The sequence below is a fragment of the Paenibacillus sp. FSL L8-0436 genome, from assembly GCF_038593025.1.
Taxonomy (GTDB): Bacteria; Bacillota; Bacilli; order Paenibacillales; family Paenibacillaceae; genus Paenibacillus_AQ.
Map to the genome: position 1 here is coordinate 6218608 of NZ_CP151955.1, position 115343 is coordinate 6333950.

General features: G+C 49.8%; 100 protein-coding genes and 1 riboswitch (2 of these 101 only partly in view). Of the genes, 28 read left to right on the forward strand and 72 right to left on the reverse strand.

Going from position 1 to position 115343, the window contains the following annotated elements:
- A protein-coding gene (locus NSS79_RS28700) for an NAD(P)/FAD-dependent oxidoreductase (RefSeq protein ID WP_038596116.1) crosses the window boundary here: on the reverse strand, positions 1–941 show its 5' portion. Its footprint begins 253 nt before the window's first position; the window shows 941 of its 1194 coding nt (coding positions 1–941); its start codon is at positions 939–941; its stop codon lies off the left edge, out of view.
- Positions 942–1242: 301 nt separating this feature from the next.
- On the opposite strand from NSS79_RS28700, the gene NSS79_RS28705 reads away from it, so the two are divergent.
- Positions 1243–2244 (forward strand): NAD(P)/FAD-dependent oxidoreductase, encoded by a 1002-nt coding sequence (locus NSS79_RS28705; RefSeq protein WP_038596118.1) that lies wholly within the window; start codon positions 1243–1245, stop codon positions 2242–2244.
- A gap of 133 nt (positions 2245–2377) precedes the next feature.
- Here the strand turns inward: NSS79_RS28705 and sda are convergent, their stop codons facing one another.
- Together sda and NSS79_RS28715 are read right to left on the reverse strand one after the other, a co-directional pair.
- Entirely contained in the window at positions 2378–2521 is a 144-nt protein-coding gene (sda, locus tag NSS79_RS28710) for a sporulation histidine kinase inhibitor Sda (RefSeq protein ID WP_076112513.1), read from the reverse strand.
- Positions 2522–2846: 325 nt separating this feature from the next.
- On the reverse strand, positions 2847–3509 hold the full coding sequence (locus tag NSS79_RS28715; RefSeq protein ID WP_341119093.1) for a YheC/YheD family protein: 663 nt from the start codon (positions 3507–3509) through the stop codon (positions 2847–2849).
- A 312-nt stretch (positions 3510–3821) separates the two neighbouring features.
- Between NSS79_RS28715 and NSS79_RS28720 the strand changes: the two genes are divergently transcribed.
- A complete protein-coding gene (locus NSS79_RS28720) occupies positions 3822–4031 on the forward strand; it encodes a hypothetical protein (RefSeq protein ID WP_038596124.1) in 210 nt (69 codons plus the stop codon).
- A gap of 187 nt (positions 4032–4218) precedes the next feature.
- On the opposite strand, the gene NSS79_RS28725 is transcribed toward NSS79_RS28720, so the two are convergent.
- The 4 genes from NSS79_RS28725 to NSS79_RS28740 form a co-directional block, all read right to left on the reverse strand.
- The gene (locus tag NSS79_RS28725) at positions 4219–4422 is read right to left on the reverse strand and encodes a DUF4177 domain-containing protein (RefSeq protein WP_342437117.1); all 204 of its coding nucleotides are present in this window, start codon (positions 4420–4422) and stop codon (positions 4219–4221) included.
- Positions 4423–4437: 15 nt separating this feature from the next.
- A complete protein-coding gene (locus tag NSS79_RS28730) occupies positions 4438–4746 on the reverse strand; it encodes a GNAT family N-acetyltransferase (protein WP_052092294.1) in 309 nt (102 codons plus the stop codon).
- 142 nt (positions 4747–4888) lie between these two features.
- Entirely contained in the window at positions 4889–5116 is a 228-nt protein-coding gene (locus tag NSS79_RS28735; protein ID WP_342437118.1) for a hypothetical protein, read from the reverse strand.
- Positions 5117–5133: 17 nt separating this feature from the next.
- Complete coding sequence (locus tag NSS79_RS28740) at positions 5134–5493, reverse strand: iron-sulfur cluster assembly accessory protein (protein ID WP_038596130.1); 360 nt, start codon at positions 5491–5493, stop codon at positions 5134–5136.
- Positions 5494–5844: 351 nt separating this feature from the next.
- Here NSS79_RS28740 and mqnE point away from each other — a divergent pair, with 351 nt between their 5' ends.
- Complete coding sequence (gene mqnE / locus NSS79_RS28745; RefSeq protein ID WP_038596132.1) at positions 5845–6951, forward strand: aminofutalosine synthase MqnE; 1107 nt, start codon at positions 5845–5847, stop codon at positions 6949–6951.
- Between the two features lie 83 nt (positions 6952–7034).
- Positions 7035–8096 carry an FAD-dependent oxidoreductase gene (locus NSS79_RS28750; RefSeq protein WP_076112517.1) on the forward strand — a complete coding sequence of 354 codons (1062 nt, stop codon included), beginning with the start codon at positions 7035–7037 and terminating at the stop codon, positions 8094–8096.
- 34 nt (positions 8097–8130) lie between these two features.
- On the opposite strand, the gene NSS79_RS28755 is transcribed toward NSS79_RS28750, so the two are convergent.
- Positions 8131–8385: a YuzB family protein gene (locus NSS79_RS28755; RefSeq protein ID WP_038596137.1), complete on the reverse strand. Its 255-nt coding sequence runs from the start codon at positions 8383–8385 to the stop codon at positions 8131–8133.
- A gap of 82 nt (positions 8386–8467) precedes the next feature.
- Here NSS79_RS28755 and NSS79_RS28760 point away from each other — a divergent pair, with 82 nt between their 5' ends.
- Entirely contained in the window at positions 8468–8716 is a 249-nt protein-coding gene (locus tag NSS79_RS28760; protein WP_038596139.1) for a NifU family protein, read from the forward strand.
- Positions 8717–8993: 277 nt separating this feature from the next.
- Here NSS79_RS28760 and NSS79_RS28765 read toward each other — a convergent pair whose 3' ends face one another.
- The 13 genes from NSS79_RS28765 to NSS79_RS28825 form a co-directional block, all read right to left on the reverse strand.
- The gene (locus tag NSS79_RS28765) at positions 8994–9872 is read right to left on the reverse strand and encodes a MetQ/NlpA family ABC transporter substrate-binding protein (RefSeq protein WP_342437119.1); all 879 of its coding nucleotides are present in this window, start codon (positions 9870–9872) and stop codon (positions 8994–8996) included.
- Between the two features lie 52 nt (positions 9873–9924).
- Entirely contained in the window at positions 9925–10593 is a 669-nt protein-coding gene (locus tag NSS79_RS28770; protein ID WP_342437120.1) for a methionine ABC transporter permease, read from the reverse strand.
- Complete coding sequence (locus tag NSS79_RS28775) at positions 10593–11609, reverse strand: methionine ABC transporter ATP-binding protein (RefSeq protein ID WP_342437121.1); 1017 nt, start codon at positions 11607–11609, stop codon at positions 10593–10595. Before NSS79_RS28775 ends, NSS79_RS28770 begins: the two co-directional genes overlap by 1 nt.
- Positions 11610–11710: 101 nt before the next feature.
- Positions 11711–11853: riboswitch (SAM riboswitch) on the reverse strand.
- Positions 11854–11943: 90 nt separating this feature from the next.
- Positions 11944–12684 (reverse strand): Cthe_2314 family HEPN domain-containing protein, encoded by a 741-nt coding sequence (locus NSS79_RS28780; protein WP_341096092.1) that lies wholly within the window; start codon positions 12682–12684, stop codon positions 11944–11946.
- Positions 12685–12820: 136 nt separating this feature from the next.
- Positions 12821–14605, reverse strand: coding sequence for a UbiD family decarboxylase (locus NSS79_RS28785; RefSeq protein ID WP_342437122.1), 1785 nt, complete (start codon positions 14603–14605; stop codon positions 12821–12823).
- Between the two features lie 98 nt (positions 14606–14703).
- Positions 14704–15636: a COX15/CtaA family protein gene (locus tag NSS79_RS28790; protein ID WP_342437123.1), complete on the reverse strand. Its 933-nt coding sequence runs from the start codon at positions 15634–15636 to the stop codon at positions 14704–14706.
- A gap of 109 nt (positions 15637–15745) precedes the next feature.
- On the reverse strand, positions 15746–16090 hold the full coding sequence (locus NSS79_RS28795) for a thioredoxin family protein (RefSeq protein WP_038596154.1): 345 nt from the start codon (positions 16088–16090) through the stop codon (positions 15746–15748).
- A 107-nt stretch (positions 16091–16197) separates the two neighbouring features.
- Positions 16198–17823, reverse strand: a complete 1626-nt coding sequence (locus NSS79_RS28800) for a polysaccharide biosynthesis protein (protein ID WP_038596157.1) — start codon at positions 17821–17823, stop codon at positions 16198–16200.
- A gap of 21 nt (positions 17824–17844) precedes the next feature.
- On the reverse strand, positions 17845–18330 hold the full coding sequence (locus NSS79_RS28805) for a DUF456 family protein (protein WP_340896701.1): 486 nt from the start codon (positions 18328–18330) through the stop codon (positions 17845–17847).
- Positions 18331–18364: 34 nt separating this feature from the next.
- Complete coding sequence (locus NSS79_RS28810) at positions 18365–19102, reverse strand: Cof-type HAD-IIB family hydrolase (RefSeq protein ID WP_342437124.1); 738 nt, start codon at positions 19100–19102, stop codon at positions 18365–18367.
- Positions 19103–19175: 73 nt separating this feature from the next.
- Positions 19176–21287, reverse strand: coding sequence for a penicillin-binding transpeptidase domain-containing protein (locus NSS79_RS28815; protein ID WP_342437125.1), 2112 nt, complete (start codon positions 21285–21287; stop codon positions 19176–19178).
- 225 nt (positions 21288–21512) lie between these two features.
- A complete protein-coding gene (locus tag NSS79_RS28820; protein WP_342437126.1) occupies positions 21513–22658 on the reverse strand; it encodes a transglutaminase-like domain-containing protein in 1146 nt (381 codons plus the stop codon).
- 36 nt (positions 22659–22694) lie between these two features.
- Positions 22695–23141: a hypothetical protein gene (locus NSS79_RS28825; RefSeq protein WP_342440461.1), complete on the reverse strand. Its 447-nt coding sequence runs from the start codon at positions 23139–23141 to the stop codon at positions 22695–22697.
- Between the two features lie 242 nt (positions 23142–23383).
- On the opposite strand from NSS79_RS28825, the gene NSS79_RS28830 reads away from it, so the two are divergent.
- Both NSS79_RS28830 and NSS79_RS28835 read left to right on the forward strand, forming a co-directional pair.
- A complete protein-coding gene (locus tag NSS79_RS28830; protein WP_342437127.1) occupies positions 23384–24556 on the forward strand; it encodes an MFS transporter in 1173 nt (390 codons plus the stop codon).
- A gap of 256 nt (positions 24557–24812) precedes the next feature.
- Positions 24813–25175, forward strand: coding sequence for a DNA primase (locus NSS79_RS28835; RefSeq protein WP_038596172.1), 363 nt, complete (start codon positions 24813–24815; stop codon positions 25173–25175).
- Between the two features lie 78 nt (positions 25176–25253).
- Here the strand turns inward: NSS79_RS28835 and NSS79_RS28840 are convergent, their stop codons facing one another.
- Together NSS79_RS28840 and cyoE are read right to left on the reverse strand one after the other, a co-directional pair.
- A complete protein-coding gene (locus NSS79_RS28840) occupies positions 25254–25871 on the reverse strand; it encodes an SCO family protein (protein WP_342437128.1) in 618 nt (205 codons plus the stop codon).
- 18 nt (positions 25872–25889) lie between these two features.
- Positions 25890–26822, reverse strand: coding sequence for a heme o synthase (cyoE, locus tag NSS79_RS28845; RefSeq protein ID WP_038596177.1), 933 nt, complete (start codon positions 26820–26822; stop codon positions 25890–25892).
- A gap of 258 nt (positions 26823–27080) precedes the next feature.
- Here cyoE and NSS79_RS28850 point away from each other — a divergent pair, with 258 nt between their 5' ends.
- Positions 27081–28085 carry a metal-dependent hydrolase gene (locus tag NSS79_RS28850; RefSeq protein ID WP_342437129.1) on the forward strand — a complete coding sequence of 335 codons (1005 nt, stop codon included), beginning with the start codon at positions 27081–27083 and terminating at the stop codon, positions 28083–28085.
- A 242-nt stretch (positions 28086–28327) separates the two neighbouring features.
- Positions 28328–28516: a hypothetical protein gene (locus NSS79_RS28855; protein ID WP_038596181.1), complete on the forward strand. Its 189-nt coding sequence runs from the start codon at positions 28328–28330 to the stop codon at positions 28514–28516.
- Here the strand turns inward: NSS79_RS28855 and trpS are convergent.
- Positions 28513–29502: a tryptophan--tRNA ligase gene (gene trpS / locus NSS79_RS28860; protein WP_342437130.1), complete on the reverse strand. Its 990-nt coding sequence runs from the start codon at positions 29500–29502 to the stop codon at positions 28513–28515. The genes NSS79_RS28855 and trpS overlap by 4 nt on opposite strands.
- A 432-nt stretch (positions 29503–29934) precedes the next feature.
- Here trpS and NSS79_RS28865 point away from each other — a divergent pair, with 432 nt between their 5' ends.
- Positions 29935–30903 carry an aldose 1-epimerase gene (locus tag NSS79_RS28865; protein ID WP_342437131.1) on the forward strand — a complete coding sequence of 323 codons (969 nt, stop codon included), beginning with the start codon at positions 29935–29937 and terminating at the stop codon, positions 30901–30903.
- 107 nt (positions 30904–31010) lie between these two features.
- Entirely contained in the window at positions 31011–31244 is a 234-nt protein-coding gene (locus NSS79_RS28870) for an alpha/beta-type small acid-soluble spore protein (RefSeq protein WP_038596187.1), read from the forward strand.
- Between the two features lie 123 nt (positions 31245–31367).
- Here the strand turns inward: NSS79_RS28870 and NSS79_RS28875 are convergent, their stop codons facing one another.
- Together NSS79_RS28875 and NSS79_RS28880 are read right to left on the reverse strand one after the other, a co-directional pair.
- Positions 31368–31775, reverse strand: a complete 408-nt coding sequence (locus NSS79_RS28875; protein ID WP_038596189.1) for a hypothetical protein — start codon at positions 31773–31775, stop codon at positions 31368–31370.
- 416 nt (positions 31776–32191) lie between these two features.
- Positions 32192–33982 carry a M3 family oligoendopeptidase gene (locus NSS79_RS28880; RefSeq protein WP_342437132.1) on the reverse strand — a complete coding sequence of 597 codons (1791 nt, stop codon included), beginning with the start codon at positions 33980–33982 and terminating at the stop codon, positions 32192–32194.
- A gap of 209 nt (positions 33983–34191) precedes the next feature.
- Here NSS79_RS28880 and NSS79_RS28885 point away from each other — a divergent pair, with 209 nt between their 5' ends.
- Both NSS79_RS28885 and NSS79_RS28890 read left to right on the forward strand, forming a co-directional pair.
- Positions 34192–34383: a YycC family protein gene (locus NSS79_RS28885; protein ID WP_038596193.1), complete on the forward strand. Its 192-nt coding sequence runs from the start codon at positions 34192–34194 to the stop codon at positions 34381–34383.
- Positions 34380–34610, forward strand: coding sequence for a hypothetical protein (locus NSS79_RS28890; RefSeq protein ID WP_038596195.1), 231 nt, complete (start codon positions 34380–34382; stop codon positions 34608–34610). Before NSS79_RS28885 ends, NSS79_RS28890 begins: the two co-directional genes overlap by 4 nt.
- An 89-nt stretch (positions 34611–34699) precedes the next feature.
- Here NSS79_RS28890 and NSS79_RS28895 read toward each other — a convergent pair whose 3' ends face one another.
- Both NSS79_RS28895 and NSS79_RS28900 read right to left on the reverse strand, forming a co-directional pair.
- Positions 34700–35404, reverse strand: a complete 705-nt coding sequence (locus NSS79_RS28895; RefSeq protein ID WP_341096127.1) for a DUF2225 domain-containing protein — start codon at positions 35402–35404, stop codon at positions 34700–34702.
- A 31-nt stretch (positions 35405–35435) separates the two neighbouring features.
- Complete coding sequence (locus tag NSS79_RS28900; RefSeq protein WP_342437133.1) at positions 35436–35819, reverse strand: globin; 384 nt, start codon at positions 35817–35819, stop codon at positions 35436–35438.
- A 421-nt stretch (positions 35820–36240) separates the two neighbouring features.
- Here NSS79_RS28900 and ylbJ point away from each other — a divergent pair, with 421 nt between their 5' ends.
- The 4 genes from ylbJ to NSS79_RS28920 all read left to right on the forward strand — a co-directional run bounded on the left by ylbJ (position 36241) and on the right by NSS79_RS28920 (position 41272).
- Positions 36241–37479 carry a sporulation integral membrane protein YlbJ gene (gene ylbJ, locus NSS79_RS28905; RefSeq protein ID WP_342437134.1) on the forward strand — a complete coding sequence of 413 codons (1239 nt, stop codon included), beginning with the start codon at positions 36241–36243 and terminating at the stop codon, positions 37477–37479.
- Positions 37480–37603: 124 nt separating this feature from the next.
- Complete coding sequence (locus tag NSS79_RS28910; RefSeq protein WP_340896682.1) at positions 37604–38407, forward strand: NAD kinase; 804 nt, start codon at positions 37604–37606, stop codon at positions 38405–38407.
- Between the two features lie 188 nt (positions 38408–38595).
- Positions 38596–39777, forward strand: coding sequence for a stalk domain-containing protein (locus NSS79_RS28915; RefSeq protein ID WP_342437135.1), 1182 nt, complete (start codon positions 38596–38598; stop codon positions 39775–39777).
- A gap of 58 nt (positions 39778–39835) precedes the next feature.
- The gene (locus NSS79_RS28920; RefSeq protein ID WP_342437136.1) at positions 39836–41272 is read left to right on the forward strand and encodes a S41 family peptidase; all 1437 of its coding nucleotides are present in this window, start codon (positions 39836–39838) and stop codon (positions 41270–41272) included.
- 114 nt (positions 41273–41386) lie between these two features.
- On the opposite strand, the gene NSS79_RS28925 is transcribed toward NSS79_RS28920, so the two are convergent.
- Both NSS79_RS28925 and lipA read right to left on the reverse strand, forming a co-directional pair.
- Positions 41387–42001: a YutD family protein gene (locus NSS79_RS28925; protein ID WP_342437137.1), complete on the reverse strand. Its 615-nt coding sequence runs from the start codon at positions 41999–42001 to the stop codon at positions 41387–41389.
- Between the two features lie 360 nt (positions 42002–42361).
- Positions 42362–43264, reverse strand: a complete 903-nt coding sequence (lipA, locus tag NSS79_RS28930; protein WP_342437138.1) for a lipoyl synthase — start codon at positions 43262–43264, stop codon at positions 42362–42364.
- 302 nt (positions 43265–43566) lie between these two features.
- Here lipA and NSS79_RS28935 point away from each other — a divergent pair, with 302 nt between their 5' ends.
- On the forward strand, positions 43567–44658 hold the full coding sequence (locus NSS79_RS28935) for a M23 family metallopeptidase (protein ID WP_342437139.1): 1092 nt from the start codon (positions 43567–43569) through the stop codon (positions 44656–44658).
- A 39-nt stretch (positions 44659–44697) separates the two neighbouring features.
- Here the strand turns inward: NSS79_RS28935 and NSS79_RS28940 are convergent, their stop codons facing one another.
- A complete protein-coding gene (locus NSS79_RS28940; protein ID WP_342437140.1) occupies positions 44698–46398 on the reverse strand; it encodes an alpha amylase N-terminal ig-like domain-containing protein in 1701 nt (566 codons plus the stop codon).
- Positions 46399–46606: 208 nt separating this feature from the next.
- Complete coding sequence (locus tag NSS79_RS28945) at positions 46607–47275, reverse strand: alpha/beta fold hydrolase (protein WP_342437141.1); 669 nt, start codon at positions 47273–47275, stop codon at positions 46607–46609.
- A gap of 374 nt (positions 47276–47649) precedes the next feature.
- On the opposite strand from NSS79_RS28945, the gene NSS79_RS28950 reads away from it, so the two are divergent.
- Complete coding sequence (locus NSS79_RS28950; RefSeq protein ID WP_342437142.1) at positions 47650–48138, forward strand: hypothetical protein; 489 nt, start codon at positions 47650–47652, stop codon at positions 48136–48138.
- Between the two features lie 91 nt (positions 48139–48229).
- On the opposite strand, the gene NSS79_RS28955 is transcribed toward NSS79_RS28950, so the two are convergent.
- From NSS79_RS28955 to NSS79_RS29000, 10 genes are all read right to left on the reverse strand, one after another.
- Positions 48230–49114 (reverse strand): IS3 family transposase, encoded by an 885-nt coding sequence (locus NSS79_RS28955; protein WP_342437143.1) that lies wholly within the window; start codon positions 49112–49114, stop codon positions 48230–48232.
- Positions 49069–49383 carry a transposase gene (locus NSS79_RS28960; protein ID WP_340980241.1) on the reverse strand — a complete coding sequence of 105 codons (315 nt, stop codon included), beginning with the start codon at positions 49381–49383 and terminating at the stop codon, positions 49069–49071. Before NSS79_RS28960 ends, NSS79_RS28955 begins: the two co-directional genes overlap by 46 nt.
- Positions 49384–49564: 181 nt before the next feature.
- Positions 49565–50305 (reverse strand): glycosyltransferase, encoded by a 741-nt coding sequence (locus NSS79_RS28965; RefSeq protein ID WP_342437144.1) that lies wholly within the window; start codon positions 50303–50305, stop codon positions 49565–49567.
- Entirely contained in the window at positions 50298–51575 is a 1278-nt protein-coding gene (locus NSS79_RS28970) for a hypothetical protein (protein WP_342437145.1), read from the reverse strand. The genes NSS79_RS28965 and NSS79_RS28970 overlap by 8 nt, the downstream gene beginning before the upstream one ends.
- On the reverse strand, positions 51572–53059 hold the full coding sequence (locus NSS79_RS28975; protein ID WP_342437146.1) for a hypothetical protein: 1488 nt from the start codon (positions 53057–53059) through the stop codon (positions 51572–51574). The genes NSS79_RS28970 and NSS79_RS28975 overlap by 4 nt, the downstream gene beginning before the upstream one ends.
- Positions 53060–53181: 122 nt before the next feature.
- Positions 53182–54297: a sporulation protein YunB gene (yunB, locus tag NSS79_RS28980; protein ID WP_342437147.1), complete on the reverse strand. Its 1116-nt coding sequence runs from the start codon at positions 54295–54297 to the stop codon at positions 53182–53184.
- Positions 54298–54438: 141 nt separating this feature from the next.
- Positions 54439–55050 carry a VTT domain-containing protein gene (locus tag NSS79_RS28985; RefSeq protein ID WP_342437148.1) on the reverse strand — a complete coding sequence of 204 codons (612 nt, stop codon included), beginning with the start codon at positions 55048–55050 and terminating at the stop codon, positions 54439–54441.
- A 238-nt stretch (positions 55051–55288) separates the two neighbouring features.
- Positions 55289–56149 (reverse strand): glycine betaine ABC transporter substrate-binding protein, encoded by an 861-nt coding sequence (locus NSS79_RS28990; RefSeq protein ID WP_076114224.1) that lies wholly within the window; start codon positions 56147–56149, stop codon positions 55289–55291.
- Between the two features lie 21 nt (positions 56150–56170).
- Complete coding sequence (locus NSS79_RS28995; protein WP_076114225.1) at positions 56171–57001, reverse strand: proline/glycine betaine ABC transporter permease; 831 nt, start codon at positions 56999–57001, stop codon at positions 56171–56173.
- Positions 56998–58197: a glycine betaine/L-proline ABC transporter ATP-binding protein gene (locus NSS79_RS29000; RefSeq protein ID WP_076114226.1), complete on the reverse strand. Its 1200-nt coding sequence runs from the start codon at positions 58195–58197 to the stop codon at positions 56998–57000. Before NSS79_RS29000 ends, NSS79_RS28995 begins: the two co-directional genes overlap by 4 nt.
- A 254-nt stretch (positions 58198–58451) precedes the next feature.
- Between NSS79_RS29000 and NSS79_RS29005 the strand changes: the two genes are divergently transcribed.
- Together NSS79_RS29005 and NSS79_RS29010 are read left to right on the forward strand one after the other, a co-directional pair.
- Positions 58452–59009 carry a GbsR/MarR family transcriptional regulator gene (locus NSS79_RS29005; RefSeq protein ID WP_076114227.1) on the forward strand — a complete coding sequence of 186 codons (558 nt, stop codon included), beginning with the start codon at positions 58452–58454 and terminating at the stop codon, positions 59007–59009.
- A gap of 290 nt (positions 59010–59299) precedes the next feature.
- Complete coding sequence (locus tag NSS79_RS29010; RefSeq protein WP_342440462.1) at positions 59300–60337, forward strand: LacI family DNA-binding transcriptional regulator; 1038 nt, start codon at positions 59300–59302, stop codon at positions 60335–60337.
- Here the strand turns inward: NSS79_RS29010 and NSS79_RS29015 are convergent.
- The 12 genes from NSS79_RS29015 to NSS79_RS29070 all read right to left on the reverse strand — a co-directional run bounded on the left by NSS79_RS29015 (position 60319) and on the right by NSS79_RS29070 (position 71794).
- The gene (locus NSS79_RS29015; RefSeq protein WP_179091879.1) at positions 60319–60480 is read right to left on the reverse strand and encodes a hypothetical protein; all 162 of its coding nucleotides are present in this window, start codon (positions 60478–60480) and stop codon (positions 60319–60321) included. The genes NSS79_RS29010 and NSS79_RS29015 overlap by 19 nt on opposite strands.
- A gap of 105 nt (positions 60481–60585) precedes the next feature.
- Positions 60586–61818 carry an MFS transporter gene (locus NSS79_RS29020; RefSeq protein WP_342437149.1) on the reverse strand — a complete coding sequence of 411 codons (1233 nt, stop codon included), beginning with the start codon at positions 61816–61818 and terminating at the stop codon, positions 60586–60588.
- Positions 61819–61861: 43 nt separating this feature from the next.
- Positions 61862–62863: an ROK family protein gene (locus NSS79_RS29025; RefSeq protein WP_342437150.1), complete on the reverse strand. Its 1002-nt coding sequence runs from the start codon at positions 62861–62863 to the stop codon at positions 61862–61864.
- Between the two features lie 169 nt (positions 62864–63032).
- On the reverse strand, positions 63033–64043 hold the full coding sequence (locus NSS79_RS29030) for a ketoacyl-ACP synthase III (RefSeq protein ID WP_342437151.1): 1011 nt from the start codon (positions 64041–64043) through the stop codon (positions 63033–63035).
- 253 nt (positions 64044–64296) lie between these two features.
- The gene (locus tag NSS79_RS29035; protein WP_342437152.1) at positions 64297–65640 is read right to left on the reverse strand and encodes a glycoside hydrolase family 28 protein; all 1344 of its coding nucleotides are present in this window, start codon (positions 65638–65640) and stop codon (positions 64297–64299) included.
- 59 nt (positions 65641–65699) lie between these two features.
- Positions 65700–66803 (reverse strand): glycoside hydrolase family 88 protein, encoded by a 1104-nt coding sequence (locus NSS79_RS29040; protein ID WP_342437153.1) that lies wholly within the window; start codon positions 66801–66803, stop codon positions 65700–65702.
- A gap of 42 nt (positions 66804–66845) precedes the next feature.
- Positions 66846–67721 carry a carbohydrate ABC transporter permease gene (locus NSS79_RS29045; protein ID WP_340896642.1) on the reverse strand — a complete coding sequence of 292 codons (876 nt, stop codon included), beginning with the start codon at positions 67719–67721 and terminating at the stop codon, positions 66846–66848.
- A 22-nt stretch (positions 67722–67743) separates the two neighbouring features.
- Positions 67744–68712, reverse strand: coding sequence for a sugar ABC transporter permease (locus NSS79_RS29050; RefSeq protein ID WP_038596257.1), 969 nt, complete (start codon positions 68710–68712; stop codon positions 67744–67746).
- A 128-nt stretch (positions 68713–68840) separates the two neighbouring features.
- Positions 68841–70403, reverse strand: coding sequence for an extracellular solute-binding protein (locus NSS79_RS29055; RefSeq protein ID WP_342437154.1), 1563 nt, complete (start codon positions 70401–70403; stop codon positions 68841–68843).
- 547 nt (positions 70404–70950) lie between these two features.
- The gene (locus tag NSS79_RS29060; protein ID WP_342437155.1) at positions 70951–71112 is read right to left on the reverse strand and encodes a hypothetical protein; all 162 of its coding nucleotides are present in this window, start codon (positions 71110–71112) and stop codon (positions 70951–70953) included.
- 16 nt (positions 71113–71128) lie between these two features.
- A complete protein-coding gene (locus NSS79_RS29065) occupies positions 71129–71386 on the reverse strand; it encodes a hypothetical protein (protein ID WP_342437156.1) in 258 nt (85 codons plus the stop codon).
- A gap of 3 nt (positions 71387–71389) precedes the next feature.
- Positions 71390–71794 (reverse strand): hypothetical protein, encoded by a 405-nt coding sequence (locus NSS79_RS29070; protein WP_342437157.1) that lies wholly within the window; start codon positions 71792–71794, stop codon positions 71390–71392.
- Positions 71795–72230: 436 nt separating this feature from the next.
- Here NSS79_RS29070 and NSS79_RS29075 point away from each other — a divergent pair, with 436 nt between their 5' ends.
- Both NSS79_RS29075 and NSS79_RS29080 read left to right on the forward strand, forming a co-directional pair.
- Entirely contained in the window at positions 72231–73127 is an 897-nt protein-coding gene (locus tag NSS79_RS29075) for a hypothetical protein (protein ID WP_342437158.1), read from the forward strand.
- Between the two features lie 23 nt (positions 73128–73150).
- The gene (locus tag NSS79_RS29080; RefSeq protein ID WP_342437159.1) at positions 73151–73522 is read left to right on the forward strand and encodes a hypothetical protein; all 372 of its coding nucleotides are present in this window, start codon (positions 73151–73153) and stop codon (positions 73520–73522) included.
- Positions 73523–74525: 1003 nt separating this feature from the next.
- On the opposite strand, the gene NSS79_RS29085 is transcribed toward NSS79_RS29080, so the two are convergent.
- Positions 74526–76049: an extracellular solute-binding protein gene (locus tag NSS79_RS29085; RefSeq protein ID WP_342437160.1), complete on the reverse strand. Its 1524-nt coding sequence runs from the start codon at positions 76047–76049 to the stop codon at positions 74526–74528.
- Between the two features lie 214 nt (positions 76050–76263).
- Here NSS79_RS29085 and NSS79_RS29090 point away from each other — a divergent pair, with 214 nt between their 5' ends.
- Complete coding sequence (locus tag NSS79_RS29090) at positions 76264–78597, forward strand: AraC family transcriptional regulator (protein ID WP_342437161.1); 2334 nt, start codon at positions 76264–76266, stop codon at positions 78595–78597.
- 242 nt (positions 78598–78839) lie between these two features.
- Here NSS79_RS29090 and NSS79_RS29095 read toward each other — a convergent pair whose 3' ends face one another.
- The 9 genes from NSS79_RS29095 to NSS79_RS29135 all read right to left on the reverse strand — a co-directional run bounded on the left by NSS79_RS29095 (position 78840) and on the right by NSS79_RS29135 (position 96888).
- Positions 78840–79589, reverse strand: a complete 750-nt coding sequence (locus NSS79_RS29095) for a hypothetical protein (RefSeq protein WP_342437162.1) — start codon at positions 79587–79589, stop codon at positions 78840–78842.
- A gap of 624 nt (positions 79590–80213) precedes the next feature.
- On the reverse strand, positions 80214–80438 hold the full coding sequence (locus tag NSS79_RS29100) for a DUF6199 family natural product biosynthesis protein (protein WP_052092303.1): 225 nt from the start codon (positions 80436–80438) through the stop codon (positions 80214–80216).
- Positions 80439–80510: 72 nt separating this feature from the next.
- Entirely contained in the window at positions 80511–82337 is a 1827-nt protein-coding gene (locus tag NSS79_RS29105; RefSeq protein WP_342437163.1) for an APC family permease, read from the reverse strand.
- A 266-nt stretch (positions 82338–82603) separates the two neighbouring features.
- Complete coding sequence (locus tag NSS79_RS29110) at positions 82604–89980, reverse strand: pectinesterase family protein (RefSeq protein WP_342437164.1); 7377 nt, start codon at positions 89978–89980, stop codon at positions 82604–82606.
- Between the two features lie 75 nt (positions 89981–90055).
- Positions 90056–91642 (reverse strand): glycoside hydrolase family 43 protein, encoded by a 1587-nt coding sequence (locus NSS79_RS29115; RefSeq protein WP_342437165.1) that lies wholly within the window; start codon positions 91640–91642, stop codon positions 90056–90058.
- A 33-nt stretch (positions 91643–91675) separates the two neighbouring features.
- On the reverse strand, positions 91676–93046 hold the full coding sequence (locus NSS79_RS29120) for a glycoside hydrolase family 28 protein (protein WP_342437166.1): 1371 nt from the start codon (positions 93044–93046) through the stop codon (positions 91676–91678).
- A 10-nt stretch (positions 93047–93056) separates the two neighbouring features.
- Complete coding sequence (locus NSS79_RS29125) at positions 93057–94211, reverse strand: glycoside hydrolase family 88 protein (protein ID WP_340896627.1); 1155 nt, start codon at positions 94209–94211, stop codon at positions 93057–93059.
- A gap of 102 nt (positions 94212–94313) precedes the next feature.
- On the reverse strand, positions 94314–95861 hold the full coding sequence (locus NSS79_RS29130) for an extracellular solute-binding protein (RefSeq protein ID WP_342437167.1): 1548 nt from the start codon (positions 95859–95861) through the stop codon (positions 94314–94316).
- Positions 95862–95946: 85 nt separating this feature from the next.
- A complete protein-coding gene (locus NSS79_RS29135; protein WP_076113213.1) occupies positions 95947–96888 on the reverse strand; it encodes a sugar ABC transporter permease in 942 nt (313 codons plus the stop codon).
- 295 nt (positions 96889–97183) lie between these two features.
- Here NSS79_RS29135 and NSS79_RS29140 point away from each other — a divergent pair, with 295 nt between their 5' ends.
- The gene (locus NSS79_RS29140) at positions 97184–98068 is read left to right on the forward strand and encodes a carbohydrate ABC transporter permease (RefSeq protein ID WP_038596286.1); all 885 of its coding nucleotides are present in this window, start codon (positions 97184–97186) and stop codon (positions 98066–98068) included.
- A 95-nt stretch (positions 98069–98163) separates the two neighbouring features.
- On the opposite strand, the gene NSS79_RS29145 is transcribed toward NSS79_RS29140, so the two are convergent.
- Both NSS79_RS29145 and NSS79_RS29150 read right to left on the reverse strand, forming a co-directional pair.
- Complete coding sequence (locus tag NSS79_RS29145; protein ID WP_340896624.1) at positions 98164–100410, reverse strand: AraC family transcriptional regulator; 2247 nt, start codon at positions 100408–100410, stop codon at positions 98164–98166.
- An 895-nt stretch (positions 100411–101305) separates the two neighbouring features.
- A complete protein-coding gene (locus NSS79_RS29150) occupies positions 101306–101722 on the reverse strand; it encodes a MarR family transcriptional regulator (RefSeq protein ID WP_038596294.1) in 417 nt (138 codons plus the stop codon).
- Between the two features lie 137 nt (positions 101723–101859).
- On the opposite strand from NSS79_RS29150, the gene NSS79_RS29155 reads away from it, so the two are divergent.
- The gene (locus NSS79_RS29155) at positions 101860–102333 is read left to right on the forward strand and encodes a DUF2798 domain-containing protein (RefSeq protein WP_340896622.1); all 474 of its coding nucleotides are present in this window, start codon (positions 101860–101862) and stop codon (positions 102331–102333) included.
- Between the two features lie 139 nt (positions 102334–102472).
- On the opposite strand, the gene NSS79_RS29160 is transcribed toward NSS79_RS29155, so the two are convergent.
- The 6 genes from NSS79_RS29160 to NSS79_RS29185 all read right to left on the reverse strand — a co-directional run bounded on the left by NSS79_RS29160 (position 102473) and on the right by NSS79_RS29185 (position 112521).
- A complete protein-coding gene (locus NSS79_RS29160) occupies positions 102473–106276 on the reverse strand; it encodes a GH32 C-terminal domain-containing protein (RefSeq protein WP_342437168.1) in 3804 nt (1267 codons plus the stop codon).
- Positions 106277–106373: 97 nt separating this feature from the next.
- On the reverse strand, positions 106374–107264 hold the full coding sequence (locus tag NSS79_RS29165) for an ROK family protein (protein ID WP_342437169.1): 891 nt from the start codon (positions 107262–107264) through the stop codon (positions 106374–106376).
- Between the two features lie 18 nt (positions 107265–107282).
- Positions 107283–108767, reverse strand: coding sequence for a glycoside hydrolase family 32 protein (locus NSS79_RS29170; protein ID WP_342437170.1), 1485 nt, complete (start codon positions 108765–108767; stop codon positions 107283–107285).
- A 285-nt stretch (positions 108768–109052) separates the two neighbouring features.
- Positions 109053–110663: an ABC transporter substrate-binding protein gene (locus NSS79_RS29175; protein WP_342437171.1), complete on the reverse strand. Its 1611-nt coding sequence runs from the start codon at positions 110661–110663 to the stop codon at positions 109053–109055.
- Positions 110664–110721: 58 nt separating this feature from the next.
- Positions 110722–111603 carry a carbohydrate ABC transporter permease gene (locus tag NSS79_RS29180; RefSeq protein ID WP_342437172.1) on the reverse strand — a complete coding sequence of 294 codons (882 nt, stop codon included), beginning with the start codon at positions 111601–111603 and terminating at the stop codon, positions 110722–110724.
- A gap of 15 nt (positions 111604–111618) precedes the next feature.
- Positions 111619–112521 carry an ABC transporter permease subunit gene (locus NSS79_RS29185; protein WP_342440463.1) on the reverse strand — a complete coding sequence of 301 codons (903 nt, stop codon included), beginning with the start codon at positions 112519–112521 and terminating at the stop codon, positions 111619–111621.
- A gap of 478 nt (positions 112522–112999) precedes the next feature.
- Between NSS79_RS29185 and NSS79_RS29190 the strand changes: the two genes are divergently transcribed.
- Complete coding sequence (locus NSS79_RS29190) at positions 113000–114040, forward strand: LacI family DNA-binding transcriptional regulator (protein ID WP_342437173.1); 1041 nt, start codon at positions 113000–113002, stop codon at positions 114038–114040.
- Between the two features lie 846 nt (positions 114041–114886).
- On the forward strand, positions 114887–115343 hold the 5' portion of the coding sequence (locus NSS79_RS29195) for an ATP-grasp domain-containing protein (protein ID WP_342437174.1). It continues 440 nt past the right edge of the window; 457 of the gene's 897 nt are visible here — the first part of the coding sequence; its start codon is at positions 114887–114889; its stop codon lies off the right edge, out of view.

Below are 115343 nucleotides of genomic sequence, written 5' to 3' on the forward strand. Positions count from 1 at the left end.
TGTGCCGTCGGCGGATATGGGCGTCCTTCCGGATTAATCATCAGGGAGCCGTCGCCAATAATAAAGATATTCTCATGTCCCGGTGCGCGCAGATATTCATCTATCTTCACACGTCCGCGCATCGCTTCAAAACCGGCAGCTTCGATCAGCCGGTTGCCGCGGATTCCGCCGGTCCAGACGATTGTGGAAGCCTTGATTTCCTCACCGGTTGCGAGAATAACGCCATTCGGCAGACATTCCTTAATGGCTACTCCGATCTTGAAGGTTACCCCCTTCTTCGTAAGCACCGTCATCGCATGCTCAACCAGCTCAGGGGCAAAGCCCGGCAGCGCCGTCGGGGCCGCTTCCACGTTGTAAATATTCACCATACTAGGATCCACATCATATTCTTTGCACAGCGCAGGGATACGGTCAGCCAGCTCAGCTACAAATTCGATGCCGCTGAAACCCGCGCCGCCCACAACGAAATTGATATGCTCCTGTGCATTGTTCTCATTCTTGTATTTGGCAAATTGATATTCGATATGCTCGCGGATCAGCCGTACCGAATTGATGCTGCGAATCGTCAGCGCATATTTATCAAGTCCCGGAATGCCGAACGTTTCAGGCTCGCCGCCTAGCGCGATCACAAGGTAATCATACGAGAGCGTACCGTCCTCGAGAATGACTTTTTTCTGTTGGGTACGGATTTCCTGCACGGAAGATTTCACGAGATCAATCTTGAATTCATCAATCAGTTTGGAGATAGATACGCGTGTATGTTCAATGCTGTCCGTTCCCGCAGCAGGCATATGCAGGTGGGTAGTGAAATAGTGATACTCATGTCGGTTAACTAGCGTCACATCGGCTTCATTGTAATTCAAAGCCTTTTGCAGCCGCTGGGCAGTTAAAATACCTCCATATCCCGCGCCTAGGATAACGATTTTTGGAATACTGCTCATGTTCCGGCTCCTTCCAACAGGTAAATCTGTCTATGTGTTATTTTTTGTAAAAATATTCAGTGTTCTTTTGTGAATTTATACACTTAAATTCAGAAGAATTTCCAATTAAACTTAAAGGATTTCTAAAATAACCATATCCATTGTAAACCTTAGTACCGTTTTAATCAAATATTATCATGCGAAAAAACGTCACAATTTTCAGGTCATTTAAAGCCTTTGCAGGGTGGTCCCACAATGTTTATAATGAGTAAGTACACTAGTATGGCAAATTGAATATATCAACTCGGAGGTGTAATATTACGTGACATTAGAGCAATCCGGCGTTCCTATGAGCGACCTTCTAATTATAGGCGGCGGTCCGGCCGGCATGTTTGCTGCCTTCTACGGCGGAATGCGTCAGGCATCAGTAACCCTTATTGAAAGTATGCCCCAATTGGGAGGGCAGCTCGCTGCTCTTTATCCCGAAAAATATATTTACGATGTGGCAGGATTCCCCAAAGTTACCGGACAGGAACTGGTTGACAACCTTTCACGGCAAATGGACCTGTTCCAGTCTAACATCTGTTTGGAAGAAAAGGTCGTATCTGTCGAGAAACGTGACGAACGCCATTTCGTCGTCACTACCGATAAAGCGGAATACCATAGCAAGGCTGTCATCATTACCGCCGGCGTAGGCGCGTTTGAACCGCGTCGCCTGGAGGTAGCAGATGCACAGCGTTTTGAGAAAGCCAATCTGCATTATTTTGTAAACGATTTGAATGCATTCAAAGGCAAGAAGGTGCTGATCAGCGGCGGCGGGGATTCCGCAGTGGACTGGGCACTTATGCTGGAACCGATCGCCGAGCAGGTAACCCTGATTCACCGCCGCGATAAATTCCGCGCCCACGAGCACAGTGTAGAGAATCTCATGGCCTCCAAGGTGAAGGTAATTACCCCTTCGGAGATCACAGAGCTGCATGGTGAAGAATTTATTACCAAGGTCACCTTGTCCCATATTAAGACCAAAGAAACACAGGAAATTGAAGTCGACAGCGTAATCGTCAATTTCGGCTTCGTTTCTTCTCTTGGACCTATCGCTGAATGGGGCATTAACATCGAGAGCAACTCCATCGTTGTTGACTCGCGTATGGAAACAAGCATTCCGGGAATCTTCGCTGCCGGCGATATTACCACCTATCCGGGCAAGCTGAAGCTGATCGCTGTAGGATTCGGCGAGGCGCCTACCGCTGTGAACAATGCCAAGGTATATATCGACCCTGAAGCCAAGCTTTCACCGGGACACAGCAGCAATCTTAAGCTTTAAGCCAACTGCCAATACTTTCACAAAATAAAAGGGTATCCTTTCAGGTTGATTCCACTTCAACTTGAAAAGATACCCTATTTAGTGCCGCTTGCGGTTAAAGATAAGCAGCTGCTGCAGAAATTTTCTATGATTTTTAATGTAGAACCGCATGTACTGGAGAGTGTAAGTTCCGTTTGCGAATTTCAGCGAGTAAAAGAGCGATGAAATCATGCTCTAATTGGAGCTCTATAGCTCTCTGATAAGAGTCCAACAACATCTCATCCGACAATTCAACCATAACGTTCACCTACCTTTCCTTTATTTGGATCTGAATCTATCATAGCAAACTATCATTTTTCGAACAAGCGTTCTCATTATCCACAGCCAGCTGTGGAAATCCTGTGCATAATATGTGAGTAAGGGTTGCGAAGGCCCATGCTGCGCAGTGGACTATGGGGATAATAGTTATGCACAGGAACAAATCACAGAATATTCAGCAAAAATATTTTTGTTATGTTCAAATATTTAACATTTATTACCTCATATTACCTCATGAGCGGCATAACTAAACGCTATTCTATCTTATTACTATTACTATCGTCAATTCTTAAAATAATGTTTATTTATTGTGGTCTTGTATTCACTTCCAGAATCCAAATTTTCCCGGAATTATCTATAGCATAATCAAAGCCCAACTCGCCTATTCCCGGAAAATGACGTTCCATCAGCTCTGTACATACCAAGGTTAGACGCCGCATCTCCGCTTTTTTGGTGGCCGTTCTGTTGCGGGGCAACGATTTTCTCAGCCCTTCACGGCAGCTCATCATCGTTCCGCCCTTGCACAGGTTGGTCACGAACAGCCCCGGACGAGCTAATCTTCCCACCATGGAGCGAAACTCCCAACGGGCTCCGTTCTTTACTACCTTAACCCGGTAATCAATCGGGCGCCCGGCAATCCGGGCCAGTGAGATACCCTGCTGCATCAAATATTTCCGTCTTACCTTTACACGCTCGAGCGCCTGCCTCATGGAAGAGAAATCCCGGAACACGCGTGTTTTGTCCATATATGTGAAGCCGTACCCACGCCCGTCCAGAAACACTTTAATTACCCCGTAACCCCCGCCGCCTACGACAGGTTTAATCACAACATTCCCATAACTTCTCAGCATTTTAAGCAGCCCGGCAGCACTGTATTCCCTTGTTCTCGGAATGTAACCGGCAACCCGCGCATCGCTAAGCAGCGCTTCGGTCTTCAGCCATTTGCTGGCCAGTTGTCTTCCCGCCATTGTAATCCCGCTCCTTTCGCATTCCCAGCCTACCCTATACATTACTCAGGAGCGGCCCCGCCTTCCTGTATGATTGTCCGTGTAAGAAGGCGTTCACAGCAAAAAAGGGCATATGGCTCCGGGGCCGTATGTCCTGGGACTTTATCCGCACTGCGCTGTATTCATCCGCATCATCCGACAATCATTTTTTCGACGGCAACAGCGCGGTTATTTTGACGATTCAATAGAAATGATTCGATATAGAGCCTCTGCAGACTAACTGGAATAATCTTAAAATTCATTGTATTATTGCGGTAAGAGGAGGGATCCTTAGTGGCACAATTGTTCGAGGTATTGTATTGGGTGGCTATGGTTGGCATGTCTGTTGTATTGGCGGGTACCACCATCCTTGTCTGCGCGCTCGGCTTCAAGTTTATAAAAGACCGCCGCAGAGTGCTTGGCGCCAGTTGTATCGCCTTCTCCATGGGGGCTGCCGCTTTAATCGTGTTTATGATTAACTTCAAGTTTATCCTTCCGGCCTGATTGCGGCGATCGTTTCACTCCTTCATTGCAGATACTATACTCTATGAAGGAGTGAGAGGATGGCTTGTGCAGATGGACAGCTTCATTCGCTGAGATCTATTAACTACTTATATAGAAGCAATTGCTATCCCCAGGCAGGTAATAGGCAATATCGCTGTAAAAGAGGGTTCATCCCTATTCCCGTACTTTACGGCCCGATCAGCTTTCTCTTAAAGACAACAATGACATCTTTGGAAGCCCCCTGTGCCTGGCTGGTGTCAAAACAGGATACAAGCTCCCAGCCCTCCTTACCATAAAAATTCAGTTCCTCCTGAAATTCCGAATCATCAACTCTGCCGCCCCAAAATCCGCCGGTCTTAAATTTAATTGTTTTGTATTCCCATCGCTCCATGTGTCCGCTCCTTTCTTACTGCCCCCAATACCGGGAATTAAAGCAATAACCTATCTCTCCCTGGCCCTGCTCAGGCGTATGAATTCCGCAGCCGCCAATCAGCTGGTTGGTCTCTTTCAGAACCACTGCAAATTCAAAAACTTTACGCGGTTCCTGATGCTGCTGGCTGATTGTTAAATGAAGATAGGCTCTTGTTTCCTCTTCCGTGTTGGGCCCCCACATCATATGCTCTACTACCCTTGGGTCCGATGCGTAGCTGTGAACTGCTGCACAATCCCCGGGCGAAAACTCCCTGATCATCAGCCGTTGTGTTTCAATGATCAATTCAGGTCACTTCCTTAATAGTAGTAATGCACCGCATGGTTCATTTATGCTCTCCAGTATATCAGGCACACTAAATATTGGAAATGCAAAAAGACTCCAAGGCGATTACCTTGAAGTCTCATTCTGCACGTCATGAAGGGTGTTACAAACGTTTCTCTGGCGTTTTGCGAAAAGTACGTTTTAGCAAAAGCACCAAGAAAACCAGTACAAAAACAATAAAAAAAGCTGTCAGGAAAAGTCCTGTGCCTACCCAAAAGCCGTAATCAAAAAGGCCTGCAACCTCTTCTGGTGTGAAGATAAGATTGATTACTGTTGGAATAGTTATAAATATCAAAGCGTATATTAACGCCTCTTTCAGTATCTTTGACACTAAACGGCCCTTCCCATTCAGCAAGGCTCAGCCGCAGGCTTGCCAGCATCGTCCTTCGTACGGAAGGAGGAACCGCAACCGCAGGTGGCGGTGGCATTCGGGTTATTAATGGTGAACCCGCCGGTCATGCCGGATTCTTCGAAGTCAATCTCAAGACCGTTGAGATAACGGATGTCGTCCTTACTTACAACTACCTTGAGGTCAGCGACATCCAGGTAGACATCCTGCTCGCTCTCGTTATCGTCAAAGCCCATGGCGTAGGAGAACCCGCTGCAGCCCCCCGGTGTTACGCCAAGGCGAAGGAACATGTTGGGCAGCTCCTGCTCAGCCAGCATTGTCTTGAGTTGTTCTGCAGCTGTTTCACTAATTGTAATCATGATCTCAACCTCCTGAAAGTTTGTTAGCCTATCTGCTTCTTATGCTATGACAGCCTTCCGGCCAAAAGTAATTTTCTATATTAAATTAAGTATACCCCACTCTTCCCATGCCCTCAAGTCATATCTGCTGCCTTGGATACGATTTATCCGCTCTATACTTCAAGTCTCAGCGGTTGCTCACCCTTGGAGAGAGGTTTATAATAGGGGAAGCGATATACGTAAAAATTCGGAAAATTGTCACGGAGGCCATCAAAGCCTCCATTTTTTACGCTGGACATCACGTGTTTTAGCAATTTTCGGTTACGATTCTGCGGGTGCATTCACCTCGCCAAACCTTCAGGAGGAAATCATATGTCTACTCTTATCACACCCCACACAGACGCCAGAATGGCAAACATTATCGAAAAGGTTCGCGGCGGAGAACGATTAAATTTGGAAGACGGCGTTTATTTATATGAGAGCAACGATTTGCTCACGATCGGCCAGCTGGCTAATGAAGTCAACCAGCGCAAGAATGGAAACAAGGTATATTTTATCGAAAACATGAGCCTTTATTTCACCAATGTTTGCGAATCCCACTGTGCATTCTGCAATTTCCGCAAGGATGACGGAGAGGAAGGCGCTTATACCCTTTCCGGTCAGGAAATGGTGCAATATGTCGAACAGCATATTCATCCCGGCGTACGCGAATTCCATATTGTCGGCGGCCATAATGATAAGGTGCCCTTCCAATATTACGTTGATTCGCTGAAAGCTCTGCATGAGCGGTTTCCTGAAGTTACCTTAAAAGCTTATACTGCGGCGGAAATTGACTTTTTCACCCGGATCAGCGGACTCAGCATCCGTGAAGTACTGGAGCAGCTGCGCGCAGCCGGACTCCAATCGCTTACCGGAGGCGGAGCTGAAATTCTCTCTGACCAATACCGTAAAAAAATGCGCGTTGATAAAGCAAACGTCGAAGAGTATCTGGAAGTGCACCGGGTTGCCCATCAGATGGGCATGAAGACGCACACCACCATGCTCTACGGCTCCATCGAATCGCACGAGGACCGCATCCGCCATATGCTGCAAATCCGCGAGCTGCAGGATGAAACGAACGGATTTATGGTATTTATCCCGTTGTCCATGCAGCCCAAGAACAAAAACGCCGGGATTATGCGCCGCAATTCCGCGTACGAAGATCTTAAGACAATTGCGATCAGCCGTTTGATGCTGGATAATATTGACCATATTAAAGCTTACTTCATTAATATTGGCGCGCAGCTGACTCAGGTTGCCCTAAGCTTCGGAGCTTCCGACGTGCATGGCACGATCTTAAAAGAACGGATCAGTCACGCCGCAGGTGCTTTAACTCCTGAAGGTCTGACACGTGAAGAATTGATCTGGCTCGTAAAAGGCGCCGGACGGATTCCGGTTGAACGGGATACCTTCTACAATGAAATTAAGGTTTACGAATAATTAAACAACTGAGTTAGCCGGAATTATCCTTCGCTGCTGCAAAAACCATATTTGAGCACTACTCGAAAGGAAGATCGGTCTGCATGAGAACATTACTCGTCCTGGGCGGCGGCTACGGCGGCCTTGCCCTTATCCAAGAACTGCTCAACAACCATCTCCCTCATGATATGGAGATCGTCCTAATCGACCGGATGCCTTATCAGGGAATCAAGACAGAGTATTATGCGCTTGCTGCAGGGACGGTGAACGATTACCATTTACGCATCCAGTTTCCCGTGCATCCGCGTCTGACCGTCCGATATGGTGAAGTAGGCTCCATTGATCTGGAGAGCAGAATGATATTCATGGAGACCGGTGAGCCGGTTTCCTATGATATCCTGGCGATCGCTCTCGGCTGTACAGATAACTATCATGGCATTCAAGGAGCAGAGCAATATACCTGCAGTATCCAGAGCTTCTCAGAAACGCGGGAAACGTATCGGCGGCTGAATGATGTGAAGCCTTACGGAACGGTTAATATTGTAGGCGGGGGATTAAGCGGAGTGGAAATTGCCGCAGAGCTGCGTGAAAGCCGTCCTGACCTGAATATTTCCATACTGGATCGCGGGGAACGCGTGCTGTCGGCTTTTCCGGCGAAGCTGTCCAAGTATGTGGAGGAATGGTTCAGCGAACACCATGTCGAAACACTGGGCAAAATTTCCGTATCCCATGTAGAAAAGGATGCCATCTATAATGGCACCCAGGCTATTCCTGCTGATGTTACCGTATGGACCGCCGGAATCCAGCCGGTCCGGGTAGTCCAGCAGCTCGAAGTAGCGAAAGACCGCAGTGGCCGGATCATGCTGGACCAATATTACAATATAGCGGATTATCCGGAAGTGTACGTGCTCGGCGACTGTGCCAGCCTTCCGTTCGCTCCAAGTGCTCAGGCAGCCGGAGCGCAAGGGGAACAGGTAGCACATGTCCTTCAGGCGCTGTGGCGCGGCGAAACGCCGAAGCTCCATGCGATCAAGCTAAAGGGAACGCTGGGTTCCCTGGGCAAACATGCCGGTTTCGGGCTGATGGGCCGCCGCTCCGTCATGGGACGTGTCCCCCGTCTGCTGAAAAGCGGCGTACTTTGGATGTCCAAACGGCCTTTGGGTTAAATTAAGGTAGGCCAAGGATAGGACTAGCCTTTGGCTAGTCCAGTTCCAGATTGTCCCATGCTTCCTGTTCCTTAATAGCGGCCTCGATGGCTGCTTCCAGTTCCTCCGGAGAAGCTGCTTCAATAATCTCGCCGTCAACCATGGCGAATGGCTGCAGGTAGCACTCGCCGCAGTTGTTCAGACAACCGTATTCAATGACATCGTATTCCGGATTTTGTTCCAGCTTTTTTTTCAGCGGTTCCGTGCCATGGCCAATATTACTGGCACAAAATTCAATAATTGGTCTCATGATGCTCTCCCTATTCTGCACTAACCATTTTATTTTTTAACTTTTTGTACTATAATGAACTTATGAAAGGAGTGATTGAGAAATGAGTGAGAATGTACAAAGCACCACCATGTATGATGAAGTACTGGAAGTGCTCGATAAACTTCGTCCGTTCCTGCAGCGCGATGGCGGTGACGTCGAACTGATCGATGTTGAAGACGGCATTGTTAAGTTGAAGCTTATGGGTGCCTGCGGCAGTTGCCCTAGCTCCACGATCACGTTGAAAGCCGGGATCGAACGCGCCCTCCTTGAAGAAGTAGAAGGCGTAGAAGAAGTTGTTCAAGTATTCTAATCCCGTTTGATACCGATCCCGGATCTTCTGAGAAGAAGACCCGGGATTTTTTTGAACTATAAGAATTTATAGGCTTCACACTATAAATTATCTTTCTATTTCTCGCTGTAACGGATACCGTCCTTTTGAGGACGGCGAAGCCATTTCCACTTGTTATATGTATTATAGAGGATTTCACATTTTGCAACAACCGGAGTGCTAAAAAACCCGCATGCCTATTTCTGGCATGCGGGGTTTTCCGTCGTTGTAATTCTGTTAAGTCAGCTAAGGCAGCAGCTTAAAATGCAGGGATAATCGCACCTTCGTATTTCTCTTCGATAAATGCTTTAGCTTCCGCAGAGTTCAGCGCTGCAGCCAGCTTCTGGATAGCATCGGAATCCTTGTTATCAGGACGGGATACCAGCAGGTTGGCGTAAGGGGAATCTGCTCCTTCAATGAACAATGCATCTTTGGTTGGAACAAGGCCGGCTTCAAGTGCAAAGTTGGTGTTGATCAGAGCAATATCGACTTCATCAAGCTGGCGTGGCAGCATTGCTGCATCCAATTCAATGATCTCAAGTTTCTTTTTGTTTTCGGTAATATCCGCTTTGGTGGAAGTGATATTAGTGTCGTCTTTCAAGGTGATCAGGCCGTTTTTAGCCAGCAGGATCAGAGCGCGTCCACCGTTGGTGGCATCGTTCGGAATGGCTACTTTCGCGCCGTCAGCCAGTTCATCAATCGATTTGATTTTTTTGGAATAAGCGCCGAAAGGTTCAACGTGAACAGCAGTTACCGGTACCAGTTCTGAGCCGTTCTTTTTGTTCTGGTCATCAAGGTAAGGCTTGTGCTGGAAGAAGTTCGCATCCAGTGCCTTTTCGGCAAGCTGTGTGTTCGGCAGGATATAGTCTGTAAATTCTTTGATCTCCAGCTTGATGCCTTGTGCTTCAAGCAGCGGAGCGATAGCCTTGAGAATTTCAGCATGCGGTACAGGAGATGCGCCGACCACGAGGGTTACAGGTTCTGCAGCCGGTTCGGTCGTTGGCTCTGCAGAAGCATCTGTTGTTGGTGCATTCGTTGCGGCGGAATTGGCCACGTTATTGGTATTGTTATTGTTGCCGCAAGCAGCCAGCACCAATACCAAGGTCAAGCTGAAAAATGTGAGCAGTACTTTCTTCATCTGTAAATCCCCCTTTATTAAATGTATGAATAAGGCTATATATGGACGTACCTTATTTCCGGGTAAAAAATTTGACCAGCCGGTCTCCAGCCATTTGCAGCAACTGAACTAGTATAACCATCAGCACTACGGAGATAATCATAACTTCTTTCTCATACCGGTAATAACCGTAGCGGATTGCCAGATCACCAAGACCTCCGCCGCCGATCATCCCCGACATCGCGGTGTAGGAAACGAGCGTAACGAGAGTGATGGTCACTCCGGCAAGCAAGCCTGGACGAGCCTCGGGCAAAAGTACACGCATAACGATCTGCCTTGTGGAAGCTCCCATTCCTTGTGCTGCTTCAATCACGCCCCGGTCAACCTCACGCAGTGCCGTCTCCACCAGTCTGGCAAAAAACGGAGCCGCACCGATGACCAGCGCCGGGATCGTACCGAGCACACCTATCGAAGTCCCCATAATCGACTTGCTGAAAGGAATCAATGCTACCATTAGAATGAGAAATGGAACGGAACGCAGGATGTTTACAAGCAGCGATAATACCGAGTAAATTACCCTGATAACAATGTTATTTGATCTTCCCCATAAATATAACACAATTCCGAGTGGTAAACCAAGAATAATTGTGAATATTCCGGAAAATGCCAACATTTTTAATGTAGCCACTGTAGCATCAAGCATTTCTTCCCAATTAATTGTATTAAAATTCAAGCCGCCCACTATGAAATCACCTCCACATCAAGCCCCTGCGCCGTTAACTCGGCGACTGTGGCTTCAACCGCTTCAGGCGACCCTTCAAAACGGACAATCAGCTGGCCGTAAGGCACATCTTTAATTGTGGAGATTGTCCCCTGCAAAATCGCAAAGTTGACCCCGGTATCGCGGGCTACATGGGACAAGGTAGACTCGTACGTTTTTTGTCCCAAAAAGGTAATCTTGACGGCCTTGCCGAATTCACCATTCACTGCATCAATGGCCGCCCGAAGAGGCCCGTCCTGCTGAGTTTCACTACGGATAAACTCCTTGGTTACTTCATGCTTGGGCTTCAGGAATACCTCTGCGACATTCCCCTGCTCGATAATACCGCCGCCATGAATGACTGCGACCCGGTCACAGATGCTCTGTATGACATGCATTTCATGCGTAATCAGCACAATCGTCAGATTAAATCGCTTGTTGATATCGAGCAGCAGACGCAGGATGGAATCCGTTGTCTGCGGATCCAGCGCCGAGGTCGCTTCGTCGCATAGCAGCACATCGGGATCACTAGCCAAGGCACGGGCCACGCCCACCCGCTGCTTCTGTCCACCGGACAGCTGGGCAGGATATTTGTTCAGATGTTGTTCGAGACCAACCAGTGTTATCAGTTCCTTCACTTTATGGTCAATTTCTTTTCCCGGAGTGCCCATCAGCCGCAGCGGAAAGGCGATATTATCGTATACCGTAGCCGAAGTGAGCAAATTGAAATGCTGAAAAATCATCCCGATTTTACGCCGCTGCACCTGCAATTGCCTCTGATTCAGCGCCGTCAGATCCACACCGTTCACCCATACCTCACCCTCTGTCGGACGCTCCAGCAGGTTAATGCAGCGGATTAGGGTGCTTTTTCCCGCTCCAGAATGGCCGATTACTCCAAAAACCTCACCTTTTTTGATGGACAGGTTCAGATCCCAGAGCGCTGTAGCGGCCTTGCTGCCTTTTCCGTAGACCTTGGTTAAACCTTTTAGCTCTATCAATTACTGTCCCCCTCTCTTTATTTCTATTCCTATAACATCAAAAAGACCTCTTACGATCGATTGCAGATCGCAAGAGGCCCTGTGCGTTTATTAACAATGCCTTCTCATCTGCCAAAGACCGCAAACCGCGCGGTATTGTAGGAATTAGCACCATGACATTCATCTAAAACGCGGATTGACGCGCATTACACAAATCGGTTGCCGGGCTTCATCGGGCCTATCCCTCCGCCGCTCTCGATAAGATTATGATATGAAATTAGTTGCCGTTTTTCTGTGAGAAACGAATGCATGCCTAAGTATAGTAAGTTTCAGGTTTTTTGTCAAAGGGAAAGTTTTACTTAGAGCCGTCTCTTGCTTTCAAAGCTGCCGCGTTTTTACGCCACTGCTCATTGCTGTAACGGAACGAAGCGCTTAAAGATTTGCACACCATCTCAAGGCACTGCTTCAAATCCTCCAGATGACTGTCCAAATCTTCAAGCTGAATTTTGTCATGCAGCCCTTGATGTCTTTGCCAGAGATCATCCTGCATTTCCGCATTCATATAATGAATTTCGGCGTTGCGGCGTTTGCGCAGATTCTGCAGCGGCTCCCGGTAAGAGTTCTTGATATTCTCCAGTTCTTCCGCCAGCGGCGCATGCGCTTTGAGCAATTGAAATTGCCGCAGCACGGTGAAATATGAGAAATGGGCTTTGACCTTGGTCGTGTTGAGATTATACAGACTGTTCAATACAGTTCCAAGCTTGTCCAGCAGTGAGAAGACACGAATAAAGCCATTTTTATAAAAATAAACGTACCGGGCATAATCGCCCTGCTCGATCACTGTCATATCATCCATATAACCGGCAACAACCAATTTCCGGTAAAAGGCTGCCGCGAACCAGCTTTGCTCCAACTCGTCCAAGGAGGAAATCAGCCCGCGCGTCCATATCTCCAGCTTGCGGTATTCATGGTCGTGGTCCTCATGCGCGTTCATTTCCTTGCGCAGCATTGCTGCAAGCTTCGCCATGTTGTCCATGGCTTCAGCCAGTACACCGCCGTTCTCGCGCGGCGGTTCTCCCAGTAATATCCGCAGCATGTTTTGTCCTCCTTAAAGTTTTGTAAGCATTACATCCTGAAATCTACTTCGTACAAAACTCGCTTCGGAAGCATTCGCTTAGTTTTGTAAGCATTACATCCTGAATCTACTTCGCACAAAACTCGCTTCGGAAGCATTAACTTAGTTTTGTAAGCATCGGGAAATAGTTCTTCCAGTTTTGGTCGACTACCTTCACAATATCCCCGCATGGTTCCAGCTCATCCGGATAATCCGGCTTCATGCGGGCGTCGATAACAATCGGCAGCTTATAGCCAATGTGATGGCGGTTAACCTCGGATTCTGCGTAAATATCGCTCGCCGGATTAAACCGGGTGAACACAGTCCACAGAAAGGAGGTTTGCGTCTGAGCGGTTTCAGCGGCGTGATCCACCAGGATGATGAGCGGCCATTCTGTTTCCTTCTGGCGCAGTTCGGCGATCAGTCTCAGCGGAAGTTCAGGGTCGTCTATATAGGATGCACCCGATACCGTTAAACATCCTCCGCAATAAGGAACAACGCCGGTAATTCCGGGAAGCACTCCCTCATTATAGATACGGGGAAGCACCCGAACCGGGGATCCGACGCCCATCATTACGCCTTTACTGCCGCGGTTCAGCTTGTGTCCGGTATAATCCGAGGTATCTTGAGCCGTATTATTCAGCACAACCAGATCAGTTTGCGGATCGAAACGCTCCAGTACCGTCTCCAGCAGCTTGGGAAAATCGCAAAGATCCACCGGCTCATTCGTCAGCAGCAAAAATTTGGTCAAAGACAGCTGGCCTTCTCCCAGAATGCGGAAAGCCGATGCCAGCGCTTCGCGCGAATAGCTTTCGCGCACAACGGCGGATGCCAGCGAATGCGAGCCGGCTTCGGTATAAGACCACAGCGCCTTGACTGACGGCATCAGCAGCGGATAGGCCGGGGACAGGAGGCGCTGAAGAAAATCCTTCAAATAATAATCCTCCTGGCGGGGTTTGCCGGCAATCGTTGCCGGATAAATCGCATCCTTGCGGTGCCACATCCGCTGAACATGCAGGACAGGGAAATCATGCTGCCGGGAATAATATCCATAGGGATCTCCGAAAGGTCCCTCCGGGCGACGCTCCAGCGGCGTTACAAGACCGCGGATGGCGAATTCGGATTCAGCGGGAATCCGGTGTCCGCCCATGGGATCCTTAACCATGGGCAGCCGACGGCCCAGCATCAGCGAAGCCAGCAGCAGTTCAGGCAGCCGCTCCGGCAGGGGAGCAATGGCTGCGGCGATCAGCGCCGGCGGGCCGCCGAGAAATACGGAGACTGGCAGAGCCTCGCCGAGCAGTTCGGCCTCACGGTGATGAAAACCGCCGCCTTTATGGATTTGCCAATGGACACCTGTTGTATTGTCATCATAAATTTGCACACGGTACATTCCAAGGTTACGGTTCAACGGATTGGTAATACTCTCGGTATATACTAACGGAAGGGTGATCAGCGGCCCGCCATCCTCGTGCCAGCTTGTGATTCTGGGCAATTCCTGCAGCGGGTCGGTACTGCGGCATATGCCCAGCACAGGCGCTTCACCCTGCGGCACATCTTTGACGCCGACCTTGAGCAGATCATACAGCAGGCCTTTTTCTTTCCATATCGCCGAGGGGGTGGGCGGCAGCAAAGTTTCCACCGCCCCCGTCAGCGACTTCATCAGCTGCTCGGGCCGGGTCCCAAATGCCTGGTTTACCCTGCGGACCGTTCCGAATAAATTTGTCGCGACCGGAAAAGGGGTTCCTTTTACATGGGTAAAGAGCAATGCCGGCCCTTCTTCCCGTACCACACGCCGATGAATCTCCGCCAGTTCGAGATAGGGGTCCACCGGAGTATCAATCACAGCGAGATCCTTATCCTTTCTCAACTGCTCGATCCATTGACGCAAATTATCGTATCCCACTTTATTGTTCCTCCTCAAACCTGGCTGAGTGCCCAAAGTCTGATTGGCAGTCTTACTGAGAACTAACGATACAGGACAGACGAACATTTCCCCTGCATTTAGTTTGATTTATTCTTTCTGCTCAGCTGCCATACACGCACACTCATGTAGCACAAGACTCCGAACAGTCCAGCAATCAGCAAAATATGGGCCAGCGCAGCAAATATGTACAATTGTTCGTTATACAGCGTATGCACCACAGCCGCACCGCTGAGTACCTGCAGCAGGCAGAGCACAACTGCGGCAACGCCCAGAGCCCTCAGCTCAGGCCATGCTCTGTGTTTCCAATAGGCTAAATGTCCAAGCAGTGCGATCAGAACAAACAGCAGTGCCGCCGCAACCCGGTGTACAAACACTATGCCTACACCACCAGACAGCTCGGGAATCCATTCCCCATTGCAGAGCGGCCAGCCGGAGCAGCCTCCCTGTGAATCCGTGTGGCTAACATAAGCTCCGATATAAACGACAATATATGAATATAACGCCGTAAACCACGTTAAGTTGCGGAACCCCCGGCTTACCCCTTGCCCGTAAGCCTCCTCTACGGCTCTAGATTCATGCCGCCGCTTCGTACCCAGCGCGAGCATGAGTGAGCTGGCGAAAGCTATTAAAGAGAAGCCCATATGCAGCGCCATCACCGCAGCAGACTGCGCTTGCATGACCGCGAGCGCTCCCATTCCACCCTGTACAACTACAAAAAAGAGGGTCAGCCCAGCATAAACAAGCAGTTCCTTCTGTCTGCGGGCATAACGCCAAAAAGCAAACATCGATATTAACGACACCAAACCCGCCAACCCGCTGAACAAGCGGTGGGTATACTCAATCATTGATCCCACGGTATAGGCTGGAATCAGCTTTCCGTGGCAGAGCGGCCAATCATGTCCGCACTCCAGTCCCGATCCCGTCTTCGTGACCACAGCGCCTCCAAGCAAGGCGAAAAACATTGTGAGGCAAGTGATGTAGCTAAGCGTTTTCAATTGATTTGTCGTCAATAGGATCACCCGCATTTTTCATAGGAATGAACTGGATAATATAAGGAATGAAAGATTAAAAAAAACACCGCTTCTGCTCTATCAAGGCGAAAGCGGTGTGCAAATTTCATTACTTGTGAATACTCAGATAAACCTCAAGCGCCGTATTCAGAAAATTCTCAATTTCCTCACGGGATTTGCGCAGCTTATTAACGAATCTTACAAGCTCACGGCCGTCAGTGTAAGCAACAAAGCTGGGAATTCCAAGAATGTTCTGTTCCTGGCTGACATCGCCTACCGCATCAACATCCACCTCTACAAGCGTAAGACGTCCATCGTATTTCTGCTCTACTTCAGGCATAAAAGGATCAATAAACTTGCAATCGGAGCACCAGTCCGCCTTGAATACAGCTACGCTCAAGCGCGGTGATTGAATCGCTACCTGAAATTCTGCAGGGGAAGAAATTTTATCCATGGATTATCCAATCCTTTCTTCATCATTGATTCGGTTACCCTTTAAGTGAAGCAAAATGTGCTCAGGAAGTCAAATAAAATAGACGAAATAAGACATTAATCATAGCATTATTCGTTAGTACGAACACGTTCAGGCTGAAGCTTCATCAGTGGTTTGAGCAGCTTCTGCAAAGCACGCGGATAACTGGCAACCTCCTGGCGGCTTAGCACACCCAGCACAATCAGGAGTACAAGATAAATTACAACAACAGCTGCTCCTACAACCAGACAGGTAATCAGGAAAGCAAGCCGTGCAGGCATCAGATGGGTCAGCATCACTCCCGCTTCGTTCAGGCCGTAGCCAATTCCGCCGGAAGCGAGAACTGCAACGGTGAATCCGCCCCAGCGTTTACCCATAATCTCAAAAGGAACAATGGTTTTGAGCATACGCAGATTAAGATAAGTAATGATGAAGAAGCAAAGCGCCGTTGCTGCAATAATGCCGTATATCCCGAAGGCGCGGCTCAGCAGGAAGTTTGAACCTAACTTCACGAGAAGACCTGCCATCACATAATACATGGAAATTCGTGATTTCCCCATTCCCAGCAGAATGGAGTTGGTCGTCATCATTGTAATCTGAAAAATCGTACCAAGCGTCAGCATCGCAACAATCCCGCTGCCGTCAAGACTGCTGAAGATCAGTCCATTCACAGAATAGGCTGATACAACGAGAGCAAGTACAATCGGTGTTCCCGTTAATATCGAAATGCGCATCGCGAGCGTCACCTGGCGTTTCAAATGCTCTTCATCACGCCGGGCGTAGGCCGCTGAGATAATCGGAATCAGTGAGGTGCTTAGCGCAATGGACAACACAGGAGGTATTCCCGCGATACTCTGCGCCCGGCTTCCAAAAATCGCCAAAGCCTGGGTCGCTTCTGCCATGCCGATTTGTCCACTAAGCAATGGCACAATGAAGGAAGTATCGATAAAGTTCACTACCGGAACCGTAATTGAAGATAACACAATGGGTATAGAAAGCTTAAAAATATCCTTGTAAATGCCCAGCAGCGGTAATTTGGCTTCATTGGTTTTATAGAGGGCCACTTGCTCCTCACTGCGGCGCAGCTTTATTGCATAATACAACATGACGCCAAATGCGCCGATACTGCCGAGCACGCTGCCGAATGACGCGCCGGCTGCCATCCATGTATTGCTGTATCCCTGGCGGAGCAAAATAAAAGCGAGCAGCACGGCCGTGGATACCCGGGCAATCTGCTCGACAATTTGCGAGATTCCTCCAGCCATCATATTGTTGCGTCCCTGGAAATAACCGCGCATCATCGCGATGCAGGGGAACAGCAGCAGTGCCGGCGCAATCGCCCGAATGGCCAGGGTGCTCTCTGGAACCTTGGTATGTTCCGCATAATAAGGAGCAGCTATGTACAAGATTGTACTCATCAGCACACCTACAATAGCGGCAAATATAAGTGCGGCCCGGTACACCTGCTGCGCTTCATGCGGCCGGTTCAGAGCGTAACGCTCGGATACCATTTTACTTAGTGTACTGGGGATTCCGGCTGTGGCCAGCGGCAGCAGCAGCAGGTAGACGTTGTTCGCCTGCGTGAACGAAGCGTTCCCGATATCATCGAATAAATGCTCCAGCGGCACCCGCTGGACAAGCCCGAGCACCCGGGCCACGAGCGCAGCCGCAGCCAGAATAAGCGTGCCTTTGACAAAAGATTCTTTCTTGGACAAACTGTTTCGCCTTCTTCGCTGTTAATTTATTACGATCCAGATAAAGAAAAGGACCACCATGGCAATTTGCAGTATGATTTTGACTACCGTACTGCTGAATAAGCCAAGCAATGCACCGAAGCTGACCTTGACCGCTTTGCCGGGATTTGAGCCAGCCATCAGTTCACCTACAAAGGCCCCAATGAAAGGACCGAGGATCAGTCCAAACGCCGGAATGACAAACGGACCTAGAATCAGACCGATCGTGCTGCCGATGACCGAAGAACGTGAGCCTCCGAACTTTTTGACCCCCCAGGCCCCGACGACATAATCGGCTACAAATAATACGACGACAATCAGTGTCTGAATAATCCAGAACCAGACTCCGAAAGGTTCGAAGCTGAAGAACCACCCGTATACAAAAAAGGCCAGATAAATCGCCAGCGCACCAGGGAGAATCGGGTATACAGCCCCGGCCAGTCCGACCGCGAATAAAGCAATAATCAGAATCCAACCCAGAATGGCCATTGGCTCATCTCCTTAAAGGTTTTGGTCGCACTCACTACAGGATATACTTTTGAATCACTTCAGTAATTCCATCGTCATTATTGGACGCTACCACAGCATCCGCCTCCTGCTTGACGGTCTCCTGGGCGTTGCCCATAGCAACCCCAAATCCGGCCTGCTGGATGGCAGCCAAATCGTTCAGGCTATCGCCAACGGCAACAACCTGTGACATTTCGAGACCCAGGAGCTGGCAAACCTCGCGTATACCGGATGCCTTGTTGACACCAAGCGGATTGATCTCCAGATTATGCGGCGATGAATTGGTAATTTCGAGACCGCCCATATCCTGAAGCCGCATCAGCAGCTTATGGCGAATCTCATCATCCTCTGTGGAATAACCGAATTTGAGCCATTCCCTGCTCAGAATCTCCCCGTCCCAGTTGTTCCGGTTGTACACTTCATCCACCGAATATGCCCAGAACCAGATATCGTATTCCCGGGCAATGTCATACATCTGCTGCACCAGCACCGGGTCCATCAGCGAGCGGCGGTACAGCTCATACGGAGCCCGCCATACTTCACTGCCATTCACCATAATCATCGGAGTCTTGAGTCCAAGCTGTTCGGCATAAGGCATGGCGCTTTTGGAAGCGCGGCCTGTGGAGAGACAGACGTGAACGCCTGCATCAACTGCCTTTTGAATCCATTCCACCGTTTTGGGGGTAATGATTTGTTCATCATTCAGTAAGGTTCCATCCATATCCAGTGCTAACAGGCGGTATTTGGCAGTCATTGCCACCCCTCCAATTTGTATGCTCATTTCAAGAGCTAATTATTTGGTCACTCGACCCGGCAGCATGGCCGCGTCAGTTGTTCGTCGTTCCGTCTGTGCCGCTTGCCGAGTCTGAGCCCTCTGCATTGGCATCGGTTTTCAGACTTTTCTTCGGCACTCCATCCAATCCGTACTCATAGTCGTACGCGTCAAATATTTTTCGTGCAACCGGAGCGGCACTGCTGGAGCCGAACCCGCCTTCCGGAATAACTACCGCTACAGCAAGCTTGGGATTCTCTCGCGGGGCATAGGCAATAAATACCCCGTTATCGCGCAATTCCCCTTTACCCAGCTGCTGTGAGGTTCCCGTTTTGCGGGCAAAGTCATAAGGGAAGTCATTAAACGCAGTAACATCACTGTTCATGCCCTTTTTGATTTCGTTCCAGTAGGATTTATCAAAGGTTGTAACTTCATCAAGCACCTCGCGTTTGAACTGTTTAACCACGTTACCCTTGGCATCGGTGATTTTGCTGACCAGCTGCGGCTTGATCCGTACTCCTTCATTCGCCAGTGTCGTTACGTATTGGGCGAGCTGCAGAACCGTATAGCGTCCTTGCTGTCCGAATGAAGCATAGACCAGCGCAGCCTGGGCACTGCCGGCAGCCTTGGTATCGGTATAGTTGATCTGTCCGAGATATTCATTGGGAAGTCCGCTTTTTGTAGATACACCGAGGCCGAATTCCTTCATATATTTATCCCAGACATTAATACCTTCACTATGATATTTCTCCCATAACTTCTTGCCAACCATGTCCACCATGAACGCATTGGAGGATTTCTCAATCGCTCTGGACGGGTCCATAGGGCCATACACGTGGCCGGAAGAATTTCGCACGGAGGATTTGTCATTTTTCCCGAAGTGGGCAATCCCTCTGTCTGTATAGATAGTCGAAGTAGTGAATAAGCCTTCATTCAGTCCTACAAGCACACTCAGAGGTTTGATGGTTGAACCGAGCAGCACCGTGGAGCCAAACTCATGACCCGACATCCCGGAGGAATACGGTGTAATGGTTCCGTTCTGGTAGTTGCCCATTATTTTCTTCCATACCTCGGTGTCCATTTTCTCGGCAGTCCACACATTGGTGTCATAATCAGGCATGCTGGCCATGGCAACAACATTGCCGGTATCGACTTCCATAGCTACGGCATAGCCGGTCAATGCATTCGGGTGTGTTTTGCCTTGTACCGAATTCGAATGCAGCCATCTGATTTGCTCTGTAATGGCCTGCTCGGTCTTGAGCTGAATGTTCTTGTTGATCGTCATCCAGACATCGTTACCCTTGACAGGGGGCACGACCGCCTCCACCTTCTCAGCCATATTCTGCGGACTCACAGAGATCACCTGATATCCGTTCTTGCCGCGCAGCTCCCGCTGATACTGCAGTTCCAGGCCATCGAATCCGACAAATTCATCGTCTTTATAAGTAAGGCCGGGGTCCGCATCCAACTGTTTCATCGCATTCTGAATATTCTTATAAATACTCAAGCTGTTGGACGACTTAAAGGGTTTGATATATCCGACAGTCTGTGCGGCTACAGATTCCTTGTCATAATGCCGGTTGCTTTCCTCCACAATCTCCAGTCCGGGATATTCGCTCTTATGCTCCATAAAGTAGGCCACTTCCTGCGAAGTAAGACCAGCCTTGATACGCCGCGCCATAAAACCCGAATATTTCCGGAAATACAAATCCAGGGAATCAATAATATCTTTTTCAGTCAGCTTCTCAGCATTCGGATCACCATAGGCGCTAAAGTCCTTAACCAGCTTGGCCGCAAGGGCATCTGATTGGGCCTGCGCCTCCGGCGTAAGCACGGTTTCTCCCGTCACCTTATCCGTAACCTTAGCCGTGTATTCTTTAGTAAGTGTAATATACAGCGACTGCACAGAAGTCGAGTAAGCGATGGGCTCCCCTCCCGCTGCACGAATGTTCCCTCTTATTGCGGCGAGCGGCACATTTTTGGTATCACGGCTTGTCTCCACCTCAGTCAGAGTTGGCCCTTCGACAAACTGTAAAACGGCAAGACGGACAATGATTACACAAAAGATAACAAATGTGCTAAAAAAGAATACATTGATCCGTAGGCCAAGCGAACTTTTGCTGTTGCTTTCCTCTGGGGGTGAGGCCTGCTTACGGAAAAAACTCACAGTTTTTCACTCCTCTACATCTAAAATAAACCTTTGTACCTGTGCTGACTCCATGTAAGGCCGAAAGTGCCTTACAGGCGCTTGGTCCAGTCACGATTCCCGGTCACAGGCATCAAAAATTGCACGTGCGGCCAGTGTGCGCACGAGAGTGTTCATATTGTCTTTCCTCAACATCGTTTCACATGCTGTATTGTATCATAGAATCAGGGCATTCCGCTTCCTTGCTCAGAGCATACTTTCTTTGACATGGGTTTTATCGAAATCCTTGGGATTAAACCAATCCCCGCTGGCTGCCCAGGTGGAATCGAGTGGAATCCAGGCCTGCCGGTCTGTGATGTACACTTCATTCCAGGCATGGGGGCCTGATCCCCCTTGGCCGTCGTAGCCCTGACCGGTCACTACGCGCACTTGAAGCCCCTGGGAGCGGGCCATCACTGCATAAAGACGTGCATAATCGATACATACACCGATCCGGGTATCAAAGGTATCCTGCGGAGTCTGCTCCTTCCAAATCCGGTTCTGCTCATAATTCTCGGCTTTGGCATAATCATAAGAGATCCTGGAGCCGACCCAATCATAGAGCAGTCTGGCCTTCTTCTCATCGTCGCCGGCTTGTCCCGCTATATCGGAGGCTGCACCCACGATGTCGGGTGAAATCTCATGGTCGAGCACTTCGTATTTCCGCCGGAGAATATCCGTCATCTCGGCGGCAACCGCCTTGGTCAGAACCGGCAACTTACTGCGCACATTCTCACCGGCAAGGGGTTCGAAGACCGCAGATGCGCTTTGCCGGTAGATCGGCGAGGATTCCACATAACGGCTGAACGTGCTGTCCGGATTCAAACCCACGCCGATGTACAAGGCAAAAACAAGCAACAGGGCGCGCACAAGGCCGGTAGCCAGACCGATGACAGCTCCGCTGAGACGGCTCACCTGAGTAATCTTCCTGTTTCCGGACCTGCCCGAAAGGCGCGGAAGGGAAATCGGAAGCAGCATAAACAGCAGTCCCAGCAGCAGGCGGATGAGACTGTAGGACAAGAGCAGCAGCAGCAAAAAACGCACAAGCGGCGAACCCGCCAGAACAGACACCGCCGTATAGTATAGCTGCTGCCAATGGCTTAATTGGATATCCGGAAGCTCAATTCCACCTGCCCAGGTCTGTACACGGGGCGAGAGGTAAAAGGCGGCCGGAATGGCCAGGGCCAATGCAGCTATGGCAAGCAGCCCGGTTCCGAGCAGCCCAAACAGCCCTCCCGCTGAGCGGCCAAACCCCCGGCTCCAGCCCTGCAGCAGCGAGAAGAGCACTATCAGCAGAAGGAGGATAGTGATGATATTGGCATCACTAATACTTTCCATCCAGCTGTTCAGCATAGCCTCTCCTCCCTTTCCATCACATCAGCTTGTATTTTAATTCCCGGCCCCATTCTTCCGGGCTTCATCAATAAAGCTTTTGGTAGTATCGTTAACACTCCACTTTCCAAGACTGACTCCGCGGAAGGTCACTTCCACTTTATCCTCACCGGCTTCACCCTTCACTTCAAGATTGGGTGTTGTGATCGTAAACGTACCGTCACCGCCTGAAGTATATTTGGCTTCTTTCGCTTCTTTCAGCATAACTTCCTGCGCTTCGCTCTTCAGGGTGCTGACCGTTCCATCCGCCACCTTATTCACAGCGTCTCCAATCTGATCCATTGTAACCCCGCTGTAAATGAACAGACCCGCAACGATAACAATAACAATCGCCCATTTCAGAACCGTCTTGACCAGATTAACAACGGCAAACAGCAGTACAAGTGCAATAACGATAACTAGCCAATTTTCTCTGATAAACTGTGACCATACTTCCGGATCCATCAATCTCCCAACACCCCTATCAAAAATTTCGTCACACCAGGGAGCGAGTCCCCATTAATACTAATTATTATACATGAATGCCTCTTATAATTCATGATTACCCACCCGTTCAGGTGGAATCCCCCAATAAAATGGTATAAGCCCCCCTCGACTCACGTAAAGTACAAGTAGGCTTAACCATTCCCCATTAAAAAGCGCCACCCTGTGCCAGCGCAGAAACGGCCCTTTCGGAGGTGTATTCCGTGAAAACCGCACTGTGGCTGTATTTATTTCTTTTCCTGGCATTCTTTGATCTGCATGCCCAGTACCCCATTCTAACCCCCTTTGCTATCTCACTGGGGGCGGGGCCGGCCTTCATCGGCTGGATGATGGGCATGTATTCCCTGACCCATCTTCCCGGCAACCTTCTGGCCGGGGTACTGGTTGACCGTAACGGCAGCCGCCGCTACATCGTCTTCAGCCTGACGGTTGCAGGCGCCATCCTGCTGCTTCAGGCCCATGCTCAGCTTCCCTGGCATCTGCTGCTGCTTCGGGCGGCCAGCGGCTTCGCCCTGGCATTTCTGTCTCCGGCCTGCATGACCCTGCTGGCTTCCCTCTCGTCAGATCCCATCACGCAGGGCAAGTATATGTCCGGCCATGGCATCATCCATACGCTGGCTTCGGTCGTATCGCCAGCTGCCGGAGCCTTTATCGTCCACCAGGCCGGGTATTCCAGCACCTTCAGCACCTTGGGCTGGCTGCTGATTGCCACTGGTGTGATGGCTTTCTTCAGTGTACCTAAGTTCTCCGGCAGTATGGCAGCTGCCAAACCATCACAGCCGCTGCAAGAACACCCGGTTGCACCCGAAAAACCGCATTCATCCGTTACCAAGCGATATTATTTGCTGCCCTTTTTCGTCTCCTGCTCGCAGGGGGTACTGTTCTTTGAGCTTCCTTTGTCACAGGGGAGCAACGGGATCGTATCCACCGGGATTCTGCTTTCGCTTCTCAGCCTGGGGGCACTCTTGACGCTCAGCCTGTTCTTCCTGAACCGGCTCTCTCCGGTTGCAAGAATTGCTGTGGCACTGCTCGGCATGGCGCTGTGTTTCTTCGCACTTGCAGCATTCACCAGCATTCCCGCAGGGGTCGTTCTCTTCCTGCTGGGAGCAGCGAAAGGTGTACTGTTTCCGGCGATGGCTTCGCTGTTCATCAGTCTCGGGGCAGGCGGCCATCTGGGCCGCACCTTCTCGCTGCAATCCATTGCAATGTCTCTCGGCGCTTTTGCCGGACCGGTGGCTGCAGGACAGCTAAGGGACTTCGTTTCTCCTTATTTCATTGCATTTGTCCTGCTCATGACCGCACTTCTGCTGTTGCCTCCAAGAGATACCGGGAAAAGCGCGGCCTACCGTGCGGACTTGAACAGCCATGCCGCTTGAGCCGGCAAAAAAAGGAGCTGCAATTCCCGCAGAATTGAATCTGCCAGTCAACCCCGCAATCACCCGGTCTCTCCTTGAGCCGGGTGATTATTTCTTTTTACGACATTTCCCGGGGAATGAACACATTTTGTCCCTCAGCTGTTAAAAATGACGAAGCTTAGGTAATATACTTAATAAGCATATGACCGTGTTCATTAACATGCTTAAGATCACAAATCCCGTCATTACCATCTATTATCCGGGGGGGCGACAGATTATGTCCATTACCATCATTGTCGAAGGCAAAAACGACCGCAGCAGATTGCGGCGACTGCTGGCGCCGGAGGTCGACATCCTGTGCACCTTCGGTACGTTGAATACACTCAAGCTGGAATCGCTGCGGCGTAAAATCGGAGACGGAGAAGTTTACCTATATATGGACAACGACAGCTCGGGTAAGAAAATCCGCGGAATTCTGCGCGATGCTTTTCCAGACGCGGTCCATATTTATACCCGGAAAGGCTATGCAGGGGTAGAAGGCACTCCCGATGAATACAATCTCACCCAGCTTGAAAAAGCGGGGTTGGAGGAATACATCATCTATCCTCAGCCGCTGCCATTCCCGTTTCTGGAACCATAGCGGCAGCAAAAAAACGCCTTGTTCACCCTTCGCATGTAACCGGAGGATGAAGCAAGGCGTTTTTAAGTTCAATGCTTTTTAATTGGGTGCCAGCTTCTTCAAAGCACCGGCAAGGAATTCCGGTGTCACATTTTCTGTATCTCCAGCATCATATAGTCCGCGCAACCGGTTCTCCGGGTCTACAAGACCTATAAGATTAGCGTGGGCAAAGTTATCCTTGTCATTTCCATAAATAAGCACTTTAAACGAATCGGCAGCCAACTGCCGCACCTGTTCCTGATCTCCGCGCAGAAAATACCAACCGTTATAATCGGCGTGGAACCGGTCTGCGAACGTTTTGATGGCCTCGCGTGTATCATTCTTGGGATCAAATGAGATGGAGACAAATTCAACATCCTTGCCGAAGCTGCCGTCCTTGACCAGCAAATCCTGGGTCTGTGACAGCATATAGGTAGTGATGGGGCATACATCCGGACATTCCGTAAAGAAGAAATACACCAACCGCGCTTTCCCTTTCGTATCCGCAAGTGTTACTTGCTTGCCATCCACATTTTCAAGAGAGAAGTCCTGTACCTCCCCGATGACCGGCAGCTGCTTTTTCCCTAAATCCAAGGATTGAATCACTAAGTAAAGGGCCATTCCCAAAGCCAGGGCCAACAGCAGCCAGGTCCATTTGTAACGTTTCAAGGTATGCACAGGTGTACTCTCCCCCTCTTAAACGTGAGTCGTATTCAGCACAAGCACGATCAGACTGACAGTCAGGTAATTAATGGAGAAGAAGAAGTTCTTCTTCGCCCAGGCATCGTCATCCTTTGCTTTGAAGCCCGTCAATGTCAAGTACAGCCAGGCAACGGACAACGCGGCAGAAATAACAAGGTAGAATATCCCTGCATAATCATAAACGTACATCAGAACCGGAATCGGCAGCAGCAATGCCACATAGGGAATCATCTGGAACTTGGTGCGGCGTGTTCCCTTAACGACTGGAAGCAGCGGAAATCCCGCAGCTCTGTACTCTTCCTTCCGGCGGATGCCCAGAGCCCAGAAATGGGGCGGCTGCCACAGAAACAGCATTGCGAACAGCAGCCAGGCACCGAGATCCACATTACCTGTAACTGCAACATATCCGATAACCGGAGGCATGGCTCCCGAGATTGCACCTACAGAAGTACTCCAAGTAGATGTTCTTTTCAGCCAAAGGGTGTAAACTACTACGTAAACGAACATGCCGAGTATGCCGAACAGCCCGCTAAGCACACCGGAGAATGCAAACAGCACAGCAAGACCGGCAATGCCAAGCCCGATGGCATAGAGCAGAACCGTATTCGGCTTGAGTCGGCCCGTAGGCAGGCCGCGTTCACGGGTTCGTTCCATCTTCATATCCAGGTCGCGGTCAAAATAATTATTAAATACACAGGCCGAAGCCATGACTAGCATTGTACCGAGCAAGGTCAGAATTAATCGGCCGTATTGCACGTCCCAGCCCGAAGCCACCCAGTATCCTGCAAAAGCAGCGATAAGATTGGAGCGGATAATGCCGGGTTTCGTCACTGTAATAAAGTCACGCCAGCTTGCACCTTCCTTGGGTGATTTGGCAGACATGGCTGCGGAATCGGAAGAAGCTTGATATCTCAATTGATTGTCCACGTTTGGTGTTCCTCCTTCTAAGGGACTTCTAACGTTCCGCCGGAGTCAAGAACCGTTTTATCGTTCTTAATTAAGAATTTTTACCACTCCGCTGTTAACTTTATCATATCAAACCGGGAAAGACTTTGACAATCATTGACCATGATGTTCATCAATTTGACAATTACGTGAAAATATTTATTTCCTCCTCCCTAAATAACTGGACGCAAAATTGGGTAGTTATTAATAGAGAACTTCCGTACAAAGGAGATCTGACCAATGGATACTGCTACACATTTTGTTATGGGCCTGGGACTGGCCGGCCTTTCCTTCGTTGATCCCGCCGTCGCCTCCCATGGAACACTGGCCGGGGCTGTCATGGTAGCCACTGTACTGGCCTCGCAAGCACCGGATGCCGATACTGCGTTGCGTCTCAAGGACAATGCGCTTTATATCCGCAATCACCGGGGAATCACCCATTCCCTGCCATTCCTGCTGCTGTGGCCGGCTTTGATCACACTGGTGATCGGACCGCTATTCGGATTTACCGATGTACCTTCTCTTAGCCATATTGCTCTGTGGAGCTTCATCGGCGTAGCCGTTCATGTATTCTCCGATTTGTTCAACACGTATGGGACACAGGCCGCGCGTCCCTTCACAGAGAAATGGATTGCCTGGAATATTATCCACATCTTTGATCCGTTTATATTCGGCAGCCATGCCGCGGCAATTATTCTCTGGATCAGCGGGATGATTCCACCGGCACCTTTGTTTATCACCCTGTATGCCAGTATCGTGATTTATTATATTTGGCGGACCCTCGTGCATGCCCGGGTTACGCGCAATATCAAGAACAAAGATATGCATCATAATGCCGGCGACCGTTATTATGTCATCCCCACGATTTCGCCATCGCGCTGGAATGTGGTCAAAGCCAAACCGGACGGCAGCTATAACGTCGGATTGCTGAGCGGCGGGCGGCTGGAATGGTTCAAACATGCGGTGTGCTCCACCCACCCCGCTGTAGAACATTCCAAATCCCATCCGGACATTGAGGCATTTCTTTACTTCACCTCATATGCTGTAGCCGAGGTCGAGGAATTGCCCTCCGGTTATATTGTACGCTGGGGCGATGTGCGTTATTTACACCGCAAGCAATTCCCTTTCGTAGCGGTGCTTGTAATGGATAACCAATATCATCCGCTCAACACTTATGTAGGCTGGCTCAGCAGCGAGAAACTGGATGAACGGTTCGCCATTGATCCGGGCTCCGTAAAGCTGTAGTCAATAGCAGAAGGCGTCCGGTTCCCGGACGCCTTCTTTGCTCTGCCATGAATTACCGCTCTTGACGCCTGCCGCAACATAAGGCACAATCACCATAAAGCGTTTTCAATGAACTTTTGAAGTTTTTAAGCATCATTTGTTACTGCATATTATATAGTTCCTTATATTACAAAAAAACTCCGCAGCACATAAGCGCTGCGGGATCATTCACTTACTATTATTAGAAAGGAAGGCTGGCAATTATGGGTAAAGGTCTGTCGCTTTGGTTCGCATGTTCTTCGATTCTAATGCTAACAGCTGCTTCTATCTCCATCAGCTTTAACATCTGGCTTGCGCTCCTGCTTGGTGTTCTCTGTGTCCTGAACATCGGCTGGGGGTTTATTCTCAAAGCCAGACTGAGACGCAAAGCGGAGGCAAGGCAGGCCTCTTAACGTAACGGGAGGAAGCCCATCCGTTCCTTAACGGCGGCAAGGTTCTGCGCCGCCACGCTGCGGGCGCGTTCCGCACCTTCGGCAAGAATATCACCAAGCGTGCCGGAGCTGCGGATTTCATAATATTTCTGCTGAAGCGGCTCTAGCGAAGCCACCAGCACTTCACCAAGATCCTTTTTGAACCCTCCATACATTTGGCCTTCATAACGGTCGGCAATCTGCTGCAGGCTCATTCCCGAGCACTCGGCATAAATGCTCATCAGATTGCTGATCTCAGGCTTGTTTGCGGGATCATACACCACTTCACGGCCGGAGTCGGTCGTAGCACGGCTGATTTTTTTGCGGATCACATCCGGCGGATCAAGCAGTGCGATATAGCTGCCCGCGTTTGGATTGCTTTTGCTCATTTTTTTGCTGGCGTCGTCCAGCGACATAATGCGTGCGCCCACTTCAGGAATATACGGCTCCGGAACCGTGAAGAATTCCCCAAACCGGTGATTGAAACGTCCGGCCAGATCTCTCGTCAATTCCAAGTGCTGCTTCTGATCCTCGCCAACAGGTACGAGATCGGCATTGTAAATGAGGATATCGGCAGCCATCAGCGATGGATAGACGAACAGGCCTGAGCCCACAGAATCCTTCCCGGAAGACTTATCCTTGAACTGGGTCATCCGCTCGAGCTCACCCATTGCAGTCAGTGTAGTCATGATCCAGCCCAGCTCGGCATGCTGTGGTACATGGGACTGCATATAGACATTTGAGATTGCCGGATCAATGCCTGCAGCAAGATAAAGTGCCGCTACCGATTCTGAATTTTCCCGCAGTGCGGCTGGATCCTGAGTAACAGTAATGGCATGCAGATCCACTACCATGAAAAAGCATTCATACTCTTTTTGCAGTTTTACGAAATTTTTGATCGCTCCGATATAGTTCCCGAGTGTCAGTGAACCACTGGGCTGAATGCCCGACAATACTTTTTTAGTCATCGAATTACCCTCCATAAAATGTAATTTCCACTTTCGAAGAACACAAAAAGGCCCCACATCCGCAAGGGACGTGAGACCGTGGTACCACCCTTATTCGCTGCTTGAGGGGTCATAGAGGACATCAGCAAACAGCCTTTGCTTCCGGTAACGGGGAAGTGCCGGCCGGTCTACTGAGGCTCTCCAGCCCGTTCAAGCGCGGCGCTCAAGGGTCCATTCATACGGAAGTGTCCCGCCGGTTCACATCAGCCACCGGCTTTCTGAAGGTGCAGTTCCCGCCTACTTGTCCCTGTCATCGCATTGTCATCGTTCATTAATGCATTCATCATAGAGCGATACTGAGAAGATGTCAAATCCGTTAACCACAAAAACATAAATCTGTTATGATAAGGTTATTCGCATTCTTTCAGATTAAGTTAAAGGAGCATATCTCTCATGAAACAGGTGACCAAAGGGCAGTGGGGCGGCTATGATACCTATATTTTGCATAGCTGCGAACTTGAACTCACGCTTTTGCCGCGACTGGGAAACAACATTATCTCCTTGTGGGACCGTAAGGAGAAACGGGAAATCCTGCGCCGGCCTGATGAAAGCGACATATCTTTTTATCTGCAGAAGCCTTACCATTTCGGTATTCCGCTCTTAGTTCCGCCCGGACGAATCCGCAAGGGTCAATTTCAATTTGAGGGCACAAGCTACCAGTTTGATCAGAATACGGCCGGGGACAATCATATTCATGGACTGCACCGGACGCAGAGCTGGTGTGTCAGCGATATTGAAGAGGACGAAGAAGGCTGTGCAGTGACGACGGAATTCAATACCGGCGACGACGCTAACTGGATGAGGCAATTTCCTGTTCCTCTGAGATTCGAAATGACGTTCCGGCTTCAGGATGCCCGCGTTCAGCAAACGCTTAAGGTCACTCACTTAGGAGACACAGTTATTCCATTCGGGGTTGGCTATCACACATGGTTCATGATTGACGGTGAACCCGGCCGCTGGAAACTGAATTTACCCGTAGAAAGCATTTATGAACTGAACAACGAGCTCCTGCCCAGCGGCAGCCTGCTGCCACTTGGTGATTTAGAAGCCTTGAACCAAGGTATGAATCTTCAAGGTACTAATTTGGATACGGTGCTAAGGATCGGAAAAGAGCAGCCCGCAGAAGCCTTGCTGCTCCGCGATGACGGATATGGGCTTCGCTATACTGCAGACAAAAATTACTTCCGTCATTGGGTGGTATATACAAAAGGGCCTGCAGAGCAGTTTCTGTGCATCGAACCCTACACATGGCTGCCGGATGCTCCGAATATTCCAAAGAACCCTTCCTTTACAGGACTCATTACCTTGCAGCCCGGCCAGACGCTTGCGCTTTCCAGCATGCTCGAAATACTCTATCCTTAACTTCTTAACTTCATATAATTACCATCCTTAAATTCTTTCGAAATTGTGCATGAATTCATCTCCTCGCGCTCATACTATCTTCACAACGGGCGAAGGAGGTGACACACATGGGTCAAGCAGGTCAACAAGGTCGTAGCAGCCGTAGTAATAACCTGGTCGTGCCTCAAGCGAATGCAGCGCTGCAGCAGTTGAAATATGAAGCAGCACAAGAGCTTGGAGTAACGATTCCACAAGACGGTTATTATGGTAACTACACTTCCCGCGAAACCGGTTCTTTGGGAGGATACATCACCAAACGTCTGGTACAACTGGCAGAGCAACAACTGTCCGGTCGTTCGTAGTCGCCTTATCATTAAGTGATTTATCCGGTAGGGCTAACGCCTGAAACGGAGTAGCTTCTCAGCCCGCCTGCGCTTCTCGTCGAAGCGCAGGCGGGCTTTTAGCTTGTGTAGCTATGTATAATTTCAGCCGTAATTTTGATCTGAATTGTCAGCAGAATTACGGGGATAGCGGATCATCAGGTTAGCCATATTGTAATTGGACTCCAGGATCGCATCTACAACCACCATTCCCTGGCGGACGGCGAACTCATAGCTGATCTCACCATGCGTCCAGCGCCGTTTGTATTTCAGACTCTCCAGCGCCATAAGCCGGAAGGAGGATAACTGGCCTGAGTTCAACCCCTCCTGCTCCTCCTTAAATACACCACTTCGTCCAGACAGCGGATTATGGCGGATTCCAAACTTACCAATGACATTATTTCTGATTTGCACAAAAACCGTGCCGGAAGACAGTCCAGACAATTCCTCTTGCAGTTCCTTGAATACCAAATCCATCTGTCTTGCCAGCGATAGCTCTTCTGTCCTGAGCATATTGTACCTCCTAAAAGTTTTGTGAGCATTGCTTCTTGAAGTTCTATTCTTCGTACAAAACTTGCTTCGTAAGCTTCCGCTTCGTTTTGTGAGAGCACTGCTTCTTGATTATTCTTCGTACAAACTGCCTTCGTATTTCTTTCCTAGCAGGCCTTATATAAGGCTTTAGGCTCATTATAGGGCAGTACTTTACAAGGTACAACATTATTCAACATAATTGGGTTAAAATCCCTATATGTGCGCAATCTTTATTAAAAATCCAATAAATTCCACTATAAACCGATCGCTTTCGACACTATACAGCGCAAAAAAAAGCCCCGATAAAGGGGCTTTTGCGTATTCACACCAATTCTGAGCGAATCGATTTCCATTCGACAAAAAATTCTTGTCTTAGTTTTGTCATATTCTCGGTCAGATTAGTTTGTCATTGCAAGAAATTCGTTGATATCCGCTACAATCAGATCTACGGCTCCCTGCCAGAAATCCGGCTCTGCAAGGTCTACTCCAAGATGTTTGGAGACCAAATCCTCCAGTGTCATTACCCCTGTATCCCGCAGCAAATCATCATATTTGTCAGCGAATGAAGGCCCTTGCTCCAGCGCAAGCCGGTACAACCCCGTGCTGAACATATACCCTACGGTGTAAGGGAAATTGTAGAACGGCACATCCGTAATGTAGAAATGCAGCTTAGAGGCCCAGAAATGCGGGTGATACTCTGACAACACACCGCAGAAGGCTTCCTTCTGAGCTTCCTCCATCAGTGCCGACAACTCTTCCGCGTTCACAAGACCTTCCTTGCGTTTTTCGTAAAAGCGGGTTTCGAACAAGAAGCGGGCATGGATGTTCATAAAAAAGGCAACGCTGTTCTGAATTTTCGCCTCAAGCAGCGCCAGCTTCTCCTCCGGATCAGCAGCTGCCTTCACCTGTGCATCGGATACAATGACTTCTGCGAAGGTAGAGGCAGTCTCTGCTACATTCATCGCGTAATTCTGGTTGAACAGCGGCTGGTCATCCAGCAGGAAAGAGTGGTAGGCGTGTCCAAGCTCATGCGCCAACGTCGACACATTGGAAGGCGTGCCGCTGTATGTCATAAATATGCGGGATTCCTTGCTCTCCGGGAAGGAGACGCAAAATCCGCCGGGACGTTTGGCCGGACGATCTTCGACCTCGATCCAGTTATTGTCGAAGGCATGCTCAGCGAAATCCGCCAGCTTCGGACTAAATTTGCGGAATTGCGTAACAATGTCTTTTGCTGCCTGATCATAAGGGATTTTGCCGGAGGATTTGCCGACAGGCGCTTCTACATCCACCCAGGCCAGTGCATCCATACCCAGCAGTTTGGCTTTGCGCTGGAGGTAGGAGACAAGCGCCGGTTTGCTCTTGGTAATGACGTCCCACATCACGTCCAATGTTGTGTGCGACATGCGGTTGATGCCAAGCGGCTCCTTCAGTACATCCTCCCAGCCCCGGCCTTTGTACAACTTCAGCCGGAATCCTGCCAGATGATTTAGGGTATCCGCGCAATAATCCGCGGCTCCGCCCCAGGCTTCCTCCCATTTGCGGAACATGACCTTCCGTACTTTCGGATCTTCATCATCCAGCTTATTGAAGGCCTGTCCGGCAGACAGCTGTTTGGTTCCTTCCTCATCCTCATACGGGATTTGAATGGAGCCGACAATCGTTTCGTAATGCTCGCTCCAGCCATGATATCCGTCAACGGCGAGCTCAAGCGCCAGACTTTCCAGCTCCGGGCTCATCTTCTCGCGGGCTAAGTCACGGCTTTCGCTTAGTACGAAAGCAAGCGGAGCAATTTCCGGCCGGGCCATCCACTCCGTCCATACCGCATCCGACGTTTGACGCAGCACATTGTCAAATTGCGAACTGATGCCTTCGAAGCCGGCGCGCAAACCGGTCACTTTGGAGGATAACCGGACAGCACCCTTGTCCTGCTGATTCTGGGCACCCAGGCATCCGGCAAATTCCGACGCCTGGATCAGACGTCCGGAGCAGCTCTGCAGCAATTCGATCACAGCATCCAGGGATTTGGTGGATTCGGAATCAGCCGGGGAGACGGAAGCGGCAACCTGCTGCCGCAAGGTCTCAATATCCGCTTCAAGCTGCTTCAAGAATTCTTCAAACTGGGGAGAGGATGAACCGCCCGGAAAAATAGACTCCAGCTCCCATGTCAGTGATAATGGTTGTTTCATGTCTTCCCACCATTCCTTTGCTCTGAATTGGTTTTCTTTGTATTTGGCCTGAAGCCATGGTAAAGTGAATTACGATAACCCCAAGCCTCTGCTTTCGAGGCCAAATAGTCATATTTATTCTAATGGGTTCCGCCATATGCTTCTGAGGCAGCTTTGTACGAAATGACTCTAAGCAGCTATGCTCATTAAACTTTTAGGAGGGCATCAACATGAAGCCACTGCAAATTTCACCGGAAACGGCTATCACTTTATCCAAACAGCTCGGCGTTCCCCTGGAACACTTGATGCATATGCCTCAACATATCCTGCTGCAAAAGATCGCTGAATTATCGAAGCAGCAAAGCGCTGAGACCGATGGTAAGGCTGCAGAGACGCCGCCAGCTGAGAAGGAAGAGCAATGATCCCTTTCAGCCATACCTGGCCTTATGACATTATTCTTGGAGATCTGTACGTGCAGTACTGCCCGTTCTGCAACTCGGAGAACGTGCTTCTCCCCATGAAACCTAAGGAACTGCAAATCGTGCGCGACGGCAAAAAGAAACTGCTTGTCTTTCCATGCTGCAGCACTAGCCCGACAGTCATCGACAACGATGGGGACTATCTGCTGTTTGACCGTGCGGTCCGCTGACCGCCTATGGAATCAGGCACACCTGCATAGCGCAAAAGCGAGTTTGTCGCTTTTGCGCTTTTTGCCGTTCATGGAGCTGCGGAAAAGCATCAGATTCCCGCAGACAATGTGTCCGGGTCAATATCTTCTCCACGCATTTGTTCGCGCAGCAGGGCCCACTGCTCGCGTGCAGCCCGGATCATCGCGGCATCGGTGATTCTCTGGTCGTTGATCAGACGTGAGAACCATTTCACCGCACTGTGGAACTCCCCGATACGGCGGTTCAGCTCGCCGATCAGATACATCAGCCGGGCGTCATTCCCACCCATCCCGTCATTCTCAAACACCTTTACATATTCATCCAGCGAATAACGCAAAAAGCGCTGCTCCTGCGCAGAATCCCCCTGGTAGCGGTACATCCAGGCAATATGATGCAGGAGGCTAGCAATAATCCGGTCTTTATCCTTGATGCTTTGAGCGCAAATCAGTGCAAGCTTGTACGATTCAAGTGCGAGCTCCCAGCTGCGCTTCTCCCCGAAATCCCGGGTCTTCCAGCGGGTCCCCACCTGCTCATTAAAAGCTTTGCGCTGCCAGTCAACCAGCTTGTCAGCAGAGTTCTCTGTAGAGGCAAAGCCGCATTTCGGACAGACACGCACAACATAATAATCCGGATTTTCCTCCTTGTAATAGGAGCAGAAATCCGCATCCCGGCGTATTGCTCTTTTGAGGCTCGGACGTACCCGTGAGGTTGAGAATTCCTGTTCACAGTTGCAGCACATAACTTTAATCGAGTACAAAGGTATTAATTCTGGCAAATGCCCTCATCCTTTCGCGATCAACTGCTCCTTACTCCTGGGGCATGTTAACAAAATGGTGTGCAGGTCCTGCAAGCCGGCTGAGCACAAATGAACGCAGCGGTTCCTGAACACCGGTATCCTCCAGTGCTTGCTTCATACACCTAAGCCACTGCTCGGCATGTGCCGGCGTGATAGGAATATGCATATGCCTTGCTCTCATCATCGGATGGCCATGGAGCTCGGAATAGAGCGCCGGTCCGCCGAAAAACTGACTGAGGAATTGATATTGCTTCTCCAGGACAGGAGTAATATCAGCAGGGAATAACGGGCTCAGCTGCGGATGAAGCTGCACCTTTGCATAGAATACTTCAACCAGACGGTGAAGCCCCTCTGCGCCCCCCAGATTGTCGAATAAGCTGTCATTTGGATTCATTGGAGGTTACCAGCTTTCTTTCATTTTAATTGAAGCGTCTCTTTTATTATACCAAAAAAAGCATTGCACCGTTAAACAATGACTTTAGGCTTATGTCATCCTGTAGAACGCAAAAAAAAGACGCTAAACCCGGTGTTTAGCGTCACATCATATTTAATAAGTCCGAAATTCCTCATCACCAGGAGGGACGAGAGAGATCCGGATAACATATACAAAAGCACAAACGAGAACTCCGGCAACTACGCTCATCACCATCACTCCATCCCTAATTATTACTCTAAAAGGTGTGCATTGATTAATTTAATAATATCATAATTCAAGCAAAAATGCATCGCGTCTTGTAACCGCTTTCCGCATTTTTTTTGTGCTGTTTGTCCTCCTTTTGGCATACATCTAACCATAGAACTTGGAGGCGTTGACTATGCTCTTGAAGAAGATTGCCGGCCCCCTGCTAGGCCTCATCTTTGCCGGCTGCATCCTGCTGATGCTGGCTCATCCGGCAAGCGCTCTGGCTGCAGCGTTGCGCGGGCTGGCCATCTGGTGGGACGTGCTGTTCCCCTCGTTGTTTCCGTTCTTTGTCATTTCCGAAATCATGCTCGGCCTCGGCATAGTTCATCTCTTCGGTGCGTTGCTGGACCCTTTGATGCGTCCGCTGTTCAATATTCCCGGCAGCGGCGGATTTGTGGCGGCCATGGGATATGTATCAGGATATCCAGTTGGTGCCAAATTAACCGCAAAGCTGCGGGAACAGGGTCTGGTCAACCGGGTGGAGGGGGAGCGCCTCGTTGCGTTCACCACCTCCTCCGATCCTATTTTTCTGCTGGGTGCCGTGTCGGTCGGTTTTTTTCATGATGCTTCTTTAGGACTAGTCCTGGCGCTTGCCCATTACGGAGGGGGCTTGATCGTAGGCCTGCTGATGTCCTTCCATGGACGGAAAGAACATACATTATCCGCTAAAAATCAGACTCCCCCTAGTGGACAAAACGCCGGGCGGCTGCGCATGGCACTGAGCTCCATGGCTGAAGCCCGGCGCAGGGACGGGCGGAGCTTCGGCGAGTTGCTTATGGGTGCTGTGCAATCCTCGCTGCTGCTTATTATTGTCGTAGGAGGGCTGGTTGTATTCTTCACCGTACTGATGGAGCTGCTGGCCCGCGCCGGAATCATGTCGACACTGTTCGGACTGACAGACCGTATTCTCTCTCTGGCAGGGTTCCCGCCTGAATTGTCGGCGGCGCTGGTCAGCGGCCTGTTCGAGGTTACCCTGGGCGCCCGTTCAGCCGGTGAGGCGACGGCTTCAATTCCGCTGCATTTCAAAGCAGCTGCAGCTGCTTTTATTCTCTCCTGGGGCGGATTATCCGTACATGCCCAGGTCGCAAGCATCCTGAATGGCACAGGACTGCGTTATCTCCCCTTCATGCTTGCCAGACTGGTCCACGCCTTTCTGTCAGCGGGCTTGCTGCTGCTGCTCTGGAAGCCCGTTATAAGCTCAGGTTTGTCAGAGCATTGGAATGCACTGCCTGCCGCTTCCGGGCTTGCTTCTCCCGCCTCTGCTTTCGTCTCCAGTCTAAGCCTGCTTGGCCTGCTGCTGGGTGGGGCTTTGCTGCTGTCGCTGCTTATAATGCTATCCGGCATAGCAGCGCGCACATGGCGGCGGCATTAATCCTGAAGGATACTGAACAATATACGCAAGAAGGACAGTCTTTTCATCGCTCTAATATTGTGTTCCGGGTCAAGATTGATTATGATCGGTGTATGACTGAATCATACAAAGGAGCCTGTACATCTTGAGATATTATGTTCTGGACCGCGGAGACGAATTGTCCATTAAACTTGCGGAGCAATTTCACAAGCTGGCTGCGGAGCGGAACCTGGAGCTGGATGCCGAATCTCCTGAAATCGTCATTTCCATTGGCGGTGACGGAACTATGCTGCACGCTTTTCATACTTTTATCGATCAGATTCCCAATTTGGCTTTTGTAGGTGTGCATACCGGACATTTGGGCTTCTATGCGGATTGGCAAGCGGAAGAGCTGCCGACACTGATCGACTATATGTGCGGAGTGGGTGACTCCATGCCACATAAACCGCGTATCGTGCAGTATCCGCTGCTAGAACTGGAAATTCATAAAAAATCAGGTTCCACCTCGCATATTGCCCTGAATGAGTTCACCCTTAAAGGTGTTGACGGAACGGTGGTCATCCAGATTGACATTAATGACGTTACCTTCGAGATGTTCCGAGGCGATGGCTTATGCCTCTCCACCCCATCAGGCAGCACTGCCTACAACAAAAGTCTTGGAGGCGCTATGGTGCATCCGTCGATTGAAGCGCTGCAAATTGCCGAAATTGCATCGATCAACAATCGTGTGTTCCGTACGATGGGTTCGCCGTTGCTGCTGCCCAAGCATCATCACTGCGACATCTTTTCCCGCAAAGACCAGCGCCTGCTGCTGACGATTGACCATAACAATATTCCAGTGGATGATCTGGTCTCCGTCCGTTGCCAGGTATCCGACAAAAAAATCAGCTTTGCCAGATACCGCCCGTTTCCTTTCTGGAACCGTGTCCGTGAAGCCTTTCTGGTCTAGGGAGCTGGTCCTAAATTTCAGAGGTGGGAAAGCCGGGAATGCAACGACATTCCCGGCTCTTTTATGCTTGGGGCGTTTAACAAACTCTTCTATTACAGCTAACACAAGTTGATAGACAGGGAGAATTTCCATTGGTATAATGAACCTATTTTACATAGTTATGTTTATTTTAAAGGAGAGAATAACCGTTGAAAAAATTAATATCTTTATTAGGCACCAGCCTGCTGGCACTTTTGCTGGCAGTCCCCGCTTTTGCCGCAGAACAACCGATTAAGGTCTATATTAACGGCAGCAATGTTTCATTCACTGCGGGTACTCCTTACCTTAAGAATAATACTGTACTCGTTCCTTTCCGTGTCATCTTTGAAAAGCTTGGACTTCAGGTGCTCTATAAGGCCCAGACGGGAACCATCACCGGCACCAGCTCCTCGCTTAAGCTCAGCCTCAAAATCGGCAGCAACCGGGCTACCCTGAACGGAACCGTCAAAAAAATGAGTACAGCGCCCCTCTCCATCGGCGGCACTACTTATATTCCTTTGCGTTTCATTGCTGAAGCTACCGGCGGCACAGCCGTCTGGGACTCTGGCAGCAGAAGCGTCAAGATCAAAGCCGCTGTGTCCACTGTCACCGACGAGAAGAATATTACAGCCTTAATACATTTGGCCAATCAATATTATAATACTGAACAAGCCAGTCGCTTTTATTCGCTTGTGGATGCAGGTGAGGACATTACGGGAATGGTAGCCGATATGGATTCATCCTTTGAGCTGTATGATGTCAAGAATACAATAGAAAGCCTCAAGGTGCTGCAAATCCAGGGAAATGAAGCGACTGCCGTCACGGTTGAGAAAGCTGTTCGAACCGGCGGCCTCTATATTCCTGACGAGAACATTGAATATTTGTATGAGCTCGTCCGTAAGGACGGGAAATGGAAGATCGCCTCGATGGAGGTACAGGACAGAACGGTGCTTCTGACCCGTGAACAGGGAATGACAGCAGCGGTGCTGCCGCAAGCTACAGCAGCAACCATCAAAGATAACCTCAGCAAGTATTATCAATATATGAGCGCTGAGAATACGGATGCTATCTCCGCCCTGATGACCTCATACGGGGAGGAGTACGATGCGGCAACAAAGTCGGATATGCAGGATTATTTTGATACCTATGATCACCGCTATACCCTGGATAACTCGAATATCTTCTATTATTCTAACGAAGAAGCCGCTGTGTATGCGGAAACCACCATTAAGGATGCCGATAGCGGGGAGAGCTACAAGCAGTCACTCATCTTCCTCTTTGTGAAGTCAGAAGACGGTGCGTGGACAGTCGACGAAACCTTTAACCTCAGCTTTGATGGAGATCAATCATAATCTTAAGACAGACAGCTGTAATGCATCATCAAATATACTAAAAAGGGCGTATGCACTTATGAAATCCGGAAAAATCATGTCGGCCGTTCTTAGCGGCTGTCTTGCGTTCTCCCTCCTCTTAGCACCTGCTGCTTCAGCGGCAGAGAGCGCACAGACCGATTCAAACACGGAAATTATTAACGAAATTATGGACTATATTGAATCCTACAACGTGGAAGGGGTAGACAAGGATACCCTGATCCGTGGTGCAATTGACGGAATGATCTATACGCTCAATGATCCTTACAGCATGTACCTCGACAGTGACGAAGCCGCTGAATTTCAACATCAGCTTGAGCTTGAATATGTCGGTATCGGTTTTTCGCTGGCGAGAAATGGGAATGAGGTGTACATTGAAGAAATCACCCCCCGTTCTCCCGCCGAACAAGCGGGTCTGAAACGTGGTGACGTTCTTCTGAAGATCAACGGTACGGCCATCGCTGATCTTGAGGCCGATCCCTTTAGCGCAGTGCCGGGCAGCAAGTTGACCCTAACAGTCAACCGAAGCGGAGCGGCCAAATCCGTTAACGTAATCCTGAAAAGTATGGTCACAACCTCTGTCACCGGCAAAATTGTCGGCCAGAAAATCGCCTACATCGCATTAAGCGGCTTCACGCAAAATGCCGACAAGGAATTCTCCGCTATGCTGGATAAGATGCGGGCAGCTGGGATGAAATCGCTCGTGTTGGATCTGCGCAATAACGGAGGCGGCTATATTGATGTTGCCAAGAATATTACCGCCAAGTTTATGGAGTCGGGCATTATGATGTACACCTCCGACCAAAGTGGCGCTCTGACTCCGGAAATTATAAAGGGCGGCAGTAAAATCGGCGTGCCTGTCGTCGTCCTGACGAATGAAAACTCCGCCAGTGCCTCCGAAGCCCTGACCGGCGCTCTGCGCGATAATAAGATCGCGACTATCGTCGGTACCCGCACATACGGCAAAGCCAGAATTCAAAACCTTGTGCCCGTATCCAACGGCGGAGAACTAAAGCTCACGACTTTAAAGTACCTGACCCCGAACAAGGAGGACTTTAACCAGATCGGCTTGAAGCCGGATATTGAAGTCCAAAGCAAAACCGCGCAGCTGATTACCGCCCTGCAAATTGCCGGAATGACCAACATTACGGCGTCCGGAGATAACCATATTCTGAACATCAATGGAAGTCCTTTTGCCGGAAATGTTGGTCTCTTGAAGCAAGGAGACAAGGTTTATGCTTCGGCACGCGTGCTGGCCACCCTTGTCGAGAGCGATGTTACTTGGGATGCCAAGAACAAGAAAGTGCTCGTCACGAACGGAGCCGGCAGCATCTCTAGCTTCGCCTTAGCCTCCAAAGAAGCCCTGTCCCAGAATGATGAGACCTACGTTGAACTCAATGCGTTCAAGAAGAAATTCCCTGCGCTAACCTGGAGCTACGACGCCGCACTCAAACAATTGAAATTATCCGTTAAATAGCGGATTATATCGCACTGCAGAAACAAAAGAATGCCCCGCCAGCCATGTATGTATGGCTGCGGGGCATTCTTGTTTTATACCCATCCCAGAACAGACGACAGTTGCCGCCCTTGCTTAGTTCGAAGAATTCTGGGGCGGGTTCTGCGGATTCTGCTGGTTCTGCGGGCTTTGCTGGTTCTGCTGCTGTCTGCCCTGAAAATCTTTATTGCCTTTTTTGTCTTTATTCCGGTGGTTCCGGCTTTGATGTTCGCGCACAGGTCTATCCTTAGACGAATGATCCCTGCCGTTTCCGCCAGTGCCCTTGTCCCGGGCCGGGTTAGAGTAAGAAGATTTCGATTCCCGCTGCTCCTTAATTACAGCATCCGGTTCAGCCGGCTCTTGTTCAAGGTCTTCCTCCAGCGCCGGCTCCGGTATTTCTTTAATCAAGATATCCTTGAATGTGCCTTCCTTCGGCTGCTCTTTCAATTTATGCAGAACAAAATAGGCACAGCCGAAATTGCAGTATTCATTAATGTAATCCACCATGCCTGAAATAGCTGTATCCCGGTTCACCTTCGGATGGTTGTCCCGGTAAAAGCCTTTCAGACGTAATTGGCTGTATCCCCAGTCACCGATAATATAATCGTAACGGTCCAGCACCTCGCTGTATCTCCCGCGAAACGCCTCCGGATTCCAGCCATCCTTATGATCCAACATGAGCTCGTAGCCTTTTCCACCTATAACGATCAAGCGTGTGTCGCCTGCCTTTCTTTTGCATAATGGGAGCGGGAGCGGGGGCGTTGATAAGCCGCCGTTCCGCGGAATTTCGAATTTCCGGCCGCTGTTGTTGTCCGATTTCTTCATTTTAAACTGCCATGCGGTTGAAATCGGACAACAAAGGCAAACGCTGGCGCTCCTCCAATTTCGAAATTCAGCTCCACGGCTCCATCAACGCGTGATGGGGTGGACCTACAACATTAACCCAAGGGCCTCTGATCGCCTACGGCTCACAATCGGCCCTTTTCCCTCTAAAACCTAAAACCTTAAAGACTAAAGATAAACCCTGTGACTCCGTCACGAAGGCAATTTTGTTTCCCTAAATTTTAATTATTACTGTGAAACTGAACGCTCCTCACGGGCTTTCGCAGCGGACTTGACCTGCTCATGCGCACGATAAGAGCTGCGGACGAGCGGACCCGCTTCCACATGACTAAAGCCCCGGTTCAGTCCTTCTTCCTTCAGCAAAGCAAATTGCTCCGGCGGATAATATTTCTCCACATTTAAATGCTTAGGGGAAGGCTGCAGGTATTGCCCTAATGTCAATATATCACAATCTGCCGCCCGCAGATCATCCATCGCCTGAAGTATTTCGTCCCATTCCTCTCCAACGCCTAGCATGATGCTGGATTTGGTAGGAACATCCGGTTTGATCTCCTTCGCCCGGCGCAGCAGCTCCAGAGAGCGGCGGTACTTGGCTCTGGCCCGCACACGGTCCGACATCCGCTCTACCGTCTCTATATTATGGTTCAGGATGTCCGGGCGGCTGTTCATTACAATTTCCAGGCTGTCCCGGTCTCCGAGAAAATCCGGGATCAGTACTTCCACACTGCATAGCGGAAGACGTCTTCGAATAGCAGCAACAGTCTCGGCAAAAATCGCCGCACCGCCATCCTTCAAGTCATCGCGGGCCACGCTTGTCACCACACAATGGTTAAGCTTCATGCCTTCTGCAGCTTCAGCAACACGCTCCGGCTCCAGCAGGTCCAGCTCCGTGGGCAGACCTGTATTCACAGCGCAGAAACGGCAGGCCCGTGTACAAATGTCTCCCAGGATCATAAATGTAGCCGTACGGTTCGCCCAGCATTCATAAATATTGGGACAACGTGCTTCCTCACATACGGTATGTAAAGTTTTGGATCGCATCATGCCTTTAATATCTTGATAATTATCACCGGTTGTTAACTTGATTTTAATCCAGTCCGGCTTGGGTTGTTTGGCTGTTCTATTAGTCAAAGTGGTGAACCCCGCTTTCGCCTGAATATAAGTTCCATGGTTAAAAAGTTGCTGCCTCATATTATATCATGTGCCATTAGCAATTGCCTGTTTTTGTGAAATTCAACTTGCAAACTTGATTGCCCTGTACTTCAGATAGACATCAGCTCTTTCTGCAGAGTATTTGTTCATACTTGGTAGCTTTAGACAAGTACGGATAAAAACATCCCTTTTGCTTCAAATTAAAAGAAAAAGAAGTGCATCTGTCAATACCTGCCCGATGTATTGTACAATTCCACGGCGTAACTTAGGAGGTTGTTATCATGCTGGCCCCATTCAGAAATTATAGAAAAGTGATCACCGTATCCTGCTTGTCGACTGCCCTATTGCTGTCGGGCGGCGGGGAAGCTGCTGTTGCAGCTGCCACACGGGGGCATAATCTCCCGGCCGTCAAATCCAGCGGCGTTCCTGCCGGCAGCAAGGTGAATGATGAGGCTGCACGCAAGGAGCTTTATGAGCAAATGAGTGCTGCTACCGGCATTCCCTGGTTCAGATTCGCTGCCATTGACCAGTATGAGCGGACGATCGCTAAGAAGAAGGGAGGCACGGAAGTATCCGCTTCTTCCCGTCTTACCAGCATCGCCATTCCTGCACCGGTATGGTCCGGTCCGCTGAATCCGGATCAGGCCGATAAATCGCCTGATTCCATCAGCTTCTTCGGCGGTTTCGGGCAGGACGGGTCCGGGGACGATCTTGCCGATCCCACAAATGATGCCGATGTGCTCTACAGCATGGCACGCCACCTGCTGAATTATGGAAACTCTGCGAATGACTTCAACATTGCAATTTGGGAGTATTATCATAATGGCCGCGCGGCCCAGCGGGTGGCACAGTTCTCTAAGCTGTATGAGCATTTCGGACGGCTCGACCTGTCAGGCAGCGCTTTTCCGCTGCCTGTCGGAACGATGTATGCTTACCGCAGTACCTGGGGCACCGGCAGAAGCTGGGGAGGTGCGCGCATTCACGAGGGAACGGATCTGTTCACCCCGCACGGAATGACTGTGCGCAGCACCTGCTTTGGAGTAGTGGAGACCAAGGGGTGGAACCGCTTTGGCGGCTGGAGAATAGGCATTCGTGATATCGAGAACCGATACCATTATTACGCCCATTTGTCCGGGTATGAGAAGTCCATCTCCCGCGGAGATATCGTCACACCCGGGCAGACCCTTGGCTGGGTCGGCAGCTCGGGGTATGGCAAACCCGGAACTCAGGGCAAATTCCCTCCCCATCTGCATTACGGCATCTACCGCGACCGGGGAATTACAGAGTGGGCCTTCGATCCTTATCCTTTGCTCAAGCAATGGGAGAATCAGGAGTACCGGACACTTAGGAAAAATAAGAAAAACAAATCATGAACCTGAGCCCGGCCGCATGATTTCATCCACACCGTTCGGCTAGTTCAACATCAGGCAGCCGAACGGTTCAATCTCCACGAGAATCCGTTTGGCATTCCGGATGGTCCTTCCACTCAACAAGTCGGTCAGTTCATTTGGGTCAGAGCGGAAACTGCTCAGCTCAAGCTGATAATGATTCGGGGAGTTGTTGAGAATCAGCCCTATTGGGTCCTGATCACCCCGCCGCACAAAGCCGAGGACATTACGCGCCTCATCAGTGAACCAGGGGCGGAAGGCGCCTTTTTGCAAGACGTTATGTGCTTTCCGCAGGGCAATCAGCTCCTTGTACCAATTGTGCAGTTCCTCATTCTGCTCCTGCCTGTGCCAAAGCATCGGTTTTCTGCAGTGCGGATCGGTGGCCCCTTCCATTCCGACTTCATCTCCGTAATAAATCATTGGCAGGCCAATATAGGTCATCTGAAAAAATATAGCCAGCTTCATCCGCTGGAGGGCCGTACCCGCCCGGTTCCAGCCGCGGCCGCCTTCCTTGCAGGCTGTCAGAAACCGCTGGGTATCATGGCTGCCAAGCAGCTGGAACATTGCCGAGTTAGCCTGATCATTGCAGAGTGCTTCGATATGGAGCACCTGCTCCATGAACCGCTGCGGGCCCGTGGATTGTTCCGCAAAAAATTCCAGCACCGCATCACGCAGCACATAATTCATCCCGCCATCAAACTGGTCACCCCTTAACCACGGACCGGACGCATGCATGATTTCCCCAATCAGCAGCAGTTCGGGAAATTCATCCTTCAGTTCGCGGCGGAACCGCGACCAGAACAGCGGATGGACCTCATTGGCCACATCCAGACGCCAGCCGTCAATTCCCGCTTCACGAATCCAATACTTGGCCACACCGAGCATATAATCAGCAACTTCAGGATGATTCATATTCAGCTTGGGCATTTGGACTTCAGCCTTTGCGAAGGTCTCATAGGTTGGAACCGGAGACTGCTCAACCGGATAGGAATGGATAAAGAACCAATCCTTATACCGCGAATTCTCCCCATGCTCAAGCACATCTCTGAAAGCAAAAAAAGTATCACCGGAATGGTTGAACACAGCATCCAGCAGCACCTTGATCCCGTGGCGGTGTGCCTCAGCGACGAGCTCCTTAAGATCCTCTGCTGTACCAAAATCAGGATCAATCTTGTAATAGTCCGATGTATTATATTTATGCTCTGAAGGAGATTCAAAGATAGGTGTCATGTAGACGGCGGTCACGCCGAGTTCCTGCAGATAGGGTATTTTTTCTGTAATTCCCTGCAGTGTTCCACGGTTATAGCTGCTGGGATATATCTGATAGACAATGGCTCCGCTCGTCCATGAAGGCAGCTCCAGCGCCTGGTCGGCATGCAGATAAGCGTATTGAAAAGACCCGGCACGTTCGCGGTTTTGGGACTCTCCCCGTTCCCCGTACCATGTATAATCACCCGCAGGATTTTTTACATAGAACAAATATCTGCATTTGCCGGTTTCCGTCCGGATTACCGCCTCATGAATCTCATAGGCGCCGGCTGAACCGATTTTCTCCATAGACTGCGGCTGTTCACTGCCCGGGGAATCATAGCGGTCGGAGTGAACCACAGTACAGCTTAACTGCTGTCCGGCAGGCACAAACAGCCGCAATTTCAGGGCTCCCGGTCCAGCGGGAAAGGCAAAAGGATCTTCTGACGTATGGTACAAAAACCAGTGGTTTGACATATTTTTTAGTCTCCTTTTTATTATCAGTCCCGGAATTTTCCGGACAAACTCAACCCGTTAGGGAAACCGGTTTCCTTCATAAAAATTACCATGCGCTGTATACGTTGTCAATGCAAATCAACTCTATAAATAAGAAAGAGCCTGCTTCACACTCATCGGTGAAAGAGGCTCTGCAAGCGGCGCTTGATATATTATTTTCACACACTATTCAGGAAGCCCCTGAGCGCTCGATAAACTGGAGTACTTCGTTCATGATCCGCTCACTATCATCGCAATGGCAAACCATATGACCGCTGTTCTCCACCATCAGCACCTGCTTGCGGCCGGAAGGAATGGTCTGCTGCAGGTAACCGGCGCTTTTGGTCTTCACCAGATGATCTCTTCTGCCCTGCACGATCAAGGTCGGAATCTCGATATGAGGATAGACCTCAAAGCTTTCGCGGACCAGCCGCTGAAATTCCCGGGTGGCCTTCGCCGGCGTTGAGCCAAATTTGCTGAAATAATTCCTGAGCATGGCTGGGCTGCCCAACGTTCTGAGAATCTCAAGCATGTTCAGCGGAAACACAGGCGCCGACAGCAGCGTAAGAGACTTAATCCGGGTTTGGTATTGTACCGAAAGATGGGAAGCGATCAACGCTCCGGTAGAAAAACCAATAAGATGAACGCTCTCCGTCTGGTTCAGCAAACTCTTTAATTCATCTTCAGCACTTTGCCGCCAATCATGCCTGTCCGAGTGAAGCAGATCTTTTCTGCTGCCGCCGTGCCCTTTAAGCGTGAATGTCCTGGAATGGTAATTATGCTGCTCCATAAACCGTGACAACGGAGAGATTTCGTGTTCTCCCCCGGTGAAGCCATGAATAAACAAACAGCTATCCATAACCATTCCTCTTTTCGTTTAGATTTTTTAGCCGCTGGGTTGATATGTATCTGCCTTATTTTAACCATTTTAAGAAAAATAAACCTCAACGTCCAATCGTTAAGGTTCACTTCATCATTATGCGATAAAACATATTCTCCTATTATGCCGTTTTAACCGGCTTATTGGGAAATCCGCATATTTTAATATGCCAACCCAGTCATCCTCTTCAACCCTCCATATTAATATCACACCATTCGAATGGTTTGCTTTTATCCGTACAGGCCTTGTTCTAGCTAGGAGGGTAGCAATGATGTTTAAGACCCAGACGACGGTTTGGGTCTTTTTACGAGTAAGCTTGCAGCTTCTATTCTATGAAGAAAGGATGAATAACTTTGCCGAACTTTAGTTCATTCCAGTCCATTCCGGATAATTTGCGCACGCTTATTTTCGGGCGGGACCCCGTCTCTCTTAATGATCTTCCCCTTACTACAGATCCCAGCGGTAACCTGACCACAGTCATCCTTAATGGTACGAGTGGGTCAAGGCTGCCCGAACCACTGTGGTTCGGGCTGCTGCAGGCCCCTGCAGCGATAAAGAAGCAATGGTGCTCGGTCTACACCGCACAAGAGCAGCATTGCCATACTCCTGCCGGCTTGGCGGAGTGGCTGCTGTACGCAGCGGTAGCCAGCTCATGCAGGCTGACTCCCCTGCTGGAGCCCGCAGCTGAAAGGGCGTTGCAGCAATCGGGGAGCCGGGCAGCTGCGGTAGGCCTGAGCTACCATCAGCTGCTGCTCGCAGCAGCAGTCTATCCGCAAAGCGCTGCTTCCGGCAGTATCCCTTGGCTGCTGCTTGTAAGAGCGGCCCTCCGGGAGAAGCTTTAACCAAGGGCTTCACAGTCCAGTGCAGCAAACCAAGATAACCCCCGTTCCTTTGTGGTCAAGCCCCTGTTTTATAGACACTGAAAAAAAGCCCCTAGGCTATAAGCTGCTTCCGGTACTCTACCGGAGGTAGCTTATTTAGTTTTCGCTGCGGTCGATGCTCGTTATAAAATTGAATATAGGCTTCAATTCGCCTTTGTGCCTCGTCCACATTTCGGATATCATAAGGGTAGAGCCCTTCCGTTTTGAGATGCGAGAAGAAGCTTTCCATGGAGGCATTGTCATAACAATTTCCTCGGCGAGACATGCTGATTCGGGCGCCAACCTGTGGCAGCATGTCATGGTATGCATGAGACGTGTACTGGAATCCCTGGTCGCTGTGAACGATCAGTCCGGTCACGTCTTTTGTCTGGTTAAAGGCCTTCTCAAAGGTTTGGAGAACCAGTGGATTGTCATTTCTATGACTCATATGGTAGGCTACAATTTCATTGTTAAATAAGTCTTTCACCGCAGAAAGGTAGAGCCACGATTCCCCCACCCGGTATTGAGTCACATCGGTAACCCATTTTTGGTTAGGGGCATCCGCTTTGAAATCCCGTTTCAGTAGGTTTTTAGCGACACGCCCTTCGGTCGAAGAAGCGTAGTTACAGCGATGTTTTCGCCGAATTCGTGAGCGGATCCCTAGCACCTGCATAAGCCGAAGTACCTTCTTATGATTCATCCAGACTCCATGGTCCTGCAGTAAGAACAGTTGAAGCTGCCGGTAGCCGTATACTCCGTTGTAGTGCTCGTAGACCTTCTTTACAAGCGCTTTGTCTGCTTGATTCCGATCTTGATCTTTGCGTTTAAGGTAGGCGTAGTAGCCACTTCTGGAGACACCAAAAATCTTACAGAGTTCGCTAACGGGATACTCTTTTGCAGCTCTCTCAATGCTTATATACCTTTGCGTTTCATCTCCTGCATCCAGATTTCTAAACACTTTTTTAGCATTTCGTTTTCCCGTTTCAGCCGCTGCACCTGTCTATCTTGATCCACATATTCCTCTCGTCTTCCCCGATGATCGATGAGTCCAAACTCACCGGATTCTTTATACTTCTTCATCCAATCTTTGAGACGATGTCTGTCTGTAATTTCAAACTTCTCCATTATTCTACGGTAAGTCCAACCTTCTACTACATGAAGGCGTATAGCCTCCACCTTTGTCTCGTACGGATACTCTTTAAATTTCTGTCCCTTAACTGCTGGCATAAAAAATGCACCCCCTAGAATTTCATCGGTTAAACCAGGGGTTTAATCCAATGTCTATTCTAAGGGGTGCACTTCATTTGCCGGAACGGGGGTTATTTGCTCTGAGCAGCATATTATTTTCTTAGCATACTCTCAAAGCCGGTTTATAGCTGTGCAGGCAACCATTACTCAACACGGCTGTTTACGTGCCGCGCTTTTCTTTCCACTCTATTACACGGGGATTCTCATCCAGAATGGAACGGTATTGCTCCAGGCTCCCCCATCTGCCCTCAGGATCAAGCTCCAGATAACGCTCGTATTTCTGCCGGAGCTCTTCCGGCGGCACAGCCCAGCCGTAATGCTTCACACGCAGTTCGGCTAGAAAACCCGGCAGGATGGCGTAGGAAAGCGGGAGCCGGGGAACATGAAGATCCATCCGGGGCGTAAAATAATGAAAATGCGGCAGATAGCGGACCAGCGTGCGGGTATGCTTCATGTGTATATTCCAGTGTTCATCCTCACGGTAATGGGTAGTTCCGCCCCAAAAATCATACAGGCGGAAGGCTACCCAGTCGTAAACATCCTGATCAATGAGGCGCCGCATCTCCCGCTTCGCCTCTTCCTCGTAGAATTCATCGGCATCGACAGATAATAGCCAGTCTGGTCCGGTGGACACCGCCAGATCCCAGAGCGTTTGCCGGAGCACCCATTCCCGGCTGAACAGCGAGCTTTCCAGCGTCACCATCTTTGACACCTTGGCGAAAGAATTGCACAGCCGCGCCGTACCATCCGTACTTCCGTCATCAACAATGACGATATCGTCCACAAAATCGCTCAGTTCCTCCAGCACCCGCTCCAGATGACGCCCGCTCTCATTGCGTACTTGCATCATCGCGGTCAGCCGGTTGCCGGAGGATTTACGCAGAGGCTCACGATTACTCATCTACTCTCCCCCTCAGTCGTCCGACTGCCTCTTCCAGATCGGCCATTTCGGCAAACAGCGGCCGGGCTTGATAGTCTGCTCCGGCCGCCCGCAGAAAGCTGCGGATGGCGGCATGCCGCCTGCCATGCAGCAGATGCAGCGCACCTTCGATCACCGGCAGCTGCTGGCTTGCAGCTGCTGCCGCTCCGCCTCTTGCTGGAGGTGGCGTTCCCGCAGCAGTACCCACCCCCGCATCGCTGCTGGCTTCCATTTCACGCTGGAGCTGCAGTGCTTTTTCCCATTGATAGGATTCAATGTAGTTCAGCAGCAGCAGCGGTTTCGCCTCCATATAGGATGAACTGGACAAAATCATGATCGCCGCCGCCGAATCCTCGTTCACACGGTAAATTTCCGCCTGAAGCAGCTCTTTTTGACCGTGATCCAGCCAGTTCTGCATCTCCGCTGCCCTCGCTTTTTCTTCATCCGTAAAGGCTGTAATGGCATACTGCGCGGCAGCAAGCTCCAGCTGGCCCTGCTTAGCTTCAATAGCCGAGAAAAACCGGTAATGGGAATGCAGACAGTCCGTATAATCATGCAGCAGCATCAGCTCGAAGGATTTCGTCAAATACCGGGAGGCCGCCTCGTCCCCAAGCAAATATAAATAGGAGGCTGCCAGATAATGCACGGCCGGCTGATCGGGCAGCTTCTCGCACATGGACAGATAAAACTCCGCCCGGTGCCGCCGCTGGATATCAAGCCAAGACACAGGCGATCCTGCGGATGGCTGCCACAGTTCTCCCAGCGCTCTCGTCCATATCGCTTCATAGCCGGAGAGAAAGAACAGCCGGTCTCCCCGGCGGATGATTCCGTACGATAAGGGACTGTCCCCGCTGAGATAGACGACCCCGTCTCTGCGCAGATTCTGCTCCAGATATAGCCGTTCTGAAGCGGTGGCCACCAGATCGGCTCTGGCAGCGAGCAGCGCGCTGTATTTGTCCCACAGTCCGCTGTCTTCGCCTTCGGGACAAGCCTCCAGCAGTGCCACGGTATAGGCTGGCTCCAGTGTCATTACATCCGGCAGCCAATACGGGGAGGAGACAAGCACCGTGTATTCCTTGGCATTCAGCTTGTAAATCTCCGCCAGGCTCAAGGAATGGATGTCATATTCCTCCTGCTGGCCCGGTGTCATCCCCCCTGCAAACAAAACTTCCCCGCGGTCCGGCAGGAGGTTGAGCAGCCTCTTGTATTCATAAGCCTCCCAGGGAACAGAACTGAGGATAAGATAATTCATAGCCGTCCCCCTCTCTCATTGGGAGATGGCGATGCTTCTCCGCCGCGAAGCCCGGCAATATACCCTATAGTCAGTGTTTCTGCGGGAACGAGCTGCAGGCTGCGGCGGGTCGGCTCCTCCCGCCGCCCAATTCGGCCAGGCACAATTCCGCCCCGGTGGGCGGTACGTTCAAGCGGAAGAAACAGCGGAAGCCCCCCGGTCAATGGCCCCTGCAGCCCTTCTTCCTGGCTCACCACAATATCGGTTGAACCCTGCCGCACAGCCTGCACAATTCTTTCCACATAACGGGTGTCATATTCTGCAGAAGCGGACAAATACACTACTGCTGCGCTTTCGTAGAGTGCGGAGACATTCTCCAGCGCATGCAGCCAAGGTTTTTCTCCCTGCACCGTAATCACCGCGTCCCTCTCCTGAACCGGAAATTTGGAAGCAACATCGTTTGCACTGTCTCTGATCCATACCCAGCGGATATTGTCATAACTCTGCTGTTCTTGCAGCAACTGACGCCGCTTAAGCGATGTTTCCGTGTTCCACTTCTCTTCAAAATAAACAACTGCTGTCACCAGTGGAACGGTCACGGAAGATTTGCCGAGCGGTATCGCGGGCTGCTGCGGATAGACGGAAAGCTCCGCAGGTACCGGGAGACTTCCTCCAACCCCAGAGACGCCGGGCAAATTCCATTTGGCGCAGTACGCCCGCCCGCCTTCCTCCTCAGCGCCTTGGTCCATGCCATTCAAAGAACAACTTCCGTCCTCAAGCGGATGAAGCGCGTGAACATACAGAGCATCGCTGAGCGCGAGCCTTCTCCCCAGCTGCCGGGCCCGCAGGCACCAATCGGCCACCATCAGGCGCCGCTGGCGGAGCGATGCATCGAAACCGCCCACTCTGAGCAGCAGTTCCCTGGTGAAGAGCAGGCAGGCACCGCTTAGCACTTCCACATTACGCCATTCGCCTTGCCGCCGAAGCCGGGTATGATTTACGTATGCGGACAGCGTAGAGAAATCGTCAAACCACTGCAGTTCCCTGCCTTCCGCTTCTTCCGTAGAGGAACGCGGGGCAACTACTCCGATAACCGGATCATCAATGGCCGGCCAGAGCAGATCGGCGAGCCAGCCTGCAGTGACCATGACGGAATCCTGAAGCAATACGACAAATGAGGTCTCGGCATATGCCAAGGCCTCATTCACCCTATATTCCCCGTTCCTGTAGGGGAGAAAAGACACGGCATGTTCTCCAGAGAACTGCTCCGAGAGGGGCAGCAAAGCAAAATCCTCTTCCAGCGGAACGCCAATCACACGGACGCCAGGGCCGGAATGCAGCAGCAGGAGCTGCAAGCATTCTGCACCCCATGCGGCGCAGCGCAGTTCAACCACAATTGTTATTCCGTCTATTACCGGAAGCGGCAGTAATCCTTCACGCTCCAGATAGCTGTATCTTCCGGCCAGACGCTCCAAGCGGACAGAATCCATAGAATCATACAGCATCAGGCTCACACTCCATTAGTTAAAACTGTGCTACCTATAGTGTATGAATGCTACGCGGTGATATCCCTGCTCCATTGGCGGATTTTTCCGGATTCTCCCAAATTAAATCCAATTTACCTATTCTATTCGCCGCCACCCTCAGTCTCCGCTCCGCCGTTGCCTGCGTTTCCGGCATTGCCGGAAGTATTACTGCTCGCGGGCGGATCATTCGTGGTGCCGCTTTGCGGATCTTTGCTCTCGCCGCTTTCATCAGTATCCGAACCGCCTTCGCCAGTTCCGCTCTTCTCCCCGCTTGCCTGCGGAGCCGGAATGGCAATGCCCGGTGCGTTGTTTCCATTCTCACCGACTGGCTGGCCTTGATTGTCGTAGTAGTACATCGGAACATCGCCGACAACCATCAGATAAGATACGGGAATTTCCGTATCCACTACCTGCGGCTCCATGTCGAACGGAATGACGACCGCAACCTCAGTGACAACATGAATGAAGACCTCAACCAGAATCATATTAATTCCGGCATTTTTTTGGCGGGTGTTCAGCTCTACTTTAACTGCGCCCTGCGGTTCGATCTTGATCGGCACATCCGGCCCGAAGGAAGCGATGAGCGGACTGCCCAGCGCCTGGCCGAGCGGGATATGCTCCGTCTGATTATGCAGCTCCTGCAGCGTGGACTGAATGACCTCCGCCGCCTGCGAGGTAATCCGCATATGCTCTCTATAATTGAGCATAAAGCCCGATATTTTGCCTTCCTTATCCGTCTTCCAGTCAATCAGCGCTTCGGCATCTCCTGCATCGGCCACCTGTGAGGTAATCGCCTTATTGATCGACTCCGTGGCAATTTGCTTCACCCGGATTTGCGCCAGATGAATAATCGGCGGCTTCAAATTCTGCTCGACATAACGCAGCCCTTGAAGCACCGCCAATATCAGCAGCAGGCTCAGGATGATCCAGAAGCGGCCCCGTCTGCGCGGCTTTGGCGTCTTCTGGACGGAAACAGGAACCGCCTTCTTCCGCTCGCCTCCGCCGGAGAAGCTGAACCTGCTCCCCCGTCTTTTTGGCGAGAACCGCGCTCCTTGTCCAGCGGCTCTGATTCCCGGCTTGGCTGGTTTCGCCTTAAACGCCGGGCTTCGCCCGGCCGGTCTTGGCATGCTGCCCAAGCTGAATTTCGGCAGCCGCACCCGCAGGCGCAGGCTTGGCATAACCGCCCTGCGGTTTCCCCATTTTTTTATTCTGCCCATGAGTCTAAGTCCCCCCTGCATTCCTGCGGTCAAGCCGCCGCCCCTTACTATAGGCTATTCGGGAAGAGGACAAAAAAGAAGAACGCCTCTCACGGTGCGAAGTACCGTGAGAAACGTTCATATCCATGATTTCTAATGCAATTACTCCATCCGGCTCCGCTTATCCTCCTGCAGATGGCCCCAATGCCGCCGGATAAAAATGCCCAGCAAAATAATAATAAAAACCGCATACCAGGCAAGAAATCCGTTCCATTCCTCTCTGGGGACCACCAGTGAAGAGCCGATCGTTCCGAACAGCCAAATGAAGGACAGATTGCCGAGCACCGTACCCCAGATATAAGCCGAGGCTTTGATCGGCGAGACCGCCGCCATGAAATTGATTACGTTGCTGGGAACAATCGGAATGGTGCGAAGCAGCACCAGCGTCCAGATGCCGTAGCGGTCCAAATAACGCTGCCACTTGTCATAGCGCTTCAGCTTGGATCTCCATTTCTCGTCGAACCAGCCATAGAGGTACCGCCGGAAGAGAAAATACACGAGTATGGCGCCTAAATTACAAGCCAGCCAGCTGACCAGCATGCCGCCGATCACATGAAATTCGGAGACATGCAGAACAATCAATATCGCCAGCGGAAAAAATCCGAACAAACTCTGCAGAATCGTGAGTGGTATCGTTGCTAACAGAATATACGGCCCGTTCAGCCCAAGACTTTGCAGCAGCCAATCAATCCAGCCGTTTATGACCTCCGTCATGGAGCCGTCCCCTTTCGTGACTCCTTTCAGCATCAGCTCCGCTGAGTCCTTATAAATCACTAATTCTTCAAGAAAAACACCCCTTACGGGGTGTCTGTTGATGATCCTGCTAAAGAATGTGTTATCGCGGGAACAATGTCCGGCTACAGGTTACAAAATTGTAGCCTTATGTTGACCTAATCATAGCACACATCTTAACCCGCTGCAAAATGACTCTGCAGTACCGGCACAGTTATTATTATTCTGCAGAAATCCAAGTATTCACTTTATCCTCATTCGCTTCTACCCAGCTCTTGGCAGCATCCTCAGGCGATTTCCCGGCTTGAATCTCCACCATAACCTGGGCCATTTCCTCAGGTGTCCATGTGAATTTATCGAGGAAGTTGTACACCTCCGGCATATCTTCCTTCAATCCTTTGCGTACCATAGTGTGAATCTGCTCCGCTCCGCCATATACGTTTTTGGGATCTTCCAGATACTTCAGATCCATATTGGCGAACATCCAGTGCGGCGTCCAGCCCGTTACTACAATCGGCTCATTATTGGTGTATGCCTTCCCCAATTCTTGAACCATAGCGGCCGACGAGCTTTCCAGCAGCTTATAATCACTCAGTTTATAGTCTGTGAGCGCCTTTTCGGTGGCCATCATAATTCCTGCTCCGGGTTCAATCCCGACAACCCGGTTGTTTAGCGCTGCTGCCATTTCCGGATTGTTCAAATCCTCAATGGAGTTGATGTCCATATAAGTGGGAACAACCAGACCTGTCTTGGTTCCTTCCAGGTTGGCCCCAAGATCCTCTATATCTTTTCCATACTGCTCCAGATAGGAAGCATGGGTGCTCGGCAGCCAGGCAGCTACCATTCCATCCGCACTTCCGTCCGCAATGCCGGCCCACATCGGTCCAGCATCAACCTGAAGCATTTCCACCTTCGCATCCAGCTTGGACTCCAGAACCTCTTTGACTACATACGTGCTGGCAATTTCCGAATCCCAGGCCACATATGCCAGCTTCACGGATTTTCCTTCACTTGATGAACAGCCGGCAATTGCAAATACCAGCAACACCGTCAACAGCAAACCGAATCCTTTTTTCTTCATCTAAATAAAACACTCCCGTCATTATTGTTTAGGTTTAACCAGCTTCTGCGTCAAACGGTCAAGCAGGATCGCTATAATTACAATGGCAATCCCTGCTTCGAAGCCTGCGCCAGTCTTAGCCTGGGATACCGCCCGGTATACATAGGCCCCTACCCCTTGTGCGCCGATCATCGACGAAATGACGACCATCGACAGCGACAGCATAATCGTCTGATTAATACCGGCCATAATCGTTGGCATGGCAATCGGAAGCTGCAGCTTAAACAGCTTCTGGCTCGCCGTCGAACCGAACGCATCCGCAGCCTCTACGAGTTCCGGCGACACCTGGCGTATCCCCAGGTTCGTCAGACGGATCGTAGGTGGAATAGCAAATATAATAGAAGCAATGACTCCGGGAACTACGCCAAGCGAGAAAAAGGATACCGCCGGCAGCAGATACACAAATGCAGGCATCGTCTGCATAAAGTCCAGTATCGGAGTCACAATATTTTGAACAGTCTTACTCTGCGCGCAAAACACGCCAACCGGAACACCAATCAGCACAGCAAGCAGTGATGCAGTAAGCACAAGGGCCAGGGACTGCATAGAAGGATCCCATAGACCCAGATTGTCGATCAGCAGCAGCCCGATCACTGCGAATAAAGCCATCCGCCATTTGCCGATCCAGTAAGCCAAGGCGGCGATAATCACCGTGAGGACGATAGCCGGAAGGAAGGTTAAAGCCGCATCGATTCCGTCCACCATACCTCCAATAACCGCATGAATGAGATCAAAGAACGGCCCGAAATACGTAGTCAGCCAGTCCTCCAGCCATTCAATCCCCTTGCCTATAGGTAATTTAGGTAAATTCATGAACCGATGCCTCCTTCCGGTACCGCATTGCCTGCAAGGGCGGAAAGTACTGCCCCTTTAATCACAATGCCCTTTAGCTTATCCTCTTCATCCACTACCGCAACCGGCAGATGTGTCTCGGACATCAGCTCGAACAGGTCGTTCAGCAGCGTGTCCGGACGTACACGGGGAATTTCACGGACCATCACTTCAAGAATGCTTTTATTCTCCTTGAGTGCCTCCAGCGCGTTCTCTGCCGTAAGTACGCCTTGCAGCTTCATTTCATTGCTCGCCACATAGAGACTGGATACGCCGCTGTCCCGCATCAGCTGAAGCGCAACACGCGGACCGCGTTCCGGCCGGATCATTTCCGGCTGGCGCATCACATGCGCAGCTGTCAGGACTTTCGACAAGTCTACATCCTCCACAAACCGCTCCACATATTTGTTCGCAGGCTGAATAAGGATCTCTTCCGGAGTGCCGATCTGGACGATCACCCCATCCTTCATCAAAGCAATCCGGTCACCGATCCGCAGGGCCTCATCCAGGTCATGCGTAATGAACACGATCGTCTTCTTCACTCTTGCCTGCAGCTCCAGCAGCTCCTGCTGCATATCCTTGCGGATCAGCGGATCAAGCGCACTGAAGGCTTCATCCATCAGCAGAATATCGGGGTCATTGGCAAGACCGCGCGCAAGACCCACACGCTGCTGCATGCCTCCGCTCAATTGATCAGGGCGGTGGTTCTCCCAGCCTTTAAGGCCTACAAGCTCCAGTGCCTCCATGGCAAGCCGGGTTCTCTCTTTTTTCTCCACGCCCTGTACTTCAAGACCATATTCGGCATTAGCCAGCACCGTGCGGTGCGGAAACAAGGCAAACTTCTGGAAGACCATGCCGATATTTTTACGCCGGAACCGGCGCAGCTCTTCGGGATTCATTTTGACCACATCATTGCCTTTAAAAAAGACCTGGCCCCCTGTGGGCTCAATCAGACGGTTCAATAAACGGACTAGCGTGGATTTGCCACTGCCTGACAAACCCATGATGACAAATATTTCTCCTTCTTCGATGCTGAATTCAGCCTTGTTGACACCAACCGTCAATTTGGCTTCACGGGCAATCTTCTCTTTAGACCAACCTTGTGCTAGTAATGGGAGTGCCCGTCCCGCATCATGACCGAATACTTTGGTAAGTTCTTTTACCTCTATAATTGCCATGGTGACCTCCTTCTTCCCCTTATATTTCACGTTTGTGCTCCTCAACAAGTGTAACGGAGTTGTGAAAAGCGACGCAAAGTGCATATTCGCTAAAAAATTAGTGTACAGTTTTAACTTTACGTACTTTACGTATAGAATACTCTGTTTTACGCCATATTCCGTTCTGCATGAATTCTTTACTTATTGCAGCAGATTTGATTACAATACATTGGAGAGGTTTGCAGTTTATTAGCCTAATCCTCAGGAGGGACATCATGAACGATTTAGAAGGGCTTCCGCCCGAGCAAATAGAGAAAATCAGCAAGGTCCGCGAGCGGGTCATTGATTCCATTGGCAAAAACATGGATTTGTACGGAATCACCCTATCCATTGGGCATTTATACGGTTACATGTACTTTAATCAAGGCCCCGTAACGCTGGACGAGCTAAGCCGTACGATGGGAATGAGCAAAACATCCATGAGTACAGGAGTGCGCACCTTACTTGACCTGAAGATGATCGACAAGGTGTGGGGAAAAGGAACCCGAAAGGATCTGTTCGAGGTCGTTCCCGACTGGCATCAGAATTTCAGTGACTATTTCTCAATTAAATGGAGAAAAGCCGTCGAGGGAAATATGTCCGCACTGGCTAAATCGCTTGCTGAAATCAAACAAATAAAATCCGAGTATGCTGACAATCCGGATGTTGAGAAGCTCCTGAATACAGACGAAGCAAAAATTGAAGAAGCCATCAAGTACTACCGCTGGCTGCTGAAGCTGATTGAAGCCCTGGAAACCGGTAAGATATTCGACTTCATTCCCAAAGAAAAGTAAGCACGGAGCGTGAGCTCCCTGCTGCACCGCATAATAAATACGGCCATGGCCCCGCAAAGGGGCTATGGCCGTTTATTATTTACCATTTGCTGCGGATTTATAAATGAAAATTCAGACCGAAATCAGTTTCGGAAATAACGGCTGCGGATTGACTTGTATCAACAAGTTTAATAGACTAGGAATAACTGATTTTTGCAACGGATAAAGTGTAAAGCGATGGACCAAAACCGCAGTATATCAGTCTTTTTCCCGGAATTCATGATCAGTCGGAGGGTGGCTTTACCATGCAAATGAATATTAAAAAGATTGCCGAAATGGCAGGTGTTTCCGTCTCAACGGTTTCGAAAATCATGAATAATTACAGCGATGTTTCGGAAAAAACGAAACAGCGGGTGCTGGAGATTATCGAACAAACCGGATATTCCCCCTCGAATTCCGCGAAAACACTGGCCACCAAAAAATCGAGTCTGATCGGGGTCATTTTTGCCGGTGAATTTAATGTCGAATTTACCCATCCTTTTTTCATCGAGGTGCTGAATTCCTTCAAGAAACAGATGGGTGTGCTGGGGTACGATCTGATTTTTTTCTCCAACGAGAAATTTATCAGCAGCGGTGATTATTTCGCGCGCTGCCAGCATTTTCATGTGGACGGCTGCGTGATCATCTCCGGGCAGAAGATGGAGCCCGCAATCCGCGACCTCGATATGAGCAGCATTCCCTGCATCGGCGTAGATCTGGAGCTTAAGGGTAAAAAATCCGGGTATGTGATGTCGGACAACTATCAAATCTCCTCCAAGGTCGTGGAGCATTTCTATCTGCTGGGCTACAGGGAGCTTGGCTTTATCGGCAGTACGGCGGATTCGGATATTTCCAACCGGCGGGAAGCAGGGTATATCAAGGCAATCGAAGATTTTGGTCTGGCGATGAATCCCACGTGGTTCGTACATGGAGAGGATTTCTTTGAAGCCAGCGGTTATGCGGCCATGCAGCCTCTCATCGAGAAAGGCAGCCTGCCGCAAGCGATCTTTGCCGCTTCAGATTTGCTGGCACTTGGGGCCATCCGCGCCTTGAAGGAGCACGGACTGCGCATCCCTGAGGATATCGCCATCATCGGCTGTGACGATATTGAGGCCTGCAAATACACCAGCCCTACGCTGACTACGATCCGCCAGAACAAAGAACGGCTTGGCGTACTTGCAGCTCATATGCTGTTCGATCTAATTAACAATCAATCAGAAGGCGGTTCGTTTGTCGTTGAACCGGCGCTAATCGTCCGCGAATCCTGCGGCAGCCGGTTGAATGCTAAACCTCACCAATCCTCTTTATAAGCCCCTCGTTCGAAATCGTCCTTAAACTTTTTGTCCCTCTCTGCCGCATGTTTCTGCACTGAAGGAGAATTGACAATTTTACGGACGATCCAATACAACACTATAAGAAATACGATACCAAACAAGATTTCGATCACTGGCAATAGTCGTGCCTCCTTTGTCTTATAGATTAAAAGCTTGATCAGCTTTTGCCTATAAGAATATTCATACCGGCTGATCTCTTGCACCCGGTCTACGCTTCTGATGGTCTACGCTTCTGACCGGCTTCGTTTCAGGACCCGGTTCACCTGCTCTGAACTCAGCATCATCAATAGCAAAAACGCCAATACGATGGCCGGAAACAGGCTGATGCTAATTCCCGAAGCGATCAGACCAAACAATGGGGGCAGCAAGGTTGTTCCTGTATAGGCGACTGCCATCTGGTACCCCATTAATTGCGCGGAGTTCTCTTTGCCGAAACGGGCCGGTGTTTCATGAAGCAGCCCGGGATATATCGGCGCAAGCCCCAGCCCGATCAGGATGAGTCCAACGAGGGTCATAACATCAGGCAGTGGAAGAAGTAACAGCAATCCTCCCAAGGCAGCTATAAGCTGACCCGCCAGAATCAGCACCCGGTTGCTGATCTTTAGGGTCACAAATCCGGTAATCAATCTGCCGATTGTGATTCCGCCATAGTACATAGAAATCCAGCCTGCGGCTAATTCGGCTGACACCTCTCTTGCCCCTACTAAATAGCTGGCCCCCCATAACCCGACCGTGGATTCGACACCGCAATAAAACAAGAATGCGAGAAGCGAGAATTTAACGCCTTTGAGACGAGTGGGATGAACCTTCACTTTGGCAGGCGGGGAACTGATGCCGGTGTGACTCCCCTCGAGCCCGTCAGACTGGGTTTCGTTCGAATTCCCAACCTCTGCAGCATGATGCAGTTTCGCTACCCGCTTCCATAACGGAAGGGTAACAAACAAAATGGTTACCAGACCGAACTGGATAATTGAAACGGCCGAATAGCCTTCTCTCCACGAATTGTGGTTCGCAATATAATAGGACATGATCATCGGCCCCGCCGTTGCACCGACACCCCAAAAACAATGCAGCCAGCTCATGTGGTGCGCTTTGTAATTATCGGCTACATAATGGTTGAGCGCAGCATCTACCGCTCCGCCTCCAAGCCCCAGGGGAATAGCCAGAACCGCCAACCAAACCAGTGAAGGCGCGAAGGAAAAGCCCAGCAGCGCACCAGCGGTCATACAGCAGCTGATCAGGGTAATCGTCCCTGTGCCCAGCTTTTTAATGATGCTGCCGCTTACCAGACTTGAGACGATGGTCCCTCCGGCAATGATCATGGAAATGAGACCCGCCGATCCAAAGGGAGCGCCGATTTCCAGATGCAGCACCGGCCAGGCGGACCCCAGCAACGAATCGGGAATGCCCAAGCTGATAAATGAAAGATAGATAATGATTAGAAACCAAGTTGCCATAGTTATGTTTCTTCCTCTCTGTGATTTCCCGGATAACAGGGCATTAATTGCCCCAAATATCAGGCTCCAGCTGTTTTAAGGTTAGCCAGCGCATGCCTGCCTCAAAGTCTTCATGAAATGAATCGAGCAGAATGATGCTGGGCATGGAAGGCATTGCATGTTGAGTTCTGTACAATTCCCAAGCGCTGCCCCAGGTTTTCTCATCCATCAGGCTCTGGTAAATAACAATTTCATCAGGAGCAAGCACAACATTCACCGTATGAATAATCGTGCAGGCTGCCTCTATAAACATCTCAGTCTTGACCGGATTGTTCCAGTCCACCTCCACCGGAAGAAATTTAATTTCACCGGCCATGCCGTCTTTGCCCTTCACTACACTCCCGTTCAAATAAATCCCCATGCCGGGAGGATAGGATCTTGGAAAATATACACCAAGCACACATTGATTATCATCTTTCTCGGTTCGGGAACAGTACCCGCTGATCGCAGCATTCACATCGTTTTCCAACACAACCGGCAATCCAAATTGCTCCTGTATAACTTCGCTCAATCTTACGCCTTTCAGCTGGTCATGACTGCTTACTTTGATTTCCCCATTGACTGACTGGCCGGGAATACCGATCCCAATCACCTTGATGGTAGGGTGTTTCGACAAATATTGCTCAATCAATTCATAAAACCGTTCAAGATTGAACAGCGGTATGCCGTATTCTTCCCGCTCTATAATCTCATCCCCTAAATTAATTACCGTCACAACAACTACATCCTCACCCTGCTTCTCATTCATATGAATGACCAGCGCCAGGCTAAATCCGTAATTGTAACGGTAAGTAAGCGCAGGTCTGCCCCCATTGGATGGGACCGTTTCGTCTTCCGACAATTCACCGAGCTGAACCAATTCCTTGACCAGTGAATTAATAGTAACCACGCTTAGCTTGGTCAATGCGGCCAGCTGTGACTTAGATCCCGTTCCAATCTGTTTCATGGCCTGCCGCACAAGGTTGAGATTAATATCTTTGATTAAGTAACCGTTCGCCTTCTCCATAAGCATCCTCCGACATATAATAAAGTCACTTAATAAACCCTATTTAATTAGTATGCAGCGAGTAGTCTGTCCTTGTCAAGCCTATAAGGGGCAAGTGGAGATCTGAACACAAATACATCATTTAGGCCATAAAAAACCAGCCGCTTCCGGGGAAGACGGCTGGTTCCGGTTAAAGCTGCGCCGGAAGCCCGACCTGCGGGTCCAGCGCCAGCTTTAGGAGTTGACCGGCATGGGCCAGACCCGCGCCGAATCCGTACAATAGAATCTGCTGTCCATTCAGCACTTTGCCCTCGCGGACACCCAGGTCCAGAGCGAGCGGTATGCTTGCGGCCGACGTATTGCCGAAATATTCAAGGCTGTACAGAGCCTGCTCAAGAGGATAATCCAAGCGCTCACAAATGGGCTCGATCATCCGCAGGTTGGCGCTGTGCGGAATCAGCCAGTCCACTTGCGCAAGCTCTGCCCCCGCATTTTTAAGCACCTGCTGGATGCCTTGGGGGACGGTTCTTACCGCCCAGCGGAAAACCTCCCGGCCATTTTGCACCAGCTTGCCTGAATTCATCAGTTCAATACCGTTCACCTTATGCGACAGGCCCGTGCGGTACACATGATGTGCTCCGCCGCCGTCACTGCCCAGATGGAAGCCGAGGAAGTTGTCCTCCTGCTCACCGCTCTCCACAAGAACCGCCCCGGCCCCATCCCCAAAAAGAATACAGGTGCTGCGGTCGGTATAGTCCGTAATTTTGGACAGCGCATCTGCCCCAAGAACCAGAACCTTGCGGTGCAATCCTGATGCGACATAAGCGTGGGCCGTATGCAAGGCATAGACAAAACCTGCACAGGCGGCGCTCATATCGACAGCTCCGGCGGTAAGCGGAATCCCCAGACGGTGCTGAATTATGGATGCTACAGAAGGAAAAGAAAAGTCAGGCGTGCTGGTAGCCACAATAACCATATCCACGTCCCCGGCAGATTTGCCATAACGCTTCAGCAGATCCTGCGCGGCGGAAACACATAAATCGCTGGTATATTCATCTTCACGGCTGATTCTCCGCTCGCGGATTCCGGTTCGCTGGACAATCCACTCATCGTTCGTCTCTACCATCTGTTCCAAATCGCTATTGGTCAGCCTCTGGACTGGCACATAAGATCCAATCGCTGTAATTTTCGCACCCGTCAATGAAATCACCTCTTTAATAGTATCTGGTCTTAGTACTTGGTACTAATTATATGCGATACCTGCTAATATTGCAAAGGAAAAAGCCGTAAAGTGAATATTTCCCTGGACTCGCCGAAGATCAAAAAAAAGAACTATGGCCTAAACAGGCCACAGTTCCTAGTAAACATATTAAACAAAAGATAAACGGGTAAGCGGCAGCATAGCTTAGGTACAGCACCGTAACATTCCGGTGTATGCTCTTAGCATCGTGCAACTATGTGTTTGCCGGCTCTACTTCCACCTGCTCCACCAGCTTTTCCGGTTGGGCGGTGTTTCTTGAACGGCAGTTGATGATTTCAACCTCTTCACCATTCTCGATATAAAAGGCCGGGCCTTCATGATTCTCAACCGTCACCTGCTGGAACCGGACATCCCGTACATTCCCCAGAAAAAATCCGCGGTTGTTCATATCCTCAATGCCTGTCATCATGTCGGGCTGGCCGGGAACGGCATTCTTGGCCATTGAAATATCGACATTCGAAAAGGTAATCTCCGAAACATACTGCTCCGCCAGCCCATACAGGAAACCTGCAGCCGCATGGACACCCCGTGCGGTAATACTCTCAAAATGAATCCGTCTAAACGTTGGCGTTTCCGCCGTAACGGGATACGGATTTTTGTCCCAGACATATTTCTCTTTGCCGCGGGGCCCGCAGAAATAATACAGGTTAAGTGTAAAGGGGCAAATCACGTCCTCCATCACAATGTTGCTGACGCGGATATCCTCAATCGTCCCTCCGCGGCCCCGTCTGGACTTCATGCGAATGCCGCGGTCGGTCTGCTTGAACACGCAGTTGCTGATCGTCACATTGCGGATATCGCCGCTCATTTCACTGCCCAGCACCACCGCCCCATGGCCGTGATTCATCGTACAGTTGGTGATGGTTATATTCTCGCAGGGAATCCGCTCTTTCGTATCCTCAGTTCCCGCCTTGATTGCAATGCAGTCATCGCCTACATCAATATTGCAGTTGCTGATGCGTACACCCGAGCAGGATTCCGGATTAATGCCGTCCGTATTCGGTGAATCCGCCGGGTTCAGGATCGAGATATTGTCGATCGTCACATTGCTGCAGCAGATCGGATTCACCGTCCAGCTCGGTGAGTTCAGCAGCGTTACATCCTTGATCGTAACCCGGCTGCAGTTGTTAAATCCGATCAGCGTTGGACGGGGATACTCCAGCGCCTCCGGGTGATTCCTGTGCTTGTTCCACCAAGGGGCGCCATTGCCCTCCAGAGTTCCACTTCCGGTAATGGATATATTCACTAGATCCTCCCCGTAAATGCAGGACGCATGCACTTGCCGTTTCACGCCTTCCCATCTGGATTCCACAGCCGGAAAGTCCCCGGGCTCGGTGCTGAATGACAGAACCGCCCCGGGGCTTAAGTGCAGCTCTATGTTGCTGCGCAGCAGCACCGCCCCTGTTCTGAATGTCCCCGCCGGGATAACTACCGTTCCGCCGCCGTCTCTGCTCGCTGCCGCAATGGCATCCGCAATAGCTCCCGTTGCCGGCACTGGACTATCCCGCAGCGCTCCGTAATCCGCAATGTTATACATGGGTCCCCCTTCCTCTCGAGCAGCGCTCCAACCGCTGCAGAGCTTCCCGCTTCATCCTCTTACCTTCTGTACAAAGACTCCATCTCCACACAAGCCATGACGAGTGCCCCCACCCCATGCAGATCATTGCTGACCTTAGGCCGGGTGACATAATTCTCATAGTCGCCCGCCGAAGTGCCGATGCAGATATCCGGCAGGATCACGCGGCCCTGATCATCCTGCTGAAGCACCGAGATCAGGCCTTCATAGCCTTTTTGGGCTGCTGTCACCGCTGCTGCTTCTTCAGTAGCCAGACCCAATTTCACCGCTTTGGCGATGGTGTAGACGAACAGGCAGGACCCCGACGTTTCCAGCCAGTTATCCGGCTCATCGCCCTTATCCACGACCTGGTACCACAGCCCGCTGTCCTTATCCTGATAACGGATCAAGGCCTGCACGAATTCGCTTAGCGCAGCAGCCAGCTCCGCGCGTCCCGGTTCATCCGCCGGCAGCAGGTCCAAAAATTGCGACAATGCCAGACCGTACCAGCCCAGGGAGCGGCTCCAGAACTCGGGGGAGCAACCCGTTTCGGGATGAGCCCAAGGCATGCGCCGGCTCTCATCCCAGGCATGATACAAGAGGCCGGTAGCTTCATCCTTCATGTATTTGCGCATCAGCTTCTCCTGATGCAGCACGGTTTGCCGCAAGCCGGCTTCCCCGTAGGCATTGGCATATTTCAGCGAGAAGACTCCAGCCATATAGAGCCCGTCAAGCCACATTTGATAAGGATACTTATCCTTGTGCCAGTATCCGCCTTCGGCGGTTCTGTTTACTGTCAGCAGCAGATTTCTCAGCTTATCGGCAGCCGTCCGGTACTTGCCCTTTCCGGTCCGTTCATGCAGCGTGAACAGCAGCAGTCCTGCCTGAACTGCATCCAGCTCATCGCGGGCAAAATAGAAATTGCCCTGATCATCCACCTGATCATCCACATATTGACCGATGTACTCCAGATAGCGGTCCTCCCGGACAGCTTCCCAGAGCAGCTCCATCCCGCACAGAAACACGCCTTGATGGTAATGCCAGCGATGTGCAGGAGGAAGTTCTCCCGCTTGATAAGTATCCATTAAAGAGTCACAGGCTTTTTTTGCCCATTCCATGGGTGTTTTCGGCAGACTGCCTATCATCTTACTACCCCTTCCAACATAAGAATACCTGTCCTTTGGCGGTTAACCCTTCATTGATCCCAGCATAGCCCCTTTGGCAAAATGCTTCTGCAAAAACGGATAAACCATCAGAATCGGCAGGGTTGCCACCACGATAACGGCCATCTTGATCGTCTGATCCGGCGGCGGAACCGCAGCATCGAGCGAAGAGCTGTAATCCATCCCGCTGGCCAGCACGACAATTTGTCTCAGCAGCACCTGGATCGGCCATTTGGCGCTGTCATCCAGATACAGAATGGCACTCATATAGGTGTTCCAATACGTCACTGCATAGAACAGGGAAATTGTCGCAATCGAGGGCAAAGATAACGGCAATACAATCCGGAACAGGATGCCGAAGTCGTTGCAGCCGTCAATTTTGGCGGATTCCTCAAGGCCTTCCGGGATATTCTGAAAGAAGTTTTTGAGAATAATCATGTTAAACGCACTGATTGCCGAGGGAAGGATGAGCGCCGCATAGGAATCAATCAGCCCCAGCTCCTTCACCACCAGGAACGTAGGAATCATCCCGCCGTGAAACAGCATCGTGAACACAACCAGAAAGTTAATAACATTGCGCCCGTCCAGATCCCGTCTGGAGAGGCCGTAGGCCATTAAAGCTGTTATAAACATACTGAATACTGTACCGATGAGCGTAACCCCAATCGAAACTCCCAGTGCTCTAAAAATCGTATCCGTCGAGAAAATAAACTTGTACGCCTCAAAGCTCCATACTTTTGGAATCAGCACAAATTTGTTGGCCGCGAGCTCCGCACTGGTTGTGAAGGAGCCTGCCACCACATGGATAAATGGAAGCACCGTCACCAGTGCAATGAGGGCCAGCAGCGTAAAGTTAACAGCAGCAAAAATCCGGCCGCCGATCGTTCTGTCTTCTACCATTTGAATTCCTCCCGCATTTCTCTCAATAAACGCCTTCTTCTCCCATTTTCTTCGATAATTTGTTGACCGACATGACCATAATGAGTCCAATCACCGATTTAAAGAAGCCGATAGCCGTACTGTAACTGAATTGTCCTTGTCTCAAACCTGCGGTATACACGTACGTATCAATAATTTCCGCCACTTCCCGGTTCATGGAGTTGAGCAGCAGATAAGCGTGTTCAAATCCAAGATCCAGCACGGAACCGATTTTCAGAATCAGCAGTGTAATAATGACGCTTCGGATCGCCGGAAGGGTAATGTGCCAGACCTGTCTCAGCCGGCCGGCTCCGTCCATGCGCGCAGCTTCGTAAAGTCCGGGATCTACAGCCGCAATGGCTGCGAGATAAATGATGGTGCCCCAGCCTGCTTCTCTCCAAATGACCTGAATGATATACATTGGCCTGAACCAGTCGGGATTCAGCAGGAAATTCACCTTGGGAAGGCCGAAATAGACCAATAGCTCGTTAATAATCCCTCCGTCCATCGTGACCATAACGAAAGTAATGGAGACGACGATAACCCATGACATAAAGTGGGGCAGATAAACGAGTGTCTGGAACAATCTTTTGAAAAATGTGCCTCTCAGCTCATTCAGCATCAGAGCAAGGATAATCGGAATCGGAAAATAAAAGATGATATTCATCCCGAACAAAATCAGCGTATTCCCCAGGATATTGAGAAAATCCGGCTCCGCGAACAGCCGCTTGAAATGCTCAAGCCCTACCCAATTGCTGCCGAGGATCCCCTGATAAGGCTTGTAATCCTGAAAGGAAATGACCAATCCGTACATTGGAAAGTATTTAAAAATAACAAAAAACAGCACTCCCGGTATCAGCATGACGTAAAGCAGTTTATTTCTCCACAGCCGCTTTTTGAGTTCACTGCTGCTTTTGTATTTTTTGGGCTCCAGCTCAGGAATTGCGCTGGGCTGAGCGGTGACTTCCTGCATAACACTCTTCCTTTCTGCTTCATAAATTGATCATCTGACTGCCGGTTTCGTATGAATCAGAAGGCTGCTGAAGCTGCTTCGGCAGCCTTCTTCACTGGGCCTTAGCCTAACCGTTCATGACTGTCATCCTATTTCTTGTATGCGGCGTTGTATTCTTCGATAATGGCTGCGCCGCCCCGGCTCTTCCAGGATTCCACTTCTTTTTCGAATCCGGCCCTGTCCAGCTGTCCATAGATATAATTGTAGGTAGCATCCGTAATAATCTGTTGAAGCTCAACGCCCTTGGAGGTGTAGGTCGCCGAATCCAGGGCAGCCGTAGGGTCAGCCACTCCGAATTTGACGTTCTCCAGCGCCAGTTCATCAGCATGAATCCGGCCTGGCAGCACGTTCAAAGGCTGGTACATCCCGTTGGTTTCGTATTCACCGATAACGCTGTCCTTATAGCCTTTAACCTCGCGTTCAATCAGCTCTTTGTCATCCGCCGGTTTCGCTTTGCCGTCTTCAACGGTGTAGTGAGTGCCTTCAATCCCCCAGTACATCAGGTTGGCAACCTCAGGAGTCATCATCTTGTCAAAGAACGCCAGAATCTTCTTCAGCTCGGCTTCATCCTTGACTGCGCCTTTCGGGAAGAGGACCACGTTGTTATAGCCCGGAATCATCCATTGGGTAATCTTTCCATCCGGTCCGGCGACCATACTGTGCGCATCCAAAACGGCATCCGGGACATTCTTGATCAGATCCTTATTGAGGTTATCAATATCAGGCATGGATCCGCCGATATACAGGCCCGCTTTACCGCTGGTGAACATATTTACAGCATCTGTTTTACTGGTAGCCGCGAAATCCTGGTTCATGTACTCGGCATCACGAAGCTTTTTGAAGTAGTCCATCGCATCGATATATTGCGGGAACATAAATTCCGGTGCAAGCTGGCCATCCTTCTCGCCCCAGTTGTTCGGGGTTCCGAACCAGGAGGAGACCGTTTTGAAAGCTCCGTATACCAGCTCGTTCCGGTCCACAATCCCTGTGGTGTCTTTTTTGCCGTTGCCATCCGGATCCTGTTCCGTAAAAGCCTTCGCCATGGCGAACAGCTCATCCAGATTCGCAGGTGCCTTCAGCCCCAATTTATCTGCCCAGTCCTTGCGGTAAATGATCCCTTGACGCGCCAGCGGCCGTCCGATATACACGGTGTACAGCTTGCCGTCCACTTTGGTGTTATTGAGGATTTCCGGCTTCAGCTTGTTCAGGTTCGGGAATTCCGTCAGATAAGGGCCGATCTCCCAGAACTGTCCATCCTTGATCGCTTCCTTCATCTGCAGGAAGGTCGTCTGATTCTTCAAATAGGTCACCTGCGGCAATGAACCTGTGGCAAACGATGAATTCAGCTTTTCTTCATAGGTATCCGCCGGGAAAAATTGATAGGTCAGCTTCGTATTGGTCAATTTCTCCACTTCCGCTTTGATTGTGTCCGGTGGAGTCTCTGTCGTGTTCAGTGGGAGCATAATCTTAATTTCTGTCGGTTTCTCCGGCTCTGGTGCCGGTTCTGTTGTCGCGGTGTTGGTCCCCCCGCTTGTACCGGGATCTTTTGTCGCCGCTGCTTCCTTATTGTTGTTGTTGTTGCCTGAACACGCTGTCAACATGCTGAACGTTAACAGTGCACTCAGGAGCAGGGTGAAGGATTTTTTCTTCATACCATTTTGACCTCCGTTTGACTTGTATTGGTTACAAGCAACACACTACAGCCTCGGCCAGGTTTCGAATACAATCATTTACTCATAATAGGGCGTTTGGGGGTGGGGTGTGAGCAAATGATTATTGGGTTATAAATGGAAAGGAAAACCGGATGATAGGGGGGATGCTGTGAGGAGGGACTGTGGGAGGGGCGGATTAATCGGGAGGGAGTTTGGGAGCGGTGGGGGTAACTGCGGGGAATGTTTGGACTTCCGGTCGCTGTTATGTTTGGATTTCCTGATTTGAACCGCTGGCGGCGGTAGAAATCCAAACATAAAGGCGATCGCTGCCGCTCCTCCAGTTCCAAACTTCCCCTTCGTTACGTTTACCTCTCCAAGGGTTTTCCTTTCCATTTATATGGAAAGGGGCAGAGTGAAAACCACCGCTGGTTTCTGCGGTGGGAGAAGTTACTTGCGATGGATGGAATTTAGGATGTGTAGCAGCTGTTAGTGGGAATGGGTTAGGTAGAGTGAACATAGGGCGTGCAAGGAACAGTTAGTTGGAACGTCATGGCGCGGGCGGGGACGGCAAGCCGACACAAGGCAATTCTACTACGACAATCCGTTGTTCCTTCGGATAGGTGCGGATCAACTTCAACACGCCCTGAATCGCGTCACCACCGCCGATATTGGCAAAGGCAATGACCTGCGCCTTGGTTTTCATATTCATATGGTTTGCTCCTTTCTTAGTTGCTACGGTGCCTGGTTTCTCCTTTGTGACAGGTTCCACGGTACACCCAGCCCTCCAGTGTTTTTTCTAAGGTGTGATAGGTTCCTTTGCCATCTACATAATCAACAGGGGATTCACCCATTTGGATGAGATTCGCTCTCCAAAATGCCGGAGGCATGACATTCAAGAAGTGCTCCGATATTTCCTCATCCACTACACCCCCGGGTTGAAGGTAATCTTTTAGTTCCCCTTTCCAGTTTTCATAGGTCTTCAAACCTTATTCCCTCCTAATGGTACATTTTAGATTTTCCCATGCCGCAACCAATGTGCTCACAGCTTGATCTGGCCCGTGCCAAAACAGGTTTGGCAGCAATGCCTTAATTTCCTGATCAAACACTTCGATAGGTGCTGAGTCAAAAGCTATTTGATCAGTCACAGAGGGAGATGTACCTTCATCCACAACCTCTTGCACCGCTTTGCGGACAGTTTCTTCCAGTGAGCATTGCTGCAGGCCGAATTTCACTTCCCGCAACATCCCCACATCTCGCCAATCCAGTTGCCTCCGCTTTCCTTCCCGGTTAATGGGGTAACCTTGTTCTTCAAGCAAGACAACCCAGCGCCTTAACGTACTGACCGGAGTATCTAACAATTCCCCTGCTTCTTTAAACCCAACTTCTTGCACAACACTCCCTCCTTGAAATACAAAGACCGCTCCGGCTTGGACACGGAAACGGTCTCTTTTTGAGTTCTTTCATAATCTAAGATTACCTGAATTTATCTACTCAAACGTACTCAAAAAGTACTCGAAAAGTATGGGTTTTAGCTTTATTATATTTGATGTTTGTTTCATCATTGCATTCAAACGCTCGATTACTTCGTTTCTCATTTCAATGCCGCTTTTGAGTGAGTCCCTATTCTTCACCATTTTTTGGGGAGGGAAATGTTCTTGGTATCTCCTTAATTGCGTTCTATATAGAATACAATTAAAATTCAAATTTTAAATCCTATTAATTACAAAAAGATATATTCTTATGTTATTTTTACCATAAATTAGATTTACTTCTATATATATGTGTTGTATGATAAGAATGTTAAATACATTTTATGGGAGGTTACTTATGAAGAATAAGTTTTTTCTACTTCTTACCACTGTCGTCTTGGCCCTGTCCTTAACGGGAACGAGTTTTGCTTCCGAAAGCCCTTTGTCTGATAAAGCTATAAGCGGTTTAAGTTACAATTCAATTGACAATAATTTTTCTATTGGCTCAGAATTAGAAGACGTTAAAATTATAAAATCAGACACTCATCTTTCTCTCAACTATTTTTTAGAAGGAAAGAGAGTAGCAATAGAAGCTGATTATTCCTCAAATGATGATTTTCAAAATTATGAAGGCGAGGCTACAATTAATGATTTATCAAGCTATAAGGCCAGTATGATTACAAATGAATATGGCTTAAGTGGTTTAGTTTATGACAGTACGAAAAACTTGAATCATGGTTTTGTTATCGATTACAAGGGTATAGTTTCTAGTAAAAAGAATGAGCTGTCTGAGATACTCAATAACACAGGAGAAACAGAATTAACATTATTAGAAGTACCTAAGAGTGATATGATTAGCCCAATGACAACTTCTACAGATTATGTTATACACCATTCATATAAACCTGCAGAAGGAGTTGGTGTTAGATCTGGTTTTAATGAAGGTTGGGTTTATTATACTAGGTATACTAATGATCCAGATGGTATTAAAATATATTTTAATAAGATGGTCGCTTCTATTGAAACATTTGGAATGTCCATAGCGGGAATGGGAATTAAAAATGAAGATGCAATGTATACCATTCTCTTTACAACATACCAGCCAACTCAACAACAACAAACGTACCCAATTCAAGTAACTTCTACTAGTTCCAAACCTTATTACTTTTACTCTCAAAATATTACAAAAGCTATGATTCCAGGAACACCAATACCTGTATTTGGATTTTCAACGTCTGAAATTATGTTACCTTAATTATTTATAAGAGGGAGTTTAATATGGAACGTGATTGGAAAATAATACAAATTGTTGTAGTGTTACTAATACTAGCCGATGGTATTAATAATATATATAAAGTAACAAGTAACAACTTAGTGGTTATTGGACCATCTTTAAATTCGTTCTTTTATCTCCCATCAATTACTCTATCAGTATTTTTGGTATTTTCCATTATATTGTTTTTTACTACTAAAAAAATTGTTTTTTATAAACTATTAAGTTGGACAATCCTTTTATATGGAATATATTCAATTGTTTTTACACTTTTAACTTTATCACCTCTGTTCAGAGATTATTGGTATATTATGGCCTTAGGGGTATTGTTAGGAATATTTGAATTTACTGTAGGCAAAAAAATGATTGAAATTTAATCAATAACAAAATTGCTTTATTCGAGCTTGCAAGCCCATATGAACATAACCTGCAAGATCATTAATTCTCTCCGCAGAATGAATTTTTCCAACTGAGAAGAGGCCCCTGCTCATACATCCAAATGCACTTAAATTTAGGAGACGAACAATACACGGGATATGTGTGTGTTCTTCTCCTTTTTTTGTGCTTAAAAATGAATTAAGTGCTGGCCGGCTAGCGCCGGAAGAACACACTAAATTAGAGCCTTGGTCGCTGATCATTATCTCTGGTTTAGTCAGCACACTGGATAGCTTATAATCAATCACTTTATGGCTGTACCAGTCAATATTATTGATAAGGTACATACAAATAGAGTTGTGAGTTGTTAGTTGTGTTTTGTGGTTCCCGTTCTAGTTCCGGTTCATTCATAAGGATTAACAAAACAAAAAAAAGCCTGTAACCACGGGGGTTTACGGCTTTACATGGCGGAACCAGAAACGGGAACTAGAAATCAATTGAACTGACCTTGCTCGTCTTCATTTACTAAAAATCGTTGAATCTGATCCTCATCCCAGGCCAGCGTATAACCCTTTGGTACTTGTTGGGGGAAGTAAAAAATCAAGCTTCACCAGTTGGCTCATTAATTGCAATACCTTCTCCTTGCGAATGCCAAGTGCTTGCTGGATATCCGTAGAACGAGTGGATCTCGTTTGGCAAATCATCCGCTGCACTCTTAGCAGCAGTTCTTCATCACTCTCCCGTACATCTGCAAGCCAAGGCTTAAGTCCTGTTTTCGGATCATAATCAGGTGCGACTTTCCCTTCTCTACTCAGTTGTTCTACATAGGTTGCCGCTGTTACGTAATCAATGTTAAGCGCATGCTGCTACAGCCTACCCGATACACCGTTATGCTCGCGCTACCTTTTTGAGCCCCAACTAGCGGGAATCTACTGCACATTGTGCAATCAAAGTGATAAAGGGGACAATCCAGGAGACTGATTACAATCCCCCCGCCCCTCTATCCTACTTGCCCGCCTCTGCCCGGGCCTCCGCCGCGGTGTATTCCTGGATGATCAGGTTGCCGCCGCTTGTTCTCCATTTTTCCACCTGCTCGTTGAATTCCTCAACAGTGATGTTGCCGATGATGTAGTTGTAGGTCGCATCTACGATAATCGTCGACAGCTCCACATTTTTCTCATCATAGGTTGGAGAGCTTAAGCGCAGGGTCGGGTCATCCACGAGAAACTGTTCGTTATCCTTGCTGAGCTGATCGGCCAGGGCGGTCAGCTGCTCTTTTTTCTCCACTTCCATAATGTTCTTGTTGCCGAAGTCGGCGATCATCAGGGAGTAGAGCGGATTCACTTCATTTACACGCAGCTGCGAGGTCTCCTCCGGAAGAATTACCTTCCCGCCTTCAAGCTTATAATGCCTGCCCTCGAACCCGTATTTCATCAGATTGGCGACATCCCTGTCCATCGTCCGGTCAAAAAAACCAAGCACCTGCTTCAGCTCCTGCTCCGTGGCAATGGCTTTTTTGGAGAACAGGTAAAGGCCGTTGTAGTTAGGAATGGACCATACTTTATATCCGTTTGGCCCCATAATCCGGTTAATCAGTGTAAATTCAGCAGCCGGATTGATCGCCTGAGCCTCACTGGAGAGCCGCTGCACATCCGTCATACTGCCAATAAAAACACCGGCCGTTCCCCGGATAAACTTATCCCGCTGGACCTCCTTGCTGGTTAAGGCGAAATCCTGATTTATCATTTTCCCATTATATAATTTCCGCATGAAATTCATGGTGTTCATATATTCAGGGGTCACGAACTCAGGGATAAACTGATGATTCTCCAGCTTCCAGTTATTCGGAGTACCGAAATAGGAGCTGAGTGTCTTAAACACGCCGTACACGAGATCGTTGCGGTCGACCAGGCCAATGGTGTCCTGTTTGCCGTTTCCGTCCGGATCATTATAAGTAAACTGCTTCATGACCTCATACAGTGCATCCAGTGTTTGCGGCTTGTTTAACTGAAGATGGTCCAGCCAGTCTTGGCGGATGATGATTCCTTGCCGGGAGGAAGGGCGCTCAGTATACAATCCATAGATTTTGCCGTCTACAGCAGCCTGGTTAAGAATCGCAGGGTCCAGCTGTTTCAAATTCGGGAATTCCTGCAGATAAGGCCCGATCTCCCAAAAGGCTTCTGAGCGGATCGCACTTTTCAGCAGATTATAATCCGTGAACTTCACAAAGGTGACTTTGCCCAACGAATTGGTCGTCAATGCCGTATTCATTTTATCGGTGTAGACACCTTCAGGAACCCAGGTAATGTCGAGCTTAGCCCCTGTCAGCTTCTCAAGTTCCGCCATAATATCCTTGGAGGGCTGCTGAGGGAAATGCAGAGGTGCCAGGATGGAAATGAACGGCGCGGTCTCTCCGGGACCGGTCCGGGGTGACTCGTTGTCACTGCAAGCGCTTAACAAAATGAACGAGAGCAGCAACACCCAACAGCAATATCGGCGCACCGTTCTCCCTGCAAAAACTCTGGACATCCCTGTATCCTCCTAAAAGTTTGGTCAGTACATACCTAGCATAATTACGCTCATTTCCGAAATATAACTGCTAATTATTGAATAATCTTCTATCCAAAGTAATAATTAGAGATAATGATTATTGCGGCACCAGATGATTATTGTTATTATCCAAGCTGATGAATACACTTAAATGAGGCGGTTGCTACTACCCAAGTAAAGGTGCTGAAATCCAGTGAAACACTTAAGCTTCCTGAGTAAATTAACTTTATTCGCCTTTGTCATCAGTACGCTGCCTGTGGTGTTCATTGGCTCTTTCTCCTATCTCACATCCTCCAGCGAAATTCAAAAAAATGTTAACAAAAGCAAAATGGAACTGATTTTACAAATTAACTCAAATGTAGAGCATAAGCTGACTACTGTCAACCAAACCTTAAACCAGGTTGTGAATTCTTCGGTATTAAAAAAAGCACTAAATAACCCGTTAAATGTAACCGATTTCATTTTATATAATGACTTAAGAAACGAAATCCGCAATATGCAATCCTTTGATACAAAGCTCGAAGATGTGATCCTGTTAAATCAACGGCAAAATTGGATGATCAAAAACTCCGGCCTCTACCGCCTGAACGAATACAAGAACTATGAGCAGCTCTCCAATCTGATGAATGTGCCCGACAACACGTCTTGGGTGCTGAACCCTTCCTCGCTGTTCTACAGTGAGGAGAGCATCAATGTGACGGGCTGCGACTACAGCATCAGTCTGATTAAAAAGCTGCCGACCAACAAACTGCAAAAATACGGACTTGCCCTGGCGAATATTCCGGCCTGCAGCCTGCAGGACTTCATCAACTCGGAAGTAGATCCGTTCGACAGCATTATTGTGCTGAATGAGTCCGGCACCATACTGCTTCACCCGGACCGTTCGATGATCGGAGAGCCTGCGCAAAAGGGCGGATTTGCTGATCTTTCGCTCGTCTCCGATCTCAATAAACCTTCGGGACAATTCAAAACCGTCATGGACAAAAAGGACTATTCCGTCACTTATCTGCGTTCCCAATTGAACGGCTGGATCTATCTCTCGGTCACCTCCATTGAGAGTTTGACGAAGGAATCCAACAAAATCGGAACCTATACCCTGTACGTATGTGCCGTGATGCTGCTGCTGTCCATCCTGTTCGCATGGCTCGGCTCCCGCCGCATGTACAGCCCGATCGAAAGACTGCTCAACCAGATGGGGCTGCGCAGACCCGGAATCAAATCCAGGCATACGGATGAGTTTCAGTTTATCGGCGAACAGGTGCATCATTTATTTCAGTCCAAATCACAGCTGGAGAAGGAGGTCAGCCAGCATATCCGGCAGGTCCGCACCTTTTTCCTGACCAAGGCCTTTCAGGGCAATGTCAAAAAACGCGAGCTGCTCGAAGAGCTGGAGCAATATGGCTATCACACCCAGATGGAAGAATGGAAGACGATGGCTGTAATCACATTGAGCATCGACTTCTCTGAGGATACCAGCTATGAGAAAAAGGATCTCCATCTGCTGTTGTTTGCCGCGCATAATATGATCGAGGAACTGGTACCCCCGGACAGCAGGCTTGCGCCTGTCATTATGGACCATGCCGTGGTGACCTTGATTGGCAGCATGGAAGGCAATGCCGAAGCTTTTCACCGGTCGCTCTATTCACTGACAGAGAATCTGCAGCAGGAGATCAATAACTACCTGAAGCTGCAGGTCAGTATTGGCCTGAGTCTGCCCTTCCATTCCTTTGATAAAATATCCATCGCCTACAGAGAAGGCCTGGAAGCTCTGAAATACCGGATTACGCTCGGCAAAGGCATCATTATCCAATACGAGAACATCAACTCCGGCAAACATTATCTGAACCTAAACTATCCTTCGCATACCGAAAATGACCTGATGGACGCCATCAAGCTGGCCGATACTGAAAAAGCGAAGGAGCTGCTGCATAAGCTGTTCAAATGTATTTTTGCGCTGGGACTGTCCCCGCAGGAGTACCAGATTCCGCTGACCCGTCTGCTCAATAATATCCTCATTATGATGCAGGAATCGGGAATTAGCCTGAACCAGATCTATCATGTGAACGGCTCCTTATTCGAAGAACTGACCGACCTCCACATTGTAGCCGAAATCGAGGACTGGTTCTGGAGTATGGTTATTCTGCCGATGATCCGGATTTTTCACAGCCGGCAAAATGCCCAATATCACAACATTTCAGAGAAAATTATTGATATTGTCCAGCATGATTATGACAAGGATCTTACGCTGGAGGAGTGCGCTTCACGCCTTCATTACAACGCCAACTATCTCAGCAGCGTTTTCCGCAAGGAGACCCAATATTATTTCAGTGAGTACCTGGCGATGTACCGGTTCAAAATGGCCAAAAAATGGCTGGAAGAAACCGACATGCCGATCAAGGACATTGCCGCAAGGCTCAGATACAACAATTCGCAGAATTTCATCCGCTCCTTCCGGAAGCAGGAAGGGATGACCCCCGGGCAGTACCGTGACAATGCAAGCTCCAGGGCCCAAGGCGGGACCGGTTAAGCATCAGGGAATCCTCTGCCGGATATGAATCCTAAACAGCCAGATTGAGACAAGTGGAAACGGCTTTGCCGTCCTTTTTAAGGACGGTACCGTTTCAGCGAGAAATAGAAGGATAAGTTATCGTTTGAAACATATAAATTCTTATATTTTGACAAAAGCCGTCAACATTCCAGCAGTGTATGCTGAGGCTGACGGCTCTTTTGGATAATAGCAAAGGGGTGTTGATCCTATCAGGGTTACTTTCAGGCACTCTTGGGCTTACGCGCTTTTCTTGCTCTTATGAACCAAATGATGGCAACTGCCAGGATCAGCACTACACCGCCGCCGGCAATGGCGATATTCCTGACGTTTGGCACGTAAACGACCATCTCAAGCGGCTGCGAATCGGCCATTGTAATATGCCAAGTCAACGTATTTCCGTCCTGTTCGGCGGCATTGTTGGCCCCATACAAATCATAAGGAAGCGTTAATTTAAAATCGACAGCAAGGTTCTGCAGCAGCATGCGGACCAGAGATTTCGGCACGCTCAGACTCCCGATCCCGTCAATGATTTCATCCGAATAGGCATTCAGCTTCGGCTGGGCTACCACATCGTATTTGGTGTACAGCCAATTATTAACCTGTTCAACCTGCGCGTCCACAATGTCCAGCTTGCCAGCGTTTGCCTGCAGGTCTTGCAGCGAAGCATAGGCTTTGAGAAATTGATATTCTGTAGATTTGCCGTTCTGGCTTTTCTTCAGTTCAATCCCGGCAGCCTCCAGCCTGGTGGTCAGCACATCCTCCAGCTTCCCGCCAACCATCGCCTCTGCACGGGAATCCAACAGAATGCTGAACGCAAGCTCCAGACTCCCATCCTTCTTCACCGTCATATGCGCCGTACCGCTGGCACAGCCGGTAAGCAGAACAAGCATCGAAATCATCAGAACCACAAAGTAACGTTTGCGCCGCCCTAACGAGGGCAGCATCGATTGCTGCTGTTGTCTTAAGTTCAATGCCGCGCCTCCATTCTTCTTTTTCGTCTTTTTAGGATGCTGTACATGCGATATGCATTCATTCTAATCAATCCTCATATCCGCCCCGCCAAGAGCTCTCCTTCAGTTGCACCTTTTTTTCCTTTATCCTGACAAGTCAGCAAGTCGGCAAGTTTTCGAGTATTCATCCGCCAGAATAGTTCTTCTACTCGGCCTGATATAGTTGCAGGAAATACATTTATAGCGGTGCGAAGCTTTCATTCCAGAGGCAGAGTGGTTTTCTTGTGGTCTTTCAACAGTTCTAATGATAGCAGTCCGCTTCGTAGAAGTCTAAACCATTCGCGGCGTGGTTTCAAACCCTATCATTTTATCCTGTGTTCGGAAAGAGGCTTAACTTCATCGCTGACGAGCAAAATCCTACCAAGATGAAGCCACTGTCCGCAATACGTCCCCCTGCCCTACAGGGAAGTGTGCATGTAAGAATAGAATTTATTCTGCCTCCAGGCTGCGCCACCCGGTTTCAGTCATGATCGGCGCGATGGCGTTGACCGTCTTGTAGATCTCCTCCCCTATTTCAAATGTTTTCACACCCTTCAACGACAAAAAAACCTTAAAAGGCATTTCGCCAATCAAGGTTTACTGTATTTACAGCAACGGTAAGATTCCTAATATCGTAAAAAGCGCACCCACACTTATGGCAATGGTTCCGGAAAATTTAACCGATTCCAGATAGGAGTCGCTGGGATCGGAATCCCCTTTCACTTTCCATCCCACATTCATCCGCCATCCGCTTGCCGGATTCTTACGGATATATATCCCGAACGCTACAGTGGTGAGTCCGAGTATCATGATGACAATTCCGGTAATCATATGATCAGCCCCTTTTAAAATTTATACGGGCATACCCGGAATTTGTTTCTTTAAATCCCTTTTTTCGGAATGCTATTTTTTCAAATGATAAGGCACTGTAGTTATGATCACGTTCCTGCGGTAAAGCAGATGTGCGCGGATCAGCAGGCTGGACTGATTATGCAGGATGTTATGCCAGCCCTTCTTTGGAATAAACTGCGGTACAATCACGGTCACCTGGTAATTCGATTCACTCGCCTTGCGCTGCACGGTGTCGATAAATTTGGTCAGCGGATGAATGATGCTGCGGTAAGGCGAATACAGCGTCACCAGCCTCACTTCGGGATGGAATTTCTTCCACTTCTCTTCGAATATCGCATCATCCTCCCGCTCGAAAGGAACGTGGACGGCAATAATCTGTTCGGCGGACAGTGACTTGGCATAACGCAGCGAATTCTCCACCACATGCGTAATTCCGGCAACCGGGAGGATGATAATATTCCCCTCAATCGCCAGAGGCGGTTCGCAGGTCGTAATCCGCAGCTGATCAGCCACCGCTTCATAGTGCTTATGGATTCGGTAAAAGAGCAGGATAATCAGCGGCAAAAAGATCAGCACTGGCCATACCTGCGTAAATTTAGTCATGAAAAACATCATCGTGACAACGAAGCTGATCACTGCCCCGGTTGTGTTGATAATCAGCTTAGGGACCCAGCCTTCCGGCTTCTGGCGGATCCATTTGATCATCATGCCGGTCTGTGAGAGGGTGAAGGGAATAAATACGCCCACCGCATACAGCGGAATCAAATGTTCAGTCCGGCCTTCAAAAGCAATGATCAGAATAATGGACAATACGCCAAGACTGACAATCCCGTTGGAATACCCCAGCCGGTCGCCGCGGACCGTGAACATTCTCGGAATGAATTTATCCTTGGCCAGATTGACCGCAAGCAGCGGAAAAGCCGAATATCCGGTATTGGCCGCCAGCACCAGAATCAAGGCCGTTGTGCCTTGCACAAAGAAATACATAAAGTTCCGGCCAAAGACCTGCTCGGCAATTTGCGAGACCACCGTAACCTCTTCACTAGGGATGATCCCGTAATAATAAGCCAAGAGCACAATTCCGGAAAACAGGACCGCAAGTAAGATCCCCATCGCCGCCAAGGTTTTAGCCGCATTGTTCGGTGCCGGAGCCTTGAAGTTAGGAATGGCATTGGAAATGGCCTCCACTCCCGTCAGCGCCGAGCTCCCGGAGGAAAAAGCCCTCAGGAGCAGAAACAGGCTGATCCCGGCTACCGGTGTACCGATGGGGGTATGCAGTTCAGCAGGCACTCGACCTGTTAAAACGTTGAACAGACCAAGTCCGATCATAATAAACAATGCAAGAACAAATAAATAGACCGGATAAGCAAGGAAGGAGGCCGATTCTGTAACCCCCCGCAAATTCAGCGTCGTAATCAGCAGGACAAATACAACGGCAATAATTACATTATACGGATGCAAGCTTGGAAAAGCTGAAGTAATCGCGTCAGTACCGGCGGATACACTCACCGCAACCGTCAATATATAGTCGACCAATAGCGAGCCGCCGGCGATCAGGCCGGGATACTTCCCAAGGTTTTCCTTGGAAACGACGTAGGCTCCGCCGCCGTGAGGATAAGCATAAATAATTTGCCGGTAAGATAAAATCAGAGCCGTCAGCAGCACCAAAACCCCGATGGCAATCGGGATGGAATACCAGAAGGCTGCTGCACTAATGGTGATCAGAACCAGCAGGATTTGTTCAGGACCATAAGCGACAGAGGATAAAGCATCCGAAGATAAAATAGCCAGCGCTTTGGTTTTGTTCAATTTTTGTTCGCCCAGTTGATCCGACTTAAGCGGACGTCCAATTAACAATCTTTTTACCGAAGACATCATCAGCCTCACCCGCACTTTTTTAATGTTATATTACCCTTGGAAGTAAATAATAATCTGAGTCCGACCGGAGCATAAATTACCTTATTGCTTAAAGTATATCTTGATCGGTACAATTCATCCCATAAATATACATTTCAGCGACGGATTGCGCAATAGATTTAATTATGACTATCTCTGGACACCCAAAAACAATCAGCCTGAACCGGCTGCTCGTTATGAGCTGCGGTTCAGGCTGACTGGCGGATGACAACGGATTGCTTAAGAAATTACGGTCTTAACAGGAACAAATGCTGTACAATAACTGCCGCCTGCGCCCGGGAAGCCTGTGCTTTAGGCGCATAGCTGTTATTGCCTACGCCTTGAATGATTCCCGCTCCGCTCATGGCTTGAACTGCCGCCATTGCGTATCCGGAAATGTTGGATGCATCCTTGTATGCAGCGGTTTGGCCCGAACCCTGAAGCGGCAGATAGGCCTGCCGGGCTGCGCGGAATGCAAGCAGCGCCATGTCCTCACGGGTGATGGGTGCGTCCGCACTAAAGGTTCCGTCCGGTCTGCCCAGTACGATGCCCAGCTGCTGGGCTGCCGCAACGGAACTGTAATACCAGTCCTCCGGTGCAGTATCGGTGAAGGTGCTTGCCGCTTCGCTATTGTCCAAATCTAACGCCAGCATCAGCATCTTCAGGAACTCTGCCCGGGTTACCTTCAAGCTGGGCCCGAAAGTATGTGTATCCGTCCCCTCAAGGATTCCCCTGACGGCAAGTGCTTCAATACTACTCTTCGCCCATTCCAGTCCGGCAATATCGCCGAAGGTACTCTCTGCATAACCTGCAGCATATTTACTGAAATGCGCCGGACTGAAGTCCACTTTCCCGGTCAGCAGGTTGTATTTGGAATTTCTGATGACCTCCGCCTGACCCTTATCAAGGATATGATAAATGACTATTTTCTCAGCTGCAGCTGCAGCCGGACGGTCGTAGTTCAGCGATACCTTCAGGCCGCCGTCAAATTGCTTCACCGGCTGCCCGTCAACGGAGAAGCCCAGTTCATAGATATTGCCAAGGTTACCCTGAACCGTAATCTGTTCATTGCCTGATTTGGCAACAGTAAATGTAAGGCTTGAGGAAGCTGATCCGGCTGCCCGCCGAATAAGTCCCGCATCCAGCCGGAAGCTGGACAGTCCCAAATCTATCTCCACCGTCCGGATTCTTCCGGAGACAGCTTGAACCATTGCCTGCGCCGGCAGCGTCAGCTGGACGGCAGTGGTATCCGCAGGGGAGCGCACTTCAATCCGGAGTGTGTCCGTCTGGACGGCTTCCAGGGCCTTTGTGATCGTTATTGCGGATAGCTCTGCCGCGGCTTTTCCATTCACATTTGCTGCCAGGGAAACTGTAATTCCATTGACACCCGCTGTAATTTGCGGCTGTTTGCCGGTTGTCCCGGTAGACGGCAGATTTCCGCCCGGTTGCGGGGTCTGGCTACCATCCTTGATCTCCAGATTCATCGTCCCCGCAACACCCGGACTCTCACTGGAAGCTGCCTTCACGGTGATCTTTCCGGCAGCTATTGCAGTGACCAGACCCGTTTCCGTAATGGTTGCCCTGGCCGTAGAGGAACCGTCGGCATTATACACGGACCACGTAACCGTAGTACCGGTAGTGCCTACGGGCAGGACAACCGCATGCATTTGCAGCTTTTGCCCGGTCTGCAGTACACTCACGTTGCCTGCAGAAGTGACTTTTATTTGGGTAGCAACTTTAGGAATGACCCGGATAACAGCCTGCGCTTCATGCTTAATCGGGAAATTCAAGATCCCATTCGACCCGCTGAACGCAGCGAATTTCAGCGGCACTGAAATTTCAGCTGCCGTCTCCTTGGCCCGGAAGCTGATTTCGATAAATTCCTTGGCGTCGGTCAGAGCAACTCCTTCCGCTGCTGCTGCACTGACGCTGAGTTGCCCCGGATGATCTGCGGAGACAGGACTAAGCGTAATCCCCTCAACGAGACTCCGGGCGGAGATAAATTCTATCCCGGCCGCAGCATAATCCAGCGTAAAGTCCGCGGAGTATACCGACCTGTAGACGGAATCAGTAACATTGGCAATACCGACCCGGTAGGCAAATTCCTGCCCGGGCGACACGGTGACAGGCCCGTTCAGCGTCGCCGAAGGCACCCCGGCTGCAACCTCCTCCTGCCCGCTGATTACCACCTCCAGACTGCCGCTGATCCGGCTGCCGTCGAGCGCAGCCGCGGTCACTAGAACGGTCCCGTTTGCTTTTGCCGCAAGCAGCCCGTTCTCATCAATGGAGGCCTTAGGGGTAGAAGTCATTCCGTCAGGCTCCGTCACGGTCCAGTGCACATTGCGGTTGGCCGCATTCTCCGGAAGCACAACTGCCTGGAGCTGAAGAACGCCTTTATCCGTTTCGATCGTCTTCCTGCCCTCTTCACCACTTACAGTAATGGAAGAGACCTTCTCTCCTGGCACTTGAGATTGGCTCAAGAGGCGCATCGGCGGCTGAGGATTCCAGCCGTCGCTGCCGGCCAGCACAGCCTGAACGGTAATGGCCTGCGCCTCTTCTGCCGTTAATTGCTTGGACCAGCTGTAGCGTGCGGCTGCGTTGGCCCCCTCCCCATAGCTCATATACTCGGAGAAACGTGCCGTCCGGGAACGGCCTTCATACCATTCATGCCAGCCGCTTGGCTTGATGTGGGCTCCCATATCTGTATTGATGAAGGTGGAGCTGCCATAGTCTCTCCACGGTCTGCCCAAATCCACGCTCCCCGCGGCCACCCCTTCACCGGCAGTCAGGCGGTTATTCAGGAATACATATCCCGGTTTACCCGCTTCCGTGGAAGGAGCAGTTACATAGCCGGCACCCGCGCTTTGAATGACATTGTTCTCGAACACCGCAGCGGCGTTACCGAAGATAAAATCCACAGTCCCTTCAATATGGCTGTCCACGAAATAAGCTCTTCCTTTATCCGCGAACAGCGTATCCTGATAGCCAAGCAGCTTGACGTTGCGGTATACGCCCCGGTCCCCTTCGGCATATAGGGCTACAGCCTGCCCGGCAGTCCGGCCAGCACTGTTCTGAACCGTCATATTCTCCAGCGTGAAATCTGTTGCCGCCACTTTAAGCGTATAACTGCCGCTGGTGCCCATTTCTTTGCCGTCCGGCCCTATCGTCTTGGCCGAGTCTGCGTTGACGAGCAAGGTGCCTTTCCGGCTTTCGCCGATGATGCGCAGATTCTTCTTGGCTGCCGGCACCAGCACCTTCTCTGGATACGTTCCGTTCTTCACCTTGATGATCGTCGTGAGCGTGCTGTTATCGGGTGAAGCCAGGATTGCTTCGTTGAGGGTCTTGTAATCTCCCGCTCCGCTCTGATCGACTACCATGACCGGAGCCGGAACCGCACTGACTGCCATGGACGGAAGACTTGCCGCGCCTCCGCTGCCGTCAACGGCGATTACCGCATAATCATAAACGGTTCCATTTGCCAGTCCAGTATCGGTGTACGTTGCTTCACCGATCCCTTCAACAACGACCCTATAGTCGCCGCCAGTCTCCGAACGGATAATCCGGTAGCTGCTGTTGCCTGCAGATGCAGTCCAGCTCAGCTTCACTTCCCCGTTACCAGGTTCAGCTGTAACCCCTTGAGGAATTCCGGGCTGGCCGGCGTTCTGGAACGGAACCGTTCCGGCTGCATCCGATGCCAGCCCGCTGCGGGTGCCTGCGGCGGCGGCCACCTTGTAATAATATGGCGTACCATTCGCCAGTCCGGTATCGGCATAGCTGGTGCCGCTGACCTCGGCATCGAGCAATTCATATGGGCCTTCCGGCGACAATGCCCGTGTTACTCTATAGCTGTCCGCGTCCCCGACGGCCGTCCAGTTCACCTTAACGGCACTATCACCGGCCTGGACGGTTACTTCAGGCGTTGCTAAGGCCGTGAGCGGCTGTGCTTCCACAGGCAGTGAGTCCTCACCCTCCCCGGCAACATTGACTGCTGAGATGACAAAACGGTAAGTTTGCCCGTTGATTAACCCGCCGATGCGGTAAGCGATATCCGTGAGGCCCTCCGCCACCGGTTCATAGCGGTCCGCTGCTGCATTCCACTGCTTGACGGTATAGCTTTCCGCATATTTCACCGCATTCCAGCTCAACTCTAGCTGGGCATTCCGGCTTACCGCCGCAAGCTGCTCCGGCGCGGGCAATTTCACTGCCGAAGCGGAAGGAGTTATGCTGATTTCATTGGAGTTGCCCGATTCACCGGAGAGAGCCACGGCAGTAATAACGTAATAATACGTGGTTTCATTAGTGAGCTCCTTATCCACATAGGAAGTCTCCGTAATGGCACTGGCAACCGTATCATAGGGGCCGCCGGCTGTAAGTGCCCGTTTAACATTATAGGAGGCCGCCCCTTCAAGTGCAGGCCATTTCAGCTGCGCTGCTCCGTTGCCGGGAAGACCGGTTAAGCCGAGCGGCGTTGCGACTGGCTCCACGTAAACTTTCAGATTATCCAGATAATAATTGCCGGACCCGCCGCCCGGTGTTTTGGACAGGATCCGCCCGATACCATATCCCGCAAAATTTGTGGTGGTAAACGGAAAAGAGCCTGCAAGCTGGTTGTCGATATAGACCTCGACTTCATCACCCTGCACATCCACCTTCAGCTTCAGGTTATACCACTGGTTCAGTGCGTAGGCGCTCATCAGCTGATGGTATTGGCTGCTCCCCCTGCTCATCGTCAGTGTGTATTTGCCCGCTGCGGCCGGAAGCGTCGGTTTGCGGCTCTCAATGGAGAACGCGGTTTTGCTTCCATCCGCACTCTGGGCCTGCAGGAACACTGAAGTGCCCGATTCCGCAGCGAACATAAAGTCGGTATCAATCACCAGCGCACCTGTCATTGGCGTGAACTTGCGGATAAACTGCACATTGCCGTTCGCGGAATCATACACATTCAGCACTTGTGCCGACGTGTTTCCCTTGCTTCCGGATGGTGTGGCAGACACAACCACTTTTTGCGCATCGGTCTGTGGATTCGGAGATACCTCATAATACTCGGGCGTGGTGCCCGCAGCCACCCGCTCGAAATCCTCATCCACATAATAGATATTGCCCGCTTCAGCCTTAGGCTCAGCACTCGCCTCGTCCGAATCGAAGCTTTCACCGAATTCGTTCACGGCACTGACCGTATAATAGTAGGTTTTTCCCGGACTTACATCAAGATCGGTATAGAGGTTGCCTGTGTTGTCTTTGCTTATCAGCGTATAGGGCCCGCCCGAAACCTCACTTCGTTTAATGCTGTAGGTCTTGGCAAAAGGGACCGGCTCCCATTTCAGCTCCACCTTCTTACTGCCTCCCGCAGCTGTAAGTCCAAGGGGTGTTGCCGGAAACTTATCGTCAAGGTTTTTCAGTTCCACACCGCTGAAGCGGGAGATATTATAGCGGTTGACTTCGTTATCCGCCTTGGCAGCATCGGCGGCAAGGCCCATATAAACCGTCTCTTTCAGCCCAAGGTTCACTGTGCCCACCTTGCTCCATGCCACTTTATCCGGCGAGACCAGCCCTGTCACTTCGTCGCCAAGCCGGACCAGCTTCACCCAATAAGGGGTGGTGATAAAACTATCAGGTTCCGTCCTAACTACCTTGGCCCCTGTTACGGAGCGGGTAATTAGAACTCCTTTTTTGCCATATTTCACATAAGGAATCGCCATCATAGCCATCTTGGCATCAGGCTGCAGGCTGTCGCGGATCATCACTCCCGCTTTCGCATCATCATCTGTCGCCGTTACAGAATCAATCTTGGCAATCAGTTCTCCGTTGCCCTCCAGGGTCCGATAGGCAAAGTGGAAGTTATCCTCCGTTTTAACGCTCTCCGAGGTGGCACCAACCAGCCCCGCCGATTTAACCGTGACCTGCCCGGTCTCTGCATTAACCGAGGTGTGTCCGGCAATGCCCGGATTTCCGATATCAGCTGGTGTCCATGGACCGGTACTGCCTGAGGCATTAACATGAACTGCAACATTATCCGACTGTGTCTTAAGGCCTTTGTTATCGGTAGCCTGAACAACGAGATAATAAGTTCCGTCCTGCACATTTTTCCATTCGAAGCGGTAAGGCGCTGTGGCAGCTTCTCCCTGCTTCACACCATTTACGATAAATTCAACCTTGGCTATCCCGTCTTTGTCGCTCGCGGAAGCCGTTAAGGTTACATCACTGCCCGCCTCCAGAATCTGATTGTTGGTTGGATAACTGATAGCGGTTACAGGATTGTCGGTATGTTCTCCGCTTGCTGTGGCCTGAACAATCAGATCATTCAGATAAACTTCAAGATTGGTGTAGCCTTCACTTGACAGCGACGTTCCGTTGCGGTCTGCAGGATCGGAAGGCGACAGGCCTCTTGCTGTTTCCCAGGCGTCGTTCATTCCGTCATGATCCTGGTCAACCACCTTTGAGGCAGTCTCCGGGTAGTCGGGATACCCGCCAATTTCCAATGGAGAATTGATATGCTGCCCGGTACGGTTCTTTACATCATTCATCACACGCGCATCGTAGGCATCCCGTCTCGGCAAAGTGGCTCCGGCTCCGGCCAGAACATTCGCATACGCATCGCTGGCCGGCTCTTCCACATAAGGGTTCGGCATCACTGCCGGCTCCGCCAGCTTTGAACTGTCCGAGTAGCTCTGAACGCCTTGCCAGTTATCCGCTGTGACCTCCGGACTGCCGTCCATCACATTTCCTGCCAGATACAGCTTCGTAACCGGTGCTACTTCCCCGAATAACTGCTTTTTCACGCTGCTGTAAGTATTAGGGCCATTTTTATAATAGTTGTTGCTGATATTGTACAAATAACCTTCAGCTCCGCCGCCATAGGTCGATGCGAAACCCCAGTTGTAAATAACATTGTTCGTCATTTCCGTCAGATCGACCAGCCTCGTTATCGTGGGCAGCCGGGGATTGCGGCTGGTACTATGGGCAATGAGGTTATGATGATAGCTGGCATTTTTGCCGCCCCAGATGCCGCCGTAGCCGTGCCGCCCTTTATGATGGCTGGTCATCAGCATGCTTTCTGCGGAGATCGACCATTGCACCGTAGTATTCTCGTTGTCGTACAGGCTGACCACTTCATCGACCGACCAGCTGAATGAGCTGTGGTCAATGATGATGTTCTTGTGATACCGCGAGCCGAAGGCATCATCTTCACTGACAACCCGGTCTCCGAGTCTAAAGCGCATATAACGCATAATGATATTGTCGGCTTCTATGGATGTCGTATAATCGGCTACGGTAATGCCATCGCCCGGTGCGGTCTGGCCGGCAATCGTCAGATTGGAGCCGGTGATCTTCAGCGACTCCTTCAGGCGGATCGTTCCTCCCACACGGAATACGATCATCCGGTTGCTCCCGCTCACCGCATCGCGGAGAGAACCGGGGACTGGCGTTTCGTTACGCCCGTAATCAGCCAACGTTGTAACCTCATACACAGCCTGTGCCCTGCCGCCGGTTACATATTTGCCGCCGCCCTCTGCACCAGGGAAAGCGGGAAGCGCTTCCAAAAGTGCGGCCTCAGCAGTGCCGAATGGAACACTTGTCGCAAGGAGACCGGCTATCAGCAGCTCCGCCAACCATTTTTTCTTCATACAAAACCTCCTAGGTTATATGAGAATGCGGAGAGCTCCGGCAGTTGCCGGAACTCTCCGAAAGTGAAGCCTTCTTTATGCCTTCCCTTGATAGCGAAAATACGAGAAATCGGCGCTGCTGCCTCCGAACTGCCCCATATCATGCGCAGCAATACCTACGAAGTTGCCTGTGAAGCCTCCAGACAGGAAGCTTATGTTATATTCTCCTCCCAGCGGCTTCCACGCCGCTGCTTCACCGGCGAGATACATAAACTGCGCGTTCACTTCGCTCACTTCCACTGCAATCTGCACAGTTTCACCTGCATTCAGATCAATGATGACAGGCTCGGCAGTAAATTCATCGGCTGCGCAGCGCATCAGCCGCAGCACTTTACCGCGTCCTTCTTCATGGCTGATATAGGCGTACAGATAATTATCTTCATTGAGGTACAGCAGGAGACCGGCCATCTGCAGATAGCTGGCTGGCTCGGCTTCAAGCGCTGTCTCTGCGCGGAAGCTGCTGTCCGTCTGGCGGATAGCCAGGATATGGTGCCGGAACAGGCTTTGCACCGATTCCCCGGCTCTGATCCGCAGCCATCCCGGTCTTTCCGCAAGAGAACACCAGCTTTCATCTGCCGTTATCCGCAGCGTATTCCAGTTCTTCTTCAGCACCGGACCGCTGAAATCATCCTCGAAATCCAAGGCGCGGTTCTGCTTCCCGACCTTCGTTCCTTTTGGTGCCTGCACCTCCAGCAGAGGCATGCTGCCCCCGGAGGTCAGCCGCAGCCAGCCGTCTTCGGTCCAATATACCTGCTGCAGGGCGGTTTCACGCCCGAGAATGGCATATTCACCCTCCAGCGGACGTGTGCATAAATGTGCCATATACCATTCCCCGTCCGGTGTCTCGACCAGACTGCCGTGACCGGCGCATTGCAGCGGCAGCTCAGGATTATTCCGGGAGGTCAGCATCGGATTGAGCGGATCTACTACGTATGGTCCAAGCAGTGAAGTGGAACGCGCCACAGTTACGGCATGGCCGGAGCCGGTGCCGCCCTCCGCAGTAATCAGGTAGTAATAGCCGCTGCGCTTGTATATATGCGGCGCTTCGGTCTTCTTGAGGTCGGTGCAGTCAAAGATTTTGACCGGTTCACCGATTAACCGGCGCTGCTCCGGAGCGTATTCCTGAATGACGATGCCGGAGGATTTATTGCCTTCGGTGATGCGGTAATCCCATAGTTCATTCAGCAGCCATTTCCGCCCATCCTCATCATGATACAGCGACGGATCAAAGCCGCTGCTGTTCAGATACACCGGCTCACTCCAGGGCCCTTCGATGTCCGGGGCGGTGATCAGATAGTTATGGCAGTCCTTGAACGGCCGTTTCGTGCTCTTCACATCTGTATAGATCAGGTAAAACAATCCATCCTGATAGCTGAGCTGCGGCGCCCAGATGCTGCAGTTCTTCGGATTTCCCCTCAGATCCACCTGATGGGTCAGAATATCCGTACAATGCTCCCATTCGGCCAGATCTGCGGACTGGTACACACGCACACCGGGCAGCCATTCAAACGAGGATACCGCGATATAATACATTTCTCCTGCCCGTACCAGGCAAGGATCCGGGTTAAAGCCCTTTAGTATTGGATTCTGTATAATGCCGGTCTTCGTGTGCTCTGAAATCATTCCCTAGCTCCTTCCGTTTGTCATGTTCCAACATCATTCTTCCAGACCGCTGAGATCTTCCTGTGAAGGGGCTACTGTCACCTGCTGCACCAGTTCCTCCGCTTGGCGCGTATTTCTGGACTGGCAGCCGCTGATTTCCACGTCTTCACCGTTCTCAATATAAAACGCCGGCCCTTCATGATTCTCTACCGTTACCTGCCGGAAGCGGATACCCCTGACATTGCCGAGATAGAAGCCGCGGTTATTCATCTCCTGAATCCCGGACATCATCGCCGGACGTCCCGGAACGGCATTCTCCGCCATGGAGATATCGATATCGGAGAAGGTAATTTCCGAAATATATTGCTCTGCTAAACCGTAGAGAAAACCTGCTGCCGCATGAACCTGCCGCGCAGTAATATTGGCAAAATGAATTCGTCTGAAGTTTGGAGTTTCCTCCGTCACCGGATAGGGATTTTTGTCCCAGACATATTTGTCCTTGCCGCGTGGACCGCAGAAGTAATAGAGGTTCAGGATAAACGGACAGATCACGTCCTCCATCACAATGTTGCTGACACGGATGTCTTCGACCACACCCCCGCGCCCGCGTCTGGACTTCAGCCGGATGCCGCGGTCCGTCTGCTTGAACACGCAGTTGCTGATGACGACATTGCGGATATCGCCGCTCATTTCACTGCCCAGCACCACACCGCCGTGACCGTGAATCATGGTGCAGTTCGTAATTGCAATATTCTCGCAAGCAATCCGTTCCTTCGTGTCCTCTGTCCCCGCCTTAATGGCGATGCAGTCATCACCCACGTCGATATGGCAGTTGCTGATCCGCACATTCACGCAGGATTCCGGATCAATGCCATCCGTGTTGGGTGAATCGGCCGGGTTGTGGATCGACAGATTATCAATGGTCACATCCTGGCAGCGGATGGGATTGACCGTCCAGCTCGGGGAGTTCACCAAGGTCAAATCTTTAAGCGTAACCCTGTTGCAGCCGTCGAAGCTGATCAGCTTCGGCCGGGGATACTGCAGCTCTTCGGGGGAATTGCGCTGCTTCTCCCACCACGGCCCGCCGTTACCATCCAGTTTGCCGCCGCCGGTCACTGACACATTAACCAAGTTCATGCCGAAGATGCAGGAAGCATGAACCCCACGCTTCACTCCCTCCCAGCGGGACTCCACTACTGGATAATCCTCAGGGTCCGAGCTGAAGGAGAGGACAGCACCGGGGCTTAGACGCAGTTCGATATTGCTGCTAAGAATGACCGCGCCTGTACGATAGGTGCCGGAAGGAATATAAACAGTACCGCCCCCGGCTTCGCTCGCCGCTTGAATCGCCCCGGCAATAGCTGCCGTCGACAGCTCCGTGCTGTTCTTATGTGCTCCAAAATCATCAATGCTATAAAATGACATATGGCTTCACCTATTCCTTCCCGGCGGCCGGACGCTGCAGGAATTCGTACTCCCCGCAAGCAAGCAGGAATGCGCCAAGCCCTTTTTGATCATTGGTGATGATCGGCTCACTGATATAGTAGGCGTAGCTGCCGTCTCTCCGCTCATCCCCGCCGAGTCCGGCGACTTGGCAGTTTTTGTTCAAGTTAGCCCAGCCGCTGTTCGTCACAAGCACAAATTCCGCGATCAGCCCCTGATAGGCGCGGTCCAGCGTTTCGAGCCAGCTGTTATCCAGCAGACCAAGCCGGAGGCCCTTGGCGATCGCATAGGTAATCATGCTGGAAGCGGAGGCCTCCAAATAATTGCCTTTGCGTCCACCCTCATTGACAACCTGATACCATACCCCGCTGTCTTGATCCTGGTACTTGCGCAAAGTGGAGAGCGTATCTTGAAGAATACTCACCAGCGTGCCGTAATCGGCATGTTCGGCAGGAAGCAGCTCAAGCACATCGGCCAGCGCCATCACATACCAGCCCAGGGAGCGCCCCCAGAAATTCGGTGACAGTCCGGTTTCAGGATCGCACCACGGCTGAACACGCTGTTCATCCCAGGCATGATACAAGAGTCCCGTGTGTTCGTCCTTGGTATGGCGCGCGCACAGGATGAACTGGCGGGTTACATCATCCAGACCTTTCCCTTCTTCGAAGGCGAGCAAATGCTCCAGATAGAAGGGTGATCCCATATACAAGCCATCAAGCCAGATTTGGTAGGGATAAATTTTTTTATGCCAAAATGCACCTTCCGAGGTCCGGGGATGCGCTGTGATTTGCTTTCTTAACAATGCGGCTGCCTTTTTGTATTTCTCCTGGCCTGTTTCCCGGTGAAGAACGAACAGCAGCTTTCCGTTATTGAGATGATCAATATTGTATTCTTCGAGCCGGTAGCCCTTCACTGAACCGTCTTCCCCGATGAAATAGTCCATGTTTTCCTGAATATAATGGTAATATTTCGCTTCACCGGTCTGTTTCCACAGCAGTTCGAAGCCCTTCAGAATAACACCGTAATCATAAGACCACTTGCCCTGATACCCTTTGTCCTCATATAATCTAGGCGTCCGTTCCATGATGGAATCCGCCATCTTTACAGCCCAGTTCAAGTTTGCTGAAGATTTATTCGTGTTTGCCATGTGTTCCTCCTTGGTTGGATAAAATACGGTCCTATCCGCCATCATCGGCGGATAGGACCTCTTTGCTATGCTTAATTCATAGTTCCGGCAGCTTTCGCTGCATTAAGGGTTAACTGCTTTGTAAGCAGCTTCGTATTCGGTAATAATCTTGCTGCCGCCTGATTTCTTCCACTTTTCAATCTCGGACTTATAGCCGTTCAAGTCGATTTTATCGAGAATATATTTATAGGTGGCATCCGTAACAATCTTTGTCAGCTCAGAGCCTTGGGTTGTGTGGGTCTCGGATTCCAGCGAAAAGGCAGGATTAAGTACCCCATACTTGGCATTTTCTTCGATCAGCCGCTCGGCTTCAACCTTGAGCGGATCGGAATCATGAATCTTATATCCGGTTTCTTTTACACGGGAGGACGCGAACGGCTGCACTTCCTGCTGCCAAAGATCGGCATCTTTAATAGTAACAGCCATATCGGCATCCACCGTATAATGAACATCCTGAATACCGTAAGTCATGAGGGCGTAGATTTCATCGCTCATGGTATCGTTCACAAATTGCAGAATACGCTTCAGCTCTTTCTCATCCTTAACTTCCGATTTCGGGAAGGACAGCAAGCCGCCGATGCCGTTGGCGCCCGCCCAAATCGCACGGTCCGCTTCATTGCCCGTTGAGGTGATGTCATTGACCATAACCAGCTCCATGTTATCCTGGATACCCTTGGACATTTTCATCAGGTTTTTGCTGTCAAACAGAGCACCTACATAAATTCCGGCTCTACCTTGTGCAAAGTTTTGCTGCTGGTCGGTTTTGGCCGTTACGGCAAAGTCTTGGTTGATATAGCCGCCTTCATACAAAGCTTTCATATAATCCATGGTTTTAATGTAAGATTCCGTATCGAACTCCGGTGTCATCTTGCCCGCATCATCCACAGCCCAGATGTTTGGTGTTCCGAAATAAGAGCTCAATGTTTTGAACGCTCCGTAGACGAGGTCGCTGCGGTCCATAAAGCCGGTTGTATCCTTTTTGCCGTTGCCGTCCGGGTCCTTCTCCGTAAACGCTTTCGCAACTTCCATCAGTTCGTCTGTAGTCTTCGGCACTGCTAGACCCAGCTTATCCAGCCAGTCCTTGCGGATAACGACACCATTTCTGGCTACCGCTTTCTGGAATGGGATGCCATATAGCTTTCCTTCGATCGAGGCCGAAGTCCGGGTTTCCTGGGAGATCGCCGCCAGATTCGGGAATTCATCCAGATAAGGACTCACTTCCCAGAACACACCCGCTTTCAAGGCATTGCGGACCGAAGAGTTATCCAGGATCGTCAGGGTGACCATATCCGCGAGGGAATCAGAAGCGAGTGCGGTATTGATGCGTTCTTCTTTGGATGGATCCGGAACCCAGGAGAATTCAATTTCCGTATTCGTCAATTCTTCAATTTTGTTCAGTACAGTGTCTGTTGGCGGTGATGCCGTATGCAGCATGTTCATCCAGCTAATCTTGGCTTTGGCAGTCGTTTCGGCTGCTCCGGATGAATTTGCCCCTGCATTCGTAGCTTCAGCCTGGCCGTTATTAGCGTTATTGTTGTTACCCCCGCAAGCTGTGAGCATAAGCCCGCTGCACAACATCAAAGCTGCAAGCTTCTTGTAATTGCGATTCATGTACACTACCCCTTTTATACATAATGGTGTTGCTGTATCTTCCACCCCCGCCAAGAAGGCGGAGGTTGAATTCAGTGTGTATTGCTTAATATACGCCGTCTTCTCCGACCTTCTTAGCCAGCTTATTTGACAGCATGACAAGGACGAGACCAACCACGCCTTTGAACAGGCCGACAGTAGTACTGAAGCTCAATTGGCCATTCTTGAGACCGGCGGTGTATATATAAGTATCGAAGATTTCGCCAGCTTCGCGGTTCAGGGAGTTGATTAAGAGATACATGTGCTCAAATCCAAGGTCCAGCGTATGTCCGATTTTCAGAATCAGCAAGGTGATGATTACCGGGCGAATCGCCGGCAACGTGATATGCCAGGTTTTGCGCAATCTCCCTGCACCATCCATCTCCGCAGCCTCATATAATTGGGTATCTACTACAGTAATGGCTGCCAGATAGATAATGGTCGACCAGCCAAGCTCTTTCCAGATGATCTGTCCGATATACACGGTGCGCAGCCACTCTGGCGAAGTCAGGAAGCTAATCTTCTGTCCGCCCATCGCGGCAATCATCTCATTCAGTACCCCGCCGTCCACATTCATGAATACATAAGTAATGGAGACAATGATAACCCATGACAGGAAATGCGGGATATAAATGATGGTCTGAACCACACTCTTGAACATTTTGTTCCGGACCTCATTCAGCATCAGCGCCAGAATAATCGGCAGCGGGAAAAAGATTACAATATTTAGCGCAAACAAGATGAGTGTATTGCGCAGCAGCATAAAGAAGGTTGGTTCCGTAAACAAACGGACGAAATGCTTGAACCCCACCCAAGGACTTCCCGTGATGCCCAGATACGGCTGATAATCCTGAAAGGCGATAATCATTCCGCCCATAGGCAGGTACTTAAAAATTACAAAATACAAAAATCCCGGCAGTATCATCAGATACAATAGCTTGTGTCTTTTTAAACTCAGCAGGCTGTGCGGGGTTCGCTTTCTCCTCACCGGCGCAGCGTTCAACTCCATGGTGACATTTGCCTCTTTCAATGTTCGGCCTCCTTGATCGCGTTTCTTTACGATTCCCAGATTACGGTCATTTGCTGATTACGTATATAATCATTAGTTACGAAGGAGGCTCGAACCGCGCTGTTATGCTGTTTTTTTAGCTTCTACCCCTTAATGGGATTACTATAATACATAAAGATCATGCCCTCTATCAACCCGTTTTTCTAACCTAAATAAAGCCATTGCTAATGATTATATACGGAATACAGCGCCCCTGATAAAGTTTCATTGAAACGATTACAAGGAGGAAAACCGTATGGCGCAATCATCATTCAAAAAAGAATCTCTGGGCAACCGGCTGTTTACCATAGTAAACACCACCCTGCTGTCACTCATTTCACTCATCTGTCTTTTACCCTTTATCAATGTATTTGCCAGTTCCTTTGCCTCAACACAGGAAGTAGTGGAGAAGAGATTCATTCTGTTCCCGACCACCTTCTCCCTGGACGCTTACCGCTATATCCTGTCAACATCCACGATCTTTAAAGGCCTGTCCGTATCCATTGGAGTCACTCTGGTAGGTACGGTGGTAAGTATGGTTCTTACAGCTCTGATGGCCTACGGATTATCCCGCAGATATTTATATGGAAGAAACCTCATCAATTTTGTTGTGGTGTTCTCCATGCTGTTCAGCGGCGGTATGATCCCTACCTTCCTCGTTGTTAAATATTTCGGACTCATTGATTCTTACTGGTCGCTGATTTTCCCCGTGGCCATCAATGCCTTTAACCTGATCATCATGCGCAACTTCTTTCAGGCGCTTCCGGACAGTCTCGAGGAGTCAGCCAAGATCGACGGCTCCAATGATTTTGGCGTATTCCTCAAAATCATGCTGCCGCTTGCGCTGCCTTCGATTGCGACCCTCTCCCTGTTCTACGGGGTGGCTTACTGGAACACATACACTACCGCCCTTCTATATATCACAGACTCTGTGAAATGGCCGATTCAGGTGCTGCTGCGCCAGATTGTTATCGTCTCCAGCGGGATGCAGGGAGAGAATACTTCAGTCGATGTCATTCCTCCTCCACAAACAATCAAGATGGCAGTTATCGTTGTTGCCACCGTCCCGATGCTGATTGCTTATCCGTTTGTGCAGAAGCACTTCACGAAAGGCGCACTGCTGGGCGCGGTAAAAGGCTGATTTGCTATAAGCTTCGCCTTCTCACAACCTGCAAGCAACGAAAACAGCCAGTCTCCGGCAACCCGGAGACTGGCTGTTTTCGTCTATTCCACCGCCTACTTGTCCTGTTTCATTGCGCGGTATGCACCGGGTGTCACATGCTCCTTCTTGCGGAAGGAGCGGATGAAGTTCTGCGGATTATGATATTGCAACCGCTCAGCAATCTCCTTAATGGTCATCTCGCTCTCCACCAGCCATTTCTTGGCCATTTCCAGCCGGTAGTTCATGACATATTCACTGAAGGTTACACCAAATTCCTTCTTGAAGATGCTGCTCAAATAGTTCGGACTGTAATGCAGACGTTCGCCGATAATCTCCAGCGACAGCTCCTGATCAAATTCGGCGCGCACAATGGCGGCAATCTGGTCGGAGAGGCTGCGGAATTGGCGGGTCGTCTTCTCCTTCATGCTGGTTACCATCGGCCGGATGACTTCATTCACCAGAATGCGTTCAATCTCCTCCGGATTGCGGATATCCAGCAGCCGGTGATACAAGGCATAATTGTCCTGAGTCAGCAGCACCTCTACGCCAATCAATTGTTCCAGCTGAATCAGATTATTCACGAACCGGATCAGGGTAACTTCGAAATTGAGCGGGTTCTTGCTATACTTCATCATTTCGCCGAGAAGCGGGTACAAGGATCGCGATACCAGCTCCTCATCCCCGAGCCGGATGGCGTCGAACAGCTGTGATTCCAGTTCTACCGGATAATGCAGCAGGACAGGACCTGAAATAACCGTTGCTATATCTTCATAAAAGATAATCGACTCTTTGCCCAGATTCAGACGATGATGCAGCGCCTGCTTACTCATTTCGCAGGCTTCCTTGCTGGAGGCCAAATCCTGATAGAGATTACTAATGCCGACACTGACTGACAGCTTCAGGATATCCCTGACTGTTTTGATAATTTTCTTCGCGTCCTCGAGCGCTTGCTTCCGGTGTTCCTGCTCATTCATTCCCTCATAGATCAGAATGGTTGCCTGCGTCCGGTCATTCAGCAAGATCGGAATCATTCTCCGCGCTTTCGGAATCAATTCCTCCACCATCTTGTTGACTGCGACAAGCAGCAGATCCTTGTCACTGGCCTGGCGTTCCCCGTAATTATCAAGCTGGATCAGCATCGTGGAATACACTGAATCCTCCGTGGGGGAATAACCGAAGCGGGACATATTGAGCTCCAGCTCTTCGGGGGTAATCCGGCTGCGGAACAGGTTCAGCATAAACTGCGTTTCCAGCTGCGGCAATTCTGACTCCAAAAGTCCCTCCAGACTTTCCTTCTCCGACAGAATCGTATCAATCGAATTGATAATCCAGTCGATCTCATTCTTGTCCTCCGGCTGGGTGCTGACCGCCAGCCTGCGCTGAATCTGGCGGATCGGCTTGGTGAAATGCACGGAGATTACATAGGCCACCACAACAATTAGCAGGGTGATCACCACTCCGAGGATGATTAAGCCGAAACGGGTCGTGGCCAGGGCATCGGAGATTTCCTGCTGGTCCAGAAGCGTGACATAAATCCAATTATTATAAGAAGATTTGGCATAAATGGCTTCAACCTTTTGATAATTGGCTTTCTCCAGGGCTACTGTCCCAGTCTGGCTTTCATTCTCGGCAATATTGGTGATGCGTTGCATTTGCCCGCTGGTCAACAGGTTCTTCCCGGTTGCCGATTCATACAGCAGCTCACCCTGCCGGTTCAGAATGAACACTGTGGTGTTGTCCTCCGTCTGCAGGATATTCCGCAGTGTCTGCAGCGAAATATCGGCTAGGCCAATCGCCTGCTTGTTCTGAGAGAATACAGGAAGCGTATTCACAAAACGGATTCCTTTATCCGTCTTGATCCAGAACAATCCCTTGTTCTGATTGTTGATATAACTTTCGTACAGGTTCTTCCGGTTTTCCTCTGTTAGAAGAGAAAGGCTTCCATCAGAAATTTTCCAGTCTTGCACCAGACTGATCAGCGAATATTTTACGCCGACATCCATCCCCATCGTAGCGATATAGTTGAGCTGGGAATTGATATCCCGGTACGCCTGAAAGTCCTCCTCTGTCATCGGATTGTTGACGACCTCGCTGAAGGAACTGGTCGTACTGTAAGTATTGAAGGCATACTCTATGGTTTTAATTTTCTGCTCCAGCGTATTTTTGATTTGGGTAATCAGGCTTTGCTTGCCGCTGGCAACACTATCAATAACCGAATGAATCGTCGTCAAATAAATATAGCTGCCGAAGCTGATGACGAGGCCGATGCCCAATACCAGAATCGGAATAAAAATCTTATAAAACATCCTGCCTTTTTTCATAGATAGGCTCCTTCAATAAGTAATCATTTTCAATTATAGCGTTTTCACGAATCGAAATCCAAGGATTTTTAACGTGTGCATAACACCCGCTGAACCTGCAAGCTTCTTTCCTGCCTAGACAGGAAAAGGAAAAATCCCGCCCAAAACAAAAAGGCTCACCGTAAGCCACCGGGAATCTTGATTTATCGAACTCATCTAATCCGAAAAAAATTATTTATCGGATTCACACATCCGGCTTCGCGAGCAGTTGAGAATTGGATCAGAACACTCAGATCCTTGATGCGCGGCGTTGTACGTTTGAATCCGAAATCTCTATAGGCTCCCGGGCGGGGTTTCTTTGGAAATCCTGCGGGAGGGCAGCTGCGCTCACTCTGCTGGTGACCAAACTGCCCTCCCCGCCACCATTATTCGTAACGGACTCCAGAGATGTTATATGCTGAAATCGAGCTAGTGGCATCTGCTTCATCTCGCAGCACCCTCCCTCCTCCGTTACGGACTCCAGCGACGTTATTTGCTGAAATCGGGCTAATGGCAGAGTCTTGCGGACCCCAGCGACCTAATGTGCTTATTTTACTGCGCGGCAGCTGTATTTTTGCTGAAATAACGTCTCTGCGGTCCGCTTGTATCAATAATTGGCGTTTTTCGGGACAATAGCGTCTCCTCAGTCCGTTACAACTTACAGCGCCCCCCAATGCAACGTTTCATCTTGAACTAATTTGCGAACTTTAGAAACTAGAAGCCTGAGTGCTTAGAACCTCAGAGTCTTAGAACCTCAGTTCCTCAGTTCCTCAGTTCCTCAGTTCCTCAGTTCCTCAGTTCCTCAGTTCCTCAGTTCCTCAGTTCCTCAGTTCCTCAGCTCATCAGTTCCTCAGCTCCTCAGCAGACCCTTACAATCTCAGAGCCAATCCTCCGTAAGCAGCTTTCTCAACGTTTCCACCTGGTCCCGGCCAATTTTGGCGGCGATCTCCGCCTCGATGCTCTGCTTGATCTCCAGCATGCTCCGGCAGACTGCAATACCTTTGGGAGTGAGTACGATATGCTTGTCACGGGAGTTCCCTTCTACCACGGCGGTTTCCACATATCCTTCAGCCAGCAGAACGTTAATTGTTTTTTGCGCACCCTGGCGGGAAATGCTGATCTGCCTGCTGATCTCCGAAATTGTGAGCATGCCATGCAGCTCCAGCTTCGCCAGAATATGTGTCTCAGTCTTGTTCAGCTGCTCACCGCTGGTTTCATTTACTTTTTCCCGCAGAGCATTATGCTTCTCACTGACTAAATCTATCAAGTTCAAACCAAGGATATAGTCTTTCAAAAAAAAAGGCCCCCAATATAAAGATACAATTAAAATAAACAATCAGATTGCATTTTTGTCAACCAGGTTGACAGTATTTCCGCCCCCTGATATTATGAGTGAAGTTTGAAAAACTTAATGTTAAGGGAGTTTGAGCAATGGGCAGAAACAAGAAAGAAGCTTTAGTATTCACCTGTATGATGTGCGTGTTGATGGTCGTAGGAATGAGCTTTTACAACGTGATGTTAAACGCTGGCTTAACCCATACCTTATTCCGTGATGTTGCGATCGGTCTACTTCCTGCACTCGTCGTCGCCTTATTCTGTGATGTTGTCATCGTCAGTAAAGCGGCCAAAGGTCTGGCCTTTAGATTGGTTAAACCGGCCGATCCTATGATTAAAAAGGTGCTGTTCATTTCCTTCTTCATGGTCTGCGGTATGGTGCTCTGCATGTCCCTATATGGCACACTAGCACACTACGGATTCGGAGACAACTTCCTCCGTCACTATCTGTCCACTGCCGGACTGAACATCATTTGCGCCCTGCCGCTGCAGCTGATTGTTGTAGGGCCGCTGACCCGCTTCCTGTTCACCCGGATCTACCCGGTAAACAGTGCTGTGCAAAGCGCATAGGCTTTGCTTGATCGCCACGGCAAGCAAATTTAAATTCTCTATCCTTGCTTTCCAGCAATAAAAATAGTCCCGATGCCTTTGATCTGCATCGGGACTGTTTAACGTATTACAAGTAATTTCTACTGCGCTGAATATACATTCAAAACTCAATAAGCCATTGTTGACGGGCTTCACCGGTTTGAGGAGCCTCTAACGTCAGCTTCGAGCCATCCTCAGAGACAGCCAGCGCCAACTGATTATGGACAGAGAGGATGGATGCTGAACCATCCCCATTCTTATGGATGATCCAGCGCTGATTATTGTAACCCAGATAAGCATAAAGCTGAATTGAATTGTGTTCTGTGTTCAGATCAAGGGCTTGACCCGAGCCCGTACGGATCGAGTAGGAATCAGCGTCATCTCCCGTCGGCACAAATATCCACTTCTGATCGGATATTTCATTTGCATCCCGGACCGTTACAGCTTCACCCTTCACCGGATTTGCTGTATAAATGGATTTCCGGAACGATTCGTTCACCAGGCTTGATGTTATCAAGTTCTCCGCTGCTGCCCCGTTCACATTTACATTCTGGTAGGAGACAGTTCCGCCGAATACATGAAGTCCAAAATGGCCTGCTGCAAAGGTTCCGTCCTTCAGATCCATTATTTTCTGCCCGCCCAGATACACCACAATATGAGGTCCGTCCGCTTGTATCTTTAAACTATACGTCCGGTCCGGCAGAATGAAGGCTGGAACTTTCGCCAGAACCTGCCGTTCTTCAAAACGTCCATCCATTTTGTAAAACAAACGGATTGCCTTCATATTAGGATCCAGATTCAAGTAATAGCCGCTGCGTCCGTCCGGACTTGCACGGAACAGAAGGGAGCCTGCACCTCCCGACTTGCCAAGTTTCATCTCGGCTTCGTACGAGAAGTTTCCCGCCTTCTCCTCAGCAACATAATTTGCGTCGCTGGAGTGATTTCCGCGAATTCCATCCCCGCTAACTAGCCAAGAAGCCTTGGACACGTCTTGCGTCCAGCCGCTGAGGTTGGTATGAAATGTTCCGCCGAACACTTTCACATCAAAACTTGCGGATGCCTTTCCATTCGGTGTAGATACCGTAATGATGGACTCGCCCGCTTTTTTCGCCGCAAGGGTTGCACGGGAATTACCTGCCGCCTTTATGATTACGGCATCTTCATTGCTGGACTTCCACTTCAGCGACTGGGCGCCGTTGCCGGGTCCGTTTTCTACGATCACCTGCACTGTTTCGCTTTGCCCAACCCCCAGTTCACGGTCACTGGTATCCAGCACAATCCGGGTTGCCGAACCCGACTCAGGATTCCATACCGATCCAAGCTTATAGACTTTCAGAGAAACAACCTTCACATTGCCGCCCTTGCTATAGAAACTCATTGCCCTGCTGGCCGGGTCCGGAAAAATGACCTCGGAGAACACGGACTTCCCGCCATTTACAAAAACCTCAACCGAAGATTCATCCACCAGAATCCGCAGCTTGATTTGGCCGTTCTCTGCCGGCATTTTCGTTTCATGTCTCGTACTGAACAGGGTGGAGAAATCTGTTTCCCCGGAAAGAGAGCGGTCCACAAACATTGTGCTCCCGCCCGGCTTATAACCTACAACTGTCTTCTGATCTGCTCCCTCACGTACGTTGAAGCCGAACTCCGATACGCTGCTGCCGGCGGGAATCTCCAGGGTAGCTTCAATTTCATAGGCACCTGAGGTCATGCCTTTCAGCAGATTAGGAGAAGAAGGACTGACCACCTTGTTAGCTGCGGAATAAAGTTCACTGCGCAGGGATTCCAGCTCCTTCACCGGACTCTGGGCCAGACGAATTCCGTCTTGGGTGTTGATTAGGGTAACTTCTCTCGGGATCGTCAGCTCTCCCTTCCAGTTAGATGTGGGAAAGGCGAAGGGATAATCCCAGTTGGACATCCAAGCCAGCATCACTCTGCGGCCGTCTTGCATATCAGAGAAGGACATAGATGCATAAAACTCTTTGCCGGCGTCTGTCCTCAGCACGGTTCCAGCCGGGTTGTCGTTCACGAATTTACCTTCCTTAGTCAGGCTCCCTACAAAATATTCCGCATCTGAACCCCCTGTTGCCGGGTTCGCTCCTGTACTAATCATTAGAACCCATTTCTTCTCTGTCGTTCCCTGTACAGTAAGCGGAAACAAGTCGGGGCATTCCCACACCCCGCCACGGACATAATCCCCATACCCCCAATTATCGGTCAACGTCCAGTCGAGCAAATTAGTTGATGTGAAAAAGCGGATATGATCACCGCCCGATACCACCATGACCCAGCGATTATTCTCCTCATCACGGATCACCTTGGGATCACGGAAGTCCCATCCCCCGGGTTCTTCTCCGTTCTTTCCGGGGTTCTCAATGACAATTGGACGATCCTTGGCAGTTTCCCATGTCCGCCCCTGATCCTTGCTGTAGGCCAGACCTATACGCTGGTTGCCGTTAGAGGCATCCGGATTAAAGGAGGTGTAGTAGGCAAGAAGGCCTTTGCCGCCTGAATCCGAGAACAAACCGGAGGCATTCTTCAAATCTGCCACAGCAGACCCGGACCAGACATGGCCGTACTCATTCCATGGAAGGGCAATCGGCAGGCGTTTCCAGTTCAGCATATCTTTGCTGACAGCATGAGCCCATGTGCCTCCATCCTGATGAAAGAGATGATATTCCCCTTCGAAATAGACAAGCCCGTTCGGATCACTAACAGCACCGCGGATCGGCGTATAATGATACTGGGGCCGGTATTTTTCATTATTGTAACTGCCAGCGTCCGTAACATAGGTGTCTTGAAAGTAAGCGGTTCCATGATTTACGACAAGTCCGGCGTATCCGGTAGCATATGAACTGTCCTTAACATCTATTGCTGCCGGAGTATACCCGTCCACGAAAATCTGAATCCGGTTCCCCTTCGCCTGCACTTCCACCGCATGTTTTGCCCCCGCTGGACTCGGATAAGTCCGCTTGGAACTGGCAATTATTGTGCCGTTTGCTTTTGTTAAAGTGACATGTACCTGATTTCCTTCTTTCGCAAGAGAGGCTTCATATCCCTTCGCACCGTCAGAAGAGGAACGGAAGGCCAGGCCTGCAACAGCAGCGGAACGAAATGAGATCACTCCTTCATACACCAGATCAGCAGCTTGCCTGCTATAGATCTGCTGCGCCTTGCTCTGATTTACAGAGGTCCCTTTTTCACCGCTGATATCCGGCTGCCACTGTCCCTGACTTGCCAACACCGTATCCAGATTCCCCTTCAGATCGCTTACGTTAACGTTTTGAAACAAGGCCGTTCCACCCGAGACCTGGAGTCCAAGCCGTCCGGAGAGATGTGCATTGTCCTGGATATCAATCACGGGCTTGTATTGATTCCCCCAATACACCTTCAGTAGGGACCCTTCCGCTTTCACTTTAAGATGGTAGATTTCACCTTGTACCAGGGAAACCTTACGTTCCTCATACAATTTGCCTTCTCCGCTGCTTCCGTCTTTTAAGCGGATAAGTCCGGCATCCGGTACGATTTGCAGCATGTATGAACGCTGACCCTCCCCGCTGGAACGGAAAAGCAGCGCAGCCTCCGGCTGCCGGTCCTTGATCATGACATCAGCCTCATATATAAAATCATCTGCTGACGTTTCGGAAATCGCCAGCACTTTTTCTTCAGGATCGGATGTCAGCAGAAGCCCTTCTGATGTATCCTCCAGCTTGCCTTTGCCGGCTATTCGCCAGCCCGTCAAATTTGCAGCAGCTTTGGTAACGGTTTCAGAAATAGAAAGCCCCTCCTTTGTCAGTCTGCCGGACTTCTGCTCTGCCGGTGCGGCCCAGCCTGTATCCTCATTAACGGCAACAATCCCTGTTGAAGTTATCATGACTCCCGCAGCCAACAGAATGGTTAGTGCAAATTTTGATTTCCGGTTCATCCTTTACCCTCTCTTCCTGTAAATGATATGTCGCCTTTACTAAGAGCAAGGCCGGCCAATTACGCATCATAACTGGCCGGCCTTATCTTTTGCTATATTATATAGAAGAAACTCGATTATTCCATGCTGTGAGTCCCAATGCCAGAGCGCCGCCTAACCCTGCCTGCTGGCCAAGGTCCGGAGAAACAATGTACTCCTCCATGTGGTCCAGAATGGCACTTGAACTGACATATCCGTTCAGGTTCAGGAGCACAGCCTCCCGGATAAGTGGGTACAGCTGCGGCTGCTGCATAACCCCGCCGCCCAAAATTATTTTTTGCGGAGAGAGCAGTAGAATAGCATCCGTTATGGACTGGGCGATGTAGAAGGCTTCCATCTTCCAGGCTCTATGATCCACCGGAAGCTCATGGCCTTTCTTCCCCCATCTGGCTTCAATAGCAGGACCTGCCGCCATCCCTTCGAGGCAGTCTCCATGGTAAGGACAACTACCAACGAAATCATCTTCAGGATGGCGCCTAGTCAACAGATGCCCGCCCTCAGGATGTACAAGACCATGAACTAATTGGCCTTCCGAATACACGCCGATGCCAACGCCCGTGCCTACCGTAATGTACAAGCAGCTTGACAGGCCTTGAGCAGCCCCCCATTTCACCTCGCCATATACCGCCGCATTCACGTCAGTGTCGAAGCCGAACGGGACCGGAAAGGCTCGCTTTAAAGTCCCGAGCAGATCGTAATTCCCCCACCCCGGCTTAGGTGTTGTCGTAACGTAACCATAGGTCGGGCTGTTTTGGCGGATGTCAATTGGACCAAATGATCCAATCCCCATTGCTTCTACCCCTTTGTCTTGAAAATACTCTATGACTCTGGGCAAGGTCTGATCCGGATGTTCAGTCGGAAAGCTGATCCGATGTTCAAATCTCCCATATTCATCCCCGATCCCGCATACGAATTTCGTCCCGCCTGCTTCAATCGCTCCTATACGCATGTCACTTAACCCTCCCGGTTACTGGTTGCTGCCGTTTGCGGTAGATGAAGCCAGATTGTAGATATCCAGCGAAAGGAACAAGTCCTCTTCATTATCGGCAAACGCAGCAAGACCGGTAGATTCGGGTTCAGGGAAAATAAGATCTGTAATCACTGCCTGGCCTCCATCACAAAACGCTTCAACGGAGGAACGGTCCACATAAATATGCAGATCATAGGCTGTACCCGGTGCCGCAAGCTTCGCTGAGTGGCGTCCCGGGAACAACTTGTGGAAATCATGCTTCCCGGAGGCTGTCCGGTCTACATACAATTCTTCCGTCTGCGCATCAATCCCGACCACGGTTTGCTGCTTTGCACCTGCCTTTACTTTAAAGCCGGCAGATGTCCCATGAGCGACCTCCGCCTCAATGACGTAAGCCTCAAGATGAAGCTTGGCACAGGCTGCATTAATTTCTTGAACAGAGACATTTTTCAGGGAAAGGACCGGGGTACGTGCGGCTTCCAGTTCTTTTGCAGGCTTCTGAATGAGCGTAGTTTGCCCGTTCCTTAACTCCAGATAAAGCTCCCGGGGAAGCGTCATTGCTCCGCGGAACCCTTCCGCCGGCGTCTGGCCGGCATACATCCAGTTGCTCATCCAGCCGATAAACAGCCGTCTTCCGTCTTCCTCGGGCAGATCGGACCAGCTCACACCGGCATAATTATCTCTGCCGTGATCCAGCCAGCGGATGCTCCGGGACTCTTCGTCAGGAGTAAATACCGCTCCGTCAAAATCACCCGTGAAATATTGCGTTCTTGAGCCCTCCTCAAAAGCGGGATCTGCACCAATACTCACGAGCATTACCCATTTGGTATCCGATTTGGTTCCGTCAACAGCCAGCTGGAACAAATCCGGGCACTCCCACACACCGTCATGCGATCCGATGCCCTCGCCGAATTCGCTGGCAAAGGTCCAGTTGATTAGATCAGGGGAATGATACAGACCTACCGTTTGACCACAGGCTACGATCATCACCCATCTACTCTTCTCTTTGTTCCAGAACACCTTGGGATCACGGAAATCAATGAAGGTATCATGTTCAAGCACCGGATTCCCTTCGTATTTGGTCCAGGTTCTGCCTTTGTCCTTGCTATAAGCCAGACTTTGACGCTGAACGGCAGGTTGTCCTTCCGGCATGTCAAAGTGATGGGTAAAAATGGCCACCAGCCCTGGCTGATCCTCAAAAAATCCAGTCGTGTTATTCCAGTCGACAACGGCACTTCCCGAGAAAATCATCCCCAGTTCATCCGGCACCAGCGCGATCGGCAGCTCTTCCCAGGTCACCAGATCCTTACTGACCGCATGGCCCCAATGCATGTCCCCCATGGTCATTCCGCCGGGATGATGCTGAAAAAACAAATGATATTCTCCCTCGAAATATACCAAACCATTTGGATCGTTCATCCACTTTTCTTTGGGTGAAAAATGATAGGCACCCCGGTAGTTTTGTTTTGTAATAGCTGACATTATGATTTCTCCTTTGCTCCTATATAGCTTGAACTGAAAAGTTTAGAGTAAAGGTCCAGTCGCAACTACGGTGAATATTTGGACTTCCGGCCGCTGTTGTCTTCAGATTTCTTGATTATGACCGCTGTTTGCGGTTGAAATCCGAAGACTGCTTATGCTTTCGAAGCGAGCTTTCCTACGGAAAGCTTTCAGGCGGACGCTTACGCTCCTACAGTTCCAAACTTCCCCTCCGCCGCTTTCGCCTCTAGGTGTACTTTAGTTCAGCTTATATATTTTTTTATATATTTACTTTCCCGTCGCTCTGTCGTAGCCCGCCTGTTTAATTTCAAGCCATTCCTGCAGGCCAAGACGGTCCAGCTCCTTCAAATAATCATTCCACTGGGCATCGACTTTTCCGTTCTGGTACCATTCTGTACGCATTCTGAGTACATAGGCGAACAAGTCGGTTTCAATCGTCGTCAGGCGGTCAAGCTCATCAATCGAATGAAATACGCTCGGCATTACGTTCTCTGCTTTCATCTTTGGAGCCATAATATTCTTGATGATGTCCATACGGCCTTTGGCATCATCCGGCATGGTCGTATATTTGCCATAGTAGGAATCAAGAATAGCCAGCGGTCCGCCGATACTTGTTTTCTCGCGAAGCTCCACAGGAGCAGCGCCTTCCAGCGGCAAATGCTTCAGCATTCCTTTTGCTTCATCAAATTCGAAGATGTTCTGCTGTGTCTCGTCCCCGTAGGTTCCCCAGTTGTTCTGCACAGATTGGATCGGATCATACAGCTGATCCACCCATTTCGCTGTCGTTTCCAGGTTTTTATTGGCGCTTGTCACAACCATCTTGCCGCGGCCTAGACCGAGACCGTTGGTTCTGGTTACGTTGACTTCACCATCAGGGCCTGCAAGCGGCGGCATTACTTCATAAGCATCGTTTGCTCCGGAGATATTGGCTTTATCCCAAGAGAAGTAGAGGCCGTACTTCTGATCTTTGCCTTTGGCCAGGTAAGTACTCCAGTCTTGGGTATAGGCTTCGATATCAATGAGTTTTTCTTTATAAAGGTCATTGATAAAGGACACCGCCTTTTTATAACCTTCTTCCTTAGCTGTAAATATCACTTTGCCTTCATTGCTTACGACCGCATGGTCGGGATTCTCGCCCAATCCGAACGAACCGAAGAGGAATGCCAGATCTTCCGCACCCGGCTTGTTGATAAAGGATAAGGGGATTTCGTCTGCCTGACCGTTGCCGTTCGGATCTTGGGTCTTGAAGGCAATCAACACCTTTTTCAATTCTCCCGTGGTTGTCGGCATGTCGAGACCCAGCTTTTTAAGCCATTCCACGTTGATCCAAGGCATGCTGTCTACCGCCTGAATTCTTTCTTTTCCGTTCCCAAGCTCTTCAATCCAAGGAAATGCATAAATTTTACCGTCGGGTGCCGTAATCATACTTTTGTATTCAGGGGCTTCTTCCAGCACTTTTTTGAAATTGGGCATATTCTGCTCGATCAGATCATTCAGTGGCACGATAGCACCGTCTTTAGCAAGCTTCAGCAACTCATAATCACTGTAGTCGGCATTGAAAATAGCATCGGGGAGATCACCGCTTGCGACAGCCAGATTTCTTTTTTCCACAAATACGTCTTTGGTGAAGTTTTTCCAGTTGATATGCACATTCGTTTTTTCTTCCAGACGTTTATTAATCAGCTTTTCGTTCGGATCGGCCGGTGCCAGCGGGGAGCTTTGGGTAATGAAGTTCAAGGTGACTTTGCCGCTTGGATCCTGTTTTTCACCTGCAGCATTTCCTCCCCCGCCGCCGCATGCGGCAAGGAACATAAATGAAGCAAGTACAGACGCAGAAGCTGCTTTTGACAACACTTTTGATCTTTTTGATCTTTTCATAGGATATGACCTCCAAAGTGAATAGGGATGAAAAAACTTATCTATGTGCAGCCGTGTCCTATTTGATGGAACCGACCATGACACCTTTTTCAAAATACTTCTGGAAGAACGGATACATAATAATGAGCGGCAGGCTGGAGACAACGATCGCGGCATACTTGATGATTTCAGACAATCGTTTCATTTCGGCCATAGCCATCTGATCAGCGATCATGCCGGGATCTACCTGATTCTGAATCAGGATGGAACGAAGCACGAGCTGCAGCGGATGGAGGTTGGGATTATCCAGATAAATCATGGCATCAAAGTAGGAATTCCACTGGCCGACAAAGGCATACAGCGCCAGCACGAAGATGATCGGTTTCGAGAGCGGCAATACAATGCTGAAGAAAATCCTCATCTCTGAAGCCCCGTCCACATTGGACGCCTCCTTCAGTTCATTCGGCACACCTTTGAAGAACGTTCTGGACAAAATAATATTCCATACATTGACCGCCCCGGGAATGATTACAGCCCAGACTGTATCCAGCAGCCCCAGATTCTTAACCAGCAGATAGGTCGGGACCAGTCCTCCTCCAAAGAACATCGTAAAGAGGAACACTGTCATAAAAAAACCTCTACCCTTTAACCGGTCATCCGATAAGGCATACCCCGCACAGATCGAGACCAGAACGGTAAGAATAGCAAAGGAAGAGGCGTAAAAAACAGCGTTTCCAAATCCCCGGATCATCGCCGGATTGGTAAGAATCATCTTGTAGCCATCCAATGACCAATCTGAAATTTTGAACGACAGCCCTTGGCTAAGCAGGATTGACGGATCCATGAAGGATGCAATCACCACATAAATGAGCGGAAGCACCACAATCAATACAGCAAGAGTCAAAAAGGTGGCGTTCAGCACAAGAATAAAGCGGTCCAGCCGGGAATGTTTAATGAACATACTTGTTGCTCCTTTCTATAAAAGACCTTCGCCCTCATTTAGTTTCTTCACTGTGAAGTTCACCGTAATGAGCAGGATGACGTTGATGATAGAGTTGAATAGTCCTACTGCGGCTGAGTATGCATAGTCACCGGACTGCAAACCAATTTTGTAAACGTACGTCGGAATAATCTCAGAGGTTGGCATGTTCGTTGCTGTTTGCATGAGATAAGCCTTTTCAAACCCAATCGACATGATGCCGCCTGCGGCAAGGATAAATACAATGGCCATAATCGGACGAATGGTCGGAAGGTCAATATGACGTATTCTTTGAAGAAGATTAGCACCATCCAGGTTGGCTGCGTTATGTAACTCAGGGTCCACATTGGCAAGAGCCGCAACGTAGATAATGGAAGCCCATCCCGCACCCGTCCATATATCCGAAAGAATGTAGATCCAGCGGAAGTACTCCGGACGTGACATGAACATCACCGGTTCACCGGTAGCCCAGCTAAAAAGCTGGTTGATAGGTCCTGTCGGGGACAGGAAGATAAACAGCATACCGACCACGACAACGACGGATATGAAGTTAGGGGCATACAAGAATAACTGTATGTTCTTTTTGACTCCGGCCCGGCGAACCTGATTGAGCATCAAGGCCAGCAGGATGGGAACAGGGAAGCTCAAGATTAGACCGAAAAAACTTAATTTAAGCGTATTCATAAAAATCACTTCGAAGTTTGGGGAAGACAGAAATTTCTCGAAGTTGTAAAAACCTACCCACTCACTCCCCATAATTCCCTTGATTGGGCTGAAATCCTTAAAGGCAATAATCGCACCATACATTGGACCGTATTTAAAAATAAGGGTCAGAATCAGTGCCGGTGCGAGCATTAAATAAAGGAAGTAGTGCTTCTTCAAATATTCAAACAGGGACATCTTCCGCCCCGTCACCAGTTTTCTGTGATCCACTTCAATTGAGTTATGCAATGCCTTTACCTCCATTCTTATACATGTTTTTCACCAGTGAAAGGCTTACATTTTGACGTTCATGCCCTTCTTCATTTACAATTTATCAAAGACTTCACCATGAGTCAATACATTTTGTAAAAATATATTTGTTCATTTGACAATTATTCCGTATCTAAAACCCCTGAAAATATTGCCAAAATTAATAAATAAGAGGTTACTCTTAGAAAAAGAGCATTTATTCAACTTAATATATTCATTTTTAACACTTGCGCAGAAATAATTACCAAACAACACAATTGCATAATGTAAACTAAATTGTGCATTTGTAAAATTAACGTTGCTATTTTGAGAAAACTATTATACATTTAAGGGAGTAAAGCGAAGCGTATGCGGCCGCTATTTGCAGAGTGAAAGAAAACAATAATATAGAGGTGAAATTACATATATGGCACGGGGAAAAGTAACGATACAGGATATCGCTGATGCTCTGGGGATCTCCAGAAACACAGCCTCCAAAGCCTTGAACGGAACGGAAGGATTGCCCGAAGAGACCAGAAACAAAGTTATCAAAAAGGCGATTGAGTTGAAATACAAGCAGTTTTCTTTAATGGAAACCGAAAATGTCCTGCCAAAGAGCTCGAGAAACATTGCTTTATTAACGGAGAATTTGCCGAATACTTCGCATTTTGGATCGACTTTGATCAGCGGTCTGGAAAAGCGGATCAGTGCAGAAGGATATAATTTATCCATTCACATCATCCGGGAGATTGAACAGAAATCTCTGTCCCTCCCTAACAATTTCGATGTATCCAATGTGGACGGAATCATATGTATTGAGCTGTTTAACTTGGAATACAGTAACCTGATTACAAGCCTTGAGATTCCGACCATTTTCATCGACTGTTCCGCCCATGTCTGCTATCCTGATTTCCGGGCGGACGTGTTGTTAATGGAGAACGAACACAGTACCTATCAGCTTACTAAAAAGTTGATTGAGGGCGGTTACAAAACCTTGGGGTTTATCGGGGATTATAATCATTGCCGGAGCTTTAATGAAAGATGGGTAGGTTTTAATCGTGCTCTGACCGAGGCTGGAATCCCGCTCGATCCCGGCCAGTGCGTTCTCGATGAGGATAATCTCTTTTTCTCCAGCCCCGGCTGGGCGGATGAAAGATTGAATGACATTGCCGAGCTCCCGTCCGCTTTTGTATGTGCGAACGATTACATCGCCGTAAGCTTTATGAAATCACTGAAGAATCTGAATCACTCCATTCCCGGTGACATTGTCGTTTGCGGTTTTGATAACGGCCCGGAATCAAAAATTATTGAGCCTCATCTTACCACTGTTCATATCTACAGTAATGAAATGGGCGTCAAAGCAGCCGAAATACTGCTGTCACGCATCACCTATCCAGAGCAGCCTTATCAGGTCTCTCATATCTACACAAAACCAATCATTAGAGATTCCACCCCGAATATTAGCTGATTGTGGAACCTATAAACGCTTACATTCAACAAAAGCATCCCTTTCACGTGAAGGGATGCTTTTGTTCCTTCCTCTCCTCCTACTCGGAGAGGATATATATCAGTTGAACTAAAGAACTAGCTAGAGGCAAAAGCAGCGGAGGGGAATTTTGGAACTGTAGGAGCGATAGCGACCACCTTTGTCTCCGGATTTCAACCGCAAATAGCGGTATAAATCAAGAAATCGGGAGACAACAGTGGCCGGAAGTCCAAACATTCACCGCAGTTGCGTTCTATGCCGGATCGGTAAGTCTAAAGTTCAACTTATATAGCTAAAGATTTATATAAATGGTGAAGCTGTTCACAATTACTAAAACCGTGTTTAACACTAACAGAGAGGTCTTAGATTTCCTTTCTCCCCTAAAAATAGAGGCAACAATTTGAATACCCGGTATCAAAAAAAGGAATACCCGCTTAGAAATATAATTTGTGAAATCATCAGCCTTGAACTGGAATGATTTCACCTGTATTCCCATCTGGTCCGGTAATGAACGATACGCAATAAAATTAGACAGCAGAGTAATTGCAATCATTCCTGCTACAATGTAAAACACGGCGTCCCTCTTCATTTTCTGCTTTTCATCCCCTTATTTATCTAATGCCAAATAATTATAAGTTTTCAAGAAAAATCTGTAATTAACATGTGTCACACACTGAATGCTACTAGCTGCACATGAGCTGCGGGCATTGGTCCCGCAATATTTCCCTGTTCCCTGATTTCCGAAGTCGCTGGGCATGCTGGCTTCGCAGAGCTACCAAAGTGAGTATAATGGAAGGTAAACTAGCTTGAGGGATGAGGAAGATTATTATGAAGATTATTTTCTGCCAGGATCCGCTGGATGCCAAGAGGGTTGATATGGATTATGAAACGGAGTGGCACGCAGCTCAAGCTGCTGGCCTCAAGACGGAGCTTGTTTCATTAGAGGCCTTGATGGAAGGCCAGGCTGCCCGGTCCATCCGGCAGATTACACCCGCGCTCTCTATGGAATCTGCAATTTACCGGGGCTGGATGATGAATCCGCAGCATTATGAGCAGCTTTACCATGCACTCCAATCAAAGAATATTGAACTCATCAATGATCCTACCGCCTATGCTCACTGTCACTACTTGCCAAACTCCTATTCGATGATCGCATCGTTGACACCGCGCACCATTTGGCGCACAAGTCCAAGCAAGCCCGCCGACTGGGAGGAGCTGTTCGAGCAAATTACCATATTCGGCGAATCTCCTTTAATCGTCAAGGACTATGTGAAGTCAAGAAAGC

Coding starts and splice junctions, on each gene's coding strand:
- NSS79_RS29000 (WP_076114226.1), bottom strand. CDS start 58,197: ATGGCAATTATAGAGGTAAAAGAACTTACCAAAGTATTCGGTCATGAT.
- NSS79_RS29010 (WP_342440462.1), top strand. CDS start 59,300: ATGAATATTAAAAAGATTGCCGAAATGGCAGGTGTTTCCGTCTCAACG.
- NSS79_RS28965 (WP_342437144.1), bottom strand. CDS start 50,305: ATGAGTAATCGTGAGCCTCTGCGTAAATCCTCCGGCAACCGGCTGACC.
- NSS79_RS28875 (WP_038596189.1), bottom strand. CDS start 31,775: ATGCTCAGGACAGAAGAGCTATCGCTGGCAAGACAGATGGATTTGGTA.
- NSS79_RS29135 (WP_076113213.1), bottom strand. CDS start 96,888: ATGGAGTTGAACGCTGCGCCGGTGAGGAGAAAGCGAACCCCGCACAGC.
- NSS79_RS28880 (WP_342437132.1), bottom strand. CDS start 33,982: ATGAAACAACCATTATCACTGACATGGGAGCTGGAGTCTATTTTTCCG.
- NSS79_RS28755 (WP_038596137.1), bottom strand. CDS start 8,385: ATGAGACCAATTATTGAATTTTGTGCCAGTAATATTGGCCATGGCACG.
- NSS79_RS28740 (WP_038596130.1), bottom strand. CDS start 5,493: ATGATTACAATTAGTGAAACAGCTGCAGAACAACTCAAGACAATGCTG.
- NSS79_RS29060 (WP_342437155.1), bottom strand. CDS start 71,112: ATGAATATGAAAACCAAGGCGCAGGTCATTGCCTTTGCCAATATCGGC.
- NSS79_RS29180 (WP_342437172.1), bottom strand. CDS start 111,603: ATGTTCATTAAACATTCCCGGCTGGACCGCTTTATTCTTGTGCTGAAC.
- NSS79_RS29085 (WP_342437160.1), bottom strand. CDS start 76,049: ATGTCCAGAGTTTTTGCAGGGAGAACGGTGCGCCGATATTGCTGTTGG.
- NSS79_RS28990 (WP_076114224.1), bottom strand. CDS start 56,149: ATGAAGAAAAAAGGATTCGGTTTGCTGTTGACGGTGTTGCTGGTATTT.
- NSS79_RS28995 (WP_076114225.1), bottom strand. CDS start 57,001: ATGAATTTACCTAAATTACCTATAGGCAAGGGGATTGAATGGCTGGAG.
- NSS79_RS28850 (WP_342437129.1), top strand. CDS start 27,081: ATGGATACTGCTACACATTTTGTTATGGGCCTGGGACTGGCCGGCCTT.
- NSS79_RS29185 (WP_342440463.1), bottom strand. CDS start 112,521: ATGTCCCTGTTTGAATATTTGAAGAAGCACTACTTCCTTTATTTAATG.
- NSS79_RS28970 (WP_342437145.1), bottom strand. CDS start 51,575: ATGAATTATCTTATCCTCAGTTCTGTTCCCTGGGAGGCTTATGAATAC.
- yunB (WP_342437147.1), bottom strand. CDS start 54,297: ATGGGCAGAATAAAAAAATGGGGAAACCGCAGGGCGGTTATGCCAAGC.
- NSS79_RS29155 (WP_340896622.1), top strand. CDS start 101,860: ATGGGCAGAAACAAGAAAGAAGCTTTAGTATTCACCTGTATGATGTGC.
- NSS79_RS29125 (WP_340896627.1), bottom strand. CDS start 94,211: ATGGCAAACACGAATAAATCTTCAGCAAACTTGAACTGGGCTGTAAAG.
- NSS79_RS29050 (WP_038596257.1), bottom strand. CDS start 68,712: ATGCAGGAAGTCACCGCTCAGCCCAGCGCAATTCCTGAGCTGGAGCCC.
- NSS79_RS29165 (WP_342437169.1), bottom strand. CDS start 107,264: ATGCGTATAGGAGCGATTGAAGCAGGCGGGACGAAATTCGTATGCGGG.
- NSS79_RS28835 (WP_038596172.1), top strand. CDS start 24,813: ATGTCCATTACCATCATTGTCGAAGGCAAAAACGACCGCAGCAGATTG.
- NSS79_RS28820 (WP_342437126.1), bottom strand. CDS start 22,658: ATGCTGAACAGCTGGATGGAAAGTATTAGTGATGCCAATATCATCACT.
- NSS79_RS28750 (WP_076112517.1), top strand. CDS start 7,035: ATGAGAACATTACTCGTCCTGGGCGGCGGCTACGGCGGCCTTGCCCTT.
- NSS79_RS28805 (WP_340896701.1), bottom strand. CDS start 18,330: ATGGCCATTCTGGGTTGGATTCTGATTATTGCTTTATTCGCGGTCGGA.
- NSS79_RS29110 (WP_342437164.1), bottom strand. CDS start 89,980: ATGAAGAAAAAATGGTTGGCGGAGCTGCTGATAGCCGGTCTCCTTGCG.
- NSS79_RS29100 (WP_052092303.1), bottom strand. CDS start 80,438: ATGATTACCGGAATTGTCATCATGATACTCGGACTCACCACTGTAGCG.
- ylbJ (WP_342437134.1), top strand. CDS start 36,241: ATGCTCTTGAAGAAGATTGCCGGCCCCCTGCTAGGCCTCATCTTTGCC.
- NSS79_RS29005 (WP_076114227.1), top strand. CDS start 58,452: ATGAACGATTTAGAAGGGCTTCCGCCCGAGCAAATAGAGAAAATCAGC.
- NSS79_RS28810 (WP_342437124.1), bottom strand. CDS start 19,102: ATGACTGCCAAATACCGCCTGTTAGCACTGGATATGGATGGAACCTTA.
- NSS79_RS29075 (WP_342437158.1), top strand. CDS start 72,231: ATGAAGAATAAGTTTTTTCTACTTCTTACCACTGTCGTCTTGGCCCTG.
- NSS79_RS28825 (WP_342440461.1), bottom strand. CDS start 23,141: ATGGATCCGGAAGTATGGTCACAGTTTATCAGAGAAAATTGGCTAGTT.
- NSS79_RS29120 (WP_342437166.1), bottom strand. CDS start 93,046: ATGTCATTTTATAGCATTGATGATTTTGGAGCACATAAGAACAGCACG.
- NSS79_RS28960 (WP_340980241.1), bottom strand. CDS start 49,383: ATGCCAGCAGTTAAGGGACAGAAATTTAAAGAGTATCCGTACGAGACA.
- NSS79_RS29035 (WP_342437152.1), bottom strand. CDS start 65,640: ATGTATAACATTGCGGATTACGGAGCGCTGCGGGATAGTCCAGTGCCG.
- trpS (WP_342437130.1), bottom strand. CDS start 29,502: ATGACTAAAAAAGTATTGTCGGGCATTCAGCCCAGTGGTTCACTGACA.
- NSS79_RS29040 (WP_342437153.1), bottom strand. CDS start 66,803: ATGATAGGCAGTCTGCCGAAAACACCCATGGAATGGGCAAAAAAAGCC.
- NSS79_RS28855 (WP_038596181.1), top strand. CDS start 28,328: ATGGGTAAAGGTCTGTCGCTTTGGTTCGCATGTTCTTCGATTCTAATG.
- NSS79_RS28945 (WP_342437141.1), bottom strand. CDS start 47,275: ATGGATAGCTGTTTGTTTATTCATGGCTTCACCGGGGGAGAACACGAA.
- NSS79_RS29160 (WP_342437168.1), bottom strand. CDS start 106,276: ATGAACCGGAAATCAAAATTTGCACTAACCATTCTGTTGGCTGCGGGA.
- NSS79_RS29175 (WP_342437171.1), bottom strand. CDS start 110,663: ATGAAAAGATCAAAAAGATCAAAAGTGTTGTCAAAAGCAGCTTCTGCG.
- NSS79_RS29055 (WP_342437154.1), bottom strand. CDS start 70,403: ATGAAGAAAAAATCCTTCACCCTGCTCCTGAGTGCACTGTTAACGTTC.
- NSS79_RS28870 (WP_038596187.1), top strand. CDS start 31,011: ATGGGTCAAGCAGGTCAACAAGGTCGTAGCAGCCGTAGTAATAACCTG.
- NSS79_RS28890 (WP_038596195.1), top strand. CDS start 34,380: ATGATCCCTTTCAGCCATACCTGGCCTTATGACATTATTCTTGGAGAT.
- NSS79_RS28885 (WP_038596193.1), top strand. CDS start 34,192: ATGAAGCCACTGCAAATTTCACCGGAAACGGCTATCACTTTATCCAAA.
- NSS79_RS29170 (WP_342437170.1), bottom strand. CDS start 108,767: ATGTCAGCTATTACAAAACAAAACTACCGGGGTGCCTATCATTTTTCA.
- NSS79_RS29115 (WP_342437165.1), bottom strand. CDS start 91,642: ATGATTTCAGAGCACACGAAGACCGGCATTATACAGAATCCAATACTA.
- NSS79_RS28765 (WP_342437119.1), bottom strand. CDS start 9,872: ATGAAGAAAGTACTGCTCACATTTTTCAGCTTGACCTTGGTATTGGTG.
- NSS79_RS28725 (WP_342437117.1), bottom strand. CDS start 4,422: ATGGAGCGATGGGAATACAAAACAATTAAATTTAAGACCGGCGGATTT.
- sda (WP_076112513.1), bottom strand. CDS start 2,521: ATGGTTGAATTGTCGGATGAGATGTTGTTGGACTCTTATCAGAGAGCT.
- NSS79_RS28935 (WP_342437139.1), top strand. CDS start 43,567: ATGCTGGCCCCATTCAGAAATTATAGAAAAGTGATCACCGTATCCTGC.
- NSS79_RS29130 (WP_342437167.1), bottom strand. CDS start 95,861: ATGAATCGCAATTACAAGAAGCTTGCAGCTTTGATGTTGTGCAGCGGG.
- NSS79_RS29080 (WP_342437159.1), top strand. CDS start 73,151: ATGGAACGTGATTGGAAAATAATACAAATTGTTGTAGTGTTACTAATA.
- NSS79_RS28940 (WP_342437140.1), bottom strand. CDS start 46,398: ATGTCAAACCACTGGTTTTTGTACCATACGTCAGAAGATCCTTTTGCC.
- NSS79_RS29025 (WP_342437150.1), bottom strand. CDS start 62,863: ATGGAGAAGGCGAACGGTTACTTAATCAAAGATATTAATCTCAACCTT.
- NSS79_RS28920 (WP_342437136.1), top strand. CDS start 39,836: ATGAAATCCGGAAAAATCATGTCGGCCGTTCTTAGCGGCTGTCTTGCG.
- NSS79_RS29020 (WP_342437149.1), bottom strand. CDS start 61,818: ATGGCAACTTGGTTTCTAATCATTATCTATCTTTCATTTATCAGCTTG.
- NSS79_RS29190 (WP_342437173.1), top strand. CDS start 113,000: ATGGCACGGGGAAAAGTAACGATACAGGATATCGCTGATGCTCTGGGG.
- NSS79_RS29140 (WP_038596286.1), top strand. CDS start 97,184: ATGGCGCAATCATCATTCAAAAAAGAATCTCTGGGCAACCGGCTGTTT.
- NSS79_RS28975 (WP_342437146.1), bottom strand. CDS start 53,059: ATGCTGTATGATTCTATGGATTCTGTCCGCTTGGAGCGTCTGGCCGGA.
- NSS79_RS29045 (WP_340896642.1), bottom strand. CDS start 67,721: ATGGTAGAAGACAGAACGATCGGCGGCCGGATTTTTGCTGCTGTTAAC.
- NSS79_RS28795 (WP_038596154.1), bottom strand. CDS start 16,090: ATGGATAAAATTTCTTCCCCTGCAGAATTTCAGGTAGCGATTCAATCA.
- NSS79_RS28715 (WP_341119093.1), bottom strand. CDS start 3,509: ATGGCGGGAAGACAACTGGCCAGCAAATGGCTGAAGACCGAAGCGCTG.
- NSS79_RS28865 (WP_342437131.1), top strand. CDS start 29,935: ATGAAACAGGTGACCAAAGGGCAGTGGGGCGGCTATGATACCTATATT.
- NSS79_RS28760 (WP_038596139.1), top strand. CDS start 8,468: ATGAGTGAGAATGTACAAAGCACCACCATGTATGATGAAGTACTGGAA.
- NSS79_RS28900 (WP_342437133.1), bottom strand. CDS start 35,819: ATGAATCCAAATGACAGCTTATTCGACAATCTGGGGGGCGCAGAGGGG.
- NSS79_RS28985 (WP_342437148.1), bottom strand. CDS start 55,050: ATGACGGAGGTCATAAACGGCTGGATTGATTGGCTGCTGCAAAGTCTT.
- mqnE (WP_038596132.1), top strand. CDS start 5,845: ATGTCTACTCTTATCACACCCCACACAGACGCCAGAATGGCAAACATT.
- NSS79_RS29105 (WP_342437163.1), bottom strand. CDS start 82,337: ATGATGTCTTCGGTAAAAAGATTGTTAATTGGACGTCCGCTTAAGTCG.
- NSS79_RS28780 (WP_341096092.1), bottom strand. CDS start 12,684: ATGCTGCGGATATTACTGGGAGAACCGCCGCGCGAGAACGGCGGTGTA.
- NSS79_RS29145 (WP_340896624.1), bottom strand. CDS start 100,410: ATGAAAAAAGGCAGGATGTTTTATAAGATTTTTATTCCGATTCTGGTA.